109 protein-coding genes and 3 tRNA genes (2 of these 112 cut by a window edge) are annotated in these 110,599 nt (G+C 66.3%); 39 read left to right on the top strand and 73 right to left on the bottom strand.

Translation table 11 applies throughout. The features are described from left to right. Positions 1-212, bottom strand: partial view of a sulfate transporter CysZ gene (gene cysZ / locus E4487_RS07340; protein WP_037046781.1) — the 5' end (the start) only. 553 nt of this gene lie to the left of the window's left edge; 212 of the gene's 765 nt are visible here — the first part of the coding sequence; its start codon is at positions 210-212; its stop codon lies off the left edge, out of view. A 64-nt stretch (positions 213-276) separates the two neighbouring features. Then, positions 277-2,244, bottom strand: coding sequence for a diguanylate cyclase domain-containing protein (locus E4487_RS07345; protein WP_150608235.1), 1,968 nt, complete (start codon positions 2,242-2,244; stop codon positions 277-279). A 240-nt stretch (positions 2,245-2,484) separates the two neighbouring features. Between E4487_RS07345 and trxB the strand changes: the two genes are divergently transcribed. Next, positions 2,485-3,432: a thioredoxin-disulfide reductase gene (gene trxB / locus E4487_RS07350; protein WP_037046785.1), complete on the top strand. Its 948-nt coding sequence runs from the start codon at positions 2,485-2,487 to the stop codon at positions 3,430-3,432. A 73-nt stretch (positions 3,433-3,505) separates the two neighbouring features. Here trxB and E4487_RS07355 read toward each other — a convergent pair whose 3' ends face one another. The 17 genes from E4487_RS07355 to yaaA form a co-directional block, all read right to left on the bottom strand. Next, positions 3,506-4,687 (bottom strand): AAA family ATPase, encoded by a 1,182-nt coding sequence (locus tag E4487_RS07355; protein ID WP_150608237.1) that lies wholly within the window; start codon positions 4,685-4,687, stop codon positions 3,506-3,508. Positions 4,688-4,705: 18 nt separating this feature from the next. Beyond that, on the bottom strand, positions 4,706-5,077 hold the full coding sequence (locus tag E4487_RS07360; RefSeq protein ID WP_037046790.1) for a hypothetical protein: 372 nt from the start codon (positions 5,075-5,077) through the stop codon (positions 4,706-4,708). Further along, on the bottom strand, positions 5,074-5,904 hold the full coding sequence (locus tag E4487_RS07365) for an SDR family oxidoreductase (protein ID WP_150608240.1): 831 nt from the start codon (positions 5,902-5,904) through the stop codon (positions 5,074-5,076). Before E4487_RS07365 ends, E4487_RS07360 begins: the two co-directional genes overlap by 4 nt. An 89-nt stretch (positions 5,905-5,993) precedes the next feature. Then, positions 5,994-6,458 (bottom strand): multidrug transporter, encoded by a 465-nt coding sequence (locus tag E4487_RS07370; protein ID WP_150608242.1) that lies wholly within the window; start codon positions 6,456-6,458, stop codon positions 5,994-5,996. Between the two features lie 124 nt (positions 6,459-6,582). Continuing rightward, positions 6,583-8,013: a mannose-1-phosphate guanylyltransferase/mannose-6-phosphate isomerase gene (locus E4487_RS07375; RefSeq protein WP_037046805.1), complete on the bottom strand. Its 1,431-nt coding sequence runs from the start codon at positions 8,011-8,013 to the stop codon at positions 6,583-6,585. Positions 8,014-8,115: 102 nt separating this feature from the next. Beyond that, positions 8,116-8,766: an alginate O-acetyltransferase AlgF gene (locus tag E4487_RS07380; protein WP_150608244.1), complete on the bottom strand. Its 651-nt coding sequence runs from the start codon at positions 8,764-8,766 to the stop codon at positions 8,116-8,118. Between the two features lie 25 nt (positions 8,767-8,791). Next, complete coding sequence (locus tag E4487_RS07385) at positions 8,792-9,925, bottom strand: alginate O-acetyltransferase (RefSeq protein WP_150608246.1); 1,134 nt, start codon at positions 9,923-9,925, stop codon at positions 8,792-8,794. Positions 9,926-9,938: 13 nt separating this feature from the next. Beyond that, a complete protein-coding gene (locus E4487_RS07390; protein ID WP_134678106.1) occupies positions 9,939-11,390 on the bottom strand; it encodes an MBOAT family protein in 1,452 nt (483 codons plus the stop codon). A gap of 128 nt (positions 11,391-11,518) precedes the next feature. Then, positions 11,519-12,592 carry a mannuronate-specific alginate lyase gene (locus E4487_RS07395; protein ID WP_150608248.1) on the bottom strand — a complete coding sequence of 358 codons (1,074 nt, stop codon included), beginning with the start codon at positions 12,590-12,592 and terminating at the stop codon, positions 11,519-11,521. Positions 12,593-12,602: 10 nt separating this feature from the next. After that, positions 12,603-14,033: an alginate O-acetyltransferase gene (locus E4487_RS07400; protein WP_150608250.1), complete on the bottom strand. Its 1,431-nt coding sequence runs from the start codon at positions 14,031-14,033 to the stop codon at positions 12,603-12,605. Between the two features lie 11 nt (positions 14,034-14,044). Beyond that, positions 14,045-15,577 carry a mannuronan 5-epimerase AlgG gene (algG, locus tag E4487_RS07405; RefSeq protein ID WP_175253040.1) on the bottom strand — a complete coding sequence of 511 codons (1,533 nt, stop codon included), beginning with the start codon at positions 15,575-15,577 and terminating at the stop codon, positions 14,045-14,047. Between the two features lie 11 nt (positions 15,578-15,588). Next, positions 15,589-17,034, bottom strand: coding sequence for an alginate export family protein (locus E4487_RS07410; protein WP_150610194.1), 1,446 nt, complete (start codon positions 17,032-17,034; stop codon positions 15,589-15,591). Positions 17,035-17,048: 14 nt separating this feature from the next. Next, positions 17,049-18,425, bottom strand: a complete 1,377-nt coding sequence (algK, locus tag E4487_RS07415; RefSeq protein WP_047587951.1) for an alginate biosynthesis TPR repeat lipoprotein AlgK — start codon at positions 18,423-18,425, stop codon at positions 17,049-17,051. 10 nt (positions 18,426-18,435) lie between these two features. Further along, a complete protein-coding gene (locus tag E4487_RS07420; RefSeq protein WP_150608254.1) occupies positions 18,436-19,599 on the bottom strand; it encodes an alginate biosynthesis protein Alg44 in 1,164 nt (387 codons plus the stop codon). Positions 19,600-19,625: 26 nt separating this feature from the next. Then, the gene (alg8, locus tag E4487_RS07425) at positions 19,626-21,107 is read right to left on the bottom strand and encodes a mannuronan synthase (protein ID WP_047587947.1); all 1,482 of its coding nucleotides are present in this window, start codon (positions 21,105-21,107) and stop codon (positions 19,626-19,628) included. A gap of 48 nt (positions 21,108-21,155) precedes the next feature. After that, positions 21,156-22,466, bottom strand: a complete 1,311-nt coding sequence (algD, locus tag E4487_RS07430; protein WP_037047397.1) for a GDP-mannose 6-dehydrogenase — start codon at positions 22,464-22,466, stop codon at positions 21,156-21,158. Positions 22,467-23,168: 702 nt separating this feature from the next. Next, positions 23,169-23,948, bottom strand: coding sequence for a peroxide stress protein YaaA (gene yaaA / locus E4487_RS07435; protein WP_134677772.1), 780 nt, complete (start codon positions 23,946-23,948; stop codon positions 23,169-23,171). Positions 23,949-24,219: 271 nt separating this feature from the next. On the opposite strand from yaaA, the gene E4487_RS07440 reads away from it, so the two are divergent. From E4487_RS07440 to moaE, 5 genes are all read left to right on the top strand, one after another. After that, complete coding sequence (locus tag E4487_RS07440) at positions 24,220-24,474, top strand: hypothetical protein (RefSeq protein ID WP_134677771.1); 255 nt, start codon at positions 24,220-24,222, stop codon at positions 24,472-24,474. After that, complete coding sequence (locus E4487_RS07445) at positions 24,467-25,858, top strand: PhoH family protein (protein WP_037046840.1); 1,392 nt, start codon at positions 24,467-24,469, stop codon at positions 25,856-25,858. The genes E4487_RS07440 and E4487_RS07445 overlap by 8 nt, the downstream gene beginning before the upstream one ends. 188 nt (positions 25,859-26,046) lie before the next feature. Continuing rightward, positions 26,047-26,523, top strand: a complete 477-nt coding sequence (moaC, locus tag E4487_RS07450; protein ID WP_037046843.1) for a cyclic pyranopterin monophosphate synthase MoaC — start codon at positions 26,047-26,049, stop codon at positions 26,521-26,523. Beyond that, positions 26,520-26,762: a MoaD/ThiS family protein gene (locus tag E4487_RS07455; RefSeq protein WP_037046846.1), complete on the top strand. Its 243-nt coding sequence runs from the start codon at positions 26,520-26,522 to the stop codon at positions 26,760-26,762. The genes moaC and E4487_RS07455 overlap by 4 nt, the downstream gene beginning before the upstream one ends. Positions 26,763-26,836: 74 nt before the next feature. Beyond that, entirely contained in the window at positions 26,837-27,289 is a 453-nt protein-coding gene (gene moaE, locus E4487_RS07460) for a molybdopterin synthase catalytic subunit MoaE (RefSeq protein WP_037046848.1), read from the top strand. A 174-nt stretch (positions 27,290-27,463) separates the two neighbouring features. On the opposite strand, the gene E4487_RS07465 is transcribed toward moaE, so the two are convergent. Further along, the gene (locus E4487_RS07465) at positions 27,464-27,628 is read right to left on the bottom strand and encodes a hypothetical protein (protein ID WP_003459472.1); all 165 of its coding nucleotides are present in this window, start codon (positions 27,626-27,628) and stop codon (positions 27,464-27,466) included. A 173-nt stretch (positions 27,629-27,801) separates the two neighbouring features. On the opposite strand from E4487_RS07465, the gene E4487_RS07470 reads away from it, so the two are divergent. Both E4487_RS07470 and E4487_RS07475 read left to right on the top strand, forming a co-directional pair. Then, positions 27,802-29,718: a bifunctional UDP-sugar hydrolase/5'-nucleotidase gene (locus E4487_RS07470; RefSeq protein WP_175253041.1), complete on the top strand. Its 1,917-nt coding sequence runs from the start codon at positions 27,802-27,804 to the stop codon at positions 29,716-29,718. Positions 29,719-29,938: 220 nt separating this feature from the next. After that, positions 29,939-30,853: a DMT family transporter gene (locus E4487_RS07475; RefSeq protein WP_037046854.1), complete on the top strand. Its 915-nt coding sequence runs from the start codon at positions 29,939-29,941 to the stop codon at positions 30,851-30,853. A gap of 55 nt (positions 30,854-30,908) precedes the next feature. On the opposite strand, the gene E4487_RS07480 is transcribed toward E4487_RS07475, so the two are convergent. Beyond that, positions 30,909-31,355: a hypothetical protein gene (locus E4487_RS07480; RefSeq protein ID WP_037046856.1), complete on the bottom strand. Its 447-nt coding sequence runs from the start codon at positions 31,353-31,355 to the stop codon at positions 30,909-30,911. 39 nt (positions 31,356-31,394) lie between these two features. Further along, positions 31,395-31,817, bottom strand: coding sequence for a hypothetical protein (locus E4487_RS24830; RefSeq protein ID WP_175252959.1), 423 nt, complete (start codon positions 31,815-31,817; stop codon positions 31,395-31,397). Between E4487_RS24830 and E4487_RS07490 the strand changes: the two genes are divergently transcribed. After that, a tRNA-Met gene (locus tag E4487_RS07490) sits at positions 31,785-31,861 on the top strand. The genes E4487_RS24830 and E4487_RS07490 overlap by 33 nt on opposite strands. Before the next feature lie 79 nt (positions 31,862-31,940). Here E4487_RS07490 and E4487_RS07495 read toward each other — a convergent pair. The 3 genes from E4487_RS07495 to E4487_RS07505 all read right to left on the bottom strand — a co-directional run bounded on the left by E4487_RS07495 (position 31,941) and on the right by E4487_RS07505 (position 32,957). Further along, positions 31,941-32,537 (bottom strand): putative adenosine monophosphate-protein transferase Fic, encoded by a 597-nt coding sequence (locus E4487_RS07495; RefSeq protein WP_175253042.1) that lies wholly within the window; start codon positions 32,535-32,537, stop codon positions 31,941-31,943. After that, positions 32,537-32,707, bottom strand: a complete 171-nt coding sequence (locus tag E4487_RS07500) for a YhfG family protein (RefSeq protein ID WP_150608285.1) — start codon at positions 32,705-32,707, stop codon at positions 32,537-32,539. Before E4487_RS07500 ends, E4487_RS07495 begins: the two co-directional genes overlap by 1 nt. Before the next feature lie 103 nt (positions 32,708-32,810). Continuing rightward, the gene (locus E4487_RS07505; protein ID WP_167519212.1) at positions 32,811-32,957 is read right to left on the bottom strand and encodes a hypothetical protein; all 147 of its coding nucleotides are present in this window, start codon (positions 32,955-32,957) and stop codon (positions 32,811-32,813) included. A gap of 117 nt (positions 32,958-33,074) precedes the next feature. Here E4487_RS07505 and E4487_RS07510 point away from each other — a divergent pair, with 117 nt between their 5' ends. The 3 genes from E4487_RS07510 to E4487_RS07520 all read left to right on the top strand — a co-directional run bounded on the left by E4487_RS07510 (position 33,075) and on the right by E4487_RS07520 (position 34,727). Continuing rightward, on the top strand, positions 33,075-33,827 hold the full coding sequence (locus E4487_RS07510; protein ID WP_175253043.1) for a class I SAM-dependent methyltransferase: 753 nt from the start codon (positions 33,075-33,077) through the stop codon (positions 33,825-33,827). A 110-nt stretch (positions 33,828-33,937) separates the two neighbouring features. Continuing rightward, complete coding sequence (locus tag E4487_RS07515) at positions 33,938-34,393, top strand: MerR family transcriptional regulator (RefSeq protein ID WP_175253044.1); 456 nt, start codon at positions 33,938-33,940, stop codon at positions 34,391-34,393. Continuing rightward, entirely contained in the window at positions 34,341-34,727 is a 387-nt protein-coding gene (locus E4487_RS07520) for a carboxymuconolactone decarboxylase family protein (protein ID WP_175253045.1), read from the top strand. The genes E4487_RS07515 and E4487_RS07520 overlap by 53 nt, the downstream gene beginning before the upstream one ends. A 69-nt stretch (positions 34,728-34,796) precedes the next feature. On the opposite strand, the gene ychF is transcribed toward E4487_RS07520, so the two are convergent. The 9 genes from ychF to E4487_RS07565 form a co-directional block, all read right to left on the bottom strand. Further along, positions 34,797-35,897, bottom strand: a complete 1,101-nt coding sequence (gene ychF, locus E4487_RS07525; RefSeq protein WP_037046873.1) for a redox-regulated ATPase YchF — start codon at positions 35,895-35,897, stop codon at positions 34,797-34,799. Positions 35,898-35,921: 24 nt separating this feature from the next. Next, positions 35,922-36,512 (bottom strand): aminoacyl-tRNA hydrolase, encoded by a 591-nt coding sequence (gene pth / locus E4487_RS07530; RefSeq protein WP_134677759.1) that lies wholly within the window; start codon positions 36,510-36,512, stop codon positions 35,922-35,924. Between the two features lie 63 nt (positions 36,513-36,575). Further along, positions 36,576-37,187: a 50S ribosomal protein L25/general stress protein Ctc gene (locus tag E4487_RS07535; RefSeq protein ID WP_037046878.1), complete on the bottom strand. Its 612-nt coding sequence runs from the start codon at positions 37,185-37,187 to the stop codon at positions 36,576-36,578. A 105-nt stretch (positions 37,188-37,292) separates the two neighbouring features. Beyond that, entirely contained in the window at positions 37,293-38,234 is a 942-nt protein-coding gene (locus E4487_RS07540) for a ribose-phosphate pyrophosphokinase (RefSeq protein ID WP_037046880.1), read from the bottom strand. A 46-nt stretch (positions 38,235-38,280) separates the two neighbouring features. Next, positions 38,281-38,355: transfer RNA gene (locus E4487_RS07545), tRNA-Gln, on the bottom strand. Between the two features lie 56 nt (positions 38,356-38,411). After that, positions 38,412-38,486, bottom strand: a tRNA-Gln gene (locus E4487_RS07550). Between the two features lie 26 nt (positions 38,487-38,512). Beyond that, positions 38,513-39,382 carry a 4-(cytidine 5'-diphospho)-2-C-methyl-D-erythritol kinase gene (gene ispE / locus E4487_RS07555; protein WP_037047406.1) on the bottom strand — a complete coding sequence of 290 codons (870 nt, stop codon included), beginning with the start codon at positions 39,380-39,382 and terminating at the stop codon, positions 38,513-38,515. Between the two features lie 204 nt (positions 39,383-39,586). Beyond that, entirely contained in the window at positions 39,587-40,204 is a 618-nt protein-coding gene (lolB, locus tag E4487_RS07560; protein ID WP_037046882.1) for a lipoprotein insertase outer membrane protein LolB, read from the bottom strand. Then, positions 40,201-41,928 carry a tetratricopeptide repeat protein gene (locus E4487_RS07565; RefSeq protein WP_175253046.1) on the bottom strand — a complete coding sequence of 576 codons (1,728 nt, stop codon included), beginning with the start codon at positions 41,926-41,928 and terminating at the stop codon, positions 40,201-40,203. The genes lolB and E4487_RS07565 overlap by 4 nt, the downstream gene beginning before the upstream one ends. A gap of 391 nt (positions 41,929-42,319) precedes the next feature. On the opposite strand from E4487_RS07565, the gene hemA reads away from it, so the two are divergent. The 6 genes from hemA to E4487_RS07595 all read left to right on the top strand — a co-directional run bounded on the left by hemA (position 42,320) and on the right by E4487_RS07595 (position 47,881). Next, positions 42,320-43,600 (top strand): glutamyl-tRNA reductase, encoded by a 1,281-nt coding sequence (gene hemA / locus E4487_RS07570; protein WP_037046886.1) that lies wholly within the window; start codon positions 42,320-42,322, stop codon positions 43,598-43,600. Then, positions 43,597-44,679 carry a peptide chain release factor 1 gene (gene prfA, locus E4487_RS07575; RefSeq protein WP_047587912.1) on the top strand — a complete coding sequence of 361 codons (1,083 nt, stop codon included), beginning with the start codon at positions 43,597-43,599 and terminating at the stop codon, positions 44,677-44,679. Before hemA ends, prfA begins: the two co-directional genes overlap by 4 nt. A gap of 217 nt (positions 44,680-44,896) precedes the next feature. Next, the gene (gene prmC, locus E4487_RS07580; protein ID WP_175253047.1) at positions 44,897-45,730 is read left to right on the top strand and encodes a peptide chain release factor N(5)-glutamine methyltransferase; all 834 of its coding nucleotides are present in this window, start codon (positions 44,897-44,899) and stop codon (positions 45,728-45,730) included. 4 nt (positions 45,731-45,734) lie between these two features. After that, the gene (locus tag E4487_RS07585) at positions 45,735-46,487 is read left to right on the top strand and encodes a molybdopterin-synthase adenylyltransferase MoeB (protein WP_037046892.1); all 753 of its coding nucleotides are present in this window, start codon (positions 45,735-45,737) and stop codon (positions 46,485-46,487) included. Next, positions 46,477-47,265 (top strand): glutamate racemase, encoded by a 789-nt coding sequence (gene murI / locus E4487_RS07590; protein ID WP_175253048.1) that lies wholly within the window; start codon positions 46,477-46,479, stop codon positions 47,263-47,265. The genes E4487_RS07585 and murI overlap by 11 nt, the downstream gene beginning before the upstream one ends. A 100-nt stretch (positions 47,266-47,365) precedes the next feature. Then, positions 47,366-47,881, top strand: a complete 516-nt coding sequence (locus E4487_RS07595) for an acyloxyacyl hydrolase (protein WP_134677752.1) — start codon at positions 47,366-47,368, stop codon at positions 47,879-47,881. A 61-nt stretch (positions 47,882-47,942) separates the two neighbouring features. Here the strand turns inward: E4487_RS07595 and E4487_RS07600 are convergent, their stop codons facing one another. The 11 genes from E4487_RS07600 to E4487_RS07650 form a co-directional block, all read right to left on the bottom strand. Next, entirely contained in the window at positions 47,943-48,473 is a 531-nt protein-coding gene (locus E4487_RS07600; protein ID WP_175253049.1) for a DUF2878 domain-containing protein, read from the bottom strand. Between the two features lie 52 nt (positions 48,474-48,525). After that, positions 48,526-49,806 (bottom strand): cyclopropane-fatty-acyl-phospholipid synthase family protein, encoded by a 1,281-nt coding sequence (locus tag E4487_RS07605; protein ID WP_175253050.1) that lies wholly within the window; start codon positions 49,804-49,806, stop codon positions 48,526-48,528. Continuing rightward, the gene (locus tag E4487_RS07610) at positions 49,793-50,593 is read right to left on the bottom strand and encodes a DUF1365 domain-containing protein (protein WP_037046901.1); all 801 of its coding nucleotides are present in this window, start codon (positions 50,591-50,593) and stop codon (positions 49,793-49,795) included. Before E4487_RS07610 ends, E4487_RS07605 begins: the two co-directional genes overlap by 14 nt. Continuing rightward, entirely contained in the window at positions 50,593-51,840 is a 1,248-nt protein-coding gene (locus E4487_RS07615) for an NAD(P)/FAD-dependent oxidoreductase (RefSeq protein ID WP_175253051.1), read from the bottom strand. The genes E4487_RS07610 and E4487_RS07615 overlap by 1 nt, the downstream gene beginning before the upstream one ends. Further along, positions 51,837-52,592, bottom strand: coding sequence for an SDR family oxidoreductase (locus tag E4487_RS07620; RefSeq protein WP_175253052.1), 756 nt, complete (start codon positions 52,590-52,592; stop codon positions 51,837-51,839). The genes E4487_RS07615 and E4487_RS07620 overlap by 4 nt, the downstream gene beginning before the upstream one ends. Then, a complete protein-coding gene (locus tag E4487_RS07625) occupies positions 52,589-53,011 on the bottom strand; it encodes a nuclear transport factor 2 family protein (protein WP_175253053.1) in 423 nt (140 codons plus the stop codon). Before E4487_RS07625 ends, E4487_RS07620 begins: the two co-directional genes overlap by 4 nt. After that, the gene (gene phrB, locus E4487_RS07630) at positions 53,008-54,444 is read right to left on the bottom strand and encodes a deoxyribodipyrimidine photo-lyase (RefSeq protein ID WP_175253054.1); all 1,437 of its coding nucleotides are present in this window, start codon (positions 54,442-54,444) and stop codon (positions 53,008-53,010) included. Before phrB ends, E4487_RS07625 begins: the two co-directional genes overlap by 4 nt. Next, the gene (locus E4487_RS07635; protein WP_175253055.1) at positions 54,432-55,388 is read right to left on the bottom strand and encodes a MerR family transcriptional regulator; all 957 of its coding nucleotides are present in this window, start codon (positions 55,386-55,388) and stop codon (positions 54,432-54,434) included. The genes phrB and E4487_RS07635 overlap by 13 nt, the downstream gene beginning before the upstream one ends. A gap of 4 nt (positions 55,389-55,392) precedes the next feature. Further along, the gene (locus tag E4487_RS07640; protein ID WP_175253056.1) at positions 55,393-56,343 is read right to left on the bottom strand and encodes a DUF523 and DUF1722 domain-containing protein; all 951 of its coding nucleotides are present in this window, start codon (positions 56,341-56,343) and stop codon (positions 55,393-55,395) included. A 139-nt stretch (positions 56,344-56,482) separates the two neighbouring features. Then, on the bottom strand, positions 56,483-56,713 hold the full coding sequence (locus E4487_RS07645) for a TIGR02450 family Trp-rich protein (RefSeq protein WP_047592395.1): 231 nt from the start codon (positions 56,711-56,713) through the stop codon (positions 56,483-56,485). Then, positions 56,710-57,696, bottom strand: coding sequence for an NAD(P)/FAD-dependent oxidoreductase (locus E4487_RS07650; protein ID WP_175253057.1), 987 nt, complete (start codon positions 57,694-57,696; stop codon positions 56,710-56,712). Before E4487_RS07650 ends, E4487_RS07645 begins: the two co-directional genes overlap by 4 nt. Before the next feature lie 191 nt (positions 57,697-57,887). Here E4487_RS07650 and E4487_RS07655 point away from each other — a divergent pair, with 191 nt between their 5' ends. The 4 genes from E4487_RS07655 (at position 57,888) to E4487_RS07670 (ending at position 62,245) form a co-directional block, all read left to right on the top strand. Beyond that, positions 57,888-58,790, top strand: a complete 903-nt coding sequence (locus tag E4487_RS07655; RefSeq protein ID WP_037047408.1) for a TIGR01777 family oxidoreductase — start codon at positions 57,888-57,890, stop codon at positions 58,788-58,790. Positions 58,791-58,802: 12 nt separating this feature from the next. Then, positions 58,803-59,825 (top strand): ferrochelatase, encoded by a 1,023-nt coding sequence (gene hemH, locus E4487_RS07660; protein ID WP_175253058.1) that lies wholly within the window; start codon positions 58,803-58,805, stop codon positions 59,823-59,825. A 196-nt stretch (positions 59,826-60,021) separates the two neighbouring features. Then, the gene (locus E4487_RS07665; RefSeq protein WP_037046921.1) at positions 60,022-61,353 is read left to right on the top strand and encodes an MFS transporter; all 1,332 of its coding nucleotides are present in this window, start codon (positions 60,022-60,024) and stop codon (positions 61,351-61,353) included. A 142-nt stretch (positions 61,354-61,495) separates the two neighbouring features. Further along, complete coding sequence (locus E4487_RS07670; protein WP_150608319.1) at positions 61,496-62,245, top strand: hypothetical protein; 750 nt, start codon at positions 61,496-61,498, stop codon at positions 62,243-62,245. 4 nt (positions 62,246-62,249) lie between these two features. Here the strand turns inward: E4487_RS07670 and E4487_RS07675 are convergent, their stop codons facing one another. Both E4487_RS07675 and E4487_RS07680 read right to left on the bottom strand, forming a co-directional pair. Continuing rightward, positions 62,250-62,972, bottom strand: coding sequence for an ABC transporter substrate-binding protein (locus E4487_RS07675; RefSeq protein ID WP_037046922.1), 723 nt, complete (start codon positions 62,970-62,972; stop codon positions 62,250-62,252). A gap of 63 nt (positions 62,973-63,035) precedes the next feature. Then, a complete protein-coding gene (locus E4487_RS07680) occupies positions 63,036-63,377 on the bottom strand; it encodes a zinc ribbon domain-containing protein YjdM (RefSeq protein WP_037046925.1) in 342 nt (113 codons plus the stop codon). Positions 63,378-63,844: 467 nt separating this feature from the next. Between E4487_RS07680 and E4487_RS07685 the strand changes: the two genes are divergently transcribed. Then, positions 63,845-64,639 (top strand): gamma-glutamyl-gamma-aminobutyrate hydrolase family protein, encoded by a 795-nt coding sequence (locus E4487_RS07685; RefSeq protein ID WP_175253059.1) that lies wholly within the window; start codon positions 63,845-63,847, stop codon positions 64,637-64,639. A gap of 21 nt (positions 64,640-64,660) precedes the next feature. Here E4487_RS07685 and E4487_RS07690 read toward each other — a convergent pair whose 3' ends face one another. From E4487_RS07690 to E4487_RS07700, 3 genes are all read right to left on the bottom strand, one after another. Then, positions 64,661-65,134: an LEA type 2 family protein gene (locus tag E4487_RS07690; RefSeq protein ID WP_175253060.1), complete on the bottom strand. Its 474-nt coding sequence runs from the start codon at positions 65,132-65,134 to the stop codon at positions 64,661-64,663. 55 nt (positions 65,135-65,189) lie between these two features. Continuing rightward, entirely contained in the window at positions 65,190-66,035 is an 846-nt protein-coding gene (locus E4487_RS07695; protein WP_175253061.1) for a DMT family transporter, read from the bottom strand. Between the two features lie 121 nt (positions 66,036-66,156). Beyond that, the gene (locus E4487_RS07700; RefSeq protein WP_175253062.1) at positions 66,157-66,963 is read right to left on the bottom strand and encodes an outer membrane protein OmpK; all 807 of its coding nucleotides are present in this window, start codon (positions 66,961-66,963) and stop codon (positions 66,157-66,159) included. Positions 66,964-67,395: 432 nt separating this feature from the next. On the opposite strand from E4487_RS07700, the gene E4487_RS07705 reads away from it, so the two are divergent. Continuing rightward, positions 67,396-68,190 (top strand): SDR family oxidoreductase, encoded by a 795-nt coding sequence (locus E4487_RS07705; RefSeq protein WP_175253063.1) that lies wholly within the window; start codon positions 67,396-67,398, stop codon positions 68,188-68,190. Between the two features lie 39 nt (positions 68,191-68,229). On the opposite strand, the gene E4487_RS07710 is transcribed toward E4487_RS07705, so the two are convergent. Continuing rightward, positions 68,230-68,802 carry a TetR/AcrR family transcriptional regulator gene (locus E4487_RS07710; protein WP_037046935.1) on the bottom strand — a complete coding sequence of 191 codons (573 nt, stop codon included), beginning with the start codon at positions 68,800-68,802 and terminating at the stop codon, positions 68,230-68,232. 29 nt (positions 68,803-68,831) lie between these two features. Further along, positions 68,832-69,401, bottom strand: coding sequence for a PaaI family thioesterase (locus tag E4487_RS07715; RefSeq protein ID WP_037046936.1), 570 nt, complete (start codon positions 69,399-69,401; stop codon positions 68,832-68,834). A 95-nt stretch (positions 69,402-69,496) separates the two neighbouring features. Between E4487_RS07715 and E4487_RS07720 the strand changes: the two genes are divergently transcribed. Next, positions 69,497-70,696 carry an MFS transporter gene (locus E4487_RS07720; RefSeq protein ID WP_175253064.1) on the top strand — a complete coding sequence of 400 codons (1,200 nt, stop codon included), beginning with the start codon at positions 69,497-69,499 and terminating at the stop codon, positions 70,694-70,696. Between the two features lie 15 nt (positions 70,697-70,711). Further along, positions 70,712-72,112 (top strand): dihydrolipoyl dehydrogenase, encoded by a 1,401-nt coding sequence (lpdA, locus tag E4487_RS07725; protein ID WP_175253065.1) that lies wholly within the window; start codon positions 70,712-70,714, stop codon positions 72,110-72,112. Between the two features lie 57 nt (positions 72,113-72,169). On the opposite strand, the gene E4487_RS07730 is transcribed toward lpdA, so the two are convergent. The 11 genes from E4487_RS07730 to E4487_RS07780 form a co-directional block, all read right to left on the bottom strand. Further along, positions 72,170-72,535 (bottom strand): DUF5064 family protein, encoded by a 366-nt coding sequence (locus E4487_RS07730; protein WP_037046939.1) that lies wholly within the window; start codon positions 72,533-72,535, stop codon positions 72,170-72,172. Between the two features lie 14 nt (positions 72,536-72,549). After that, entirely contained in the window at positions 72,550-73,476 is a 927-nt protein-coding gene (gene arcC / locus E4487_RS07735; RefSeq protein ID WP_037046941.1) for a carbamate kinase, read from the bottom strand. Positions 73,477-73,563: 87 nt separating this feature from the next. Beyond that, entirely contained in the window at positions 73,564-74,574 is a 1,011-nt protein-coding gene (locus E4487_RS07740; RefSeq protein WP_037046943.1) for an ornithine carbamoyltransferase, read from the bottom strand. A 63-nt stretch (positions 74,575-74,637) separates the two neighbouring features. Beyond that, the gene (arcA, locus tag E4487_RS07745; protein ID WP_175253066.1) at positions 74,638-75,888 is read right to left on the bottom strand and encodes an arginine deiminase; all 1,251 of its coding nucleotides are present in this window, start codon (positions 75,886-75,888) and stop codon (positions 74,638-74,640) included. Positions 75,889-75,904: 16 nt separating this feature from the next. After that, entirely contained in the window at positions 75,905-77,332 is a 1,428-nt protein-coding gene (gene arcD / locus E4487_RS07750; protein ID WP_134677736.1) for an arginine-ornithine antiporter, read from the bottom strand. Between the two features lie 435 nt (positions 77,333-77,767). After that, the gene (gene putA, locus E4487_RS07755; protein ID WP_134677735.1) at positions 77,768-81,703 is read right to left on the bottom strand and encodes a trifunctional transcriptional regulator/proline dehydrogenase/L-glutamate gamma-semialdehyde dehydrogenase; all 3,936 of its coding nucleotides are present in this window, start codon (positions 81,701-81,703) and stop codon (positions 77,768-77,770) included. A gap of 389 nt (positions 81,704-82,092) precedes the next feature. After that, positions 82,093-82,320, bottom strand: coding sequence for a DUF2790 domain-containing protein (locus E4487_RS07760; RefSeq protein ID WP_047588005.1), 228 nt, complete (start codon positions 82,318-82,320; stop codon positions 82,093-82,095). A gap of 110 nt (positions 82,321-82,430) precedes the next feature. Next, on the bottom strand, positions 82,431-82,616 hold the full coding sequence (locus E4487_RS07765; RefSeq protein ID WP_175253067.1) for a hypothetical protein: 186 nt from the start codon (positions 82,614-82,616) through the stop codon (positions 82,431-82,433). An 89-nt stretch (positions 82,617-82,705) separates the two neighbouring features. Next, on the bottom strand, positions 82,706-83,662 hold the full coding sequence (locus E4487_RS07770; protein WP_175253068.1) for a LysR family transcriptional regulator: 957 nt from the start codon (positions 83,660-83,662) through the stop codon (positions 82,706-82,708). A 40-nt stretch (positions 83,663-83,702) separates the two neighbouring features. After that, positions 83,703-84,305 carry a LysE/ArgO family amino acid transporter gene (locus E4487_RS07775; RefSeq protein ID WP_134677732.1) on the bottom strand — a complete coding sequence of 201 codons (603 nt, stop codon included), beginning with the start codon at positions 84,303-84,305 and terminating at the stop codon, positions 83,703-83,705. Next, the gene (locus E4487_RS07780) at positions 84,305-84,718 is read right to left on the bottom strand and encodes an ACT domain-containing protein (RefSeq protein WP_047587431.1); all 414 of its coding nucleotides are present in this window, start codon (positions 84,716-84,718) and stop codon (positions 84,305-84,307) included. The genes E4487_RS07775 and E4487_RS07780 overlap by 1 nt, the downstream gene beginning before the upstream one ends. A 93-nt stretch (positions 84,719-84,811) precedes the next feature. Here E4487_RS07780 and E4487_RS07785 point away from each other — a divergent pair, with 93 nt between their 5' ends. After that, a complete protein-coding gene (locus E4487_RS07785) occupies positions 84,812-85,711 on the top strand; it encodes a LysR family transcriptional regulator ArgP (RefSeq protein WP_134677731.1) in 900 nt (299 codons plus the stop codon). Between the two features lie 105 nt (positions 85,712-85,816). Then, entirely contained in the window at positions 85,817-86,815 is a 999-nt protein-coding gene (locus tag E4487_RS07790) for an NAD(P)-dependent oxidoreductase (protein WP_175253069.1), read from the top strand. Here the strand turns inward: E4487_RS07790 and E4487_RS07795 are convergent. Continuing rightward, the gene (locus E4487_RS07795) at positions 86,806-87,093 is read right to left on the bottom strand and encodes a hypothetical protein (RefSeq protein ID WP_037046969.1); all 288 of its coding nucleotides are present in this window, start codon (positions 87,091-87,093) and stop codon (positions 86,806-86,808) included. The two genes, E4487_RS07790 and E4487_RS07795, sit on opposite strands and share 10 nt — an antisense overlap. Positions 87,094-87,595: 502 nt before the next feature. Here E4487_RS07795 and E4487_RS07800 point away from each other — a divergent pair. Continuing rightward, on the top strand, positions 87,596-88,444 hold the full coding sequence (locus tag E4487_RS07800) for an ATPase (protein WP_175253070.1): 849 nt from the start codon (positions 87,596-87,598) through the stop codon (positions 88,442-88,444). A 105-nt stretch (positions 88,445-88,549) separates the two neighbouring features. Here E4487_RS07800 and E4487_RS07805 read toward each other — a convergent pair whose 3' ends face one another. Further along, positions 88,550-89,599 carry an alkene reductase gene (locus tag E4487_RS07805; RefSeq protein ID WP_175253071.1) on the bottom strand — a complete coding sequence of 350 codons (1,050 nt, stop codon included), beginning with the start codon at positions 89,597-89,599 and terminating at the stop codon, positions 88,550-88,552. Between the two features lie 16 nt (positions 89,600-89,615). Then, positions 89,616-89,918 (bottom strand): helix-turn-helix transcriptional regulator, encoded by a 303-nt coding sequence (locus E4487_RS07810; protein WP_037047412.1) that lies wholly within the window; start codon positions 89,916-89,918, stop codon positions 89,616-89,618. Positions 89,919-90,044: 126 nt separating this feature from the next. Between E4487_RS07810 and E4487_RS07815 the strand changes: the two genes are divergently transcribed. After that, positions 90,045-90,629, top strand: coding sequence for an ACP phosphodiesterase (locus E4487_RS07815; protein ID WP_037046980.1), 585 nt, complete (start codon positions 90,045-90,047; stop codon positions 90,627-90,629). 61 nt (positions 90,630-90,690) lie between these two features. On the opposite strand, the gene E4487_RS07820 is transcribed toward E4487_RS07815, so the two are convergent. Continuing rightward, positions 90,691-93,408, bottom strand: a complete 2,718-nt coding sequence (locus E4487_RS07820; RefSeq protein WP_175253072.1) for a cation-transporting P-type ATPase — start codon at positions 93,406-93,408, stop codon at positions 90,691-90,693. Positions 93,409-93,583: 175 nt separating this feature from the next. On the opposite strand from E4487_RS07820, the gene E4487_RS07825 reads away from it, so the two are divergent. Continuing rightward, positions 93,584-94,432: a universal stress protein gene (locus E4487_RS07825; RefSeq protein ID WP_037046986.1), complete on the top strand. Its 849-nt coding sequence runs from the start codon at positions 93,584-93,586 to the stop codon at positions 94,430-94,432. A gap of 10 nt (positions 94,433-94,442) precedes the next feature. On the opposite strand, the gene E4487_RS07830 is transcribed toward E4487_RS07825, so the two are convergent. Both E4487_RS07830 and olsB read right to left on the bottom strand, forming a co-directional pair. Next, positions 94,443-95,216: a lysophospholipid acyltransferase family protein gene (locus E4487_RS07830; protein WP_134677725.1), complete on the bottom strand. Its 774-nt coding sequence runs from the start codon at positions 95,214-95,216 to the stop codon at positions 94,443-94,445. 116 nt (positions 95,217-95,332) lie between these two features. Next, positions 95,333-96,064 carry an L-ornithine N(alpha)-acyltransferase gene (olsB, locus tag E4487_RS07835; protein ID WP_037046991.1) on the bottom strand — a complete coding sequence of 244 codons (732 nt, stop codon included), beginning with the start codon at positions 96,062-96,064 and terminating at the stop codon, positions 95,333-95,335. 145 nt (positions 96,065-96,209) lie between these two features. On the opposite strand from olsB, the gene E4487_RS07840 reads away from it, so the two are divergent. The 5 genes from E4487_RS07840 (at position 96,210) to E4487_RS07860 (ending at position 100,863) form a co-directional block, all read left to right on the top strand. Continuing rightward, entirely contained in the window at positions 96,210-97,100 is an 891-nt protein-coding gene (locus E4487_RS07840) for an acyl-CoA dehydrogenase family protein (RefSeq protein WP_175253073.1), read from the top strand. Positions 97,101-97,166: 66 nt separating this feature from the next. After that, positions 97,167-97,952, top strand: a complete 786-nt coding sequence (locus E4487_RS07845) for an MBL fold metallo-hydrolase (protein ID WP_037046995.1) — start codon at positions 97,167-97,169, stop codon at positions 97,950-97,952. 84 nt (positions 97,953-98,036) lie between these two features. Further along, the gene (locus tag E4487_RS07850; protein ID WP_175253074.1) at positions 98,037-99,155 is read left to right on the top strand and encodes a serine hydrolase; all 1,119 of its coding nucleotides are present in this window, start codon (positions 98,037-98,039) and stop codon (positions 99,153-99,155) included. Beyond that, positions 99,152-99,472 carry an amidase gene (locus E4487_RS07855; protein WP_150608345.1) on the top strand — a complete coding sequence of 107 codons (321 nt, stop codon included), beginning with the start codon at positions 99,152-99,154 and terminating at the stop codon, positions 99,470-99,472. The genes E4487_RS07850 and E4487_RS07855 overlap by 4 nt, the downstream gene beginning before the upstream one ends. 236 nt (positions 99,473-99,708) lie before the next feature. Then, positions 99,709-100,863, top strand: a complete 1,155-nt coding sequence (locus E4487_RS07860) for a phosphatidylserine/phosphatidylglycerophosphate/cardiolipin synthase family protein (protein WP_256663076.1) — start codon at positions 99,709-99,711, stop codon at positions 100,861-100,863. A 6-nt stretch (positions 100,864-100,869) separates the two neighbouring features. On the opposite strand, the gene E4487_RS07865 is transcribed toward E4487_RS07860, so the two are convergent. Then, a complete protein-coding gene (locus E4487_RS07865) occupies positions 100,870-101,151 on the bottom strand; it encodes a hypothetical protein (protein ID WP_037047003.1) in 282 nt (93 codons plus the stop codon). Positions 101,152-101,391: 240 nt separating this feature from the next. Here E4487_RS07865 and E4487_RS07870 point away from each other — a divergent pair, with 240 nt between their 5' ends. The 3 genes from E4487_RS07870 (at position 101,392) to E4487_RS07880 (ending at position 107,361) form a co-directional block, all read left to right on the top strand. Continuing rightward, positions 101,392-103,185 carry a DUF1302 domain-containing protein gene (locus E4487_RS07870; protein ID WP_037047005.1) on the top strand — a complete coding sequence of 598 codons (1,794 nt, stop codon included), beginning with the start codon at positions 101,392-101,394 and terminating at the stop codon, positions 103,183-103,185. A gap of 27 nt (positions 103,186-103,212) precedes the next feature. After that, a complete protein-coding gene (locus E4487_RS07875; RefSeq protein ID WP_037047415.1) occupies positions 103,213-104,580 on the top strand; it encodes a DUF1329 domain-containing protein in 1,368 nt (455 codons plus the stop codon). 168 nt (positions 104,581-104,748) lie between these two features. Further along, a complete protein-coding gene (locus E4487_RS07880) occupies positions 104,749-107,361 on the top strand; it encodes a LuxR C-terminal-related transcriptional regulator (RefSeq protein ID WP_175253075.1) in 2,613 nt (870 codons plus the stop codon). A gap of 96 nt (positions 107,362-107,457) precedes the next feature. Here E4487_RS07880 and E4487_RS07885 read toward each other — a convergent pair whose 3' ends face one another. From E4487_RS07885 to E4487_RS07895, 3 genes are all read right to left on the bottom strand, one after another. Beyond that, positions 107,458-108,801, bottom strand: a complete 1,344-nt coding sequence (locus tag E4487_RS07885) for a short-chain fatty acid transporter (RefSeq protein ID WP_175253076.1) — start codon at positions 108,799-108,801, stop codon at positions 107,458-107,460. A gap of 344 nt (positions 108,802-109,145) precedes the next feature. Next, on the bottom strand, positions 109,146-110,324 hold the full coding sequence (locus E4487_RS07890) for an acetyl-CoA C-acetyltransferase (protein ID WP_175253077.1): 1,179 nt from the start codon (positions 110,322-110,324) through the stop codon (positions 109,146-109,148). 147 nt (positions 110,325-110,471) lie between these two features. After that, positions 110,472-110,599: the end of a CoA transferase subunit B gene (locus tag E4487_RS07895; protein ID WP_037047022.1), read on the bottom strand. Its footprint extends 529 nt past the window's final position; the window shows 128 of its 657 coding nt (coding positions 530-657); the start codon falls outside the window, past its right edge; its stop codon occupies positions 110,472-110,474.

Raw genomic sequence — 110,599 nt, forward strand, 5'->3', positions numbered from 1 at the left:
TACTGCAGAAAGCTCAGCCAGCTCGGCAGGTTGGGCATGAAGGTGTCGACCCAGCCGCTGAACTGCTGCACGGCGAAGCCGATCAGCGTGGCGAACAGGAGCAGGTTCACCGCCAGCGGCAGCAGCACGAACAGGCGCAGGCCGGGGCTGAGGATGAGTTTCAGTCCTTCACGCAGGTATTGCGGGCCGGACAGTACGGGGGCGGCGGGCATGGAAGACTCCGGAGTGGTCAATGGGCGCGACCATACCGATTTCAGCGCGCGGGTGAAAGTTCAGTCACTCTTGCGGGGTGCCTTGCGTCGCCGGCCCGATCACGATGTGGCTGCGTTGGCGCTTGGCCAGGTACATCGCGCTGTCGGCCGCCTTGGTCAGCGTGACCGCGTCCTGGCCATCGAGCGGGCACAGGGCGATGCCGATGCTCAGGGTCACGAAGTCGATGCATGTACCGGCGATGTCGAAGGGTTTGCGCAGTGCGGCGATCAGGCGCTCACCGACGATCCGTGCGGTTTCGGCGCTGGCGTTGGAGACCAGCAGGGTGAACTCGTCGCCGCCGAGGCGATAGAGCTGGTCCGGCTGGCGCAGGGCGTGCTGCAGGCGCAGGGCAATGGCGCGCAGCAGCTCGTCGCCGGCATCATGGCCGAAACGGTCGTTGACCTGCTTGAAGTGATCCAGGTCGATGAAGAACAGCGCCAGTTGCTTGCCCTGGCTCTGGGCCTCGGCGATCTGCTGCGGCAGGTGTTCGAGAAAGGCCTTGCGATTGCCCAGCCCGGTCAGGGTGTCGTGATAGGCCAGGGTGTGCAGCTTGCGCCGCTGCGAGGCCTGGGCACTGACATCGCGGAGGATGCCGCGATACCCACGGAAGGTGCCGTCGGTGTCCTGTATCACCGACAGGCGCGCCTCGAAGTCACCGAGGGTGCCGTCGTGACGCCGCATCGGCGTGCAGAGGGTGCGCAGGCTGCTGTCATCGCGGGCGTTCTGGAAGTACTGCAGGGCCGTTGCCGTATGGCCACGCAGCAGCAGCTGGGTGAAGGGGCGGCCCAGCAGTTCCTCGCTGCTGTAGCCGAGAATCTTCACCATGGCGCCGTTGATGCGCTGGACCTGGCCGTGTTCGTCCACCTCGAAGTAGCCGTCCTGGATCGACTCGAGAATGGCGCGGTCACGTTGTTCGCTCTGCTCCAGGCGCTCGAGCATGCTGTTGAGGGCGCTGCCCAGCTGCCCCAGCTCATCCCTGCCGAGGTCCGCCAGCTTCGGCAGCCGGGTCTGCTCGCCGATACCGTCGATCTCCCGGTTGAGCACCTCCAGGCGCCTGAGCAGCCAGAACTCCAGGCCCATGTAGACGACCAGGGCGGCACCGAGAACGATGACGAAGCTGATCGCCAGGAAGAAGTGCAAGGCGTCGTGCGCACCGTTGTAGTTGCTGCGCTCGGTGGTGATGCGCAGGGCCAGCTCGGGTGCCTGCCACGGGTTGTCGAGCTGCAGCAGGATGCTCTGGCGTTTGTCGGACAGCAGCTCGCGGGGGCTGACTTCGGCACCGAGGGGGGCCTCGTGCCTGGGCTGCCAGCCCGCCGTGTCGGCCACGGCGGGGATGAAGGCGACCTGGCCGACGAACTGGTGCGCCAGTGAAGTCATGCGCGACGTGGTGAAGAAGCGTCCGGCGATAAAGGCGCCGGCCGCCGGCGCAGTGCCGTCGCTGTCGGTGACGGCACTGCTCAGCAGCAGGGTGGGCACGCCATGGACCAGCAGGAACTGCGCCGTGGTGAAGCGCGGATCGCCCTTGGCGTCGAGGATGCCTGTCGCCGCGCTGCGTGCGTACACGTCGTTGCGCAGGTCTTCACGGCTCGGTTCGCCGCCCGGACCCAGCACCAGCAGTTCGCGGGTGTCGAACGTGCCCCAGCGCTCCAGCAGCAGGCGTCCCTGGGCATCGAACATGACCATGAAGTCGAAGTCGTAGTTGTCCAGTTCGGTGTCGTCGAGGTCTTCCTCCAGGTAGCGTTCCACCGGGCTGCGCGCCTGGGCGACCGCGTAGCTCTGGTCCCACCAGCTGTAACTGCGCAACAGCTGCGCGGCCTGCTCGATGTGGTCGAACAGGATCTGTTGTGCCTTGCTGGCCGCGTCCTGGAGGTTCTGTTCGTCCTGCTGGTCGAAACGGCGCAGCAGCAGGTGGTCCGACAGGAGCTGGACGATCAGAAGGGTCACTACCAGCAGCGGCGCAAAGAGTGAAAACAGGCGTTTGCGCAGGCTCATCGGGGTTTTCGTCCTCGTCGCTACAGCCTCAGTATAGTGAGGCTCCGGGGCCGTGCATGAACGATAGCGCCTCTCTATCCGGGGCATTGGCGATAGGTATTTCCGCCCGTTCAGGCTGCCCGGTAGTCTGGGCCGCACCTTCACTTTCGCGGGGCTTTCACTCTTCACAAGCCTTCCCCTAGCGCTTCGAAAGTCCCCTTTTTATTGCAGCCGGCGCGACGGGTCGGCGAGGAGTTAGCGATGTCCAGCGTTCGTCACGCCCGCGTCATCATCCTGGGTTCCGGTCCGGCCGGTTACAGCGCCGCCGTGTACGCCGCGCGGGCCAATCTCAAGCCGTTGCTGATCACCGGCATCCAGGCGGGTGGGCAGCTGACCACCACCACCGAAGTGGACAACTGGCCTGGCGACCCCCACGGGCTGACCGGTCCGGCCCTGATGCAGCGCATGCAGGAGCATGCCGAGCGGTTCGAGACCGAGATCGTCTTCGACCATATCAATGCCGTGGATCTGGCTGGCAAGCCCTTCACCCTGGTGGGCGACAGCGCTACCTACAGCTGCGACGCGCTGATCATCGCCACGGGCGCCAGTGCGCGTTACCTGGGCCTGCCCAGCGAGGAGGCCTTCATGGGGCGCGGCGTGTCGGCCTGCGCCACCTGCGACGGCTTCTTCTATCGCGGTCGCGAGGTGGCGGTGGTCGGTGGTGGTAACACGGCCGTCGAGGAGGCGCTGTACCTGGCCAACATCGCCAGCAAGGTGACGCTCATCCACCGCCGCGACACCTTCCGGGCGGAGAAAATCCTCCAGGACAAGCTGCGTGCGCGCATTGCCGAGGGCAAGATCGAGCTGCAGCTCAATGCCGAGGTCGACGAGGTGCTGGGCGATGCCAGTGGCGTCACCGGCGTGCGCCTGAAGCAATACGGCGGCGCGTACCGCGAGCTGAGCGTGGACGGTCTGTTCGTGGCCATCGGGCATACCCCCAATACCGGCCTGTTCGACGGCCAGCTGGCCTTGCAGGATGGCTACCTGGTGGTCGACGGCGGTCGTGCGGGCAATGCCACCGCGACCAGCGTCGCCGGCGTGTTCGCCGCTGGTGACGTGGCCGACTCGGTCTATCGCCAGGCGATCACCTCGGCCGGTGCCGGCTGCATGGCCGCGCTGGACGTGGAACGCTATCTCGACGGGCTGTGAGGCCTTAACCGCGTTGCTCGCGGTCGTCGCAGGCGCCGGCCCACAAGCTCCTGCGGGGCTGCGCTCGGGCTGCTCAGTCCGGCCAGTGCCATGGCGGCTCGTCCAGCATGCCCTGGCCGCGGATGCAGGTCTGGCCGAGCTGCTTGTCCAGCTCCAGGATGTTGCACTCGGGGCTTTCCCTGAGCGTGGCGATCAAGCGGCTGGCGTGGGACACGACCCATACCTGGGTCTGCCGCGAGGCGGCGATGATCAGGCGCCCGAGCGCAGGCAGCAGGTCCGGGTGCAGGCTGGTTTCCGGCTCGTTGAGCACCATCAGCGAGGGTGGCCGTGGCGTGAGCAGGGCGGCGACCAGCAGCAGGTAGCGCAACGTGCCATCGGACAGTTCGGCGGCTCCCAGCGGGCGCAGCAGGCCCTCCTGGTGCAGCTCGACGACGAAGCGCCCGCCGGCCTGGAAGTCGATGCGCAGGCGACTGCCGGGGAAGGCGTCGTCGATGGCGGCGTCCAGTGCGGCGGGGTCACCGATCTCGCGGATGGTCTGCAGGGCTGCGGCCAGGTCGCGGCCATCGTGATGCAGCACCGGCGTGCGTGTGCCCAGCTGTGGCTGCCGTGCCGGCGCGTCGGCGTCGCTGCGGAAATGATCGTAGAAGCGCCAGCGGCGTATGGTTTCCCGGAGCTGGAAGACTTCCGGGCAACCGGGGTCGTTGCCGATCTGATCGAACAGGCTGTCGTAGTTCGGGAGGTGCTGGGCCAGTACCTCCCAGCTGCGTCCCTCACGCATGCGCACCATGGGGCCGGCGCGATCCACCAGCAGCGCCGCCGGTCGGTAGCTGGTACCGGCCCAGATGCACTCGCGCTTGATCTCCGGGTCGAGGGCGAAGGCGCTGGGCGTGGTGCGATCCTCACCCGAGTTCGACTCGGGAAGGCCCAGGGCGATGCTGTAGCCGAAATCATCCCCGACGAACCCCAGGCGCAGGCGCATGGCGCCCTGTCGCGGGCCGCCCTGCACGGCTACCTCGCCATTGCGCATGCGCCGGGACACCTTCTCCGGCCCGGCCCAGAAACTCGACTCCAGGCCACCTTCACGGGCCAGGGCGTTGACCACGCCGCCTTGCGCGGTCTCCGCCAGCAGGCGCAGGGCGCGATACAGGTTGGACTTGCCGCTGCCATTGGCGCCCGTGATCAGGTTGAGCCGCCCCAGCGGCAGGATCAGGCGGTTGATCGAGCGGTAATTGGCAACGGCGAGGGTGTGCAGCATGAGTGTCGTCCTGACGGGTTATCGGCGGCCATGGCGCGGCGCAAAGGCCCACCAGGCCAGCAGCGGGTAGCACAGGTAGTGCAGGCTGAAGAGAAACAGGCCCATGGGGCTGGGTGTGTCCTGCAGGTACATCATGCCCAGCAGCCCCAGGTAGAGCAGCCCCAGTACGCCGCCATAAAGCGCCGTGAAGCGCCAGCGCTCCGCGTTGCTGGGCGCACGCCCCTGGCGCCAGTGGAACACCAGCGCCAGGCCGGCGGCGATGGCGGCGGCAATCAGCAGGGTGGTGATCATCCCGCCGAGGCGCACGAAGGTGCGCAGCAGCAGGTTGAGCAACACAGCCGTGATCACGCCGGCAGCGGCGTAGTAGCGCAGGTGCAGGGGTTCGCTCATAGCGCCTTGGCCAGGCCGAAGCGTTTGCTCAGCAGCCGTTGCAGCAGCGCGCGCGGCAACAGCGCGGCGAGCAGGGGCAAGGCGCGGCTGCCGTTGCCCAGGCGCAGCAGGCGCGGGCGCTTGTCGCGCTGGACGGCGGCGAACAGGTGTGCGGCAAAATCGCTGGCCGGGGTTGGGTTGTCCTGCGAGGCCCTGGCGCGCGCGCGAATGCCCTCGCGCAATGGCCACCAGGGCGAATCCTCGCGAATCAGGGCTTCGGCCTGCTGGCTGGCGCTGGCGCCGAAACTGGAGGCGATGGCGCCGGGCTGCACTTCCATCACCTCGATGGCGAAGGGCGCCAGTTCCATGCGCAGCGCATCGCTCAGGGCATGCACCGCCGCCTTGGAGGCGCAGTAGGCGCCGGCGAAAGGGGTGACCAGGATGGCCGATACGCTGCCGATGTTCACCACCAGGCCACGACTGCGGCGCAACAGGGGGAAGAACGCACGGGTGACGCCGACGATGGCGAACACATTGGTCTCGAACTGCTGGCGCATGGCGTCCACGCCACCGTCGAGCAGCGGGCCCATGGCGCCATAGCCGGCGTTGTTGATCAGGACGTCGAGGCCGCCGATCTCCTCGCCCAGGCGCTCGGCCAACTGCTGCAGGGCCTCGCCATCGTTGACGTCGAGTGCTACCGCATGAAAACCGGCCTGTTGCAGTTCGGCCAGGTCGGACGCCTTGCGCGCCGTGGCCCAGACGGCATAGCCGCCGGCCTTGAACGCATCGGCCAGGGCGCGGCCGATGCCGCTGGAGCAGCCGGTGATGAGGACGCTGGGTTGAGGCATGCGCGGGACTCCCTGAGACGCGAATGGGGCTGCAGCTTAGCAGCCACGGCTGCAGTCATGGCCAACGTCCGCTGCCGGTGTTTCTGCGTTCATGGGACGAACTTGCCCTGCAGGCGCTCGGCGCGAAATTCCAGCGTGGACGGGCGATAACCGCTGCGCAGATCGGGCACGGGCAGGCAGTCGCTCCAGCTGGCGCCCGGCAGCAGTTCACCCGGGCCGCTGTAGCGTGGCGACTCGTACAGGCGTTGGGCCAGGTTGGTGGCGTTGCCGGGGCGGTAGGCGGCGACCTCCCAGCGCAGCTCGAGCAGGGCGGCGTCGCTGCCGTTCCTGAGTGCGATGGCCAGCGGGCGGTCGGCGGGGCAGCGCTGCGGGTCGTAGTTCAGGCGCAGTTCGAGGTGGGCGAGGTAGCGCTCGTCGCGGCTTTCCTGCCAGAGCACCCAGGTGGCGACCAGGCCGAGCCCGAGCAGCGCCGCCATGGAAACCGGCAAGGCCTTGCCCGGATAGCGGATCAGCAGGATCAGCCAGGTAATGACGAGTGCGACACCGAACAGCATGAGAACAGCCCTGATTGAAGTCTGCGCTCATCGTACACAAGCTGTCGTCGCACGGGTAACCACCGAGGCGTTACCGGGGATGTGCGCAGGAGCCGGCAGGCCGGCTCCTGCGTGGGGCGCTTACCTAGCCATGTGCCGCCACCGCGTCGCTGCGGCCGTAGACATCCTCCAGGCGCTCGATGTCGTCTTCGCCCAGGTAGGTGCCGGACTGCACCTCGATGATCTCCAGCGGGATCTTGCCCGGGTTGGACAGGCGATGCACCGAGGTCATCGGGATATAGGTGGACTGGTTCTCGGTGAGCAGGAACTCGCGGTCGTCGCAGGTCACGCGGGCGGTGCCGGATACCACGATCCAGTGTTCGGCGCGGTGGTGGTGCATCTGCAGCGACAGCTGCGCCCCCGGCTTGACGGTGATGTGCTTGACCTGGAAGCGACCGCCCATGTCCACCGAGTCGTACGAGCCCCAGGGGCGGTAGACGGCACAGTGGTTCTGGGTTTCGCTGCGGCCTTGCGCGTCGAGCTTGCCGACCAGCTTCTTGACGTCCTGCACGCGGTCCTTGTGCGCCACCATCGTGGCGTCCTTGGTCTCCACCACGACGATGTCGTCCAGGCCGAGCACCGACACCAGCTTGCCGTTACCGTGCACCAGGCAGTTGCGGCTGTCTTCCAGCAGCACGTCGCCGCTGACCACGTTGCCGGCGGCGTCCTTGTCATGCACTTCCCAGATCGACGACCAGCTGCCGACGTCGTTCCAGCCTGCCGACAGCGGCACCACGCAGGCGCGATCGGTCTTTTCCATTACCGCGTAGTCGATGGAGTTGTCCGGGCAGCAGGCGAAGGTGGCCGGGTCGATGGCGATCTGCTCGCCCTCGCGCTGGCTGCGCTCCAGGGCCAGCAGGCAGGTGTCGTAGATATCCACGTCATGCTGCTTGAGCTCTTCCAGGAAGCGGCTGGCGCGGAACAGGAACATGCCGCTGTTCCAGTAGTAGTTGCCGCTCTCGACGTACTCGGAGGCACGCTTGGCGTCGGGTTTCTCGACGAAGCTGGAGACCCGTGCGACGCCGTCCGGCAGCTCGCCGTCGGTCTCGCCGAGGATGTAGCCGTAGCCGGTCTCCGGGCGGTTGGCCGGTACGCCGAACAGCACCATCTCGCCTTTCTCGGCGGCCACGGTGGCCAGCGCCAGCGCCTGACGGAAGGCTTGCTGGTCGTCCAGCACATGGTCGGCCGGCAGCACCAGCATCAGCTCGTCGCGACCTTCGGCCAGCAGTTGCAGGGCTGCCATGGCCACGGCCGGCGCGGTGTTGCGGCCGAAGGGTTCGAGCAGCAGCAATTGCGCCTGCTGGCCGATCTGCTCCAGCTGCTCCTGGACGATGAAGCGGTGTTCCTGGTTGGACACCAGCACCGGAGGCTGCATGCCCTCGATGGACAGGCGCTGCAGGGTTTGCTGGAACAGCGTCTGCTCACCGGTCAGGGCGAGGAACTGCTTGGGGTACAGCTTGCGCGAAAGAGGCCAGAGTCGCGAGCCGCTGCCACCGGAAAGGATGATAGGGGTCATGGTTGTGTCTCTCCTGAACGATTGATCAAGTGGTTTGCCCGTGTCGTGTCGGTGCGACGTGTACCCGCCGTTTTCCTTGTTCTGCAGAAGCCGTGGATGGCCTCAGCCATCGATGGGGCGCTTGACCCAGACCGGCGACAACTTGCCCTGGCCGCCGGTGACGAACAGGCTGACCACCTCGCCGCGCTCCAGCGTGACCGGCTTGAGGTCGGCGACCTTGCGCTCGCCTTCGAACAGCGCCAGGCCGACCTTCACCGGGTTGATCTCGCGATCGCCACGGCCATCGGGTGCGACGTCGGCGACCACGGCGGTCTTGCCGTCGGCGGTCTTCAGGCTGAGGGTGCTGTCGCTGAGGTTCTGTACGCGCAGCATGGCTTTCTGCCGGCTGGTGAAGGGCGGCTCCTCGACCAGGCGCGGCTTGGCGCCGCTCTGGCTGACCAGGGTGTAGTAGTGCTCGGGTTGCAGCTGCACCGGCATCTGCGCAGTGCCGACCTGAGCCTGGTAGCTGCCCGCCGGGAGGAACTTGAAGTCGCTGGAGCCCAGCGGCGAGATCTGCTTGAGCTGGGTCTGGCCGACGCTGACATCGAGTTCGGCGCTGCTGGCGTTGTACGCACGGACGAAGGCCGAGCCCTTGGGCGCCTTGGGCCCGTAGAGCGCACCGTCATCGGCGGCGTGTGCCTGCAGCATGCCGAGGCCGAGGGCCAGCGCGCAGGTACCCAGGGTGAAGCGGCGCAGGGTGGTTGGTTTGGTCATTGGATAGTCCTCCTTGGGGGATGAATCAGTGGCTGGCCGCAGCCAGCCCCTGGCGCTCGCCGCCCGCCTTGAGGGCGGCGAGCCATTGCGGGTCGAAATCGGTGAAATCGCTGGTCATCGGCAGGTAGCGCTCGGGGAACTCCCAGATCACCAGCTGCGGCGGGTTGTCCGCGAACTCCTCGCTCTGCAGGTACTTGAGCATCGGCACCAGCGGGCCTTCGCCTTCCTCGGCGTAGTTGCCGAGGTCACGCTGCAGGTGCTGGCGCAGTGCGCCGGCGAAGTTCCAGGCCGGGTTGGCGCTGTAGCTGGTGCCGACCAGGGCCACCGGCATGTCGCTGTCGGCGAACAGGTCGTCGCTGCCGGCCTGGGCACTGTGGGTTTCGCGCTGTTGCAGCTGATCGGCTCGCGGCAACAGGCTTTCGAACAGCGGCGCCAGGGGCAGGAAGCGGGTCAGGTCGCCCTGGTGCGCGCGGGTCTCGACGGTCTCGGTCACGAACCGCTGGGGTTCGCCACGCAGCTGCACCGCGCTGCGCACCACGTCGCTCAGGGCGCGTGCGGTGACATCGGCGCCCTGAGGCGTCCAGTGGGTATCGGTACGCAGGAACATCTGCGCCTTGCCCTTGCCGGCCAGCAGCGGGCCGAGCAGGTCGGGCGCGGCGATTCCGGCATTGCGCACGGCGCGGTGGAAGCGCGGGTAGAGGCTGGTCTGCAGGGCGCTCGGGTGGTGCTCGCCGGTGTGTTCGGGATACAGGCGGGTCTTGGCCGGGAGGATGGCCAGCACCAGGTGGATGTCGCGCTGCTCCAGCTGGCGCTGCACGCCCCGGATCAGTGCCAGGTTGTCGCGCATCTGGCGCTGGGCGTCGGGCACCGGGTCGAACTCCTCGTCCGAGTACAGCCAGCCGCCGTCACCGATCACCAGGCCGCTGCGCCCTTCGCCGAAGACCAGGTACTCCAGCGCTGCCCACAGGTTGATGCCGGCCTGCTTCAGCGGAAACTGCTCGTCGTAGTGCTGCTCGATGCTCTTGGCCAGGCCGCCATCCAGCACGCTGGGCTTGGCCGGCATGCGGTAGTCGGCGAGGTTGGCCAGCGCGAGCAGGCTGACGGGCAGCAGGAGCAGGCTGAACAGTACGACGTAGAGCGTCTTGATGGGGCGGTTCATCATCGGCCTCCGTTCAGAACTGGAAGTAGAGGAAGGGGGAGTAGCTCTGCGCCGAGAGCTTGAGCAGCGAGGCGCAGAACAGCAGGAGCAGCGCGCCACGCAGGGCGACCGTGCGCATGTCCACGGCCTGCAGGGCAGCGCCGGCGCCGGCCAGGGTCATCCCCGGCGCGTGGCGACGACCGGCGAGGAACTGCCGGGCGCCGCACAGGGCGATCACCACCCAGGCCAGGAGCAGCGTGCTCATCTGCAGGCCGGTGATGCGCGCCAGGGTCAGCTCGCTCAGGTGCCAGTCGTCGAAGGCGAACAGGGCGGCGTACATGCGCCCGGCGACCTCGAGGTTCTCGGCGCGGAAGATCACCCAGCCGAGCATCACCAGCAGCAGGGTGAAGGCCCACTTGAACAGGTTGAACTGGGTGGCCGCGGCCTTCACGCCCAGTGCGCGTTCGATGGCCAGCCAGGTGCCGTGCCAGGCGCCCCAGATCAGGAAGGTCCAGTTCGCGCCATGCCAGAAACCGCCCAGCAGCATGGTCAGGAACAGGTTGCGGTAGGTGTTGAAGGTGCCGTGGCGGTTGCCCCCCAGCGGTACGTACAGGTAGTCGCGCAGCCAGGTGGACAGGCTGATGTGCCAGCGTCGCCAGAATTCGGTGATCGACTGGCTGATGTAGGGCTGGTTGAAGTTCTCCATGAAGCGGAAGCCCATCATCAGGCCCAGGCCGATGGCCATGTCGCTGTAGCCGGAGAAGTCGAAGTACAGCTGCGCGGTGTAGGCGACCATGCCCAGCCAGGCCTCGCCGGTGGTCGGGTTGTCCAGCGCGAAACAGTGGTCGACCAGCGGTGCCAGGCTGTCGGCGATGAACACTTTCTTGACGAAGCCCTGCATGAAGCGCGTGGCGCCTTCGGAGAACTTGTCCAGGCTGTGCGTGCGGTCGGTGAACTGGTCAGCCAGGTCCTTGTAGCGCAGCACGGGGCCGGCGATCAGCTGCGGGAACAGGGCGATGAACGCGGCGAAGTTGATCAGGTTGCGCGTGGGTTCGGTGTCCTTGCGGTACACGTCGATCAGGTAGCTGATCGACTGGAAGATGTAGAAGGAAATACCGATCGGCAGGATCACCTGGGTCAGCACGAACGGCTGCATGCCGGCGGCTTCCAGCAGGGCATTGATGTTGGCCACGCCGAAGTTGGCGTACTTGAAATAGCCCAGGGTGGCCAGGTTGCCGATCACCCCCACGGCCACCCAGCGGCGCGCTGCCTGGGTGCCGGCATGCGCCTGGATACGCAGGCCGAAGAGGTAGTTCCACAGCGTCACGGCGGCGAACAGCAGGAGGAAGTCCACCCGCCACCAGGCGTAGAAGGTGTAGCTGCCGATCAGGATCAGCAGGTTGCGCCCGCGGTTCGGGCACAGGTAGTACAGGCCGAGGAAGATCGGCAGGAACAGGAACAGAAATACGTTGGATGAAAAGACCATCCGTGCTTCTCCGTGAACAGCCGGGGCAGCGCCCCCCTTTCCCCCCGCGAGCGGAGGGTTTGTTTTGCTACGTGTAGGGGCCGGCTTGCCGGCGATCGGCTTCTGAAAGCATCGCCGGCAAGCCGCCTCTAGGGTTTTTCGAACACCTGCGTCACCTCGCCGCCGAGGCGGAAGCTGTTGAACGGCCCCCGCTCCTGGTTCAGCTCGCGGGTCTGCTCGTCACAGGCATAGAGGCTGCAGTAAGGCGCCAGCCAGGCGTACTTGTAGTCCTTGTGCAGCTCCGCCATGTCCTGCTCGGCGCCACTGCGGCGGGCAAAGGCAGCGGGGTCGCGGGCACCTTGCAGCACCCGTTCGGCCAGGCGTTGCAGGGCGCCGTGATTGGCGTCGCGCAGGTCGACATCGTTGGCCTGGGCGAATGCGGCGATCATCGCCAGCGGTGGCAGGGCGTAGTTGTGGTACGCCAGGGCGCGCTGGCTGCGACGCATCTCGTTGGCCAGGTAGCCGTCGGCATCGACCTGGCCGGCGGCGACGCGGAACTGCTCCACCGACCAGTCGAACAGGTCGCGGCGATCGGTGATGACGGCCACCGCCATCACCGACCAGGCGGCCCAGTAGCTGTGGTTGTTGATCTTGCGCAGCGGCAGGCCGCTCCATTCGCGCACCGTGTGCTCGGCCAGGCGGGTGAACCAGGCCTCGATGCGCGCGCTCTGCTGCGGGTAGGCCGCCAGCGGCTGCGACTCGGAGAACTTCAGGCGCAGCCAGGCGCCGGCCAGGCTGCCCAGCGCCCATTTGCGCATCGACTTGCCGGTGTGGTTGAACTGCTCGGACTCCAGGGCATCGGCGCTGGCCCACTGGTCGAGCCACTCGACGGCGCAGTCCAGGTGGCCCTGCTGGCCGGTGCGCATGTAGTAGGTGATCATCCGTCCGGCTTCCTTCTCCAGGCGGGTGATGTTCGCGGTCTGCTCGCGGAAGTTCTTCTCGGCCTTGCGGTTGAGCGTGGCGCGCGCGCTGTTCGAGCCTTCGTACTTGCTGGTGAACTGCAGGTCGCCGGTATAGGGACGGGGCACGGCCTGGCAGCTGGGCGCTTCGCCGCCGCGCTGGCCGACGGCGGCGTGGTAGCCGGGCGGCGGTTGCAGCGCGGCGAAGGCCGGGGCGCTGAGCAGCAGGCTCATGAGCGTGAGTGGGGCGAGTCGCATGGGCATGGTGGCCTCCTCAGTCGTCCGCGCCGTGCCGGGCAACCTGCTGGGCGGCGCCAGTCGGGCGCTGACACAGGCTGGCCTGGACTTTCAGGTCGTCGTCGCTGTCTGCGGGCTTCTCGATTTCCAGGGCGAAGAAGTTCTCGTCGCCCCAGCCCGGCTCGTCACGCAGTTCGACGGCGAAGCGTCCGTCGGTATCGACGGTGTTGGGCTTCTCCAGCTTGATCTGCTCGCGGCGGCCGTTGAGGTACCAGATGGTGGCGTCGACGCGCTTGACCGACGGATCGCTGAAGCGCAGGTCGAGCTGGTGGCGATTGCCGGCCAGGGTCAGCAGCTTGTTCTTGCCGTTGACCAGCACCTCGTTGCTGCCGGGATGCAGGCGCTTCTCGCTGCTGAGCAGCTCGGTCTGGCCTGCGCAGCCGTTGTTCAGGGTGGCCATCAGCTGGCGGTGGATCTTGTCCGAGGCCAGGTCGTACAGCGGCGAGAACTCCCAGATGAGAATCTGCGGCGGGTCGTTCTGGAACGACTCGCTGCCCAGGTATTCGAGCATCGCGCCTTCCAGGCCACCGCCTGGGAAGGCGGCGTTGAGCACGTCGGTGCCCAGGTACTCCTCGAGGAAGCCACCAAAGTTGTAGTTCTTGCCGCTGTGGCTGGTACCGACCAGGGTGATCCTCGGGCTGCTCTCGTCGCCGAACAGGGCGTCGCCATCGCTGGCGTCCTTGGGTTCGGTGATGAACTGGTCGACGTACTGCACCGCGTAGCCGGTGCCGCACAGCTGACTGGCGACGTTCTGCATGGTGCCGGTTTTGCCCATCAGGCCGACGCGCTGGGTGACGAATTCCTTGCGTGGGATGTCCTCGAAGCCGGGAATGCGCTTGATCGTTTCGGCCACCAGGCGCGCGGTGCGCTCGGCGCCATAGGGTGTCCAGTGCTGGTCGCGGCGGAAGTAGAAGTCCTGCTCGCTGTGTTCGTCGGTGAGCCCGCTCAGGTCGGGGACCCAGATTCCCAGCTGCTCGAAACGGTTGAGGGCCTGGCGGTAGTTGTGCAGGGCCTTGTCGTAGTCGAAGCGCTGGTAGTCGGCGGGGCGCAGCTTGTCGCGATTGACCAGGCCACGGGTCGGTTGGTAGACCACCACCAGCTCGACGCCGCGCTGCTTGAGGCCGTCGCGCAGTTCCTTGAGGCGGCGATAGCCGACCTCGCTGGTGCCGAACTCGGTGCGCAGGTCTTCCACGCTACGGAACAGCCAGCCTTCGTCGGCATCGAGCAGGGTGACGAAGTTCTTCATGTAGTTGCTGGTGTAGCGGCTGGCGTCGTGCGCTGCCGGGCACAGCGAGCAGCAGTCCTCGACCTGATACTGCGGCGCCTGCCGCTCTTCGGCTTGCAGCGCCGTACTGGCCAGGGCGCAGGCCATGCTCAGGGAGAGGAGTTTGAAGGGCGATGGTGTCATCTTTGGCCTCATCAATTGGTCAGTTTCTCGGGCTCGATCGGGTCGATCAGCACGGGCAGGCGCTGGCGCACCATGAGGTCGAGAATCTCGTCCTGCTTCTCGCCGAGAATCCCGGCCAGCTGGATGCCGCTGGCCTTGCTCGGCGCGAGCATCTTCACGCGGTACATCTCGACGGAAAGCGGCGAGTCGATGTTGATCGGGCTGGAGCCGTTGCCGGCCAGGGTGCCGCCGACGATGATCATCGAGATCTTGGTGTCGAACGGGTCCAGCTCAAGGTCGCGGTCGGTGTTGCTCAGGTCCTTGATGTGGCCGTACACGCCGGTCAGCTGGTTCATCGCCGACAGGTTGTCGTAGAGGCGGATGTTCTCGCTGTTGCGAATGCGGATGCCATGGCGCCGGTTGCGCAGCACCTGGTTGCCCCACAGCAGGTTGTCGCCGCTCTCGTACAGCGTGATGCCGTCGGAATGGTTGCCGTGCACGCGGTTGTAGGCGATCAGGTTGCGCACGCTGCTGCGGTCGATCACCACCCCGGAGAGCTTGTTGTCGTAGCTCTCGTTGTTGATGATCCAGCTGTCGTTGACCTCGCGCGAGATGATGATGCCGTGCTTCTTCTTGGTACCGAACACGGTGTTCTCGGCGATGATCAGGCCGTGCGAGCGGTCGTGCGGGTCGATGCCGTAGACGATGTTGTCGCGGTAGGTGTTGCCCTTGATCACCACGTTCTGCGCTTCGTAGCAGTAGAAGCCGTACCAGTGGTCGACGAACTCCGAGTCGATCAGCCAGCCGGTCGGTTCTGCACGCTGCAGGCGCTCGTGCATGTTCGGCGTGTACTGGGTGATCGACACGCCGTAGGACTTGGAGTTGTCGTAGCCCAGGCTGGTCAGCACGCTGCTGGCGATGTACAGCTCGCTGCCGCCCCAGGACACCAGGAAGGGGCGAAACTCCTTGGCCTCGCGGAAGGTCGCCGGGCCGTTGTCCGCCTCGCGCCAGGCGGTGACGCGGGTGTCGGTGAGGAACATCAGGCCGTCGTTGACCAGAAACGCGCCGCGTTCCTGCGACAGGCGCAGCTCGCGGGTTTCCTTGCCGACGTGCAGCGCGGCGCCCGCGGAGACGACGATGGGCAGGCGGGCGATGTACACGCCCGGTGCCTGCTCGGCGAACTGGCTGTCGGGCAGCGCCTCGGCCAGGTCCTGGGCGGTGACCAGGCCGCCTTCGATGAAGATCGCGTGGGGCATGCCTTGCTGGCGCTCGATCCATTCGCGCAGGCGCTCGTTGCCCCCGGTGAAGTCCTTCAGTGCGTCCTGGCGCAGCATGCGCCGCACCACCACCTTGCCCTTGTGCCCGCGCGGAATCTTCGCCAGCACGGCGTCCTTGGTGTAGCCGGACAGGTCCGGCAGCTTGGGCGTTTCCATGTGCAGCTCCTCGGCCGGAGCGCTGCGCACGCGGTAGTCGAACTGGTGGTGCTGCGGGTTGGCCTGGGCCAGCGGCACGCCGAGGCACAGCGCGCCGAGCAGCAGGGGTAGGGCTAAGCCGTTGGGTTGCATGGTCCGATCCCTCAGAAGCGCCAGATGAAGTCGACGAAGGCGCGGTGCATCACCGAGTCGGTGCCGCTGCCATAGGCATCGCCGGGCAGGAACACGCCGGCGCGCAGGCGCACCAGTGCCGAGCGCTCGTCCAGCTGTTCGGCCACGGCGGCCGGCAGCAGGCCCTGCTTGAAGTAGCGGGTGAGCACCAGGTCGACTTCCTGGCCGATGTCTTTCTCGCCGGCTTGCAGCGGCGCGGTGATGCCGCTGTCACCGACGTCCTGATCGTCATCGACGCGCCAGAAACGGTGGTAGACGACGCTGGCGTCGTAGTCCTCGCCCAGCTGCCAGGAGCTGAATGCACTGGCCACCTGCAGGTTGGAGAGCTCGCCGCGGAAGGCCTCGCCGTAGCGGTGCAGGCGCGATTCGACGCCGGTGAAGTTGGCACGGTTGCTCTGCAGGCCGGTCTGCATGAACTGGTGCGAGGTATCGTCATCGCCACCGCCGCTGCCACGGGCGTAGGCAGCGCCGACCTTCCAGTTGTCATCGAGGCTGTAGCGCAGGCCCAGGTCGATTGCCCAGGCGTCGACGTCCTGGCTGCGCGAGCCGGTGGCCAGGCGCTCGTCGCCGACCACCTGCTGTTGCAGCTGATCGGTGTCGCCCTGCAGCCAGGTCAACTGCGCCCAGTAGTTGAGGCGGTTGCGCGAGTTGCGCTCGAAGAAGCCGCCGTCGGCGTGCACGCCGAACCAGGTGAGGTCGCCGGTGTAGCGCTTGCTCAGCTCGTCGATGCGCTCGCCGGGGTTGGCCAGGTGGCCGTCGTCGCGGCTGTGGTGCAGCTTGGCGCCGATGCGATGGCCGGGCGTCCACTGGTAGTCGAGGCCGGCGAAGACGTGCTGGCGATCCTCGTCTTCGGGCGCCAGGTCGTCGAGGTCGGTGCGGTAGTCGGAGAAGCGCTCGGCGACGCCGACGGTGGCTTGCAGCAGGGTGGTGTCGAAGCGCCAGTTGATGGCCTCGATATTGGTGTCCCACCAGCTGCCTTCGTCACTGCGCAGGCGCTGGCGCCCGACGCGCAGGTGCTCGCCGGGGTACGCGGTGAGGCCGGCGTAGTCGACCCAGAATTCGCGCAGCGCCAGGTAGCTCTTGTCCGGCTGACGTGCGTCGTTGCCTTGCTCGCTGGTTTCGCCATCGTCCTGCAACGGGTCGGTCTCGATGGTATCGGTGGCGGTCACCGCCTGGCCCATGGCGAAGGCGCTCCAGTTGCCACGCTCGCCGTAGACCCAGGGCCGAACGTCGAGGCCGAGGCCGTTGACGTCACCGCCGCTGCGGGTGCCCAGGTCGCGGTCGTCTTCCGATTGCGCGGTGATCTTCACGTCCAGGCCGAAGTTCTTCGTTGCATCCGCCGCCCAGACGGGGGCGGTGCTGGCTGCCAGCAGGCTGGCGCCCAGTCCCAGTTGACTGACGATACGGTTTAGCTGCATGCGGGCATCCTTGTTCATGGCTGGCTGACCTGCAGGGCGGCCTGCTGCTGCAGGACGATGCCGCGTGCATCGCGCTCCTCGCGCAGCAGGCGCTGGCCCTCGGCCAGTTGCGCCGGGGTCAGACTCTCGGCCACCGCGTGCGCCAGCTCGAAGGTCGGCGGCGTGTTGCGCGGCAGGGCCAGCTGGCTGAAGACGTAGGCGTTGACCGGGTTGGGCTTGACGCCACGGCCCTGGCTGAACATCTGCGCCAGGGCGAAATCGGCGCTGAGCTGGCCGGCGCGGGCGGCGCTGAGCAGGTGGTCTAGGGCCTGCTGGGCGTAGACCTCGCCGAGGTAGCCACGCAGGTAGAGCTGTCCCAGGTAGTAGTTGGCGCTGGGCTCGCTGGGCGCGGCCTTGCGCAGGTGCTGCTCGGCCTTGTGCGGCTCTTTCGGCAGCAGCTTGCCTTCGTAGTACAGGCGCCCCAGCAACAGCTCGGCGCGCGGCAGGGCGGCTTCACGGCCCTTGTCCAGGTAGCCGAGCAGGGTCTCGGTATCGCCCTGCGCCGGGTAGTCGTAGAGCAGGCGCGCCAGGCTGACCCAGGCCGCCGGGTAGTCCGGGGCGATGGTTTCGAGCAGGTCCTGGGCGCGTTGCGGCTGCGGCTGGCCGAGCTCGGCGTCGCTGAGCACCTGGGCCACGGACTCGACCTGGTTGGGCGAGACAGTGCCCGTGCGGTAGCCGGCCAGCAGTTGCTCGAGCAGCGCTTCGCGGTCGTCTTCGCGATTCTGCTTCTGGTACACGGTCGCCAGTTCCGCATAGCAGGCGTCGTTGCTGGCCAGGCGGGCCTGGCAGATGCGTTCGATCTCGCCCAGGTGCTGGTCGTAGGTGCCATCGGTGCGGTACAGGAGAATCTGCGCCAGCTCGGCCTGCGGCCGGCCTTCCTGGCGCCAGTCTTGGATACGTTGCGCGATGTTCATGGCGGGAAAGTCCTGTGGGTAGAACAGGTAGAGTTCGGTCAGCGGTAGCAGCGCGCTCGGTTCGCCGGCGCGGCTGGCGCTTTCCAGCAGCTCGGCGGCTTCCTGGCGCTCGGCCAGGCTGCTGCCGGGCTTGCGTGCCAGCAGCTTGCCGAGGCGTGCCTTGGCCCGTGGCGAACCGTCCAGGGCCTGGCGATAGATGCGCTCGGCCTCATCCAGATCCTGGTCCTGGCCGCCGGCCGCGTAGATATCGGCCAGACCGATCTGCGCGTCGCTGTAGCCCATCTCGGCGAGTTGACGGAAATGCCATTCGGCAGTCTGCTGGTCGCCGCTGTGCAGGGCTTCACGGGCCAGGCGCTCGTCCGGCAGGCCGGCGCAACCGGCCAGCGTGGCGCCGACGGCCAAACCGAGCAGGGCGGGGCGAAGAAGGGGCATGCTCACGGCGATCTCCTCAGCGACCTGCGGCGACGGCGCGATCGACCAGCCAGCTCAGCGACGGACCACGGTCGATGACCACGTCCACCGGCTGTCCGGCGAGGCTGGCCGGCAGGGTGTCCTGCGGCTTGATCACCACGCGGATGTCCGAGCTCAGGCCGCCGTCGTGCAGGCTGCTGCTGACGATCTCGCCGCGCCGCGACTGCGCTTCACCCGCGACCTTGAAGGTCACCGGCGTGCCTGGGCGGGCCTGCTCCAGGTGGCGGTAGGGGAAGCTGGCGCTGACAGTGGCCACGCCATCCTGCGGCACCAGCTCGAAGATCACGTCGCCCTTGCTGGCGAACTGGCCGTCCGCGACCAGCTGACGGGCGATCTTGCAGTTGCACGGGCTGGTCAGGGTGCCCTGCATCTCGCGGGCGAACAGCGCCTCGATCTGGCTCGGCTCGAGCTGGTCGTCGCCCAGGTGGCCCTTGAGCATCTCCAGCATGCTGGTGGTGAAGGTGGCGATCGGCGCGCCTTTCTCGATCATCCCGTCAGGCTGAGCCAGGCTCTGCACGCTGCCCTCGCGCGGCATGGTCACCTGCAGCGCCGGCAGGCTGATCTGCGCCGACTGGGCATGGGTGACGAAGTACAGGCCGTAGATCGACTTGCCGATGTAGCCGAAGGCGGCCAGGCCGATGAGGAAGATGGCGCCACTGAAGGTGACCGCACGCAGACGGCCGAACACGCCCATACCGCTGCCGGAGCCGTTCTTGCGCGCCTTGGTGAAGTTGTCGCGCTGGAGAATGTGCAGCACTTCGCCGACATTGACCAGCTCGCCGGCCAGGTGGGCGCTGATCAGGTGGCGCAGGGCGGCCGTCTCGCGGGCGCCGAGGCCGTGGAACTGGCAGCCGACGCGGTTGTGCTCGGGCTGCACCGAGGTGACCTGGAACTCGATGTCCAGGCCCAGGACCAGGCTGTCGAGCTGGAACTGCAGCTGGCCGCGATGGAAGTCGCCGACCTTGTGCGTGGCGTTCTCGCTGGTGAAGCTGAAACCACCCGCGGAGACATCCTGCAGGCGCGCGTCGATGCGCTCGCGCTGGGCATTGCTGTAGCGCAGGCGCCCGGGCAGCTTGACGCGGGCGTGCTGGCGCTGGGCTTCGGACTCATGGACGACGTTGAGATTGGCGACAGAGTTCATGGTGGCTAATTCCTATTCGAGTACGGTCACACCAGCGCCAGCAGCGCGGCGATGAAGACGGAGGCGGCAGAGAAGGTCATGGCGCGTGACGACCAGCTGTTGAACCAGCTGGCGAAGCTGGACAGGCCACGGTTCAACTTGGTCGGTTGACGGGTCCAGGACTGCTGGTCGAGGCGGAAGAACACGTAGATCTTCACCAGCGCACCGACGATCTGGTTGTAATAGAGAAGGACCGGGTAGGCCGGGCCGATGCGATGCCCGGAGAGCATCAGCAGCAGGGTCAGGATCAGGCGCGTGCTGCCGATCCACAGCAGGTAGATCAGCAGGTACATCAGGCTGTACTTGATGCTGGCGATGAGCGCCACGCACAGGCCGAGGATGCAGGTCCACATCGATACCCGCTGATCGAACAGCACCAGGCTGGTGAAGGCGCCGAGGCGCTTCACACCCAGGCGCAGGGCGCGCGAGTTCTGCCGCAGGTTGTTGCCGTACCAGCGGAACATCAGCTTGCGGCTGGCCTTGATGAAGCTCTTCTCCGGCGGGTGCTCGACCGTGTTGATGCTGGCGTCGGGCACGTAGAAGGTGTCGTAGCCCAGGCGCATCAGGCTGAACCAGCTGGATTTGTCGTCGCCGGTGAGGAAGCGGAAACGCCCCAGGCGCCAGTGCTCCAGGTGATCGCTCTCGACGTCGGTGATGAACTCGGGGTTGGTCACCACGCTGGCGCGGAACACCGACATGCGGCCGGTCATGGTCAGCACGCGCTTGGAGAGTGCCATCGAGCACATGTTGAGGTGGCGTTGGGCGAAGCGCAGCTTGTGCCATTCGCTCATCAGGTAGCTGCCGCGCACCTCGCAGAACTCGTTGGTGGTCAGGCCGCCGACGTTGGGGAACAGCTTGAACCAGGGCACGCACTTCCTGACCACGCCCGGGTCGAGCACGGTATCGCCGTCGATCACCGCCGCGACCGCATGCTCGTCCGGCATCTGCCGGGAGATGGCGCGGAAACCGTGGGCCAGGCCATCACGCTTGCCGGTGCCGGGGATGCGCACGATGTCCAGCTTGACGTGCTCGGGGGGCTCGGCCTGCGCCCAGAGGTTCTTGATCAGCAGCTCGTCGGAGAGCTCGACGATCGAGCACACCACGGTGGTCGGGTAGCCGCAGTCGATGGCTTCGCGAATCACCGAGCGGTAGACCATGGCGGTGGTCAGCGCGTCGATGCGAAAGCTGGTGACCATCAGGAAGACATGTGAAGGGTCCGCCGCCTTGCCCAGCTTGAGCACCTTGCGGCGATACCAGGGGTAGACCAGATAGAGGAACAGGCAGCCGCGCACGAAGTGCATGGCGCCCATGGAGTAGCGCCAGATGCCGACGATGCCGATGAGCAGGAGGAAGTCCCGCGATTCGGGGTCGAACACCGTGCGTGGCAACGCCAGGGCCAGGAGCATCAGCAGGCTGAGATAGAGCAGCCAGCCGCTGGCTTCGTTGAGGCCGTTCTTGAGCTTGTCCATATGTGTCTCTCGGTGCCCGCGTGCCTGGCACGCGGGCACGCCAGGCCCTTACCAGCAGATCCCTTCGGCCACGCCATTGCTGGCGTGGGGCATGAAGCCCACCAGGTCGATCACGCGCTTGCCGCTCGGCGCCTGCTCGGCCAGTTTGGCGAAGCGCTCGTCGCTGTTGCCCAGGACGATGATGTCGGCCTTCGCCACCACGTCTTCCAGGTCGCTGTTGAGCAGCGAGGAGACGTGCGGGATCTTCGACTCGATGTAGTCCTTGTTGGCGCCGTGAACGCGGGCGTACTCGACGTTGCGGTCGTAGATGCTCAGGTCGAAGCCCTTGCCGATGAGCATTTCCGCCAGCTCCACCTGCGGGCTTTCGCGCAGGTCATCGGTGCCGGCCTTGAAGCTCAGGCCGAGCAGGGCGACCTTGCGCGAGTCATGACTGGAGATGATGTCGAAGGCCTTCTGCACCTGGGCGGCGTTGCTGCGCATCAGCGAGCCGATCAGCGGCGCCTCCACGTCCAGGCTGCCGGCCCGGTAGTTCAGGGCGCGCACATCCTTGGGCAGGCAGGAGCCGCCGAAGGCGAAGCCGGGCTTCATGTAGTAGCGAGAGAGGTTGAGCTTGTGGTCCTGGCAGACCACGTCCATCACCTCGCGACCATCGACGCCGACGGCCTTGGCGATGTTGCCGATCTCGTTGGCGAAGGTGACCTTGGCGGCGTGCCAGACGTTGCAGGTGTACTTGATCATCTCGGCGACTTCGATGTCCTTGCGGATGACCGGTGCGTCCAGCTCGCTGTAGATGCTTTCCAGCAGGTCGCCGGAGGCGCGGTCCAGCTCGCCGATGACGGTCATCGGCGGGAAGTCGTAGTCCTTGATCGCGGTGCTCTCGCGGAGGAACTCGGGGTTCACCGCCAGGCCGAAGTCGACGCCGGCCTTCTTGCCCGAGCAGTCCTCGAGGATCGGCAGCACCACGTTCTTCGCGGTGCCCGGCAGTACGGTGCTGCGTACCACCACGGTGTGGCGCTCGCCCTTGTCGCGCATGGCCATGCCGATCTCGCGGCACACGCCTTCGATGTAGTTCAGCTCCAGGTCGCCGTTCTTCTTGCTCGGCGTGCCGACGCAGATGAACGACACATCGCTTTCCAGTACGGCTGCAGCGACATCGGTGGTGCCGCGCAGGCGGCCCTGACGCAGACCCTGTTGCAGCAGTTCTTCCAGGCCCGGTTCGACGATGGGCGATTTGCCGTTGTTGATCAGGTCGATCTTGTGCGCGGAAATATCCACGCCAATCACGTCATGGCCGCGAGCCGACAAACAGCCGGCACACACGGCCCCTACATAACCCAAACCGAAGATACTGATTCGCATGGTATTCACCTCGTCCGTATGATGCAGTTTCAAATACTGGCCTTATGGCCAAAACGCGTCCGTGAACTTGCTGTTCATTACAGCGGCAAGTTCATTCAGGCATAAGTAGAGTGGGGCACCGGAAGTGGTGCCAAGTACGGGCCTTTATAAGAGAGTGGCCCTTTGATGTTGTCGCTTGTGCCTCGCGGGAGGCCTCTGTTTCAGTACTTTGGCGGGTTCGTGAATCTCCCTGTTGAATACAGGAACTTTCGTTTGGGCGAATCTGTCCGGCGAAAGTTAATTCGCAATCAGGCAGGTTCAGTGACAAAGAAAGTTATGTATTGAAATGTGTTACGGGCTGTATGAGTCGTGGCGCTTTCCGATAGTTCCTACCGTTCGTCCTGATGCTGAACCGGAGCTGAACGGCTAATTGATCGCAATATAGTGGCAAGTTTGCAAAATGCATGATGGCACATCGCGATTTAATTAATTCGAAACTATCCGATAACTAAACGGCGCGATAAGTTCGCTGGAAAGTTGGGATGAGCTGAAACTGTGATGCCAAGCCGGTTTCTGCATGCGCAACGCCGTGCCGGGGAATCTTTGCCGCGTGCGGGAATCGGGGCGGGGATATGGCGGGGGATAGGCGAGGACGAGGTGCGCGGGGCGGATGCGGAGCCCGCACACCAGCCGATAAGCGGTGCGCGGGCGGCCAGGTCGGGTTCAGTCCTGTGGCTGGTCGCGCAGGAAGACCAGCTTGTCGGCCTGGGACTGTTCGGCCGAGTAGCGGTAGCCCTGATAGTTGAAGTCCTTCAGGCCTTCGGGGTCGTTCAGGCGTTCCTTGATCACGTAGCGGGCCATCAGGCCGCGTGCTTTCTTGGCGTAGAAACTGATGATCTTGTACTGGCCGTTCTTCAGGTCCTTGAACTCGGTGTCGATGATGCGCGCGTTCAACGCCTTGCGCTTGACCGCGCCGAAGTATTCGTTGGACGCCAGGTTGAGCAGCACGTCGTCGCCCTGGGCCTGCAGCGCTTCGTTCAGCCAGCCGCTGATGCGTTCGCCCCAGAAGGCATAGAGGTCCTTGCCTCGGCCGTTGGCCAGCTTGGTGCCCATTTCCAGGCGATAGGCCTGCATCAGGTCCAGTGGCCGCAGCACGCCATACAGGCCGGACAGCATGCGCAGGTGGGCCTGGGCGAAATCGAAGTCCTCCTCGGAGAGGTCTTCGGCATTCAGGCCGGTGTAGACATCACCCTTGAACGCCAGCAGCGCCTGCTTGGCGTTGGAGGGGTTGAACGGGCGTTCCCAGCTGCCGAAGCGCGCGGCGTTGAGACCGGCGAGCTTGTCCGACAGGCCCATCAGCTCGGCGATCTGGGCCGGGCTGAACTCGCGCAGCTGGGCGATCAGTTCCTGGGCGTGGTCGAGGTGCTCGGGTTGGGTGAAGCGCGGGGTGGCGGGTGGCGTCTCGTAGTCGAGGGTCTTGGCCGGTGAAATCACCATCAGCATGGGCAGGGTCTCCAGAAAGCGTGGCGACGATTCTAGAGGTCGGGGATCGGCAAGACCACCTATCGGGGCGATTGACAGCGACCGCGTCGACGCCTGCCCAGGCATCGGCGTGCGGGTGATCCTGTCGGCATGGGTTGCCGGCGGAGGGAAGCAGATGGACGCTTGCGTGAAGAACTGCGCTGCACCGCATTGGCGCGGGGGATGCTGCAAGAGGGTGCGGCGATTCGGCGCAGAAAGCCGGGTAGGACTTAGGACTTTAACGGTGTCCTGCGTGAGCGCCAAGCGCTATCTGTCGCACCGACAAATAAACCCCGGGTTCGAGAAAAAAACATTTTTCTGTCATGCGAATTGGGGTAATAAAAAAGCAAGACCGCCGAAACCTGCAGACAGGTGGCGGCCATTGGCCCTCACCTTGCTTGCCACCTTTCGGCCCCGATCTGAAAAATCGGCGGTCTCTGTCCGGCGCAGCACCGACCCTGGTTTTGCGTCGCCCGGCTACGACAAGAAGGTGACCGAGTATGGATGACCACGGACGCTCCAAGCCCACCGCTCCAACCCTCTACGCCCTCGACACCAACGTCCTGATTCACGATCCCAATGCCCTGCTGAACTTCGAAGAACACCACGTCGCCATCCCGATGACGGTGCTGGAAGAGCTCGACAAGCTGAAATCCGGCAAGCATGGCGTCGCCGCCGAATGTCGCCAGGCGATCCGTCTGATCGACCAGATCCTCGCCGGAGCCGAGCCCGAAGACGTCGAATACGGTGTACCCATACAGCGCGGCAAGAGCGGCCCCTGTGGGCGTCTTTCCATTCTCATGAGCAAGAGCGCGGCGCCGGTGACCTGGCTGCCGGAGAACCTCAACGACAACAAGATCATCAACCAGCTGGTGGAGCTGAAGACACGTAATCCCGGGTTGTCCGTGGTACTGGTGACCAAGGACATCAACATGCGCCTGAAGGCGCGTGCCTGTGGCATCGACGCCGAGGACTATCACACCGACCAGCTGGTCGATGACGTCTCCCTGCTGTCGAAGGGATACCACGACCTGCCCGGCTCGTTCTGGGAGCGTGTGAGCAAGGTCGACACCCGCCAGGATCATGGCCGCACCTGGCATCGCGTGCAGCTCACCGACAACCTGCCCGCCGTGCACGTCAACGAGTTCATCCTCGATGAGCAGGGTTTCGTCGGCTGGATCAAGGCCATCAAGGGCGACGAACTGGTGATCCTCGACATGCATCAGGAGCCGCTGCTGCATCAGGAAGCCTGGGGGCTCAAGCCGCGCGACATTCACCAGGCCCTGGCGCTGTTCGCGCTGCTCGACCCGGACATCCACCTGGTCAACCTGTCCGGTGCCGCCGGTTCGGGCAAGACCATCCTGGCGCTGGCGGCGGCCATCGAGCAGACCATGGTCAGCAAGCGTTACCGGCGCATCATCGCCACCCGCAGCGTGCAGGGGCTGGACCAGGAGATCGGCTTCCTGCCCGGTACCGAGGCGGAGAAGATGGAGCCCTGGCTCGGCGCCATCACCGATAACCTCGAGGCCCTGCACATGGAGGACGAAAGCACCCATGGCAGTGTCGACTACATCCTGCAGAAGGTGCCGCTGCAGTTCAAATCGCTCAACTACATCCGCGGGCGCAGCTTCCAGCAGAGCCTGATCCTCATCGACGAGTGCCAGAACCTCACGCCGCACCAGATGAAGACCATCATCACGCGTGCGGGCAGTGGCTCGAAGGTGGTGTGCCTGGGCAACCTGGCGCAGATCGATACGCCGTACCTGTCGGCGCCCAGCTCGGGGCTGACCTACCTCACCGAACGCTTCAAGGACTTCCCTCACGGCGTTCACATCACCCTGCAAGGCGTGCCGCGCTCGATCCTCGCAGAGTACGCGGAAAGTCACATGTAGCCTTCGGGCGGGCAACCATTCGCGCCCCTGTTCGCAAGAACAGGGGCGTTTTTATCGGGCGGGAGTCGCAGGCGCTGCTTCAGTCGCGATATTCGCGGATCACCTGCACGTTCATCCCCGCTACGACATGCCTGCCAAATCCTGACCTGCGGGTTTACAATCGACCGATTCCCGCCAGGAGCTTTCCCGTGCTGACCCACCTCGATTCCCAAGGCCGTGCGCACATGGTCGATGTCACCGACAAGGCGACCACCTTTCGTGAAGCCACCGCCGAGGCGCGTGTGCGCATGCTGCCCGCCACCCTGCAGATGATCGTCGCCGGCGAGCACCCCAAGGGTGACGTGTTCGCCGTGGCGCGTATAGCCGGTATCCAGGCGGCGAAGAAAACCAGCGACCTGATCCCCCTGTGCCATCCGCTGATGCTCACCGGCGTCAAGGTCGAGCTGAGCGCGGAGGGCGACGATGCCGTGCACATCACCGCGCGGTGCAAACTGTCGGGGCAGACCGGTGTCGAGATGGAGGCACTGACGGCCGCCAGCGTCGCCGCGCTGACCCTCTACGACATGTGCAAGGCCGTGGATCGTGGCATGGTCATCGAGCAGGTGCGCCTGCTGGAAAAACTCGGCGGCAAGAGCGGTCATTACCAGCTGGAGGAACAAGCATGATTCGCGTGCAGTACTTCGCCCGCTATCGCGAGGCCCTGGGCCGCGACGACGAACAGCTCAGCGGCGATTTCGCCACGCTCGACGACCTGCGCCTGCACTTGCTGGCGCGTGGGGGCGAGTGGGACGTGCTGGGCGAGCAGAACCTGATGTGTGCGCGCAATCAGGAGCTGTGCAGCCTCGACGAGCCGCTTGCCGAGGGCGATGAAGTGGCCTTCTTCCCCACCGTGACGGGCGGCTGAACAAGCGCTTCGTGGCGTACACCTATATAGCAGCGGCCTGCGTGCAGGCCGCTCCCGACCTGGATACCTCACTCATGACCATCCGCGTACACAGCCAGCCGTTCGATCCGGGGAGCGAACTCAATGCGTTGCATGCCGCCAACCTCGGCATCGGCGCCGTGGTCACGTTCGTGGGCTATGTGCGCGATTTCAATGACGGCCGTGAGGTTGGGGGCATGCTCCTCGAGCACTTCCCCGGCATGACCGAAAAGGCTTTGGCCAGGATCGCCGACGAGGCCCGCGAGCGCTGGCCGCTTTTGGGTATCGAGATCATCCATCGCGTTGGCCGCCTGGAACCGGGCGAGCCCATCGTCTTCGTCGGCACCAGCAGTGCCCATCGCCAGGCCGCGTTCGACGCCTGCAACTTCGTCATGGATTATCTGAAGACCCGTGCACCGTTCTGGAAGAAGGAAGACACCAGTGAAGGGCCGCGCTGGGTGGAGGGTCGCTGCAGCGACCAGAGCGCCGCCGAGCGTTGGAAGCAATAGAGCGTCGCCTGCGGTGCACGACCTGCTTCTGCGCCTGTAAAACCAGCATTCAGCGGCGCTGACTTTCCCAGCGCGCTGTCTCTCGTAGTGGCGAAAACCCACTTCACGCAGGCAGCGGGGTGCCGGCGATACCTCGGGCGGATCGCCCGCAAGCCGGCTCCCGCACGCGCGCGTTCACGCCAGCGCCAGGTGTACCCGCAGCGCGATCGGCACCAGCATCAGCAGCACGCCAAGGCCGAGTACGCGAACGCCCCATTCGTGCTCGCGAAAGTTGAAACCGACGCCCAACAGCAGAAAACCACCGATCAGCAGCATCAGCATCAGGTGATAGTGGTCCATTGTTCTTCTCCACTTCGCAGTCCTGATTACAGATTAGTCCTTCCCACCGCGAGCGTTGCTGATCTGTGGCAACGAATGCCTGACACCATTGGCGACAAGCTGCGTCCCGATTGGTCGCTGCCTGGCGTCAGGGGCTGCTCCATACTGTGCGCAGTCATCGTCAAGGATCGTCCATGCGCCTGCTTTCCTCCCTCCTGCTCGCCGGCGTGCTGAGCGCTACGCCGCTGTTCGCTGCCGAGCGCAGCTTCACCATCCTGCACAGCAACGACTGGCAGTCGCGGCTGCTCGGTTTCGGTCCCAACAACGAATACAGCCCGGCAACGCTGAACGATGACGAGACGGTGGGCGGCGTCGCCCGCCTGGCCACGCTGTTGCAGCAACGCCGCAGCGCCGCCGCTGAGGAGGCGGTGCTGTTGCTCGATGGTGGCGACTTCACCATGGGCACGCTGTTTCACACCATCTCCCGCGAGATGGGCAGCGAGCTGCGCCTGATGAGCGAGCTGGGCTACGACGCGGCGGTGATCGGCAACCACGAGTTCGACTTCCGCCCTGCAGGCCTGGCCGCGATGATCAGCGCCGCGCACAAGGTGGAGGGCGACGCGTTGCTGCCCCTGCTGTCGAGCAACATGCGTTTCGACCCGGCGAGCAAGGCCGACGACAGCCTGCAGGCGCACTTCGAGGCCGGACGCATCCTGCCGTACAAGCTGATCGAGCGTGGCGGCATCCGTTTCGGCCTGTTCGGCTTGCTCGGCAACAATGCCGTGGCGGTCAGCCCGATGATCCAGCCGCTGACGTTCGCCGACCCGGTCGCCACCGCCAGGGAAACCGTGGCCAAACTGCGCGAGGAGGGGGCCGAGGTGGTCATCCTGCTGTCGCACATGGGTGTCACGCAACAGGCCGACGGCAGCTGGCGCGGCGAGGACGTGGAGCTGGTCGAGCAGGTGCCGGGCATCGATATCGTCGTCGGCGGCCACTCGCACGTGGCGCTGCCGCAGCCGGTGCTGGTCAACGGGCATACTCCGGTGGTGCAGGCCGGCTCGGAGATCCAGTACCTCGGTGAACTGCGCATGACGCTTGGCGACGACGGTGTGACGCAGGTACGCGACTACCGCCTGCATCCGATCGATGACCGCATCGCCGGTGACGCAGTGATCACCGCCCAGGTCGAGGACTTCAAGCAGGTGGTCAGCGAGCGCATGCTCAACCCCAGGGGCTACCGCTTCGACCAGCCGCTGGCCAAGGCCGATCAGCGCCTGGGACGTGACTTCAGCGATCACACCCTGGCCAACCTGGTGACCGACGCACTGCGCCATGCGGTCGATGCCGACCTGGCCTTCACCGGCAACGGCACCATCCGCGATGACCTGATCAAGGGCCGGCATGGCGTGCAGGAAGTCTCTGACCTGTTCCGCATCGCCCCGCTGGGCATCGGCCAGTTCGATGACGAACCGGGCTACCCGATGATCAAGGCCTACGTCAGCGCTCGCGAGATCAAATCCCTGCTGGAAGTGCTGCTGCTCGCTTACCAGTTGCGCGACAGTGACAGCTACTACCCACGGGTTTCCGGCGTTCGCTTCACCTACAACCCCTGGCGTGTGCCGTTCGATCGGGTCAGCCGTATCGAGATCGGTGACCCGGTCAAGGGGTATCGCGACCTCGATCTCGACGACACGCGCCTCTACAGCATCGGGGCCACCAGCTACGTCGGCAGCTTCACCTGGCTGGTACCGGACCTGACCAAGGGCCTGCTCGACGTGATCCCCAAGGATGCCGCAGGCCGTCCGTTGCCGCGCATCGAGGACGCCATCGTCGACCAGGAGCCGAACACACCCGGCGTGCAGGAACTCAAGGAGTGGCAGGCACTGCTCGACCATATTCGTAGCCTGCCGGATCTCGATGGCGACGGCCTGGCCGACATTCCCACCACTGGCGCGGCGGCCGAGGCGCGCATGGTTCGCGCACCCAGCCTGGATCCGCGCGAGATGTTCCGTCTTGCCGGCCCGATGCAGTGGGGCGCCAGCGCCGTTGTCCTGCTGGGCGTGCTGCTGATTCTCGGGTTGCTGATGCGCCTGCTGCGTCGCTGGTATTGAGGGGGAGCACGCACCCGCCCATGGGCTGTCGATTTCGACGCGCATGCCCCGGGTGCGTACCTGGCTCGGTCACCCTGCAACCTTGCCAAGCATTGCCTGCCTCCGTATGGTGCAAAGCCGCCTGATTCGGAAGCTATGCAATGATCGCTCAGCACCGTTCGCTCGCTGACCGCACACGACCAGGCGACGCATTCCTCGTCATCACCCTGGCGCTTGCCTCATGACTGCACTCAATCACTCGCGCCCGCTGGCGCTGTTCGGCCTGCTGCTGGCCAACCTCTGCTGGTCCGGCAATGCCCTGGTCGCACGTGCCTTCGCCGGGGAAATCGCGCCGTTCACCCTGGCGTTCTGGCGCTGGTGCCTGGCGTTGGCGCTGCTGCTGCCCTTCGTCGCCATGCCGCTATGGCGCCATCGCGCTGCTGTGGGCCATGCCGGGTGGCGCCTGCTGGTGCTCGGGGGGCTGGGGATCGCCGGCTATAACTCGCTGCTCTACAGCGCGGCGCAGACCACGGCGGCGATCAATATTTCGCTGGTCAACACCTGCCTGCCGCTGGTGACGTTCATCGGCGCCGGGCTGCTGCTCAACGAATGGCCGGCGCGACGTGCCTGGTGGGGCATGCTGGTGGCGGTGATCGGCCTGGCGGTGCTGATCAGCCAGGGCCAATGGAGCCGCCTGGCCAGCCTGTCGTTCAATCAGGGCGACCTGATCATGCTGCTGGCAGTGGTCGACTGGGCGCTGTACTCGCTGCTGCTGCGGCGCTGGGCCAGCTACCTGCAGCCGATTCCGCCACTGGCGCTGCTGGGGGTGTTCATCATGCTTGGCGTGCCGCTGATCCTGCCGTTCTACCTGTATGAACTGAGCCAGGGTGCACAGCTGGCGCTGAATACCGCCAATCTCTCTGCGGTCGCCTACACCGCCGTATTCGCCTCGTTGCTGGCTTACCTGGCCTGGAACCACGGCATCCGCGTGATCGGTGCTGCCAAGGCTGCGCTGACCAACTACCTGATGCCGGTGTTCACCGCGCTGCTGGGATGGGTGCTGCTGAACGAAAGTCTGCAGCTCTACCACTGGCTGGGCGCGGCGATGATCTTCGGCGGCCTGCTTCTGGCCACGCGCCCTGGCAGGCGTGCCTGAGGAATCAGCGCCCAGATGCTGGGGGCATTCCGTGCGCGCAGAGGCAGGCAGCGTGTCAGTCCGGCTTGAGCATCACGAAGGCCTCACCATCTTGGCGATCATGCATCAGGATGAAGCGCTGCCCGGCGATCACCATCTTCACGGGCGCCTTGCGTGGCACCGTGGTGCCGGCATTCACCGCGGCTGCACTGAGCATCTGGCTCGTTAGCGTGTCGTCCTGTTGCGATTCGCCGGTCACCACGCACTCGTGACTGACCTTCACCTGGATACCCAGGCTCTTGTCTGCATTGAAGCCGACCGTGGCGAAGCCCATGTCGGTCATCTCGGTGATGCCATGCTGACGCGCCACGCGATGCGCCTCGGCAAAGCTCGGTGCGGTTTGCAGGCAGATATCACGGAACGCCTGCACCAGAGGCGAGGTCACCGGCACCGGAGGCTGCGAACCCAGATTGGCGCAGGCGCCCAGAAGGCTGCAGCTGACAAGCAAGGCGAGCTTTTTCATCACATCATTCCTTAATGAGGGATAGGTTCAGGGCTGCTGCTATTGCTCGCAAAGATCATGCCCCAGCACCTGCGAAGCCAGCCCCTTGGCCAGATAGGTTTCCACCACGCGGCCATCGGCACACTCGGTCCTGTGCCCGATGGCAACGCCGATGGACAGCAGAACGAATAGCGCCAGGCCGATATTCTGGATGGGCGTCATGAAAGGGCTCGTTGGGAAATGGATGAGGCAGGATGAACAGGCCGACAGGGGATGGCAAGCATTGATCCCGGCCATTGCGCCAAGGGTTCGAGAGGTGTGACACAGAGCCTGCAGCGAGCCGTCGAACGTACCGTTGCCTGCGAGGCCTAACCACTTGATAAAGCGTAAATTTATCGATGATCTGGGGTTGACAGCTGCCAGCGAGACGCGGAAAATGCGCGCCACGTTGGCTACATAGCTCAGTCGGTTAGAGCGCAGCATTCATAATGCTGATGTCCCAGGTTCAAGTCCCGGTGTAGCCACCATATATATCAAGGGGTTAGCGCAAGCTAACCCCTTTTTTATTGGGCCGGTGTCCCCGAGCGGTCCCTTTCTTGTCCCTGCCTAGACGATAGGCTTGCCGACACAGCGTTCGAAGATCTCAGTCATTGCCCGGTAGTCGCAGATCACGGCGTCTATGTTCGCCTGGATCCATTCCCCTTCTTCGACTGCCCACCAACTGATCTCATAGCCCGCGTTGATGACGATGTGCTCGAACAGGATTCGCTGTGCCCGACCGTTACCCTCACGGAAAGGGTGGATCATGTTCAGATCGCCATAGAGTTCGGCTGCTGCTGTAACCAGCTCAGTGCGAGACAGCCCTTCAAACCAGTCCGCATCAGCTAGCTGCTTGAACAGCTTGGCTGATTCGACCTCGATGCGAGCGAGGTTGCAGAAGTGCGTGCTGCCCTTGGAGATATCGACGGTACGTAGCTCTCCGGCCCAGTCGTAGACGTCAGCGAACAGCTGTCGGTGAATCTGCTGGAGATAGGAAAGATCGTAGGGAGGAAGGTCGAAGTCGATCTTGCTGGCTGCAATCTCGGAGAGGGTGCGCTCTGCTTCATCGAGCGCTTCGTCATTGGTCAGGCCGAGACGGTTGCGGAGAACTGGTGAGCCTGGATAGCAGTGAGGGTCCTGGCCTGTGCCGTATTTGTCGCGCATCAGGCCTGCCGGGAACGTAGCTCGCTCAGTGCGGTTTCACGTGTGGGGAGCTTGCGCTCAGCATCGGCGGCAGTGACCTGAAAACCTTCCAGGCGCAGGCTGGCGGCGTAGTTGGACTGACGTGCCTTGGCGCAATAAGCCTTCTTGGCCTGCAGGGATGGGCTTGGCATGGCGGCTACCTCTCTTGCATGACGCCGCTCATTATAGCGGAAGCCCCTAGGTAGCGTCTTGCAGTAACGCCAGTGGCGAATGGGTGAAGGCTGTAGTAGACCACTACACATCGAGACCGACGCTTGTGGCTTCTACCTTTTGCAGCAGGGTCTGGTAGCTAGCAGCATCGATGGCAGTGGCCGCGAAGTGCTCGGTATAGAGGTAATAGCCGCCGGCGGCGACCGCGAGCAGCAGGAGCAGGTTTTTCATTTGCTTCATCCTTGATGGCGAAAGCCCGGCAGAATAGAAGCGCTGATGACCGTTGTCCACGGTGTGCGTGCGCGACCGGATGGTTCCTTTTTCTTCGATCTGTGTGATGTGTGCTGAATGAAATCCTTTGATGAACTGGTGGCTGAAGCTGAAGCGGCCGATGTGAGTGGTTGGGGCTTCGGGTGGCTGGCGGGGCGAGCCAGCGAGGAGCGTCCCTCCTGGGGGTATTCCAGGTTGCTGGCGCAGCGCTTGGCGCAGGTGGAGTCGGCGCTTGATCTGGACACAGGTGGCGATGAGGTGCTGGGCGAGGTGCCGCGCTTTCCTCCGCGAATGTGTGCCACGGAGGCGTGGCCGCCCAACGCCCGCAAGGCCCGTGAGCACCTGAGCGAGCGTGGCGTGCAGGTGGTGGAAACCACGGCGGCGGACAGCGTGCTGCCGTTTGCGGACGCGTCCTTCGAGCTCGTCACATCGCGTCATCCCGTGTCCCCGAACTGGGCAGAGATCCATCGTGTGCTCAAGCCGGGCGGATGCTATTTCGCGCAGCATGTCGGTGCGGCTTCGGCGTTCGATCTGATCGAGCGCTTCCTCGGGCCGCTTCCACAGCAGCGACGTCAGCGCGATCCGCAGGACGAGGCGGCCGCCGCGCAGGCAGCCGGGCTGAACGTGACGGATCTGCGTGTCGAGCGCTGTCGTCTGTTGTTCAACGACGTCGGGGCGGTGGTCTGGATTCTGCGCAAGTGCGTGTGGTGGGTACCTGACTTCTCCACACGCAAGTACCACGATGTATTGCTCGCCCTCGATGAGCAGATGCGCGGTGGGCGGCCATTCGTGGCGTACTCGACTCGACACCTGATCGAAGCGCGGCGTTAACCCGGGGCGCTGCCACGCGGGTCGGTTGGGCTATCGGGCGTTACTCGGTGCTTGACGTGGATACCGAAAGGGATTGACTTAGAGCGCGCTCGAACTTTTAGGATCGTCCCATGGAACCTCATCTGAGCATCGACGAAGTCGCCCGCCGCACCGGGCTGACAGCCCACACCCTGCGCTATTACGAGCGCATCGGGCTGATCGGCCCGGTGGGCCGCACGGCGAGTGGACAGCGCCGCTATGCGCCTTCGAACATGGCCTGGATCGAGTTCCTGCTGCGCCTGCGCACGACCCGCATGCCGATCGGCAAGATGCAGGCGTTCGCGGCGCTGAGGGGCGCCGGAGACCCGACGGTGCCGGCGCGTCGCCAGATGCTGGAAGAACACCTCGCGGAGGTTCTGGCCGAGATCGAAGCGATGCGCTGCGCCGCCGATGCGCTGCAGGCGAAGATCGAGCACTACCGCTCGTGCGAGCAGCGCCTGGCGCCGGAGTCATCAACCGAGAGGGACAGCGAGCATGAGCAACGAAAGTCGGTACCAGCGGGGGTTGGACAAGCTGAAGGAGATTGACGGCGAGGCCGGCGAGCGGGTGGTGGAGAGTCTGGCTGGCATCGCCCCGGATTTCGCGCGCTACCTGGTGGAATTCCCGTTCGGCGATATCTACTCGCGGCCGGGGCTGGACCTGAAAAGCCGGGAGATCGCCGTGGTGGCGGCGCTGACCGCCCTTGGCAATGCTGCGCCACAGCTGAAGGTGCATGTGCATGGCGCGCTGAACGTCGGTGTCAGCCGTACCGAGATCGTCGAGACGATGATGCAGATGGCGGTGTATGCCGGCTTTCCCGCTGCACTCAATGGCCTGGCGGTGGCGCGGGAGGTGTTCGAGCTGCGCTCTGAGGCGGCCTGACGCCGGGCCATAAGCGCGAAGCCCCCAGCGGCGTGGATCCGCTGGGGGCTTCGAGGGAGCGGGGCAGGCTCAGACGTTGAAGCGGAAGTGCATCACGTCACCGTCCTTGACGATGTAGTCCTTGCCTTCCAGGCGCCACTTGCCGGCTTCCTTGGCACCGCCTTCGCCCTTGTAGGCGATGAAGTCGTCGTAGGCGACCACTTCGGCGCGGATGAAGCCTTTCTCGAAATCGGTGTGGATCACCGCGGCAGCCTGCGGCGCGGTAGCGCCGACGCGGACGGTCCAGGCGCGCACTTCCTTCACCCCGGCGGTGAAGTAGGTCTGCAGGTTGAGCAGGGCGTAGCCGGCGCGGATCACGCGGTTCAGGCCTGGCTCTTCCATGCCCATGGTTTCGAGGAACATCTGCATCTCTTCCAGATCGTCCAGCTCGGCGATCTCGGCTTCGATCTTGTTGCACACCGGTACGACGATGGCGCCTTCCTCTTCGGCGATGGCTTTCACCACGTCGAGGTGCGGGTTGTTCTCGAAGCCGTCTTCGGCGACGTTGGCGATGTACATCACCGGCTTGGTGGTGAGCAGGTGGAAGGTCTTGGCCAGGCGCTTCTCGTCGTCACCCAGGCTCTTCAGCAGGCTGCGCGCCGGCTTGCCTTCGGTGAAGTGGGGGATGAGTTTTTCCAGCAGGGCCTTCTGCGCCACGGCCTCCTTGTCACCGCCCTTGGCACTGCGCGCCACGCGCTGCAGTTGCTTCTCGCAGCTGTCGAGGTCGGCCATGATCAGTTCGAGGTCGATGATCTCGATGTCACGCTTGGGGTCGACGCTGTTGGCGACGTGGATGACGTTCTCGTCTTCGAAGCAGCGCACGACGTGGGCGATGGCGTCGGTCTCGCGGATGTTGGCGAGGAACTTGTTGCCCAGGCCTTCACCCTTGGAGGCGCCGGCCACGAGGCCGGCGATGTCGACGAACTCCATGGTGGTGGGGATGACCTTTTCCGGCTTGACGATCTCGGCCAGGGCATCCAAGCGCGGGTCGGGCATGGGCACGATGCCGCTGTTCGGCTCGATGGTGCAGAAGGGGAAGTTCTCTGCGGCGATGCCGGACTTGGTGAGGGCGTTGAACAGGGTGGACTTGCCGACGTTGGGCAGGCCGACGATGCCGCAGTTGAATCCCATGGGGTGACCCTCGGTAAAAGGTGGTTACTTGGTGGCCTTCTGGCTATGCAATTTGCGCATGGCCACGGTCCAGTCGCCGGCGAGTATTTCCGGCAGGACGTCCAAGGCGAAGTCGATGCTCTGGTCGAGCAGTTCCTGTTCGCTGCGTGGCGCGCGTCCGAGCACGTAGCCGGAAACCAGGCTGGCGTGTCCAGGGTGGCCGATGCCGAGCCGCAGGCGATGGAAGTTATTCTGGTTGCCGAGCTGGGCGATGATATCGCGCAGGCCGTTGTGCCCGCCGTGGCCGCCGCCCTGCTTGAGCTTGGCGACGCCGGGAGGCATGTCGAGTTCGTCGTGGGCCACCAGAATCTCTTCGGGTTTGATCTTGAAGAAATTGGCCAGGGCCGCCACGGACTGGCCGCTGCGGTTCATGTAGGTGGTGGGGATGAGCAGACGAACTTCGCGCCCCTGGTGGTTGAACTTGCCCACCAGGCCGAAATACTTGCGATCGACGCTGAGGTTGATGCGCTGGCTTTCCGCCACGCGCTCAACGAAAAGGGCCCCTGCATTGTGCCGGGTCTGGTCGTATTCGGGGCCGGGGTTACCCAGGCCAACGATCAGTTGTACGGCAGTCATACAGGAGCCCTTTCGAGGAAATCGCCCGGCGTGATCGCATGCCGGGCGGGTTCCGCACTGCGATTACTCGGCAGCGCTTTCTTCGTCTTCAGCCTTCACGCGGGAGGCGTGAATGTTGGAGACAGCCAGGTCGTTACCGTGAGCCAGAGCAACCAGCTCAACGCCTTTCGGCAGCTTCAGGTCGGACATGTGTACGGTCTGGCCCACTTCCACGGCAGCCATGTCGACTTCGATGAATTCCGGCAGGTCTTTCGGCAGGCAGGAAACTTCGACTTCGCTGATGGTGTGGGAGATCTCGCCACCTTGCTGCTTGACGCCTACGGCAGTCGCTTCGTTGATGAAGTGCAGCGGTACGTGGGCGCTCAGCTTCTGGCCGGCAACGACGCGAACGAAGTCAGCGTGCAGAACGAAGCCTTTGGCCGGGTGGCGCTGCAGGGCTTTGATCAGAACGCTTTCTTTGGTGCCGGCAACGTCCAGGGTCAGAACGTGGCTGAAAGCCGCTTCGTTTTCCAGCAGCTTGGCCAGGTCTTTGGCCAGCAGGCTGATGGAGGCCGGGGCTTTCTCGCCGCCGTAGATCACGGCAGGCACCATGGACACGTTACGACGCAGGCGGCGGCTCGCACCTTTCCCCAGGTCGGAACGCACTTCGGCATTCAGGGCAAATTCAACAGTCATTTCACTTCTCCAAAATAACCAAACCGCCTGCAGGCTTGCGACCAGCCTTGGGCGGTAGGGCAAAAAGCCCCGCACGAGGCGGGGCGCTTAACGTCAGCGGGTTCCTTAGCGGAACATCGCGCTGATCGATTCTTCGTTGCTGATGCGGCGAACCGCTTCGGCGACGACCGGGGCGATGTCGAGCTGGCGAATGCGCGAGCAGGACTGTGCCGCAGCGGACAGCGGGATGGTGTTGGTCACCACCAGCTCGTCCAGCGAGGAATTCTCGATGTTCTCGATGGCGCGGCCCGACAGCACCGGGTGGGTGCAGTAGGCGTAGACCTTGGCGGCGCCACGATCTTTCAGGGCCTTGGCCGCGTGGCACAGGGTGCCGGCGGTATCGACCATGTCGTCGACCAGAATGCAGGTACGACCTTCGACGTCACCGATGATGTGCATCACTTCGGACTGGTTGGCCTTCTCACGACGCTTGTCGATGATGGCCAGGTCGACGCCCAGGCTCTTGGCCACGGCGCGTGCGCGGACGACGCCGCCGATGTCCGGGGAGACGATCATCAGGTTGTCGAAGCGCTGGTCTTCGATGTCGTCGACCAGGACCGGGGAGCCGTAGATGTTGTCCACCGGAATGTCGAAGAAGCCCTGAATCTGATCGGCATGCAGGTCCACGGTCAGTACGCGGTCGATACCGACCACGGTGAGCATGTCAGCCACGACCTTGGCACTGATCGCCACACGGGCGGAGCGCGGACGGCGATCCTGGCGGGCGTAACCGAAGTAGGGGATGACCGCGGTGATGCGGGTAGCCGAGGAACGGCGGAAGGCATCAGCCATCACCACCAGTTCCATCAGGTTGTCGTTGGTGGGTGCACAGGTCGGCTGAATCAGGAATACGTCCTTGCCGCGGACGTTCTCGTTGATTTCGATCATGACTTCGCCGTCGGAGAAACGTCCGACCGAAGCATCGCCGAGGGGAATGTGCAGCTGACGAACGATCCGTCGCGCCAGATCGGGGTTTGCGTTCCCCGTGAAGACCATCATCTTGGACACGCGCAGTACCTGCCGGCTGGGGGTATACCTGGATGGGTATGGAAAATGGCAGGGGCGGCTGGATTCGAACCAACGCATGCCAGGATCAAAACCTGGTGCCTTACCGCTTGGCGACGCCCCTATATTCTGTGTCGAATGCTGTCGGATGCGGTTTTCGATACCTCCCTGGGGAGGTTATGGCAGGGGCGGCTGGATTCGAACCAACGCATGCCAGGATCAAAACCTGGTGCCTTACCGCTTGGCGACGCCCCTGTATCGTATAACCGAATGCTGAGCATTCACTTCTTGGCCAATGCTTGGAGCCGGCGGTGCAGCATCGAAATGTTGCGACCTTGAGCGACAAAGCTCGGCAGAGTGCCTGGAAGTTGGCGGGCGACTTTATCAGCATCGTCCCGATTTGGGAAGCTCCCAAATACACAAGCTCCAGTGCCGGTCAATCTAGCTGAAACGAATTTGTTCAACAAGATCAAAGCGTTACGAACCTCTGGGTAACGCTTCTCTACAACCGGCTGGCAGTCGTTTCGACCACCCCCCGCAAGAAGGCTGCGAACTTTAATGGGCGGCGTATCCCGTGTCAACTCGGGCGAGCCGAAAACTTCTGCTGTGCTTACAAAGACTTGCGGCACCGCGACGAGGAACCAGGGTTCGTCCAGCTCCACGGGCGTCAGGCACTCGCCAACGCCCTCGGCGAAGGCGGCGCGGCCGCGCACGAATACCGGTACGTCGGCGCCCAGTGCCAGGCCCAGCTCGGCCAGGCGATCCTCGCCCAGTTGCGTGTGCCACAGGTGGTCGAGGCCGAGCAGGGTGGTGGCGGCATCCGAGCTGCCGCCACCGATGCCGCCGCCCATGGGCAGGTGCTTGTCCAGCCAGATGTCGGCGCCCAGTGACGTACCGCTGGCTTCCTGCAGCCGCTTGGCGGCGCGCACGATCAGGTTGCTGTCGTGCGCAACGCCTTCGATGGGGGTGTGCAGGCGAATCTCGCCATCCTGGCGCAGGCTGAAGCCAAGCTCGTCGCCATGCTCGAGAAACTGGAACAGGGTCTGCAGCTCGTGGTAGCCGTCGGCGCGGCGGCCGAGGATATGCAGCATCAGGTTGAGCTTGGCGGGAGCGGGCAGGGTGAGTTCGGCGTGGGCGGGGATGGCGGTCATGGTCGGAGCAGGGGCGTCGTCGCGAGAATAGGTGGCGATTGTATGCGGGAAATGCCTTGGCAGGCGCATTGCGGCTAAAGCTGCTCCTACAAAGACCGCAGCCCCTGTAGGAGCGGCCTTAGCCGCGAAATGCTCAGCCGAAACGCTGAGCCATCGCCGACGCTGTCGCGGCTGAGGCCCCTCTCACAAGGTTGGGGTGCGGGCTTACTGCCCCAACTGACGCGGCTGCCAGTCCTTGATCACCAGGGTGACTTCCAGGTCCTGGCCGTAGAGCTTCAGGCGCTCGGGCAGGGCGTAACCGTTCTGTTCGGTGTAGCGCTGGTACTCCACTCGCCAGCCATCCTGCTCCAGGCGGGCCAGGTGGCTTTCGCCGTCGAGGGTGATGCGGCTGCGGCTTTCCGGGGCCGGCAGGCCGCGAATCCACCAGAGCAGGTTGGAGACCGGCAGGTCCAGGCGCAGCTGTTCACGCAGCAGGGCTTCCGGCGACTCGGCGCGATAGCGGCCGCGGTTGGACACTTCCAGCAGGATGTCGCCCGGGCGGCCGGTCAGACGGGCGGCGCCGCCACCGAGCGGGCCGGACAGGCGGATATCGTAGTAGTCCTGGCGTTGCAGCCAGAACAGCGTGGCGCTGCCCGAGTCGCTGGGCGCACGAATGCCGATCTTGCCGTTGATCTGCCAGCCGTCGAGCTGGCTGATCTGCTGTTTATGGGCTTTCCACTGCGCCGGGTCGCCCTGGCCTTCCAGCGCTTCGTGCGAGGTGAGGCCGGCGCAGCCGGCGAGCAGGGCGATAAGGCTGAAAACAAGAAGGTGACGAAGCATCAGGGCGTCTCGGAACCGGTCAGGCGCGAGAGGGTGTCGCGCAGGATGGGGCTGTCAGGTGTCTCGGCCAGGGCCTCGCGCCAGACGCTGCGGGCCTCGCGCTGCTTGCCCCGGGCCCAGAGCACTTCGCCAAGGTGGGCGGCAACCTCGTGGTCGGGGAATTTCTTCAGCGCCAGGCGCAGGAAGCGTTCGGCTTCCTCCAGGTTACCCAGGCGATAGTTGACCCAGCCGAGGCTGTCGAGGATGGCCGGGTCGTCCGGGTTGAGCTGGTGGGCCTTCTCGATCAGGTCGTGGGCTTCCTGATAGCGCGTGGTGCGGTCGGCCAGGGTGTAGCCGAGGGCGTTGAGCGCCATGGCGTGATCCGGCTCGCGCTCGAGGATGTAGCGCAGGTCGTGTTCCAGCTGGGCCAGGTCGTCGCGCTTCTCCGCCAGCATGGCACGGGTATAGAGCAGGTTGAGGTCGTCGGGGAACTGCTCGAGGCCCTGGTTGATCACCTGCCAGGCCGAGTCGACCTGGTCATGGTTGCTCAGCCCCTCGGCTTCGATCAGGTACAGCTGGATGGCGTAGTCGGGCTGCGCCTCGCGCGCTTCGGCCAGGCGACGGCTGGCGTCTTCGTTGCGCTGCTGGTTGAACAGCAGCTCGGCCTGGCGTTGCTGGGCCGGCAGGTAGTCGTTGCTGGGGCCGACCATGCCGTACTCCTGCAGGGCGCTGTCGCTGTCCTCCAGCTCTTCGTAGGCACGGCCCAGGTTGTAGTGCGCCGCGTCGACATGGCTGCGCCGTTCGACCAGCTCTTCCAGGTAGACGATGGCTTCTTCCCAGGCTTCGGCTTCCAGGCACACCAGCGCCAGGGAGAAGCGCAGGTCGTCGTCGTTGGGATTTTCCTGCACCAGCTTGGAGAACTCGCCCTTGGCGTCGTCGAGGCGGTCCTGCTCGACCAGCAGGCGTGCATAGGTCAGGCGCAGGCGCTTGTCGTCGGGGTTCTCGCGGATGCCTTTCTGCAGCAGGGGCAGCGCTTCCTCGCCACGTCCCAGGCTCTGCAGCAGGCGGGCGCGCAGCAGCAGCGGGGACACTTCCTTGGCGCTGCCGGGGCGTTCCTCGAGCAGCTCCAGGGCTTCTTCGGCGCGGCCGTCCTGTTGCAGGAGGATGGCCTTGCCGAACAGCAGCTGGCTGTTGTCCGGGTTCTTGCTCAGCAGCCGGTCGAAGCCTTGCAGCAGGCCGGCGCGGGTGTCCGGGTCGGTTTCCGCGGCAGACAGCGCGAGGAAATCGAAGTGGGTATCGCCCTGGCGCTGCAGCACCTGCTCCATGTAGGTCATGGATTCGTCATAGCGGCCGGCGCGAGCCAGCTGCACGGCCGCCGCGCGTTGTGCGTCGATGTTCTGCGGCGCGTTCTGCGCCCAGATCAGTGCGCTGTCCAGTGCGGCCTGCTCGGCGCCGAGGTACTCGGCGATGCGGAAGGCGCGCTCGGCGACCGCGGGGTCGCCGGTGGCGTTGGCCTGCTGCACGTAGTTGCCCAGGGCGATATCGAAGCGATTGCGCTGCCCCGCCAGTTCGGCGGTGAGCAGGGCGAACAGGGTTTCCTGGCTGAACGAGCCGTATTCTTCCGGCTTCAGCTGGGTGCTCTGGTCGGCTTCCTGCACCGGCGGCGTGCCGTCAGGCTCGCTGGGGGCGAAGGTTTGGCAGCCGCTGAGAAGGGCAATTGCAGTGACTAACGCGAGGGGTCTGGTCATCAGGGTGTGTTTCCGTTTCGTTCGCGGCTGCGACGGAGCTGGTTCTGGCGCGAGGCAAGGCACGAGAGGCGAAGTTTGGTCGTCCAAATGAGTCATCGAGTAATGCAGTCTCGCGGCAAAACCGGCCCGTCCCTTCGAGTCGCGCGGCAAATACGGCGCGCGATGAAACGGGAACGGACCCAGGCACCTTGTCGTGCGTTATTCCGGGGCGACGGCCATGCCGGCTCGTGCCCTGCGACGTTCGCGGCATCATGACACAAGCCTTGGAGCAAGCCCACTGGCCAGGACGATGCGGCGAACTGTCTATTGGGACAATAGGTCGCGGTAGTTGTTCTCTCGGGGGCGAAGTAGGACAATTACCGGCTCCCGTATTGCCCCTCAGCGACTCTGCATGGCCTTCATCGCCCTCGGTATCAACCACAAGACCGCCTCGGTAGAGGTGCGTGAGCGCGTTGCTTTCACCCCGGAGCAACTGGTCGAGGCATTGCAGCAGCTGTGCCGGCTGACGCCCAGCCGCGAGGCGGCGATCCTCTCGACCTGCAACCGCAGCGAGCTGTACCTGGAGCAGGATCAGCTGAGCAGCGACGAAGTGCTGCAATGGCTGGCCAGCTATCACCGCCTGAGCATCGACGAGTTGCGAGCCTGCGCCTACGTGCACAGTGACGACGCCGCCGTGCGTCACATGATGCGCGTGGCCTGCGGGCTGGACTCGATGGTCCTCGGCGAGCCGCAGATTCTCGGCCAGCTCAAGTCCGCCTATGCCGTGGCCCGCGAGGCCGGCACCGTCGGGCCGTTGCTGGGGCGTCTGTTCCAGGCCACCTTCAGCACCGCCAAGACCGTGCGCACCGACACCGCCATCGGCGAGAACCCGGTTTCCGTGGCCTTCGCGGCGGTCAGCCTGGCCAAGCAGATCTTCGCCGACCTGCACCGCAGCCAGGCGCTGCTGATCGGTGCCGGCGAGACCATCAGTCTGGTGGCGCGGCACCTGTACGACCAGGGCATCAAGCGCATCGTCGTCGCCAACCGCACGCTGGAGCGTGCCAGCCAGCTGGCCGAGCAGTTCGGCGCCCATGCGGTGCTGCTCTCGGACATCCCCGACGAGCTGGCGCACAGCGACATCGTCATCAGTTCCACGGCCAGCCAGTTGCCGATCCTCGGCAAGGGCGCCGTGGAGAGTGCGCTGAAGAAGCGCAAGCACAAGCCGATCTTCATGGTCGACATCGCCGTGCCGCGCGATATCGAGCCGCAGGTGGGCGAGCTGGATGACGTCTACCTCTATACCGTCGATGACCTGCACGAGGTCATCGAGGAAAACCTCAAGAGCCGTCAGGGCGCGGCACAGGCGGCCGAGGAGCTGGTCGCCGCCGGTACCGACGATTTCATGCAGCGCCTGCGCGAGCTGGCCGCGGTGGATGTGCTCAAGGCCTACCGCCAGCAGGCCGAGCGCCTGCGTGACGAGGAGCTGGCCAAGGCCCAGCGCATGCTGGTCAACGGCAGCAATCCCGAAGACGTGCTGGCGCAACTGGCGCGCGGCCTGACCAACAAGCTGCTGCACGCGCCCAGCGTGCGCATGAAGAAACTCACCGCCGAGGGGCGCATCGACGCGCTCAGCCTGGCCCAGGAATTGTTCGCCCTCGACGAGAGTGCGCCGCAGGACAAAGGTCTGCAATGAAAGCTTCACTGTTGAACAAGCTGGACAACCTCAGCGATCGTTTCGAGGAACTCACGGCGCTGCTCGGCGACGCCGAGGTGATCGCCAAGCAGAGCCAGTTTCGGGCGTACTCCAAGGAATATGCCGAGATCGAGCCGGTAATCGCCACCTTCCGCGAGCTGCGCAAGGTGCAGTCCGACCTCGAAGGTGCCCAGGCGCTGCTCAAGGACAGCGACCCGGACCTGCGCGAGATGGCCGAGGAGGAAGTCGCCCAGGCCCGTGAGGCGCTGGTCGAGCTGGAGGACCGCCTGCAGCGCATGCTGCTGCCGAAGGACCCCAACGACGGGCGCAACGTCTATCTGGAAATCCGCGCCGGCACCGGTGGCGACGAGGCGGCGATCTTCTCCGGCGACCTGTTCCGCATGTATTCGCGTTATGCCGAGAAGCAGGGCTGGCGGGTCGAGGTGCTGTCGGCCAACGAGGGCGAGCACGGCGGCTTCAAGGAAGTGATCGCCCGCGTCGAGGGTGACAACGTCTACGCCAAGCTCAAGTTCGAGTCCGGTGCGCACCGCGTGCAGCGCGTGCCGGAGACCGAGTCCCAGGGCCGTATCCACACCTCCGCCTGCACCGTGGCGGTGTTGCCGGAGCCGGATGAGCAGGCCGCCATCGAGATCAACCCGGCCGACCTGCGCGTCGATACCTACCGCAGCTCCGGCGCCGGTGGCCAGCACGTCAACACCACCGACTCGGCGATCCGCATCACCCACATCCCCACCGGCACGGTGGTGGAGTGCCAGGAAGAACGTTCGCAGCACAAGAACCGCGCCAAGGCCATGGCCTGGCTGGCAGCCAAGCTGCAGGACCAGCAGGACGCCGCCGCGCACAAGGAAATGTCCGACACACGCAAGCTGCTGGTCGGTTCCGGCGACCGCTCCGAGCGCATCCGCACCTACAACTTTCCGCAGGGCCGGGTCACCGACCACCGCATCAACCTGACCCTGTATTCGCTCAACGAAGTGATTGCCGGCAGCGTGGAGGCGGTGATCGAGCCGTTGCTGGCCGAGTACCAGGCCGACCAGCTGGCGGCGCTGGGCGACTAAGGGCGCGACGAGCCGCGAGCTGAGTCCGCCGGATGCAATCCGGGACGCATGGATGAACCCCTGGGCTGGATGAGGCTTTTTCATCCACCCTTCCACGCGGTGGCTCGAGCAGGCGTGACAGGTGCTCCGATCCATCCAGCAGAGAACTGCAAGGCGCAAGCCTCCGCCGAGTACGGGGCATCTTGTCGCTTGAAGCTTGCCGCTCGAGGCTTAACGCATGTCCACCATCGAATCCCTGCTCAACACCGCCGAGCTGCCTGACTCGCCCACGCCACGGCTGGACGCCGAGCTGCTGCTGGCCGCCGCACTGGGCAAGCCGCGCAGCTATCTGCGTACCTGGCCGGAGCGCGAGCTGGCCGCCGACCAGCTGGGTCTGTTCCGGAGCCACCTGCAGCGCCGTCGTCAGGGTGAGCCGGTGGCCTACATCCTCGGCCATCAGGGCTTCTGGAGCCTGGACCTGGAGGTCGCGCCGCATACCCTGATTCCGCGCCCGGACACCGAGCTGCTGGTGGAGACCGCGCTCGCGCTGCTGCCGGCCACGCCACTGGCGGCGCTGGATCTCGGCACCGGCACCGGTGCCATTGCCCTGGCCCTGGCCAGCGAGCGGCCGGGCTGGCAGGTCACCGGCGTCGATCGCGTCGAGGACGCCGTGGCACTGGCCGAGCGCAACCGTCAGCGTCTGCAACTGGACAACGTCCGCTTCCTGCACAGCCACTGGTTCTCCGCCCTGGCCGGGCAGCGCTTCGGGCTGATCCTGAGCAACCCACCCTATATCCGCGCCGACGACCGCCACCTGGACCAGGGCGACGTGCGCTTCGAACCGAGCAGTGCGCTGGTGGCCGGGGCCGACGGGCTGGACGATATTCGTGCGATCATCCAGGCCGCGCCGCAGTACCTGCTGGCCGGCGGCTGGCTGTTGCTGGAGCACGGCTTCGACCAGGCCGAGGCCGTGCGTGAACTGCTCGCCACGGCGGGGTTCAGCGAGGCACACAGCCGACGTGACCTGGGCGGGCACGAGCGCATCAGTTTGGGACGTTTCGACCATGAGTGATCAGATGCTGAGCGATGATGAGCTGCTGCGTTACAGCCGGCAGATTCTGCTGAAACAGATCGACGTGGAGGGGCAGCTGCGCCTCAAGCAGGGCCGTGTGCTGATCGTCGGCATGGGCGGGCTGGGCTCGCCCGTGGCCCTGTACCTGGCTGCTGCCGGCGTTGGCGAGTTGCACCTGGCCGACTTCGACACGGTGGACCTGACCAACCTGCAGCGGCAGATCGCCCATGACACCGCCAGCATCGGCCAGGCCAAGGTGGATTCGGCCATGGCGCGGCTGGCGGCGATCAACCCGCAGGTCAGCCTGGTGCCGCACCGTCAGGCGCTGGATGCCGATTCGCTGGCGGCTGCGGTGCAGGCTGTCGACCTGGTGCTGGATTGCTCGGACAACTTCTCCACCCGCGAGGCGGTCAACGTCGCCTGCGTGGCGGCGGGCAAGCCGCTGGTCTCCGGCGCGGCGATCCGCCTGGAGGGCCAGTTGTCGGTGTTCGACCCGCGCAATGCGGCCAGCCCTTGCTACCACTGCCTCTACGGGCATGGCAGCGAAGCCGAGCTGACCTGCAGCGAGGCCGGGGTGGTGGGCCCGCTGGTCGGGCTGGTGGGCAGCCTGCAGGCGCTGGAGGCGCTCAAGCTGCTGGCGGGATTCGGCGAGCCGCTGGTGGGGCGCCTGTTGTTGATCGACGCGCTGGGTACGCGCTTTCGTGAGTTGCGGGTCAAGCGCGATCCTGCTTGCGGTGTCTGTGGCGATGCCCAGTAACGCGCCGATCGGGGTATTCGACTCGGGCGTCGGCGGCCTGTCCGTGCTGCGCGAGATCCGCCAGCTGCTGCCGAACGAATCGCTGCTGTACGTTGCCGACAGCGGCCATGTGCCCTATGGCGAGAAGAGCCCGGAGTACATCCGCGAGCGCTGCGTGCGGATCACCGAGCATCTGCTGGGACAGGGCGCCAAGGCGCTGGTGCTGGCCTGCAACACCGCCACTGCCGCTGCCGCCGCTGACCTGCGCGAGCGTTATCCGCAGTTGCCCATCGTCGGCATGGAACCGGCGGTAAAGCCTGCCGCGGCGGCGACCCGCAGCGGAGTGGTCGGCGTACTGGCGACCACCGGTACGCTGAAGAGCGCCAGGTTCGCCGCGCTGCTCGACCGTTTTGCCGGCGATGTGCGGGTGGTCACGCAGCCCTGTCCGGGGCTGGTCGAATGCATCGAGGCGGGCGCGTTGCAGGCAGCGGCCACGCGCGAGCTGCTGCAGCGTTACGTGGCGCCCCTGCTGGACGAAGGCTGCGACACGCTGATCCTCGGCTGCACCCACTACCCCTTCCTGCGGCCGCTGCTGACCACACTGCTGCCGCCCGCGGTGACGCTAATCGATACCGGGGCCGCGGTGGCGCGCCAGCTGCAGCGGCTGCTGCTTCAGCACGATCTGGCGGCGACCGCAACGGCGCAACCGAACCGTTACTGGAGCAGTGGCGATACCGCGCAACTTTCCCGGGTCTTGCCGATTTTGCTTGGTGAAACGGCCGAAATCCTCTCCTTGTAGTGAATGTGAATTTTTCGCCTCTTGCCTCCCTTCATGTCGATTAGTTCTATATTTTTGTAACGAGCCTGATGAAAACTCTCGCTACTTAAAGGAATGACTCATGAAGAAGTTGTACGCCTTAGCTGCAAGCGCGGCGCTGTCGTTGGGAATGATGGGGGCTGCACAAGCAGCGGATGTCACCGCCGCCATCGGCCAGAGTGGGGATTCGACCATGGTGTACCGCCTGGGTGCACAGTGGGACTGGGACAAGAGCTGGTTCGAGAGCAGCGTTGGCCGCCTGACCGGCTACTGGGACCTGGGTTATACCTACTGGGATGGCGACGACACGGCGAGCAACCACAGCCTGTCCTTCGCGCCGGTATTCGTCTATGAGTTCGCCGGGCAGAGCGTGCGTCCCTACATCGAAGCGGGTATCGGCGTGGCCGCCTTTTCCAGCACCGAGCTGGAGGGCAACGAGCTGGGTTCCTCCTTCCAGTTCGAGGACCGCATCGGTGTCGGCCTGCGTTTCTCCGGCCAGGAGATCGGCCTGCGTGCGCTGCACTACTCCAACGCCGGCCTCAAGCAGCCGAACGATGGTGCCGAAGCCTACACCCTGCATTACCGCATGAGCTTCTGAGCCTGCGCTGCAGACGAAAAGGCCGGGCAGATGCCCGGCCTTTTCGCGTCAGGGGGAACCGCTAGGGTGCGCTGCGCCGGCTGCGCAGCTGTTGTTCGTACTGCGCCCGATACAGTCGGGCGAAACCATGCAGCACCGGCATCACGACGGCCCAGGTCAGCGCCAGGATGGCCAGCGTCGGCCCGGTGCCCAGCGGCAGCGTGACCCCTGCGAGCCGGGCGCCGGCGTAGTACGACAGGGGCGCGGCCAGCGTGCCGAGCAGGCTGCCGCGCCACCAGGGCTGGGCGGTCCAGGCCAGGCAGTGGTTGAGGGTGCTGGCCAGCAACAGCCACAGCAGCGCCAGCCACAGCGGAATCAACTGGCGTGGCTCGCCGAAATCGAAGACGCCGAGGTTGAGCAGGAAGCTGTCCAGCGCACTGCCTGCGAGGAACACGCTGAGCAGCAGTTTGCCTTCGGCGGCCCAGCTGCTGACCCAGAGCAGATGCACCGCGATGATCGCGGCCACGGCTAGCAGCCAGAAGCTGTCGCCGGCGAACACGCAGACCAGCCAGCCGAGCTGGAACAGAAGGGCATTGGCAAGCAGGCGGGGCATCGGCAGGTTCCTGAGGAGCGTTGGGGCCGGGCAGTCTAGGTCACTTGGTTGCTCAGGCCAACGTCGAGGGCTGCACGTACTGCGGCAGCGGCCGGGCGCCGGGCTTGGCCAGCAGCAGCTGTGCGGTGCCGATGGTGCGCTCGAGGAAGCCGCCCTCGCAGTAGCACAGGTAGAACTCCCACAGGCGGTAGAAGTAGTCGTCGTAGCCCAGTTGCTCCAGGCGCTGGCGTGCCTGGCTCAGGTTCTCGCGCCACAGGTTCAGGGTGCGCGCATAGTGCAGGCCGAAGTCCTCCATGTGGTGCAGGTTGAGGTCGGTGTGGCGGCTGATCACTTCCAGCATCTTGTGCATCGACGGCAGGGCGCCGCCGGGGAAGATGTAGCGCTGGATGAAGTCCACCGACTGGCGGGCCTGCTCATAGCGCTGGTCGCGAATGGTGATGGCCTGCAGCAGCATCAGCCCCTCGGGTTTGAGCAGGCGCGCGCATTGCTCGAAGTAGGTGGGCAGGAAACGATGGCCGACGGCTTCGATCATTTCGATCGAGACCAGCTTGTCGTACTGGCCCTCGAGGTCGCGGTAGTCCTCCAGCAGCAGGGTGACGCGATCCTCCAGGCCCTGCTCGCGGATGCGTCGTTCGGTGTAGGCGTACTGCTCGCGCGACAGGGTGGTGGTGGTCACCCTGCAGCCATATTGGCTGGCGGCGTAGATGGCCATGCTGCCCCAGCCGGTGCCGATCTCCAGCAGGTGGTCGGACGGTTGCAGCGCGAGCTTCTCGCAGATGCGCTGCAGCTTGTTGAGCTGCGCCTGTTGCAGGCTGTCGTCACCGCGCAGGAACATCGCTGCGGAGTACATCATGGTCGGGTCGAGAAACTGCTCGAACAGGTCGTTGCCCAGGTCGTAGTGCGCCGCGATGTTGCGCCGCGAGCCCTGCCGGGTGTTGCGATTGAGCCAGTGCAGGCCCTGGATCAGCGGTCGCCCCAGGCGTGCCAGGCCGCTTTCCATGGCGTCGAGGACGTCGAGGTTGGCGACGAAGATGCGCACCACCGCGGTGAGGTCCGGGGTGCTCCAGTAGCCATGGATGTAGGCCTCGCCGGCGCCGATCGAGCCATTGCCGGCGACCAGGCCCCAGACTGCCGGATCGTTGACCCGGATCTCGGCTCGCTGGCTGCTCTGCGGCGTGCCGAAGTGCAGCACCTCGCTGCCCTCATGAACCAGCAGCAGGCCGTGTCGCAGGTTGGCCAGCTGGCGCAGTACGGCACGCCGCAGCAGACCGGCACCGATGCCGTTGCCGCTGCGGACCAGGCTTCTGCTGGCGATCAGGCTAGAGCTTTTCATGGGGCATGTCCTTCACTTGTGGGCGGGCAACGCGGAAGCGGCCTTCCGCAGGCGTGTGGTCGAAAATCGGCATGCGCTTGAGCAACAGGCGCAGCGCCTGCCAGTAGATGGCGGCGAGGGTCTTGCCGGTCATCCAGGGGAAGCCCAGCAGGTAGCGGTGCAGGCCGGCGCGGTCGAGGGCCTGGCGGTGCAGGCTGAGGCTGGCGTCGAACAGCTTGCGCTCGCCTTGCCAGTCGGCCATGTGCAGGCCGAGGCGTTCGCCGACCGGGCTGAAGCTCATGCGGTATTCCAGGTCGCGTGGCAGGAAGGGCGAGACATGGAAGGCCTTGGCCACGCGAATGCGCTGGTGGCCGTCGGCGCTGGCGGGTACCACGTAGTGATAGCGCTCGCGCCAGGGGGTGTTGCTGACCTCGCAGAGAATCGCCAGCAGACGATCGTCGTCGTCATGGCAGTAGAAGAGGCTGACCGGATTGAAGGCCAGGCCCCAGCTGCGCGGCTGCGTCAGCACGCAGATGCGCCCTTGCGGGCGAACGCCCAGCGCCTCCTGCACCAGGTTGCGCACCGCTTCGTGCAGGGCCATGCCCTGGCGGGTGAACACGGGCAGGTAGTCGCGCTCGCGGAAGGCGAAGGGCGCGCAGCGGCCCGAGCCGGCCAGCGGCGAGAGGGCGAACAGCTGCGCCTGCTCGTCCAGGTCGAGGTACAGCAGGCCCATGCGGTAGCGGAACGCATGGGCGCGCGGGGCGAAGCGGCGATGCTGCACCCAGCCACTGTACAGGGCGCTGTGCATCACAGCGTCTCTCCGAAGGCGCGGGCCACGCGCAGTGCGCTGACCACGCCGTCCTCGTGGAAGCCATTGGCCCAGTAGGCGCCGCAGAAGTAGCTGTTCTGCGCGCCTTGCAGCTCCTGCCAGCGGGCCTGGGCGGCGGTGCCGGCCAGGCTGTACTGCGGGTGGGCATAGCGAAAGCGCGCGAGGATCTTGCCCGGATCGATGGCGGCGCTCTGGTTGAGGCTGACGCAGAAGGTGGTCGCGCTGTCGATACCCTGCAGGATGTTCATGTTGTAGGTCACGGCGGCCGGCTGGTCGCTCGGCCCGCCCAGGCGATAGTTCCAGCTGGCCCAGGCCAGCGGGCGCTCGGGCAGCAGGCGGGTGTCGGTGTGCAGGACCACGTCGTTGCTGGCGTAGGGCAGGGCGCCGAGGATATCCCGTTCCGCCGTGCTGGCCTGGTCGAGCAGGGCCAGGGCCTGGTCGCTGTGGCAGGCGAACACCACCTTGTCGAAGCGCTCCTCGCCGGCCGCGCTGTGCAGGGTCACGCCGTTGTCGTCGCGCACCACCCGGCTGACCGGGCAGTTGAGGCGGATGCGCTCGGCGAAGCTGGCGGTCAACGGCGCCACGTAGCTGCGCGAGCCACCCTCGATCACCTGCCAGGTCGGGCGGTCGCTGACCGAGAGCAGGCCGTGGTTCTTGCAGAAACGCACGAAGAACTGCAGCGGGAAACCGAGCATGTCGGCCAGCGACATCGACCAGATCGCCGAGCCCATGGGCACGATGTAGTGCTCGATGAAGCGCCGCCCGTAGCCGTTGCGTTGCAGGTACTGGCCGAGCGTGGTGTCGGCGTCGATACGGTCGCTGGCGAGGTCGTCCAGCGACTGTCGATTGAAACGCAGGATGTCGCGCAGCATGCCCCAGAACGCCGGCGACCACAGGTTGCTGCGCTGGGCGAACAGGCTGTTGAGGTCGTGACCGTTGTATTCCACGCCGCTGCTCGGGTCGCTGACCGAGAAGCTCATCTCGGTAGGCTTGAACGCCACACCGACCTGCCCGAGCAGGCGAATGAAATTGGGGTAGGTCCAGTTGTTGAAGACGATGAAGCCGGTGTCGATGGCATAGCGACGACCTTCCACCTGCACATCGACGGTGTGGGTGTGGCCACCGATCCAGTCGCTGGCCTCGAACACCTGGATGTCGTGCTTGCGATTGAGCAGGTAGGCACAGGTCAGCCCGGCGATGCCGCTGCCGACGATGGCGATCTTCATGGGGTGTCCTCGTTGCGTGCCAGGCGGCGACCGATGGCCAGCTGCAGGCTGCTGGGCAGGCTGCCGAGCAGTCGCAGTGCGGCGATGAAGGGGGTGGGAAAGGCGATCTCGTGCGGGCGTCGCGGCAGGCGCGCGGCGATGTGCCGGGCGGCGCGTTCGACCGGCCAGCGCATGGGCATGGGGAAGTCGTTCTGCTGCGTCAGCGGGGTGTCGACGAAGCCCGGACTGACCAGGGTGACATCGATGCCTTCCGCTGCCAGATCGACACGCAGGCTCTGCAGCAGGTAGCGCAGCGCCGCCTTGGATGCGCCATAGGCCTCCGAGCGTGGCAGCGCCAGGTAGGTGACCGAGCTGCCGACGCCGACCAGGTGCGGGCGGTGGCCCTGGCGCAGCAGTGGCAGCGCCGCCTCGATGCAGTGGCTGGCGGAGAACAGGTTGGCGCTGACCACGCGTTCGATCATCGCCGCCTCGAACTGGCGCGCGTCGATGTACTCGCAGGTGCCGGCATTGAGGATCGCGCAGTCCAGTGCGCCCCAGTGCCGGGCGATGGCGGCGCCGATGGCGCGCACCTGACCGGCGTCGGTCAGATCGCCAGGAACTACCAGCACCTGCTCGCCGTAGCGTGCGGCCAATGCCTGCAACGGCGCCTGGCTGCGGGCACTCAGCGCCAGGCGATGGCCGCCGCGCAACAGTTCCTCGGCCAGAGCGGCGCCGATGCCGCTGCTCGCCCCGGTCAGCCAGATGCGTTTCATGCCAGCCTCCGTTTCAACCAGGCGATCACGCCACCGAGCAGCGGCAGGTGTTCGTAGAGCAGGGCGCCGGCATCGAAGTAATCACGGTGCCGATACACGCGTTCGCGCCAGAGCAGGTGCGAGCAGCCCGCCACCGCGATCTCCTCGCCGCCGCGCAGGCGTGGGTGGCGATAGCGCATGGTCCAGCGCAGGTAGCCCTCGCCGTCGGCGACCTGATCGAAACAGTGGAACTCGAAGTGCAGCGCGTCGACGTTGGCATACAGCTCGGCGAAGTAGCGGCGCACGGCGCCGAGGCCCTGTACCTCGTGCAGCGGGTCCTGGAACCGCACGTCGTCGCTGTACAGCTCGTCCAGCTGGTCGAGGCTGTCCTTGTCCAGCGCGGCGAAGCGCTCGGCGAAACCACGCAGGAACTCGCTCATGCCGGCACTTCCCGCGCATTGAGGTCCTTGAAGGCGCTCAGCGCACGTTCACGCGAGCGCGACAGGTCGACGATCGGCCGTGGGTAGCCGGAGGGGGCGAACAGACCTCCGAGTGCCGCCGGGTCATGGATGTCGCGCTTGTTCAGCGAGGCCAGCTCCGGCAGCCAGTGGCGAATGAAATGGCCGTCGGGGTCGAACTTCTGCGACTGGCTGATGGGGTTGAAGATGCGGAAGTACGGCGCGGCGTCGGTTCCGGTGGAGGCGCTCCACTGCCAGCCGCCGTTGTTCGCGGCGAGGTCGCCGTCGATCAGCTGGCGCATGAAGAAGCGCTCGCCCTCGCGCCAGTCGATCAGCAGGTTCTTGGTCAGGAACATGGCCACGACCATGCGCAGGCGGTTGTGCATCCAGCCGGTCGCCTGCAACTGGCGCATGGCGGCATCGATGAGCGGCAGGCCGGTGCGCCCTTCCTGCCAGGCGGCCAGCTCCTGCGGGGCATCACGCCAGCGCAGGGCCTCGGTTTCCAGGCGGAAGGCGCGATGGCGCGAGACGCGCGGGTAGCCGACCAGGATGTGCTTGTAGAACTCGCGCCAGAGCAGCTCGTTGATCCAGGTGACGGCGCCGGGGTTGCCGCTGTCGAACTCGCCCTGGTTGGCGGACAGGGCTGCATGCAGGCACTGGCGTGGCGACAGCACGCCGGCGGCCAGGTAGGCCGACAACTGGCTGGTACCGGGGCGGGCCGGGAAGTCGCGCTGGCGATCGTATTCGCTCACCTGTTCATCGGCGAAGCGCTGCAGGCGTTGCTGGGCCGCGTCTTCGCCGGCCGGCCACAGCTCGCGCAGGCTGGCACCGGGCGTGGTGAAACCGGCTACCGCCTCGGGAATCGGGTCGCTGGCGATGGCCAGTGGCGCCTGCGGCCTGAGTGGCGCGATGCAGGCGGGCAGGGCGCTGTGCAGGCGCTCGTAGCAGACCTTGCGGAACTGGCTGTAGACCTGGAAGTAGCTGCCGGAGCGGGTCAGCACGCTGCCGGGCCGGAAGAACAGCTGGTCGAGGTGGCTGTGCCAGGCGATGTCCTGCTGCCTGAGGTAGGCGGCGACCTGCTGGTCGCGCAGGCTCTCGTTGACGCCGTATTCCTCGTTGACGTGGACGGCGCAGACGTTGTGCTGGTGGCAGACCTCGGCGAGCTGGGCGGGGGCGTCGCTCCAGTCCGCGCAGTGGCGCACCAGCAGCGGCACGTTGAGCCTGGCCAGCGCGCGCTGCAGCTCGGCCAGGTTGCGCAGCCAGAAGTCCACCTTGCACGGCGCGTCGTCGTGGCGCTGCCACTGCTGCGGAGTGATCAGGTACAGGGCGATGGTCGGACCACTCAGCATGGCCTCGCTGAGAGCGGTGTTGTCCTGGGTGCGCAGGTCGCTGCGCAACCACATCAGTCGTTGCATGGGGTTACCTCGTGCATGCCGAGCAGGCCGTGGCGCAGCAGCCAGGCGTGGGCGGCCAGCGGATCACTGGCCGACTGCAGTTCGCTCAGGGCGTCGCGATGGATGTGAGTGGCGGGGCCGGCGATCAGCAGCGGCACCGGACATTGTTCGGCCAGGCGTGGCAGCTGGCGGCGCACCTGCACACCGTCCAGGGCCTGCTCGGCGTACAGCAGCAGCGCGCGAGGGGCGATATGCTCGAGCGCGGTGAGCAGTTCGTTGTACGGCAGTGGCCAGTCGAAGATTTCCACCGGGCAGTCGCTGGCGCTGGCCAGCCAGGCGCACAGCCACAGGCCCGGCTCCATGGGCGCCTCGCCCAGGTTGACCAGCAGCAGCGGGGCGCCGCCGACCTGGCGGTTGCTGTGATAGATGCGGGTGGCCAGCTTGCTGCGCAGCCAGGAGAGAAAGAACACCTGCTCGGCGCGGGCGCAGAACTGGCCCTGCCAGCGCTGGCGCAGGTCGCCGAGCAGTGGCCAAAGCAGCTGTCCTGCCAGGGTGTTGACCGGGTACAGCGCCAGCGCGGCGTTGAAGCGTTCGTCCAGGCGCCGTTCGTTGAACTCGGCGATGCAGCCCAGCAGCTCGCTGCGCTGGCGCGACCAGTTGTCGTTGCCGAGGGCCTGGGGTTGCTGGCCATGGTCGAGCAGGGCCTTGACCTGCCCCACCGCGACGCCGCGTGCCAGCCAGGCGAGGATGGCGTGGATGCGTTCGAGATTGGCCGGCGAGTAGAGACGATGACCCTTGGGCGTGCGGTAGGGCACGATCAGCCCGTAGCGCCGCTCCCAGGCACGCAGGGTCACGGCATTGACGCCGGTGCTGCGCGCCACTTCGCGAATCGGCAGGTAGCCCTCGTCGAGTGCCTGGCGATAGTCCTGGCCGCTGTCTGCAGCGGCGCTGCGTTCGTGGCTCATGGTGCTACAACGCGTTGCGCAGGCTGAGTGGCTCGGGGTGCGGCTGCAGGTAGGCCTGCTCGGCGATGTAGCGGTCCGGATGGCGGCGGAAGTGATGCTTGAGCAGCGTCAGGGGCACCACCAGGGGCACGATGCCGTCGCGGTACTGGCCGATCAGCTGCTGCATTTCCTGCTTCTCGTCGGCGCTCAGGGCACGCTTGAGATAGCCGCTCAGGTGCTGCAGGACGTTGCTGTGGGTGCCACGGGTGGCGCATTTCTTCAGTGCGCTCATCAGCTCGCTGAAGTACTGCGGCGCCAGGTCGGCGAGGTCATAGTCGGCGAGCCGGCCGAGCAGGCGGCCGAGCGACTTGTAGCGCATGGGGTCGGTGGCCATGAGCAGGTATTTGTAGCGCGAGTGGAAGGCGATCAGGGCGCGCCGTGTCAGGCCCTGTTGCAGCAGGCGCTGCCATTCGGCATGGGCGTAGACGCGGGTAATGAAGTTCTCGCGCAGTACCGGGTCGTTGAGGCGCCCGTCTTCCTCCACCGGCAGGTCCGGGTGGCGTGCGCAGAACGCGGCGGCGAAGATGCCACGTCCCGGTTCGCTGGGGCGCCCGCCCTCCTGGTACACCTTGACCCGCTCCAGACCACAGGACGGCGACTGCTGCATGAAGATGTAACCGCTGATGCCCTGCAGTTCGCTGGCCATCCGTTCGGCGTAGGCCGCCAGGGCGTCGGTGACGTCACGTGAACGGTCGACCGTGCCGACCGCACGCGGTGCCTGCGGATCGCCGACCAGGCGGATCGGCTCGCGCGGAATCGGCATGCCGATGCCGACCTCCGGGCACACCGGGATGAAATCGAAGTGTTCGGTCAGGCTGCGGCTGCACAGGCGTGAAAGCTTGTGGCCGCCGTTATAGCGGACCTCGGCCCCCAGCAGGCAGGCGCTTATCCCCAGCTTGGCTTTGCTCGCGTGCATGACCAGACCTCCAAGATCTTGTACACAAGGCTGTCCGTGTACAATTTCTGTTTATCTTAGAGGTGTTGTTGTACAAGTCAAATTCTTTGTACAGCTTTTGTATCGCTATTGGTCGCGGCTGATGATGCGCTGACAGCTATCAGCGCCAGCCTTGCAGCCAGCGCTCGGTATCCTGCAGCTGCCGCCAGTCGAGGTGCTGGCTGCGGCGGGTGAGCACCGCCTGCAGTTCGACCGCGAGGACATTGTCGTCTTCGTCGCGAATCAATTCGGTGACCAGGAAATGGCGCTCGCGATTGCGCGGCTGCACGGCCGTCCATTTCGACAGCAGCAGCTTGCGTGGGTTGAGCCGGCGTTTCTCGGCTGGGCTCATTGCAGGTGTTCGAGCAGCCGCCGGGCGACGTCCTGGCCGCTGAGCCAGGCCCCTTCGACCCGGCCGGACAGGCACCAGTCGCCGCAGGCGTACAGACCCAGGTCGGCATCGGCCAGCGCCCCCCACTGGTGCGTCTGCGCCGGGCGCGCGTAGAGCCAGCGGTGGGCGAGGGTGAAGCTCGGTGGCGGTACGGCGCAGCCGATCAGCTCGGCGAAGGCGCCGTGCAGCTGTTCGATCACGGCTTCCCTGGGCAGGTCCAGGTGCTGCCGGCTCCAGGCGCTGCTGGCGTGCAGCACCCAGGTGTCCAGGCGATTGTCGCGACCGGGTTTGCTGCGGTTGCGCGCCAGCCAGTCGAGCGGACTGTCCTGCACGAAGCAGCCTTCGACGCGCGTATCCAGTGGCGTGTCGAAGCCCAGGGCCACGGCCCAGGTCGGCTCCATGATCACGCTGGCGGCAGCCCCGGCGAGCTTCGGCGCCGCGGCCAGCAGGGCACTGGCCTGTGGCGCCGGCGTGGCGATGATGACGTGGCTGTAGGGGCCGTGACTGTTGCCCTCGGCATCCTGCAGGCTCCAGTAGCGATCACCGCGAAAGACTTCGGTGATGCGGCAGCTGAACTTCACCGGCAGCGCGCCGAGCAGGGCGCGGGTGATGGCACTCATGCGCGGGCTGCCGACCCAGCGCAGCTGTTCGTCCGGCGAGGCGCTGAGCAGGCCATCGCGGGCGTTGTAAAGGCCCGGGGTCCATTCCGCGACCCAGCCACGGGCCTGCCACTGCTGGACCACTTCGACGAAGCGCCGGTCACGCGCGGTGAAGTACTGGGCGCCGAGGTCCAGGCTGCCGGCATCGCTGCGCTTGCTGGCCATGCGCCCACCGCTGCCACGGCTCTTGTCGAACAGTTCGATCTCTAGCCCGGCGGCATGCAGGGCCTGGGCGGCGGAAAGCCCTGCGATACCGGTGCCGATGATGGCGATGGGTGCGTTCATGGTTACCTCGTCAGCGCTGAATGCATTACAGGCTACGGTTTGGACAAAAGCTATACAAGAATGTTTTCATGTACAGCTGTCGCCGAAAGTGCTGCTCCCTTGCTTTAGGTTTAGGACAAACGCGGCACCTGTGCGCGTCATAAACCAGACTAAAGGCGAAGTTTCTTCCAATGCCATGCGAGGACGATGCCATGCATATCCTGCTGACCGGCGGTACCGGCCTGATCGGTCGTGCGTTGTGCGCCCACTGGACCGAACAGGGTCACCGTCTCACCGTCTGGAGCCGCCAGCCGGGCAAGGTCGCGGCGCTCTGCGGCGCGGATGTCCGCGGCATCGCCCGCCTCGAGGAGCTGGGCGAGGAGCCCCTGGATGCGGTGATCAACCTGGCCGGCGCGCCGATCGCCGACCGTCCCTGGAGCAGCAAGCGCAAGGCGCTGCTGTGGGCCAGCCGTATCGGCCTCAGCGAACAGCTGCTGGCCTGGCTGCAGGCTCGCGAGCAGCGTCCCGCCGTGCTGCTGTCGGGTTCGGCGGTGGGCTGGTACGGCAACGGCGGCGAGCGCGAGCTGGACGAGAGCGCCCAGCCGGTCACCGAGGACTTCGCTGCACAGCTGTGCGGTGCCTGGGAGGAAACCGCGCTGCGTGCCGAGGCACTGGGCATGCGCGTGGTGCTGCTGCGCACCGGTCTGGTGCTGAGTGCCGATGGTGGCATGCTCAAGCGCCTGCTCCTGCCATTTCGCCTGGGCGTCGGCGGCCGGCTTGGCGATGGCCGGCAATGGATGCCCTGGATCCATATCGCCGATCAAATCGCCCTGATCGATTTTCTCTTGCAGCACGCTGACGCCCGCGGTCCTTATAATGCCTGCGCGCCCATCCCGGCGCGCAACGCCGAGTTCACCAGGGCGCTGGGCCAGGCACTGAGCCGCCCGACCCTGTTGCCGGCGCCGGCGTTCGTCCTGCGTGCCGCGCTCGGGGAGATGTCCGAGCTGCTGCTTGGCGGCCAGCGTGCACTGCCGAGGCGCTTGCTCGAGGCGGGCTTCAGTTTTCGTTTCACCCATCTGGATGTGGCTCTGGTCGACCTGCTGAGCCATCAATGACTAGGATTTCGCATGACCGATCACGCATTGTTGCTGGTTAACCTGGGTTCGCCCGCGTCTACCGAAGTAGCCGATGTCCGCCGCTACCTGAACCAGTTCCTGATGGACCCCTATGTGGTCGATCTGCCCTGGCCGCTGCGTCGCCTGCTGGTGTCGCTGATCCTGATCAAGCGCCCGGCGGCCTCGGCGCATGCCTATGCCTCGATCTGGTGGGAGGAAGGTTCGCCGCTGATCGTGCTCAGCCGTCGCCTGCAGGAAGCGATGAAGGCGCACTGGACGCACGGCCCGGTCGAACTGGCCATGCGCTATGGCCAGCCGTCCATCGAGTCGACCCTGCAGCGCCTGGCTGCGCAGGGCATTCGCCAGGTCACCCTGGCGCCGCTGTACCCGCAGTTCGCCGACAGCACCACCACCACGGTGATCGAAGAGGTCAGGCGGGTGGTGCGCGAGCGCGGTCTCGACCTGCGCCTGTCCAGCCTGCCGCCGTTCTATGACCAGCCCGAGTACCTCGATGCCCTGGTCGCCAGCGCCAAGCCGCATCTGCAGCAGGGCTTCGATCACCTGCTGCTGAGTTTCCACGGTCTGCCCGAGCGTCACCTGCACAAGCTCGACCCGAGTGGTCACTGCCTGAAAGGTGACGACTGCTGCCGCACGGCGTCGCCGCAGGTGCTCGCGCATTGTTATCGCGCCCAGTGCCTGCGCAGTGCCGAGCTGTTCGCCGAGCGCATGGGCCTGCGCCCGGAGCAGTGGTCGGTGAGCTTCCAGTCGCGCCTGGGCCGGGCGAAATGGATCGAACCCTATACCGAGACCCGGCTCGACGAACTGGCCGCGCAGGGCGTTAAGAAGCTGCTGGTGATGTGCCCGGCCTTCGTCGCCGACTGCATCGAGACCCTCGAAGAGATCGGCGACCGTGGCCGCGAGCAGTTCGTCGAGGCCGGCGGCGAGAGCCTGCAACTGGTGCCCTGCCTGAATGACCACGCGGATTGGGTCGCGGCGCTGAAGACCTTGTGCGAACGGGCGCCCCTGATGATCTGAGCCGCCGCTCAGCTGGCAACGCCGTGTCGGCTGCAGGCGCGGCGTGCCTGATCGGACCATTCGCCTCGGCGGGTATGAAGCATTCGCCGACCTGATAACACCTTCGGGCGATACTCACCGCTCTTTATATCGTCCTAAGCTGGCGCCTCTATTCAACCGCCGCGCATCGCGTCACGCGGTGCCGAGGAGAGCGTCCGTGCATAACAACAATAACGGCTATCCCTCCAGTACCCGCGCCTGGGTCACTGTCGCCATCCTGATGGTGGCGTACGTCCTGTCCTTCGTCGATCGGCAGATTCTCAACCTGCTGGTCGAGCCGATCCGCCGCGATCTGGCGATCAACGACACGCAGATGAGCCTGCTGATGGGGTTGTCCTTCGCCCTGTTCTATACCGTCTGCGGCATTCCGCTGGGGCGTGTGGCCGACACCCGCAGCCGCCGTGGCCTGATCGCCGTGGGCATCCTGTTCTGGAGCGCGGCCACGGCTGCCTGCGGCATGGCCAGGATGTACTGGCAGTTCCTGCTCTGCCGCATCGGCGTCGGTGTCGGCGAGGCGGCACTGTCGCCTGCCGCCTATTCGCTGATCGCCGACAGCTTTCCTGCCGAGCGCCGCGCCACGGCGATCAGTGTCTATTCGATGGGGGTCTACCTGGGCTCGGGGCTGGCCTTCCTGGTCGGTGGCCTGGTCATCCAGCTGGCCTCGGCGCAGGGCGAGGTGACCTTGCCGCTACTGGGCGAGGTGCGTCCGTGGCAGCTGATCTTCCTCATCCTCGGCGCTGCCGGGGTGACCTTCACCCTGCTGATGATGGCGGTCAAGGAGCCAGCACGACGCGGTGCCGGCGCTGGCGTGGCGGTGCCGCTCAGCGAGGTCGGGCGCTACATTCGCGCCAACCGGCGGACCGTGTTGCTGCACAACTTCGGCTTTGCCGGCCTGGCGTTCGCAGGCTACGGCAGCGCGGCCTGGGTGCCGACGTTCTACATCCGCACCTATGGCTGGGATGCCAGCCAGGTCGGCATCGTCTACGGCAGTATCGTCGCGGTGTTCGGCTGCCTGGGGATCGTCTTCGGTGGACGCCTGGCGGACTGGATGGCCAAGCGCGGGCGCAGTGACGCGAACATGCGCGTCGGTCTCTATGCCGCACTGGGCGCCTTGCCGATGGTGGTGCTGTTTCCGCTGATGGACAGTGCCTTCTGGGCCAGTGTGCTGATGGCGCCGACGGTGTTCTGCCTGAGCATGCCGTTCGGCGTCGCCCCGGCGGCGATTCAGGAGATCATGCCGAACTCGATGCGCGGCCAGGCCTCGGCCATCTACCTGTTCGTCATCACCCTGTTCGGCCTGGGCGTGGGGCCCACCGCCGTGGCGCTGGTGACCGATTTCGTCTTCGCCGACGACGCTGCGTTGCGCTACTCGCTGCTGATTGTCACCACCCTCGCGGTGCTGATGTCGATCACCCTGCTGGCCAAGAGCCTCAAACCCTATCGCGAGAGCGTGGTGCGCCTGGAGCAGTGGGCAGCCAGTCCCGCCTGAGGCGGTTTTTTTCCGGGCGTGCCGAGGGGACTTCGGCACGCTTTATGCGCCAGGGCACAGGCTGGACGGAATTTTTGCGCTTTACTGAGGTTCTGAGTGATGCTCGTGCTACTCCGGCGCAGGCCAGCCAGGGAAACTCAGGATGGGAACGAGGCCAACGAACAGTGCAGCCTATTGGCTACGGTGGTGTGTACCGGGGCTGGCTTTGCTGTTGCTGCTGGGGGGGTGCAGCGGCCGGCTGGACAACGATTCCATCGTCTACAAACGCAGCCCGCTGAAGCCGGCCGAACTGTTGCAGAGCGATGTCGACCGCATGGCCACCCTGGCCATGCGCAACAACCTCAACAGCCTGTACCGTCTGATGAACAAGCTCTATCTGCGCAACCCGCGAGAGTGGCGCAAGAGTGCCTTCCCTGACGCCGCCGCCGCCGAGCGCGCGATCCAGCACGCCATCGAATACAACCAGGACTGGCCGACGCTGGGCGGGCGCCGCGACGTCGCCGCGCTGGACTACTCGCTCAGTCCGGCGTTCCAGGGGGATCGGGTGGCGGCCTTCACCTATGCCATCGGCAGCATGCTGGTGACTGCCCATGGCGGGCGCACCGAGTTCTACCTGACCGACAGTTTCGATGCGCAGTTCATCCATAACGCCGCGCGCAATCTCGAGAAGGCCGCCTGGATGCTGAGCAACCGCCGTGATGCCGCCGGGCGACCACTGCTGCTGTCCAACGAGATATCGCAACAGGGCAGCAACCTCAGCTACGCGGTGGAGTTCGGCAAGATGGTGGCGCGCCTCGATCTGCTGACCCATGTGCTCGAGGAGCGCTATCGGCGCATGGGGGCCAACTATGCGCAGAGTCTGTTCCTGCTGAATTTCCTGCCGGTGCAGTAGCGCTTCACTGCATCCAGCGTTGCTGGATCTGCTCCAGGGTGCCGGCTTCGCGCAGGCGCACCAGCGCCTCGGAGAACTGCCGCGCATGTTCGGTATCGCCCTTGGCGAAGGCGACGAAGCGGGGCATCTGGATCAGCGCGCGCGGCAGGACCCGTACCTGTTCCTGGGCGCGCTGCTCACGCACGAAATACAGCAGCTGGGCATGATCGCCGACGATGATGTCGATGCGCCCGGCCAGCAGCATCGACACCAGCTGGCGCGGGTTCTGCGCACTGGTGTCGCGGGACAGCGCCGCGCGGTCGAACTTCTCTTCGTAGGCATAGCCGCGCACCTGCCCGATCACGTAGGGCGACAGATCGTCGAGGTCCTGCCAGTCTTCGATGGCGGTCTTGGCGGTGGTCATGAACACGGTGGAGCCGCTGCGCAGCGGGCCGACCAGCAGGTACTGCTGCTGCCGCTGCGGGGTGCCGGCGAACTGAAAGGCCATCTGCACGTCGCCACGGTCGAGCATGCGCTTGACCCGTTCCCAGGGGTACAGGCGGATTTCGTACGGCACCTGCGCCTCGCGCAGCACCGCATCGACCAGTTCGACATCCAGCCCGCGGGGCGTCTCATCGTCGATGGTGACGAAGCTGTAGGGGGCGAACTGCTCGTCGCCCACCACACGCCATGGCTCCGCTACCACGGGTGCAGCCAGCACCAGGAGAGTGAGCAGCAGATTGCGCATGGCGGGTTTCCTCGTGGCGGACCTGTATTCAGGCTAGCCAATTTCTGCGAGGAGGGTAGTCGCTCAGACCTTGCGCACGAACTCGGACTTGAGCTTCATCGCGCCAATGCCGTCGATCTTGCAGTCGATGTCGTGATCGCCGTCGACCAGGCGGATGTTCTTCACCTTGGTGCCCACCTTGACCACCAGCGACGAGCCCTTGACCTTGAGGTCCTTGATCACGGTGACGCTGTCGCCATCCTGCAGCGGGTTGCCCACCGAGTCCTTGATCACGCGCACGTCATCGCCCGCGTCGGCGTTCTCGCCGGCTTTCCACTCATGGGCGCATTCGGGGCAGACCAACTGATCGCCGTCTTCGTAGGTGTATTCGGAGTTGCACTTGGGGCAGGGTGGCAGGGCGGTCAAGGGAGGTCCTCGGTGAGTGTGGAGAAACCGCAGATTATATAGGGTTTTGTCCGCGAACGCCGCTCTGGGGCGCTGAACCGTCGAGATGCGGGTGTTTAAAATATTGGACTTTCGATTCGCGGCTCACGACCTTGTGTGCGCCGTTATTCGGCTTCTTCAGGGCACTTCGCGGCCGGTGGACAACTGCCGGGGTGAATGATTTTGCTCACTTTTGTTTGACATATTTTACGGCTCGGGCAGACTGGCAGCAGATTCCGCTGCCGAACCGGGTAACGGGTAGTTGTGTCATCGCCCCGCTCAGGCGCGAGTGGACCCGGTTCGAGCCGCCGTCGGATGGCGGCACTCAGACTCAGGACGAGCCTTGGTGCACGGGGTTAGCCAAACAGGCCATGGATACGACAGCGGAGACGTTCCGCTGGTATCGGTCTGCACAGCAACGACAGGCCCGGCCTGTCCCAAGGTGACGTATGTCCGACAACAAGATCCGCAACACCCCCCGCAAACCCGTCGTGTTGATGTCCATGGGCACTCAAGAGCGCAAGGGCCACGACTACCAGGTAATGACTCACAAATACATCCAGCCGCTGGTCGACTTTTCCGGTTGCGTGCCGGTACTGGTGCCCACCTGCTGCGGTACCGATGATCTCGAACAGTATCTGGACATGGCCGACGGCGTGTACCTGACCGGTGCCGGCAGCAACATCGACCCGGCGCTCTACGGCCAGGAAAACGAGACGCCGAACAAGACCCAGGACCGTGATCGCGACCTGTTCGACCTGCCGCTGATTCATGCCGCCATCGCCCGTAGCCTGCCGATCTTCGCCATCTGCCGTGGCATGCAGGAAATCAACGTCGCGCTGGGCGGCGACATCTACCAGAAGGTCTATGCCGAGCCCGGTTTCAACGACCACCGGGAGAATCCCGACGACCCGGTCGACGTGCAGTACGCGCCGAGCCATGGCGTGCGCCCGGTCGCCGGCAGCTGGTTCGCCGAGCTGATGGGCAAGGACGAGATTCAGGTCAACTCCCTGCACGGCCAGGCCATTCGCAAGCTGGGCAAGGGTGTCGAGGTGCTGGCGACTGCCGAGGACGGCCTGGTCGAGGCGATCCACGCGCCGAGCCTGTCGCCGTTCCTGTTCGCGGTGCAGTGGCATCCGGAGTGGCAGGCCGCGCAGAACCCCGATTCGGTGAAGATCTTCCAGGCCTTCGGTGAAGCCTGTCAGCGCCGCGTCGCCGCACGCAGCAGCCGCCAGGCTGCCTGAGCCAGCCCCTCGGCGCCTGCCTCAGTAGGCGCCTGGCGGCTGTGGCCAGTTCAGGGTCCCGCTGTCACTGAAGCGGCGGGTACCGAACAGGCCGTCGGCCAGTTTGCCCCTTAGCACGTAAGGCACTTCCTGGCCGGGGCGGTAGCCGGCCGCACCCCAGGCCTGGCGCATCACCGAAAACGCTGAAATGCTCACCGGTACGCTCAGTACCGTCTCACCGAAGCGCGGCACGCTGCCGCTCTGGTCGCTGACGCCGCTGGCCAGCGGCTGGCCGTTCACATCCAGATCCAGTGCCATGCCGTTGAAGCTCACGGCGCTGTCATTGGGGTTCTGCACCCGCAGCTTGACCGCGAAGCGGACCTCCAGGCCCTGGCCTGGCAGCGGTTCCAGGCCGACCAGGTCGACCCGTAGCGGATCATGATTGCCGAGGCTGGCGCAGGCGCCCAGGCCGGCGGCGAGCAGGGTGATCAGGCAAAGGCGGAGCAGACGGGGCATGGCGATCTTCTCTGGACGTGAATGCGTTCAGGATAGAAGACCACCGGGCGCGGCATTAGCTCCCGGCGCGTTGCCGCGCACTCAGCACCAGCGCGATACCGCCCAGCACGGCAACGGCGCTGAGCAGCAGGCGCAGGGTCAGCGCTTCGCTGAGCAACAGGCTGCCGCCGAGGGCGGCGAGAATCGGCACGCTGAGTTGCACGGTGGCGGCCTGGCTGGCGTGCAGGCCGGGCAAGGCGCTGTACCAGATGGCGTAGCCGACGCCGGAGGTCAGGGCGCCGGACAGCAGCGCGTAGAACAGCCCCGGCCCATCCCAGTTCAGCTGCGGCAGCACGGCCAGCGCCAGCAGCAACGCCAGGGGTGTAGCCCGCAGGAAGTTGCCCGCCGTCACCGCCAGCGGGTTGCCCTGGCCGCGTCCGAGCAGCGAGTAGGCGCCCCAGGCGACCCCGGCCAGCAGCATCAGCAAGGCCGCCAGCAGAGGTGGTGCGCTGGCACCGGGCAGCAGCAGGGCGAGCAGGCCGGCCGTGGCCAGGGCGGTGCCGAGACTGGCGCAAAGGCCCAGGCGTTCGCCGCGCAGCAACCCCCACAGCAGCATGCTCAGTTGCACCGCGCCGAACAGCAGCAGGGCGCCGACGCCGGTGTCCAGCTGCAGGTAGGCGAAGGAGAACGCAGCCGCATAGGTGAACAGCGCCACGGCGCCGGCCCAGCTGCCAGCCGGGGCTTGCCGGTTCTGGCGCAGTTGCAGCAGCAGCCACAGCGCGCATGCACCGGCCAGCAGGCGGACGGCAGTGAAGCTGGCGGCGTCGATGGCCGTTTCGCGCAGGGCCAGGCGGCACAGCAACGAGTTGCCGGCGAACGCCAGCATGGCGAGAGAGGTGAGCAGCAGGGTGCGCGGTGACATCGTCCATCCTTGTCGCAACGGCGGGTGATGTCAGGCAGCTAAGCACGTCAGGGCGGTGGCGTGCATTGGCGGAAGGTCGCAAATCCCTGCGACCTTGGCCAGGCTCGCACGAGCCTGCGCTCTAGAAGTGCGCCTTGACCAGCAGGCTGGCGGTGTTCTGGTCGGTCGGGCCGACGAAGTTGTCGCTGACGTAGCCGCCATCCTTGATGCCGTACTTGTTCTTCCAGTAGTCGTACTCGATGCCGACGTACAGCTGCTTCTCGCCCCACTTCAGCGCCTTGCCCAGGTCGTATTTGATCTGCGGGTTGAAGTGCAGGTTGGCGTGGTAGTCGCCGCGGCGGTTGCTGTCGTTGTCCACCACCCAGTCCATGAAGCCATCGATGACGATGTCCGATTCGCCCACGCCAATGGTGTAGCTCCACACCGGGGTGATCTGCCAGACGTTGCTGCCGGCGCGATTGCCATCCGGGGTGCGCAGGTAGGTGTTGAGCTGGAAGTAGTCGAAGCCGGGAATGTCGAGGTCGACCGCCGGGCCGATCAGATAGGCATCGACGTCATCCTCGCCGAACTCGTAGGTGGTGGAGATCAGCACATCCTTGATCGGGCCGAAGGAGAGGTCGGCGCCACTGATCTTGCCCAGGGAAAAACGCGGGCTGAATTCGCCGTAGAAAGTGTGGCCATCACCCGCGCCGTTGGTGGCATCGGTGTTGTACTTGATCACGTCGACGAACAGGAACAGGTCACCGAAGCTCCAGCCGCTGGCGTGTTCGAAGGTGACGGTCTGCTGGATCTCCGGGTCGATCTTGAAGTCCTGGCCGTAGAGGTAGGTCAGGCTGTTGTTCTGCCACTGCAGCAGGTCACCGGCGATGGCCTGGCCGCCCGCCAGCATGCCGCCCGCGACGAGCAGCGAAGAAAGGGTGCGATTCATGGAAGCTCCTGGTGGTTGAGACGTGTCGTTATGATTTTTTCTGGCCTGCCCGATCCAGCGGACGGTGTTCGGGGCGTCCTGTCGCGACATCAAGGGGCGCTCCCGGTACTTCGTGAACCTGTCCGCCTGGTCAGGCTGGTGCTGTCAGAGCAAAAACGGCGCCAATTCTCGTGTTTGGCAATACCCTTTTCAAATCAATCGGATAGACGTGGTTTTCGGGGGCGTTCGAGGGTTTTCTCTGCACCGTTTTCTGACCGGGAAGACAAAAATGGCCATAACTTGGTGCGCGACCGTCTGGCGGACGCTGTGGTGCGTTGGCCGGGATGTGCTTGATTAGTTTGATTATGGTCTTAATATAAATATTAAATTATGATCATAATCTAAAAGGTGAGAGGCTCTTCTCTCGCTCATCACACACCCAGGAGATGCACCATGAATACCCCGGCCACTCGCGGAACCGCCCTGATTACCGGCGCCTCTTCAGGCATCGGCGCCACCTATGCCGAGCGCCTGGCGTGTCGCGGCCATGACCTGCTGCTGGTGGCGCGCGACGCCCAGCGCCTCGATGACCTGGCCAGGCGCCTGGGGGCCGAGTACGGGGTTGCGGTCGAGGTCATGCCCGCCGACCTGACGCGCAAGAGCGACGTGCTCGCGGTGGAGCAGCGCCTGCGTGAGGACTCGCGCATCACGCTGCTGGTGAACAACGCCGGGGTGGCCATGAACGGCACGCTGGCCGCTGCCGATCTGGACCAGGCGGAATCCATGATCCAGCTGAACGTGGTCGCGCTGACCCGTCTGGCGGCCGCCGCAGCGGCCAATTTCTCCGCAGCCGGGCGCGGCGGCATCATCAACCTGGGCTCGGTGGTGGCGTTGGCGCCGGAGATGTTCAACGCCGTCTACAGCGCGACCAAGGCCTATGTGCTGAGCCTGACGCAGACCCTGGCGGGCGAGCTGCGCGGCGCTGGCGTCCAGCTGCAGGCGGTGATGCCGGGCGTGACCCGCACCGAGATCTGGGAACGCAGTGGCACCGACGCCTCAGCGCTGCCGCCGTCGATGATCATGGAGGTGGGGGAGATGGTCGATGCGGCACTGGCCGGCTTCGATCAGCAGGAACTGGTGACCATCCCTTCACTGCCCGATGCGGCCGACTGGGATGCCTTCGTCGGCGCCCGCGCGGCGCTGGGGCCGAATCTTTCGCACAACCAGGCGGCTGCACGCTACAAGTGACGGGGGTGGCCGGGTGTCGGACTGGCGCCCGGCCAAGCCTCATTCGCTCGGGCTGGCGGTCTTCTCCAGCAGCTTCGCGCGTGTGGTGTGCAGCAGACGGTCGGACAGTTCCGGGTCCTTGACGCTGCGCGACAGCAGCAGCGCGCCGACCATGGCCGAGAGCAGCAGCACGCTTTCGTCTGCGGCGTCGTCACCGTCCAGACCCTGCTCGATCAGCGCCAGGCGGTTGAGCACCATCGCGTCGGTGGTCGTGCTCGGCTCACCGCGTTGCCCCAGCTCCGCGGACATGGTCGGCAGTGGGCAGCCGGCGCCCGGGTTGGCGCGATGGGCATCGGACAGGTAGCGCTGGATGAGCCGTCGCAGCGGCGAGCCGCTTTCCTCAGGTGCCTGCTGCAGGCTGCTCGCCAGGGTCTGCACGGCGTGCTGCAGAGCGGTTTCCACCAGCTCGTCCTTGGACTTGAAGTGGGCGTAGAAGCCGCCATGGGTGAGGCCCAGCGCCTTCATCAGCGGTTGCAGGCCGGTTGCCCCCACGCCGTCACGGCGAAAGCGCAGGGCGGCTTCCTCGATGATGCGTTGATGGGTCTTGGCCTTGTGATCTTCCGAATAGCGCATGGGCTGTCCCGTGTTTCAGATGCTGGCTGTCATCTTACACGCGCGTCGTCGCTCTGGCGCGCCGTGTTCATGTCGAGGATCAGGCAGGTGGTGGACGCGACGGCGTAGAGGCGCTCGTCGACATCGTACAGGCGCCCTTCGGCCAGGGCGGTGGAGCGGCCGACATGGATGATGCGACCTTCGGCGCGCACCGGACCGGCTTCGCTGCGCAAGGCGCGAATGTAGCTCACCCGCAGGTCGGCGGTGGTGTAGCCCTGGCCCGGCTTGAGCAGCGTATGCACGGCGCAACCCATGCAGGAGTCGAGCAGGGTGGCGATGTAGCCGCCATGCACGCTGCCCAGTGGGTTGTAGTGGCTAGGGTCGGGCGCGCCCTGGAAGACGAACAGGCCATTGGCCCAGTGCACGGGGGTGAAGCCGAGCACGGCGTTGATCGGCGGCGAGGGCAGGTCACCACGGCCGATGCCGTCGAAGAAATCCATCGGCGCCATCGCGGCGACTTCGGCCAGGCTCAGCGTGCCAGGGGCGGCGAGCTGGCTGCGCAGCGCCTGTTCTTCGGCGATCCAGGTGGCGAGGCGGGCATCTCGGGATGAAGCGGTCATGACGACTCCTGATAAATATGATGGACGACATTCAATGTTTCATATTATGGTCGAAATATAAATAGCCGCCAGTCGTTGTCACTCGGAGCCTTGCCATGCAGTCTTCCCGCATTCTGTTGCTCATCCTCATGCTGCTCACGGCATTGGGGGAGACCTCCACGCAGTTGCTGATCCCCGCGCTGGGTGAGCTGGAGCGTGGCTTGCACGCCGAGCCCGGCAGCAGCCTGCTGGCGCTCTCGCTGTTCGTCGCGGCCTTCGGCCTGGGCCAGCTGCTGATGGGGCCACTGTCCGACCGGCTGGGGCGCAGGCCGGTGCTGCTCGCTGGGCTGAGCCTGTACCTGCTGGCGACCCTGGGCATGCTGCTGGCGCCGGACATCCAGGTGCTGATCGGCATGCGCGTACTGCAGGGCCTGGGCGCCTGCGCGGCGCTGGTGCTGGCACGCGCCATCGTCCGCGACGTGTGGCAGGAGCAGGCGGGGCCGGCCCTGGCGCTGACGGTGTTGGGGATGTTCGCCGCCATCGTCCTGTCGCCGGTGATCGGCGGCCTGCTGACCCAGTACGGCGGGTGGCGCGCACCGCTGTTGGCCACCCTGGGGCTGGGCGGCCTGGCGTTGCTGTCGACCCTGTTCAGCTACCGCGAGACCCATCTACAGCGGGACCCGCAGGCCGGCCGCCTCAGGGGCCTGCTGGCCAGTTACCTGCAGGTGCTGCCGAGTTGCCGCGCGCTGGCGCTGACCATCGCCTGTACCTACGGCGCGATGTTCGTCGTGGTGGCCGGCTCGTCGTCGGTCTACATCGGTCTGCTCGGGCTGAGCGCCGCGCAGTACGGCCTGAGCTTCGCCCTGATCGTATCCGGCCTGCTCGGCGGCGCGCTGTTCACCCTGCGCAACGTGCAGCGCCTGGGGCCGCTGCGGGTGGTGGGCATCGGCGTCGGCCTGGTGCTGGTGGGCGCCTTGCTGACGCTGCTGATCTACCTGGCGTTCGGTTTGTCGCTGCTGGGGCTGTCGCTGCCCCAGGTGCTGGTGACGCTGGGTGGCGGCATGCTGCTGCCCGCCGCCGTGGCCGGGGCGGTGATTCCCAACCCGCAGCGCGCAGGGCTGGCGGCGGGGCTGATGGGGTTTTCGCAGATGGCCGGTGCGACCCTGGCCGGGTTGCTGCTGGGGGCCCTGCAGGATGGCTCGGCCTGGCCTATGGTTGCCTTGAACGCGCTGTTCGCTGGCCTGGCGTTTCTACTTTTCCATCTCTTGCGGGCACGTCCGGTCGTCACGACTGCGCTGGCCGGCAAACTTCCCTGATCCGAGGAACAAGCTATGAGCAGCTATGACGTAGTCATCATCGGCGCCGGCCCTGGCGGCTACAACGCGGCCATCCGTGCCGGGCAACTGGGGTTGAAGGTGGCGTGCGTGGAGGGGCGCGAAACCCTGGGAGGCACCTGCCTGAATGTCGGCTGCATGCCCTCGAAGGCGCTGCTGCATGCCTCGGAGCTATACGAAGCGGCGGCCGCCGGCGACCTGAGTGCCCTCGGCGTGGAGGTCACGCCGACGCTCAACCTCAAGCAGATGATGAAACAGAAGGCCGACAGCGTCGAAGCGCTGACCAAGGGCGTGGAATTCCTGTTTCGCAAGAACAAGGTGGAATGGGTCAAGGGCTGGGCGCGCATCGACGGCCCCGGACGGGTACAGGTCAGGTTGCACGAGGGCGGCGAGCGCCTGCTCGAGACGACGAACATCGTCATCGCCAGCGGTTCCGAGCCGACGCCGTTGCCGGGCGTCGAGATCGACAACCAGCGCATCCTCGATTCCACCGGCGCCTTGTCGCTGCCCGAGGTGCCCCAGCACCTCGTGGTGATCGGTGCCGGGGTGATCGGCCTGGAGCTGGGCTCGGTATGGCGTCGCCTGGGCAGCCAGGTCACGGTGGTGGAATACCTCGATCGCATCTGCCCCGGCCTGGACGGCGAGACCGCCAGGACGCTGCAGCGCACCCTGGGCAAGCAGGGCATGGGCTTCAAGCTCGGCACCAAGGTCACGGCGGCCCGTTCGGACAAGCGCGGCGTGAGCCTGAGTCTGCAGCCGGCTGCCGGCGGGGCGCAGGAGACCCTGGACGCCGACTACGTGCTGGTGGCCATCGGTCGCCGCCCCTACACCCGTGGCCTGGGGCTGGAGAGCGTGGGGCTCGCTACCGACCAGCGCGGCATGCTCGGCAACGACAGGCAGCACAGCGCTGTGCCCGGTGTCTGGGTGATCGGTGATGTCACCTCCGGGCCGATGCTGGCGCACAAGGCCGAGGACGAGGCGGTGGCCTGCATCGAGCGCATTGCCGGGCATGCGGCCGAGGTCAACTACGGGGTGATCCCCGGGGTGATCTACACCCGTCCGGAAGTGGCCAGCGTCGGCAAGGGCGAGGAGGAACTGAAGGCCGAGGGGCGTGCGTACAAGGTTGGCAAGTTCCCTTTCAGTGCCAACAGCCGGGCGAAGATCAACCACGAGACCGAAGGTTTCGTGAAGATCATCGCCGATGCCAATACCGACCAGATTCTCGGCGTGCACATGATCGGCCCGAGCGTCGGCGAGCTGATCGGCGAGTACTGCGTCGCCATGGAGTTCTCCGCCTCGGCCGAAGACATCGCCCTGACCTGCCACCCGCACCCGACCCGCTCGGAGGCGGGGCGGCAGGCCGCGATGGGCGTGCACGGCTGGACGATGCAGGCGTGACGCCCATCGCCGAGTGCGCTGCCCCCAAGGGACACCGCGCCGGTGCCCGAGGGGGCGTCAGAGCACGTGGTCGAGGTTGACCGGTTCGCCTGGCCGGGTGTGCAGCTTGGCGCGGATGTCGGCGAACACCTTGTCGTACTCGTCGTGGCCGCGCATCACCGGACTGGCGTTGATGGGCAAGCCGTGGCGGGCGGCGGCACGGGTGGCCACGCTGGCGAAATTGAAGGCCACGTCGCGGTGCAGTTCGAACTCCTCCTCGAACGGCTTGCCGCGTACGTTGCCGGCCAGGCGCATGTGCAGCATCGGTCCCTGTTGCGGGTCCTGGCGTACTTCGTAGTAGAAGTCGACCGAGAACGGCGGGATGTGGCGCAAGGCGTCGGGGCGGTCGAGGTTATCACGGTGCAGGTGGCCGGGGGTGAACATGCTGCGGTCCTCCTTCAGCGATGGACGATGCCGTCGCAGGCCATGCTGATGCGTGTGCCGGAGCGGCCCTGGACGATGGCTTCGATGTTTTCCAGCGAGCCGATCACCGCGACGCAGCCGGTGTTGCGGGCGAACTCGCAGGCGGCCTGTACTTTCGGCCCCATGGAGCCGGCGGCGAAACCGAGGTCTTCGAGCGCATCGGGATGGGCTTCGGCGATGGCCTTCTGGCTCGGCTTGCCCCAGTCGACGTAGGCGCCGTCCACGTCGGTGGCGATCACCAGCAGGTCGGCATTCAGCTGTTCGGCCAGCAGCGCCGAGCACAGGTCCTTGTCGATCACCGCCTCGACGCCGCGCAGCTGGTCGCCGTCATACATGGTCGGAATGCCGCCGCCGCCGGCGCAGATCACCACGCTGCCCTTTTCCAGCAGCCACTTGATCGGGCGGATCTCGAAGATGCGCTGCGGCCGTGGGCTGGCCACCACGCGGCGGAACTTGTCGCCATCCGGGGCAATGCTCCAGCCTTTCTCGGCGGCCAGGCGCTCGGCCTCCTCCCGGGCATAGACCGGGCCGATGGGCTTGGTCGGGTGCTTGAACGCCGGGTCGGCGCTGTCCACCTCGACCTGGGTGAGGATGGTGGCGAAGGGCACCTCGAAGGGCAGCAGGTTGCCCAGCTCCTGTTCGATCATGTAGCCGATCATGCCCTCGGTTTCGGCGCCGAGCACGTCCAGCGGGTACGGGTTGGCGGCGTCGAAGGCGTTGCCTTGCAAGGCCAGCAGGCCAACCTGCGGACCGTTGCCGTGGGCGATCACCAGCTCGACGCCGGGAGCGACCTTGGCGATCTGCTGGCAGGCAACGCGCACGTTGTCACGCTGGTTTTGCGCAGTCATGGCTTCGCCGCGACGAAGCAGGGCGTTACCGCCCAGAGCGATGACGAGTCGCATACTGTTCTCCTTGGTCCAGGCGCCTGGGCGCCGGGCTGTGCGCAGGATCGGGCTTGCTGGCAAGCCCTATCCTGCAGGTGCCATTTGTCAGATATCCGCCAGGGTCGCGACCAGGATCGCCTTGATCGTGTGCATGCGGTTTTCCGCCTGCTCGAAGGCGATGTTCCACGGCGACTCGAAGACCTCTTCGGTGACCTCGATGCCGTTCTTCAGGTGCGGGTACTGCTCGGCGATCTGCTTGCCGACCTTGGTCTCGCTGTTGTGGAAGGCCGGCAGGCAATGCATGAACTTGACCCGTGGATTGCCCGCGGCCTTCATGATCTCGGCGTTGACCTGATAGGGCAGCAGCTCCTCGATGCGCTCGCCCCAGGCCTCCACCGGTTCACCCATGGATACCCACACGTCGGTATGCACGAAGTCCACGCCCTTGACCGCTTCCTTCGGGTCTTCGGTGAGCAGCAGGCGCGCGCCGCTCTCTTCCGCGAAGCGCTTGCAGGCGGCGACGTGCTCGTCGCTCGGCCACAGGGCCTTGGGAGCGGCGATGCGCACGTCCATGCCGAGCTTGGCGCCGATCAGCAGCAGCGAGTTGCCCATGTTGTTGCGTGCATCGCCCAGGTAGGCGTAGGCGATGTCATGCAGCGGCTTGTCGCTGTGCTCGCGCATGGTCAGCACGTCGGCGAGCATCTGCGTCGGGTGGTATTCGTCGGTGAGGCCGTTGAACACCGGCACGCCGGCATGCTGCGCCAGCTCCTCGACGATCTCCTGGTGGAAGCCGCGGTACTCGATGGCGTCGTACATGCGCCCGAGCACGCGGGCGGTGTCCTTCATGCTTTCCTTGTGGCCGATCTGCGAGGAGTTGGGGTCGATGTAGGTGACGTTGGCGCCCTGGTCGTAGGCGGCCACCTCGAAGGCGCAGCGGGTGCGGGTGGAGGTTTTCTCGAAGATCAGCGCGATGTTCTTGCGCTGCAGGTGTCGCTGCTCGGTGCCGGTGTACTTGGCGCGCTTGAGATCGCGCGAGAGGTCGAGCAGGTAGCGCAGTTCCCGGGTGCTGTGGTGCATCAGGCTGAGCAGGTTGCGGTTGTGCATGTTGAAAGCCATGGTTCTCTCTCCTTGTGGGCGGTCGAACGCCCCGGTGGCGGATGGCCGCCGGGGCCGGCTCGATCAGTAATCGATGGGGTCGCGGATGATCGGGCAGGTCATGCAGTGGCCACCGCCACGGCCGCGCCCGAGTTCGCTGGCGCTGATGGTGATGACCTCGACCCCGGCCTTGCGCAGCAGGGTGTTGGTGTAGGTGTTGCGGTCGTAGCCGATGACCACGCCGGGCTCCAGGCAGACCACGTTGTTGCCGTCGTCCCATTGCTCGCGTTCGGCTTCATAGGCATCGCCACCGGTCTCCACCACGCGCAGTTGCTTGAGGCCGAGCGATTCGGCGACCACGTCGAGGAAGGATTTTTCCTCGCGGCGCACGTCGACTCCGCCAGGGCGGCTCTCGTCCGGACGCAGGGTGAAGGGCACGATCGAGTTGGCCACTTCCGGGAAGATGGTCACCAGGTCGCGGTCGCAGAAGCTGAACACGGTGTCCAGGTGCATGGCGGCGCGGGACTTGCCGAGCCCGGCCACCACCACCTTGTCCGCCGCGCCCTTGGCGAACAGCGCGCGGGCGACCTGACCGATGGCCTGGTGCGAGGTGCGCTCACCCATGCCGATCAGCACGGTGCCGTTGCCGATGGGCATGACGTCGCCGCCTTCCAGGGTGGCCGAGCCGTGATCCTTGTCCGGGTCGCCATACCAGATGTCGAACTGTTCGCCGGCGAAGTCCGGGTGGAACTTGTAGATGGCGCTGGCCAGCAGGGTTTCCTGGCGGCGTGCCGGCCAGTGCATGGGGTTGAGCGTGACGCCGCCGTAGATCCAGCAGGTGGTGTCGCGGGTGAACTGGGTGTTGGGCAGCGGCGGGAAGATGAAGCTGGACTCGCCGAGGTAGGCGTTGAACATCTTCGCCGCCTCGGAGTTCTTGTGCCTGGCCAGGTCGGCGCCGGAGACGCCACCGATGAGGAACTCGGCGATGCGCCGATGCTCCAGGCCTTCGACGAAATCGCGCACTTCGCTGAGCAGGCCGAGGCCGACGCTGTTGGCGGTGATCTTGCGGTCGAGAATCCACTTCAGCGCTTCGGGGTTGCTGATGGTCTCTTCCAGCAGGTTGTGCATTTCCACGACGTCGACGCACCGTTCGCGCATCTTGGTCATGAAATCGAAGTGGTCGCGCTTGGCCTGCGATACCCAGATCACGTCGTCGAACAGCAGTTCGTCGCAGTTGGCCGGGGTCAGGCGCAGGTGCGCCAGGCCCGGTGAGCAGACCATTACCTTGTGCAGTTTGCCGGCTTCGGAATGAACGCCGAGGGGTTTCTTGCTCATGAAAGAACTCCTTCTCCTAGAGACTCAGGAAACCGTCGTAGAGCCCGTAGGCTGCAATGGCGGCACCGATCAGTACGGCGACGAGGATCAGCTTCTCGACGCCGGTGAAAATGGGCTGTCCCAGTTCGTGCTTGGCCTTGGCGAAGAGAATCGCGCCTGGGGCGTAGAGCAGGGCCGAGAGCAGCAGGTACTGCACGCCGGCGGCGTACAGCAGCCAGACCGCGTACAGGGTGGAAACCAGGGCGATCAGCAGGTCCTTGTTGCGCTCGCCGGCGGCGTTCTCGTAGGTCTCGCCACGCACGGCCAGCAGTACCGCGTAGGCGCTGGACCAGAAGTAGGGCACCAGGATCATCGAGGTGGCCAGGTACAGCAGGCTGAGGTAGGTGGAGGCGTTGAACAGGGTGATGATCAGGAACAGCTGGATCAGCCCGTTGGACAGCCACAGTGCGTTGGCCGGAACGTGGTTGGCGTTCTCCTTGCGCAGGAACTCCGGCATGGTGTGGTCGCGGGCGCTGGCGAAGAGGATCTCGGCGCACAGTAGCGTCCACGACAGCAGCGCTCCGGCCAGGGAGACGATCAGGCCGATGGAAATCAGCTGCGCGCCCCAGGGGCCGACCACCTGCTCCAGCACGCCGGCCATCGACGGGTTCTTCAGCCCGGCCAGTTCGGCCTGGGCCATGATGCCCTGCGACAGGATGTTGACCAGGACCAGCAGCAGGAGCACGCCGACGAAGCCGATCACCGTGGCCTTGCCGACGTCGCTGCGCTTCTCGGCGCGGGCCGAGAAGATGCTCGCCCCCTCGATGCCGATGAACACCCAGACGGTGACCAGCATCATGTTGCGCACCTGGTCCATCACGCTGCCCAGGTCGCTGTTGCCGCGCCCCCAGAAGTCACTGGTGAACACGTCGAGCTTGAAGGCGATGGCGGCGATGATGATGAACAGCGCCAGCGGCAGCATCTTGGCGATGGTGGTGACGGTGTTGATGAAGGCCGCTTCCTTGATGCCACGCAGCACCAGGAAGTGCAGCAGCCACAGCAGGATCGAGGCGCAGATCACCGCCGGCAGGGTGTTGCCCTCGCCGAACACCGGGAAGAAGTAGCCGAGGGTGGAGAACAGCAGCACCATGTAGCTGACGTTGCCGATCCAGGCACTGATCCAGTAGCCCCAGGCCGAGGAAAAACCCATGTAGTCGCCGAAACCGGCCTTGGCGTAGGCGTACACCCCGCCATCAAGTTCGGGCTTGCGGTTGGCCAGGGTCTGGAAGACGAATGCCAGGGTGAGCATGCCGACCCCGGTGATCAGCCAGCCGATCAGGGTGGCACCGGCGCTGGCGCTGGCGGCGATGTTCTGCGGCAGGGAAAAGATACCGCCACCGACCATGGAGCCGACCACCAGCGCGATCAGGGCGCCGAGGCGGAGTTTTTGCGTCGAATCAGACATCTCAATTACCTCCATGTCACGTGGGGACATTGGTATTGAGCGCGTTTGACGAGCACAGCATCCTGACTTGAATCAATGGACCAGGTTCGTCAACGCACATCCCTGTTTCAGGCGTTGTCGAGCACGTGCGACGAGGCAGGACTGCAGCTCGGTCCGACGCTTTGCAGGCGTCAGCCTGATCAGACACTAGTCAGTTTTCTTGACAGCGCAATGGTGGCGAAATGAAAACTTTTCGCATGCGTGGGGAGGGCAGGCGGGGTGGGTGACCCCGCCTGGTGCGCTTGCCGGGTAGGCGTACGCGGGCCCGGAGGCCTATCGGGAAGGAACACGGCGCCGGGCGGGTAGCCCCTGCAGGCAGTCGCGCCGTGGTTGCAGCATGCCGTGGAAAGCTTTCAGCAGGCTTTCCACGGTGCGACTCGGTGATGACGCCGGCGATCAGCCGATGGTCATCAGGCTGGCGTTGCCACCCGCCGCAGCGGTGTTGACGCTCAGGGCGTGCTCGACCAGCAGGCGCTCCAGCGCGATGTCGGTCTCGCCCTTGTTCAGGCCGTGCACGCCGATGATGGCGCCCTTGCGCTGCGCAGCCTGCTCGCTCACCGCGCGCAGCTGGTCGGAATCGCCATGGTGCAGGATGGCATCCAGCTCCACGTCGATGCTGTTCCAGTCGGCCACCAGCTGGATGTGCTTCTGCACCTCCTTCGGCAGTTCGCTGTACAGCGCGCGCTGGCTTTCCAGCCAGATCGCCCGGCTGCCGACCGCCAGGGTGGCGGCCAGCTGGGCCAGCAGGTCGCCGCGCTCGTCGGCGAGGTTGAGTACGTGCTCACGCGGCAGCAGGGTGTAGCTGTTGCGCTCGCCGGTCGGGCCGGTCAGCAGGTGGCTGCTGTAGCTCTGCGACAGGCTGCGGTACTGCTCGAACAGGGCGGCGATGGCCGGCTCCTGCTGGCCCGCCCACTCGGCGAAGGCGGCGCGCAGCTTGTCCAGCTCGCTCGGCGCGGGCAGGGTCTGCACGTCGGCCTGTTGCAGGTACTGGGCGACGGCTTCCTGCGGACGAGTCGACAGCAGGCGGTACAGGTACAGCGGGCCGCCGGCTTTCGGGCCGGTGCCGGACAGGCCTTCGCCGCCGAACGGCTGCACGCCGACCACGGCGCCGACCATGTTGCGGTTGACGTACAGGTTGCCGACCTTGGCCGTGCCCACCACCTGGGCGATGGTCTCGTCGATGCGCGTGTGCACGCCGAGGGTCAGGCCGTAGCCGCTGTCGTTGATCTGCTGCAGCAGCTTGCCGAGGTCGGCGCGCTGGTAGCGCACCACGTGCAGCACCGGGCCGAAGATCTCGCGCTTCATTTCGTCGAAGCTGTCCAGCTCGATCAGGGTCGGCACGACGAAGGTGCCGCGCTTGATCTCTTCGCCGTTGGCGCGCGCCAGCTGGGTGACCTTGCGGCCTTTCTCGCGCAGCTTCTGAATGTGGGTCTCGATGCCCGCCTTGGCTTCGGCGTCGATCACCGGGCCGATGTCGGTGTTCAGGCGCTCCGGGTTGCCCAGGCTGTACTCGGCCATGGCGCCCTTGAGCATGGTCAGCACGCGGTCGGCGACGTCGTCCTGCACGCACAGCACGCGCAGGGCCGAGCAGCGCTGGCCGGCGCTGTCGAAGGCGGAAGCCACCACGTCCATCACCACCTGCTCGGTCAGTGCCGAGGAGTCGACGATCATGGCGTTGAGGCCGCCGGTCTCGGCGATCAGCGGAATGGTACGGCCCTGGGCATCCAGGCGGCCGGCGATGTTGCGCTGGAGGATGCCGGCGACTTCGGTGGAGCCGGTGAACATCACGCCACGCACGCGCTCGTCACCCACCAGGCGCGCACCGACGGTTTCGCCACGGCCCGGCAGCAGCTGCACGGCACCTGCAGGCACGCCGGCCTCGAGGAGGATGCGCACGGCCTGGGCAGCGACCAGCGGGGTCTGCTCGGCCGGCTTGGCCAGCACGGTGTTGCCGGCGGCCAGCGCCGCAGCGACCTGGCCGCTGAAAATGGCCAGGGGGAAGTTCCACGGGCTGATGCACACCACCGGGCCCAGCGGGCGGTGGCTGTCGTTGCCGAAGCTGCGCGCCTGGATCGCGTAGTAGCGCAGGAAATCCACGGCCTCGCGCACTTCGGCGATGGCGTTGGCGAAGGTCTTGCCGGATTCGCGCACCAGCAGGCCCATCAGTTGCTGCAGCTCGGCTTCCATCAGGTCGGCGGCGCGTTCCAGCACGGCGGCGCGCTCGGCCGGCAGGGTGGACTGCCAGATCTGCCCGCTGGCCATGGCGCAGAGGATGGCGCTGTCGACGTCGGCGATGCTGGCTTCGCGCACGTGGCCGACCAGGTCGCGGTGGTCGGCCGGGTTGCGTACCGGCTCCGGCTCGCCCGGGGCTGCGCCATCGCAGCCCAGCATCGGCTCGGCCAGGTAGCTGTGGTTGACGGTCGACAGCAGTGCCGAGGACAGCGAGCCGAGGCGGTGTTCGTTGGCCAGGTCGAGGCCGGCGGAGTTGAGGCGCTGCTGGCCGTACAGGTCACGCGGCATGGGGATGCGCGGGTGCGGCAGGCCGATGGTGCCTTCCTGGGCGGCCATCTGCTCGACCTGGACCACCGGGTCCAGCACCAGGTCTTTCAGCGAGATGCTGTGGTCGGCGATACGGTTGACGAAGCTGGTGTTGGCGCCGTTTTCCAGCAGGCGGCGTACCAGGTAGGCGAGCAGGGTCTCGTGGCTGCCCACCGGCGCGTAGATGCGGCACGGGCGGTTCAGCTTGCCATCGGCAAGCTTACCGACCACCTGCTCGTACAGCGGCTCGCCCATGCCGTGCAGGCACTGGAACTCGTACTGGCCCGGGTAGTAGTTCTGCCCGGCCAGGTTGTAGATGGCCGACAGCGAGTGGGCGTTGTGCGTGGCGAACTGCGGGTAGATGGCTTCCGGCGCGGCCAGCAGCTTGCGTGCGCAGGCGATGTAGGACACGTCGGTGTACGGCTTGCGGGTGTACACCGGGTAGCCTTCCAGGCCGTTGACCTGGGCCAGCTTGATCTCGCTGTCCCAGTAGGCGCCCTTGACCAGGCGGATCATCAGGCGGTGGCGGCTGCGCTTGGCCAGGTCGACGACGTAGTCGATCACGTACGGGCAGCGCTTCTGGTAGGCCTGGATGACGAAACCGATGCCGTTCCAGCCGGCGAGGCTCGGCTCGAAGCACAGGCGCTCGAGCAGGTCCAGCGACAGCTCCAGGCGGTCGGCTTCCTCGGCGTCGATGTTGATGCCGATGTCGTACTGCTTGGCCAGCTGGGTCAGGCTCAGCAGAGTCGGGTACAGCTCCTCCATCACGCGCTCGTACTGGGCGCGGCTGTAGCGCGGGTGCAGGGCCGAGAGCTTGATCGAGATGCCCGGGCCTTCGTAGATGCCACGGCCATGCGAGGCCTTGCCGATGGCATGGATGGCCTGCTCGTAGGAGGCCAGGTAGCGCTTGGCGTCTTCTTCGGTCAGCGCGGCTTCGCCGAGCATGTCGTAGGAGTAGCGGAAGCCCTTGCTTTCCAGGGTGGCGGCGTTGGCCAGGGCTTCGGCGATGGTCTCGCCGGTGACGAACTGCTCGCCCATCAGGCGCATGGCCATGTCCACGCCCTTGCGGATCACCGGCTCGCCGCTCTTGCCGATGATGCGGTTGAGCGCCGAGGTCATGCCCGCTTCGTTATGGGTGGAGACCAGCTTGCCGGTGATCAGCAGGCCCCAGCTCGCCGCGTTGACGAACATCGACGGGCTCTGGCCCAGGTGCTGGCTCCAGTTGCCGTTGGCGATCTTGTCGCGGATCAGGGCGTCACGGGTGGCCTTGTCCGGGATGCGCAGCAGCGCTTCGGCCAGGCACATCAGCGCCACGCCTTCCTGCGACGACAGCGAGAACTCCTGCAGCAGGCCCTGCACCAGGCCCTGGCGGCCGCTGGCGTTCTTCTGCTTGCGCAGCTTCTCGGCGATGCCGAGGGCCAGCTTCTGCGAGGCCTCGGCCTGCTCCCTGGTCAGGCGCGCCTGCTCCAGCAGCATGGGCACCACTTCGGTTTCCGGGCGGCGATAGGCGCTGGTGATAGCGGCGCGCAGCACCGACTGCGGCAGGATGCTCTCGGCGAAGTCGAGGAACACCTGCAGGCCTTGTTCGCTCAGCGACTCCAGGGCTTCCTCACCGGCGGCTGCGGCCAGGCCGGCATGCTCGGCGGGCGTCAGACCACTCTCGACCTGCTCCAGGTAGTTGAAGATTGCCTGCTTGATCATCCAGTGCGGAGTGCGGTCGATCTGCTGGGCGGCCTTCTTCAAGCGCTCGCGGGTGGCATCGTCGAGTTTTACGCCAAGGGTGGTGGTAGCCATGAGGAGTCCTACTTGTTATCAGGTTATGCACGGTAGAAAAATTGCCTGGGCAATCTTTGACGTCGCCTGCGACGGCCCGAAGGGTTGCTGCCAGGGATGGCGGGCAACAGAAAAGCTGCGGGAGATTAAACCTGAGAATATGCAAGGTGCAACCAGGTGCAACCAATAAATGCTCCGCGGCGACGAACGTCAGGGCCCGCTGCTCTTGCACCTCAAGGGTGCACGCAGCGGCGCGGCCTGGCAGCCGGGCGAGCGCGGGTCGGCCTGCTTCAGGTGCAACCAGGGTTGTACCCGCTTCGGCAGGGCTGCCGTTCTTTCAGGGTAGACCGCGCTGATGAGTTTGCCGGGGCGGGGTGACGGGCTGCGCGTGCCCGTTGCGGGAGGGAGGGTCAGCCGTTGCAGTTTTCACCGATGCGCTGATAGATCAGCGTGTGTCGCTCGCCCTGGGAGTCCAGGTAGACCAGGCGGGCTTCGCCGACGTCGCAGCCCTGGGGCAGGGTCTGGCTGACGATCCGGGCGATATCCAGTTGCATGCCGTAGTGATAGTGCTCGGCCGTTTCGGCCTGGGCCAGGTCGATGCTGCAACCCAGCGCCAGCAGGCAGGCGATCGCTTTCATAATGACCTCGATAGGGTACTGAAGGTGGTGCTAAAGAGGGCCGGCGTGCCGGCCCGAGGGGCGCTGGCCAGGAGCAGGGGAGGAGGCCAGCGCCGGGTGGAGCGGGAACTTCAGCCCTGCTGGTCGGCCTGCTGCGCGTGGGTCGATTGCGCGTGGCGCTCGGCATTCGCCTCGTGCTGCTGGTGCAGCTGCGCCTGTTGGTGAGCGATGAAGGCGGGCGACTCTTCGGCCAGGCAGGCCTGGGCGGCGAGCAGGGTGCTGAGGGAGAGGGCGGCGGCAGTCATAAGGTTTTTCATGGGGTGATCCTCGTGGGATTCTTCGTGGGTTCGAAGTCATCCTAATGAGGCGTGCACAGGCGAAAAAGCGCGTTCCGGGTGAATGACCCTTACCCCTTGCGCAACAATTTCTCCGCCGTCGCCCAGTGTTGCGGGTCGTCCAGTATGGCCTCGTCGCCCTGCAGCAGAGGTGGCAGTTCGGCCTTGAGGAATTCGACCCAGGTGCGGGTCTTGGCATCCAGGAAGCGCCGCGACGGATAGATCGCGTAGATGTTCAGCGCGCGCAGGCGGTGTTGCGGGAGGATGCGCAGCAGGCGTCCCTCGCGCAGCGGCTGGCTGGCCACGAAGGACGGCAACAGGCAGAAACCCATGCCGGCCTGGGCGGCCTTGACCAGTGCCTCGGCGACGTTGACCTGAAAGCATTCGCTCGGCAGGGCCTCCAGTTGTTCGTCACCGAAATCCCACTGACCGCGATACAGCGGGTCGGTCAGGCGCAGGTGACGGTGCCGTTGCAGGTCCTGCGGCTGCGCGGGGATGCCGTACTGGGCCAGGTAGCTGGGGGCTGCGCAGATCACGCTGTGGATCGCCCCGAGGTGCTGCGCGACCAGTTGCGAGTCCGGCAGGTCACGGGCGAAGGCGATGGTCACGTCGTGGCCGTCTTCGAGCAGGTCGGGGGTGCGCTGGGCCAGGGTCAGCTCCACCACGACCTGGGGGTGGTGCTCGGCGTAGCGGGCGATCAGCGGGGTGACGTGCTGCAGGCCGAGGCCGGTCATGGTGTGCACGCGCAGGCGACCGCTGGGGGTCTGGTGAGCGCCGCGGGCTTCGGCGTCGGCCTCGTCGACCTGCTCGAGGATCTGCCGGCAGCGCTCCAGGCAGCGTTCGCCGGTTTCGGTCAGGGCCAGGCGCCGCGTGGTGCGCTGCAGCAGGCGTGCCTGCAGGTGCTGCTCCAGGTCGGCGATCAGCCGTGACACCTGTGCCGTGGACAGGTCGAGCGCCTGCGCCGCGGCGGTGAAGCTGCCGCGCTCGACCACCTGAACGAACACGCGCATGCCATGCAAGGTATCCATTGTTGCTCCTGGCGTAATGAGCCAGGGGCATTATGCGCGATTACAGCGCGCCGAGGATCAGTTGTGCCGCCACCGCGAACATCATCGCCGCGACCCCCAGGTCGATCAGGCGCCAGGTCAGCGGGCGGGCCAGCCAGGGGGCGAGCCACGCCGCGCCGAGCGCCAGCGCGCTGAACCACAGCAGCGAGGCACTGGCGGCGCCGGCTGCATAGGCGCCAGGCTGGGGCTGCTGGGCGCCCAGCGAACCGATCAGCAACACCGTGTCGAGGTAGACGTGCGGGTTGAGCAGGGTGACCGCCAGCGCCGCGAGCATCACCGCGCGCAACGAGCGCGGCTCGCTACCGCTGGCCTGCAGCGCCTGGGGGCGTACGGCGCGCAGCAGCGCCTGGCTGGCGTACCAGATCAGGAAGGCCGCACCGCCCCAGCGGGCGATGGCCAGCAGCGTCGGGCTCTGTGCCAGCAGGGTGGCCAGGCCGAAGACCCCGGCCGCGACCAGCAGCGCATCGCAGAGGATGCACAGGGCCGCCACCGGCAGATGATGCTCGCGGCGCAGGCTCTGCGCCAGGACGAAGGCGTTCTGCGCGCCGATGGCCATGATCAGACCGATGGCGACCAGCAGGCCGTTGCTGTAGCTCTGCCACATCAGGCGGATTCCGGCAGGGAGGACGCCGCCAGGGCGCGCAGGGTGGACAGTGCCCGTTCGGCGCGTTCGCTGGGCACGAAGAGGTGGTCGTGGTGAAAGCCGGCGACCACGTTGCAACTGATGCCGGCCTGCGCCAGGGCGGCGGAGAAGGATGCGGTCAGGCCCACCGCCGCCAGTGACGAATGCACTTGCAGGGTGATCCAGGCCGCGACGTAGTCGTAGCTCAGGCCGTGGGCATCGGCGCTTTCCCGTGGCAGCACCAGGGTCAGACCTTCGGCTTCCTGCACGCTGGCCAGCGGGCGCAGGGCGCTGCAGTCGTGATCGGCGGCGACGCAGCAGAATACGTACTGACCGGGGTTGAGGTGCGGCGTCATGCTCTGCAGCAGTCGCGCGAGGTTGGTTTCGCCGGACATGGCGGGCTCCTGATCGAGTGAATGCTGGCGATTCTCCTGAGCCTGGATGTATAAGAGAAACAAATATTACTGATCAGGCATTAGGAAAATCGATTGTTCGACTACAAACTTCTGGCGGCCCTGGCTGCGGTGGTGGAGCAGGCCGGTTTCGAGCGCGCCGCGCAGGTGCTGGGGCTGTCGCAGTCGGCCGTGTCGCAGCGCATCAAGCTGCTCGAGGCGCGGGTCGGCCAGCCGGTGCTGGTGCGCGCGCTGCCGCCTGCGCCCACCGAGATCGGCCGCCGTCTGCTCAACCACGTGCAGCAGGTGCGCCTGCTCGAACGCGACCTGCAGGGTCAGGTCCCCGGGCTGGACGAGCAGAGCGCTCCCGAGCGCCTGCGGATCGCCATCAACGCCGACAGCCTGGCCACCTGGTGGGCGGCAGCCACCACCGAGTTCTGCGCCAGCCAGCGGGTGCTGATGGACCTGGTGGTGGAGGACCAGGACGTCGGCCTCAAGCGCATGCGTGCCGGCGAGGTGGCCGGTTGCGTGTGCGCCGCCGAACGTCCCGTGGCCGGGGCGCGCAGCCTGGCCCTCGGGGCGATGCGCTACCGCGCCCTGGCCAGCCCGGCGTTCATCGCCCGGCATTTCTCCTCGGGCGTCAGCCCCGCTGCGCTGGCCCGCGCACCGGCTATCGTCTATGGGCCGGACGACCAGTTGCAGCACCGCTACCTGGCCGAGCTGGGCGTCAGCGGTGCGTTCGCCTATCACCTGTGTCCGTCCTCGGAGGGGTTCGTGCGCATGGCCGAGGCCGGCCTGGGCTGGGGCCTGGTGCCGCAGTTGCAGGTACGCGAGGAACTGGCCAGCGGCAGGCTGGTGGACCTGTTGCCCGAGCGCTGCATCGATGTGCCGCTGTACTGGCATCACTGGCGCAACGGTGGCGAGCTCCTGGCCGGGCTCACGCAACAGCTGCAGCGTGCGGCGGCCACCGTGCTGGTGACGCCGGCCGGGCGTTGACTCCGTGCGCGGCCTGGCAGGTCGCTGTTCTGGCCGCCTGCGACAGGGCGACGCCGGGTTGGCGCTGCTAGAGTGCGGCAAACACAAGAACGACAGGGGGATGCGATGAGGATTCTGGTCACCGGCGCGAGCGGTTTCATCGGTGGGCGTTTCGCTCGTTTCGCGCTCGAGCAGGGCCTGACGGTGCGGGTCAACGGCCGGCGTGCGGATGGCGTGCAGCACCTGATCAAGCGTGGCGCCGAGTTCGTCCAGGGCGACCTGGGCGATGCCGAGCTGGCGAGGACGTTGTGTCGGGATGTCGAGGCGGTGGTGCACTGTGCGGGCGCGGTGGGCGTCTGGGGCGACTACGCGCATTTTCACCAGGCCAACGTGACGGTGACCGAGAACGTCATCGAGGCCTGCCTCAAGCAGAAGGTACGGCGCCTGGTGCACCTGTCCTCACCGTCGATCTACTTCGACGGGCGCGCCCACGTCGATATCCGCGAAGAGCAGGTGCCCAAGCGTTTTTCCGATCATTACGGCAAGACCAAGTACCTGGCCGAGCAGCAGGTGTTCGGCGCCCAGGAATTCGGCCTGGAGGTGATCGCCCTGCGCCCGCGCTTCGTCACCGGCGCGGGCGACACCAGCATCTTCCCGCGACTGATCGGCATGCAGCGCAAGGGCCGTCTGGCGATCATCGGCAATGGCCTGAACAAGGTCGACTTCACCAGTGTGCACAACCTCAACGCGGCCTTGCTCAGCGCGCTGCAGGTCGGCGGCCCGGCGCTGGGGCAGGTCTACAACATCAGCAACGGTACGCCGGTGCCGCTGTGGGACGTGGTCAACTACGTGCTGCGCCGGCTGGAGCTGCCGCCGGTCACGCGGCACATGCCGTTCGCCCTGGCCCATGCCGCCGCCTCGCTCAACGAGGGCATTTGCCGGATACTGCCGGGCCGGCCCGAGCCGGGCCTGTTTCGTCTCGGCGTGGCGGTGATGGCCAGGGACTTCTCGCTGAACATCGATCGCGCACGTGAGTTCCTCGACTACCAGCCGACGGCGAGCCTGTGGGATGCGCTGGATGAGTTCTGCACCTGGTGGCAGGTGCAGTGTGGCGATCAGGCGTAGATGCGCTGGCCGCGGTAGATGCGCACGGAGCCGGTCGCTTCGCCGACCGGCACTTCGACGGTGGCCAGCGGGGTGACGGTGGCCCGCCGTGGCTGATCGGACAGCTCGGCCAGGCGCTGGCCCAGGCGGCGGGTTTCCTCGTCGTTGGACTGCAGGCTGCCGTCGAGCATGGCGCTGATGACATCGCTCTGGCTCAGGCGGATGTCGACCGCCAGCTCGTCGCGCAGACGGCGACGCAGTGTCTTCATGCAGTCCAGTACTTCTTTGTTCAGTTCCATTGCCACTTCCCCCGGTTGGTTGAAGGATCACGGTCTGCGGCGTCCGTCGCCATCCGTAATCGCGCCAGCCCTCGTCCTCTGGCTGGGACACTGCTTCGAGTCCGTTCGCGGTCGATCGAGCGTGGGCGTTGCCGCGTTGCAAACAGGCTGGAACGTCAGGCTGCCGTCACTGTTGGTGAACGGCGCCAGCTCATCTGTCTGCGCCTTGCATCGCTCTGGCTCGCCAGAACCTGGAACCGACTCCTTTTCGTGCTTTGCAGAACTTTCAGGCCGCCTGCTGGCTTGTGAGCGACACCGGGTCGGCGTGCCCACGACAACTGGAAAAGCAAAGTGCGTACCAGTTCAAATTTCGCGGAACTGCTGGGCCGTGGCCGGGTCGATGGCCCTGTCGCGCCCTTCGTCGGTGCGCCGCGCACCTCCCTGGCGCGGCGCTGATGCGCCAGTGGCGAATCGGTATACTGCGCGGCAGTTTCGTTCACCCCTTTCCCCCATAGGTTTGACCATGCGCAACGACGCCAACGACGAGCTCGACAACCTGCCCAGCCTGACCCCCGAGCGCCGCGAGGATTACGCCGACCTGCATGACGAACCCGCGCCGCGCAGCCCCCGCCCCAGCAGCGCCAAGGCGCCGGTGGTGAAGGGCGCCAGCACCGGGCCGCTGTGGGCACTGGTCGGTGCGCTGAGCTTCGCCCTGGCCGGGCTGGGCTGGTGGAGCCTGCAGCAGATCGGCCTGATGGAGCAGCGCCTGGTGGCGACCCAGGAAAGCTTCGCGCGCATCAGCGAGGAAGCTGCCGGACGCATCCAGGACATTTCCGGCAAGGTGGTGGCCACCGAGTCCAGCGTCACCAGCGGCAGCGAGGCGCTCAAGTTGCAGGTCAAGCAACTGGAAAACCGCCTGGCCGAACTGGCCAAGCAACAGCAGCAGGGCGCTACGGCACAGGTCGCGCTGGACAAGCGCGTCGAGCAACTGGGCAGCGAGCTGAAGAGCGGCATTGGCGCCAGTGCCGAGCTCGACAAGCGGGTGCAGGCGCTGGCCAGCGAGCAGACGGCACTGAAGGCGGCGCAGGGCGATGCCAAGGCGACGCAGGCGGCGCTGGACAAGCTCGACAGCCGTATCAAGAGCCTCGCTGGCGATGTCCAGACGCTGCAGAAGCAGGGCGACCCGAGCCAGGCCGTTCGCAGCCTGGAGCAGGACCTGCTGGTACTGCGCAGCGAGCTGGACAATCGTCCGGCTGCCAGCGCCGGCCCGAACACCGCCGAGTTCGATGCTTTCCGCGCGCAGATGACGCGCAACATCAATACGCTGCAGAGCCAGATGGTCAACCTGCAGCAGCAGATCGATCGGCGCTGAGGCTACGCCGGATGAACGAACGCCCCGCATTGCGGGGCGTTTTTCTTGGTCGCGGGCCAGGCCCCTGCCACAGGTGTCACGCCGTGGGAGGGGCCTGGCTGGCGATTACAGGCGCGGGTAGTCGATGTAGCCGACCGGGCCGGAGCCGTAGAAGGTGTCCGGGTGCGGCTCGTTGAGGGCGGCATCCTGCTCCAGGCGTGCCGGCAGGTCCGGGTTGGCGATGAACGGCACACCGAAGGCCACCGCGTCGGCCTTGCCGTCGGCCAGCCAGGCGTTGGCCTGGTCCTTGGTGAAGCGCTCGTTGGCGATGAACACGCCGCCGAATGCCTGCTTCAGCTGCGGCGTCAGGCTGTCGTCGTCTTCCTTCTCGCGGGCGCAGATGAAGGCGATACCGCGCTTGCCCAGCTCACGGGCGACATAACCGAAGGTCTCGGCGCGGTTCGCGTCGCCCATGTCGTGGGCGTCGGCACGCGGCGCCAGGTGCACGCCGACGCGGCCTGCGCCCCATACGGAGATGGCGGCGTCGGTCACTTCCAGCAGCAGACGGGCACGGTTTTCCAGGCTGCCGCCATAGCGGTCGGTACGCTGGTTGGTGCTGCTCTGCAGGAACTGGTCGAGCAGATAACCATTGGCGCCGTGGATTTCCACGCCGTCGAAGCCGGCGGCCATGGCGTTCTCGGCACCCTGGCGGTAGGCCTCGACGATATCGGCGATCTCTTCGGTTTCCAGGGCACGCGGGGTGACGAAGTTCTTCAGCGGACGCACCAGGCTGACGTGGCCCGCCGGCTGGATGGCGCTCGGCGCTACCGGCAGCTCGCCGTCGAGGTAGATCGGGTCGGAGATACGACCCACATGCCACAGCTGCAGCACGATCTTGCCGCCGTTGGCGTGCACGGCGTGGGTGATGTTGCTCCAGCCACGGATCTGCTCGTCGGACCAGATGCCGGGGGTGTTCGGGTAGCCGACGCCCATCGGCGTGACGGCAGTGGCTTCGCTGATGATCAGGCCGGCCGAGGTACGCTGCACGTAGTACTCGGCCATCAGCGCATTGGGGACGCGGCCTTCGTCGGCGCGGCAGCGGGTCAGGGGGGCCATGATGATGCGGTTGGCCAGTTGCAGATCACCGATCTGGATAGGGTCGAACAGAGTGGGCATGGTGTTACCTCCGGGTTCAGAGTTGTTGGCCGAGACGCTCGACGAAGGCCTGGATCAGCTCGTCGTTGCGTTTGAAGAAGTGCCATTGGCCGACCTTGCGGCTGGTCACCAGACCGGCGCGTTGCAGGGTGGTCAGATGGGCGGAGACGGTGGATTGCGACAGCCCCGTGCGCAGGAAGATCTTGCCGGCGCACACGCCAATTTCCAGCGGGTGCTCCTGCTCGGGGAAGTGGCGCTCGGGTTCCTTCAGCCAGTCGAGAATGTCGCGGCGTACGGGGTGGGCGAGGGCCTTGATGATGGCGTCGAGGTCTATGTCCATGGCGCTGTCGGTGTGTATCGTCATGTGGCGAACCTTATATCGCTTCGAGTCGATATACAGATCGATTGTCCCGATAGTCGCCATCGACGGCTTCGATTGTCCGGCGTCTGGCGCTAAGCTCGTGGCATGAACTATCTGGCTCATCTGCACCTGGGTGGCGACACGCGAGCGCAACTGCTCGGCAGCCTGTATGGCGACTTCGTCAAAGGGCCGCTGAACGGCCAGTGGCCCGCCGATATCGAGGCCGCCATCCGCCTGCATCGGCGTATCGATGCGTTCACCGACAGCCATCCGCTGCAGGCGCGCGCACGGGCACGCTTCCCGCTCGAGCGACGGCGCATGGCGGGCATGCTGCTGGACCTGTTCTTCGACCACTGCCTGGCGCGCGACTGGCAGGACTACGCCGAACAGCCGCTGCAGCAGTTCACCGGGCAGGTGTACCGGGTACTGGCCGCCGAGCCGGCGCTGCCGGGACGTCTGGCGCTGATGGCGCCGCGCATGGCGGCGCAGGACTGGCTCGGCAGCTATCGCGAGTTCGCCGTGCTCGAGCAGGTGATTGCCGGCATGCAGCGGCGTCTTTCACGACCGCAGTTGCTCGACGGCAGCCTGGTCGAGCTGGAGCGGCTGTACGTGCCGCTCAGCGACGACTTTCGTGCCTTCTACCCCGAGCTGATGGCCTTTGCCGAGGCCGAGCTGAACGCTGTGCGCTAGCGTCGCCGCGCAAGTGCCTCCCAGGCGGCCAGGCGCAGCGCCTGGCGACGCATCCGCCTGCTCAGGTCGCCCGGGCATGCAGGCCACAGCGCCGCACCAGGCATTTCTCCAGTTCCGCGACGACGAACAGCGTCACCCCGGCGAGCAGCACCCGCAGCCATTCGTCGGCACTCATGCTCTCGGAGCCGAACAGGCCCTGCAGCGGCGGCGCGTAGGTGAACAGCAGTTGCAGCACCAGGCAGAGGGCGATGGTCAGCGGCACGGCCGGGTTGCCCAGCAGCCCCTCGCGGCTGAGCACCGGGCCAAGCAGACTGCGGCTGTTGAACAGGTAGAAGATTTCGCACATCACCACGGCGTTGACCGCGATGGTGCGGGCACTTTCCACGCTGTTGCCGAGTTCCAGCTCCCAGAGGAACAGGCCGATGCCGGCGCTGGCGATGAGCACCGAGACCATCAGCACGCGCCAGACGAAGAAGGCCGACAGCAGCGGCTCGTCGGGGGCGCGCGGGGCGCGCTGCATCAGCCCGCGCTCGCTGGGCTCGAAGGCCAGGGCCAGCCCCAGGGTGCAGGAGGTGACCATGTTGATCCACAGCACCTGGGCCGGGGTCAGCGGCAGCACGGCCTGGAACAGGATGGCGAAGATCACGATCAGCGCCTGGCCGCCGTTGGTCGGCAGGGCAAAGAGGATGAATTTCTTCAGGTTGTCGTAGATCGCCCGGCCTTCGCGCACGGCGCCGGCGATGGTGGCGAAGTTGTCGTCGGCGAGCACCACCTCGGCGGCCTCCTTGGCCGCCTCCGTACCCTTGTGGCCCATGGCGACGCCGACGTCGGCGCGTTTCAGCGCCGGGGCATCGTTGACGCCGTCACCGGTCATCGCCACCACCTCACCGCTGTCCTGCATGGCCTGTACCAGGCGCAGCTTGTGCTCGGGGCTGGCCCGGGCGAAGACTTCCACGCCGGGCAGCACCTCGCGCAGGCGGCGGTCGTCGAGCAGCTCCAGCTCGGCGCCGGTCATCGCCGGCAGGCCGATGCCGATGCCCAGCTGGGCGCCGATGGCGCGTGCGGTTTCGGCGTGGTCGCCGGTGATCATCTTCACCCGGATGCCGGCCTGCTGGCATTCGGCGACGGCGGCGATGGCTTCCTCTCGCGGCGGGTCGATGATGCCGACCAGCGCCAGCAGGGTCAGGCCCGTCTCCACGTCGCTGAAGTTCAGGGTGCGCTGGCTGGCCGCCGCCGGTTTGCTGGCCAGGGCCAGCAGGCGCAGGCCACGGGCGGCCAGATCGGTGGCCTGGCGTCGCCAGTAGTCGGCGTCCAGCGGGGCATCGCTGCCATCGGCCAGGCGCTGGCTGGCGCACATGTCCAGCAGGCGCTCGGGGGCGCCCTTGAGGTAGACCAGGCCCTGGCCGGCATGGTCGTGATGCAGGGTGGCCATGAAGCGATGCTCGGACTCGAACGGAATCGCATCGCTGCGTGGCAGTTGCGCCTGCAGTGCCTGGATGTCGAGGCCGCTTTTGAGCGCCAGGGTCAGCAACGCGCCTTCGGTGGGGTCGCCGTGCAGCCGCCAGTGGCCATGCTCGTCCTGCTGCAGGCGGGCGTCATTGCACAGCTGCGCCGCACGCGCCGTTTCCAGCAGGGCGTGGTCGGGTTCCTGCAGCTGGCCGTCCAGATGGAAGGCGCCTTCCGGCGCATAGCCGACGCCGCTGACGTCGAGGACACGCTCGGCACTGACCACGCGCTGCACGGTCATCTCGTTGCGGGTCAGGGTGCCGGTCTTGTCCGAGCAGATCACCGTCACCGATCCCAGGGTCTCCACGGCCGGCAAGCGCCGCACGATGGCGTTCTGTCCGGCCATGCGCTGGACGCCGAGCGCGAGGATCACCGTCATGATGGCCGGCAGGCCCTCGGGGATCGCCGAGGCGGTCAGCGCCACCACCATCATGAACATGTCACCGGGGTTCTGCCCGTGCCAGAACGTGCCGAGGATGAAGGTGGCCAGGGCGAGGACCAGGATGATCACCGCCAGCCAGCGGCTGAACTGCTCGATCTGCCGCAGCAGCGGCGTGGACAGCGCCTGTACCTGCTGCAGCATGGCGCCGATGCGGCCCAGCTCGGTGTCCGCGCCGGTGGCAACCACCAGCCCGCTGGCTTGGCCGCTGCTGACCAGGGTGCCGGAATAGGCCATGCAGCGGCGATCGCCCAGGGCGGCGTCCTGGCGGCAGTGCGCCACGGACTTTTCCACCGGTACCGATTCGCCGGTCAGCGCCGCTTCTTCCACCAGCAGGTTCTTCACGCTGAGCAGGCGCAGGTCGGCCGGCACCTTGTCGCCGGAGACCAGCAGCACCACGTCGCCGGGAACCAGCTGCTCGGCATCGATCTCGTGGCGCTCGCCGTCGCGGCGCACCATGGCGTGCGGCGAGAGCATGTCGCGGATGGCGTTCAGGGCATTCTCGGCCTTGCCCTCCTGGATGAAGCCGATGACCACGTTGATCAGCACCGCCGCCAGGATCACCGCCGTGTCGACCCAGTGGCCGAGCAGGGCGGCAATCAGCGCGGCGCCCAGCATCAGGTACAGCAGCACGTTGTGGAACTGGTAGAGCAGGCGCAGCAGCGGGCCGCGCTTCTGCGGGGGCGGCAGGCGGTTGGCGCCGTGCTGCTGCAGGCGCGCCCGGGCCTGCTCGCTGTCGAGCCCGCCCGGCGTGCTGTGCAGCGCATCGAGGGCCTGCTGTGCAGTCAATTCGTGCCAGGCGCGGTCACTATGTTCAGAGGGGCGGTTGCCCATGGGGCGTGTCTCCTGCGGTGGGCCGGGCGGTAGCTGGCTGGCGCATTCCTCGGCCGAGCGAATCGTCAGACATACCCTAGTTGGCTTTACCGCCCCCGACCTGACTTGCATCAACGAGTGGCGGGTCAGGAGAGGCTTGAATGTAACTCGGTGTTAAACGCATGGAGGAAACGAGATGATCAAGATTCTGGTAGCGACCGACCTGTCCGAGCGCTCGGCGCATGCGGTGCAGCGCGCCGTGCAACTGATCCGTCAGCAGGGCGGTGGCGAGTGGTGCCTGCTGCATGTGATCGATGACGACGCGCCGGTCGAGATCGTCCAGCGCCAGGTGCAGCAGGCCGAGACCCTGTTGCAGAGCCAGGCGCAGCGACTGGCCGAGCAGGCGGGTTGCCGCCCGCAGGTGCTGGTCGGCACCGGCGAGCCGGACGTGGTCATCGTCGAGAGTGCCCAGGGCATGGGCGCCGACCTGCTGGTGGTGGGGGCGCACCGCAAATCACCGCTGCGTGATTTCTTCTCCGGCACCACGCTCGAGCGGGTGGTGCGCAGCAGCCATCTGCCGGTGCTGCGGGTCAACGGCCCGGTGACGCATGCATACCGCCATGCGGTGCTGGCGATGGACCACTCGCGGACCGCGCAACAGGCCCTGGTGCGCGCGCGTGAGCTGGGCCTGCTGGTGCCTGAGCAGCTGCATGTCGCCAGCGCGGTCGAGCCGGTGGCCGCCGGTGCGGTGATGGAGGTCGGGATCAGTGCCGAGGTGCTGGAGGACCAGCGGGACGTGCAGCGTCAGCAGGTGAGCGAGCGGCTGGCCGAAGTCGGGGTGAACCTCGATCACGAACGCCTGCTGGTACAGATCGGTTCGCCCGAGGGCGTGGTCGGCGACGCCCTGCGCCAGTCCGGTGGCGATCTGCTGGTGCTCGGCACGCATGCGCGCGAGGGCGTTTCGCGTTTCTTCCTGGGCAGCGTGGCCAACCGCCTGCTGGCGACGATCGACAGCGACGCGCTGATCGTTCCGCCAGCCGCCTGAGGGTGTCGGGTCAGGCCGCTTCGGCCTGACCCAGCGGCAGGTCCGCCTGCAGGGCGCTGGCGATGATCGCCTGGCTGTGGCGCGCCAGTTCGTTGCGGCTGCGCGCGGCACTGGGGATCGGCTCGAGGAGACGGATCTCGACTTCGCCCGCTGGGCTGGAAAGCAGGCGCAGTAGGTGCGAAAGCATGTCGTCGTCGCCGATGAACGGCGCCACCGGGCAGGGCTGGCCGGCGCGCAGGTAGCGGATGGCCACGGGCTGCAGGGCGACGCCGCTGTCGATGGCGCTGCTCAGCAGGCGGCCATGGAAGGTGCGCACGGCCAGGCCGTCGGTGGTGGTGCCCTCGGGGAATATCAGCAGGTTGTGACCCTGCTGCAGGTGACGACCGATCTGCTGGCCGATCAGGTTGCTGTCGCCCGAGCCACGGCGGATGAACAGGGTGCCGGCCTTGTGTGCCAGCCAGCCGGCCACCGGCCAGGCACGCACTTCCGCCTTGGACAGGAAGGAAATCGGCTGCAGGGCGCCGAGTAGCGGGATGTCGGTCCAGGACACGTGGTTGGCCACCCACAGCATCGGCTGCGCAGGCAGCTCGCCGGCGACCGTCACGCGAAAGGGCAGGGCGCCGCCCAGGCGCGCGAGAAACCAGCGGGTCAGGCGTTGGCGCAAGGGCATCAGGTCATGCCGGGCGACGCGCTCGCACAGGCTGACGACGCCGGCCAGCAGTGCGCCGAAGGCGATCACCAGGGCCAGATGAAAGAGGCGCAGGGAAAGACGCAGTTTGGCCATCGAGGCCTCCGCTTGAAAACGAGTGCCGGCATTATCCACGGATGACGGCGTTTGGCGATGGCCGGCCGGATTGTCTGCCGGCGACGGCGGGCAGGGCGCGCCGCCGCCAGCGCGTTTCAGACCGCGGCCTTGAAGTGGCGAGCGTAGCGCGGGCACAGCTCGTCGCGCTTGAGCAGGATGAACACGTCGGCCACCTGGAAGTCGCGGTCCCAGCAGGGCTCGCCGCAGATCTTCGCGCCCAGGCGCATGTAGGCCTTGAGCAGCGGCGGCATCTCGGCGATGACGTTGCCCGGCAGGTCCAGCTGCGGCAGCGGGTGCTTGGGTTCGGCGCGCAGGTGCTCGGTGCACAGGTAGCGCTCGCGCAGGCGTTGCATGATCGCCTGCGCCTGGATGCCGCCGTCCTGCATGGGAATGCTGGCGCAGCCCATCAGGTAGCGATAGCCGCCCTCGTTGAGGACCTCGGCCAGCTCACCCCAGAGCACGGCGATGGTGGCGCCGTTGCGGTAGGCGCTGTCGACGCAGGTGCGGCCGATCTCCAGTACCGGACCTTCCAGCCTGGTCAGGCCGTGCAGGGCGAATTCTTCCTCGCTGTAATAGCGGCCCAGGCCGGCAGCGGCCTGGTGATCGAGCAGGCGGGTGGTGGCCACCAGCTCGCCGCTCTGCATGTCGCGCACACCGATATGGCGGCAGTGAATGTCGTAGTCGTCCATGTCCAGACCCAGTTCGGCACCGTTGAGCTTGGCGTCGAATTCCGCGCTGAACACGCGGTAGCGCAAGGCCTGAGCTTCACGCAGGGCGGCGGGGCCTTGCAGGCGTTCGGCCTGCAGACGGCGAGCGGTTTGAGTCATGCCTGATCCTCCGTGTGCCGGCTGGCTACTTGCAGCCGGTCGATCTTGTTGGGCAAGCTCAGGCTAGGTCGGTGTGGTGTCATCACCGTGACGCTTTTTTGATGCTTATGTGACGGCGCCCGAGGCGCTGCGAAGGAGATCTGCGATGCCCTGGTCGAGCCTGTTTCAGCCTGTCGAGCGTCTGTCTGCGGAGCAGGGCCTGGAGGACTGGTATGGCCGCTTGCTGGCCAGCCTGGGGGGGACGCCGGCTCCGTTCGAGCTGGCGCTGGTCGGCGGCCTGCGCGCGGCCACGCCGGGCCTGGCCTTTCTTGCCGGCTACCAGGCGGCGCTGCGGGTGCTCTGGCCCGCAGCGCCGTGGACGGCCGGCGCCCTGTGCGTGACGGAGAACCGCAGCACCCGTCCGGCGGACATGAGCACGCGCATCTACGGCCTGTACGTCAGTGGCCGCAAGGACTTCGTCACCGCCGCCGAGTGCGCCGACTGGTTGCTGGTGGCCGCTCGCGAGGAGGCGGCGGACGAGTCGCCGCGCCTGGCCCTCGGCGTGGTTCGCCAGGGCGCACCGGGTGTACGCATCGAAGCCTTGCCGGCGCTGCCGCTGATGCCCGACATCGGTCATGCCCGCCTGCACCTGGATCAGGCGCAGGGCGAGCGTCTGGCCGGCGATGGCTGGGACGACTACGTCAAACCCTTCCGCACCCTGGAGGATCTGCACGTGCTGACCGCCGTGACCGCGTGGCTGTCCGGCGTGGGGCGTGAATGCGCCTGGCCCGAACCCCTGCTGTTGCGTCTGCAGGCCTTGCTGGCCGGTTGCGCCGAGGTGGCGCGGCAGGCGCCCAATGCGGCCACTACGCACCTGTTGCTGGCCGGCCTGTTCGCCGAGCAGCAGGCATTGGCCGGCGAACTGGATGCGGCGCTGGCCGCCGGCCCGGCGCACTGGGCCGGGCTGTGGCAGCGCGACCAGGGCCTGCTGCGCATTGCCGAGGCGGCGCGCAGCAAGCGCCTGGAGAAAGCGCGACGGATTGTCGCCGGCTGTTGATCCATATCAGTGCCGGCCCCTGGGCATGGGATTAATGTGGCCTCGCGTTTTTCCCGAGAGGTTTCCATGCGCCGCGAGCCCATCGTGCTGTTCGATAACGGCAGCCACCAATGCCTGATGTTCGATGACCTGGTCAGCGGCGAGGGCGTGCAATCCAACCAGTTCCTGATCACCGACAACGAGCAGTACCTGCTGCTCGATCCGGGCGGTGACCTGACGTACACCCCCTTGTCGCTGGAGCTGTCCAAGCACATCAGCGTGCAGGACCTGACCTACATCTTCGCCTCGCACCAGGACCCGGACATCATCGCGTCCCTGGACAAGTGGCTGCTGCACACCAGCGCACGGGTCATCTGCTCCAAGCTGTGGGCCCGCTTCCTGCCGCACCTGACGGCCAATTACCTGGCCCTGAGCCGTGGCATCAATACCTACGACCGCATCATCGCGTTGCCGGACCGTGGCCAGAGCATCCCGCTGGGCAAGTGCAAGCTCAAGGCGGTGCCCGCGCACTTCCTCCACTCGGTGGGCAACTTCCAGCTGTATGACCCGGTGAGCAAGATCCTATTCTCCGGCGACATGGGCGCGTCGATGGTCGACGACGCCACGCCGGTGCGTGACTTCGTCAACCATGTGCCGAACATGGAGGGCTTCCACCGTCGCTACATGGCCGGCAACAAGGCCTGTCGCCTGTGGGCGGCGATGGTGCGCGAGATGGATGTGGCGATGATCGTGCCGCAGCACGGCCGGCCTTTCGTGGGGGCGGAGATGATCAGCGCCTTCCTCTACTGGATCGAGAACCTCGAGTGTGGCCTCGACCTGATGGGCCCCGAGGATTACTGCCTGCCCCGATGAGTACAGCAGATGGCGCAATAGGCGCTTCAAGCTGTCGTGGCCGGCATGCTAGGGTGCGCCTCGGTCATTAAACCGAGGCCCGCCATGTCGATCCGTTCTCTTCGCCGCCTGAGCCTGACGCTCGGCTTCAGCCTGCTTGCCGGCGCCGCCCACGCGGAAAACTGGCCGCAACCCGACTGGCAGGTGCAGTCTGCGGCGCAGACGCCAGCCCTCGCCGAGCTGGAGCGCTATGCCTTCCCCGAACGTGACGATGCCCAGCGCACGGGCATTCGTACCGACGCGCTGCTGGTGGTGCGCGATGGCCGCATCGTCTACGAGCGCTATGCCGAACCGACCACGGCGCAGACCGCGCACCTGAGCTGGTCGATGGCCAAGAGCGTCTTCGCCACCGTGCTCGGCGTGGCCTATGGCGAGGGACGCTTCAGGCTCGATGCAGCGGCCGCGCAGTACTACCCGGCGATGGCCGAGCACCCGCAGATCAAGATGGGACACCTGCTCAACTGGGCCTCGGGTCTGGACTGGCAGGAGGACTACGAATACGCGCCGCTGAAGTCGTCGGTGGTGGCCATGCTCTACACCCGGGGGCGTGGCGACATGGCTGCGTTCGCCGCTGCGCATGCGGCCGACGCCGCGCCCGGTACGCGCTTCCGCTATTCCAGCGGCGACAGCAATGTCCTGGCCGCCACCCTGCGCGGCATGCTCGGGCAGCAGGCCTACGCCGACTATCCCTGGACCGCGCTGTTCGAGCCGCTGGGCATCACCAGCGCGGCATGGGAACGCGATGCCAGCGGGACCTTCATCGCCTCGTCCTACGCCTACATGACCGCCCGTGACCTGGCGCGCATCGGCCTGCTCATGCAGCGCGGCGGGCGCTGGGGCGAACGGCAGCTGCTGCCGTCGGCCTGGGTCGATTTCGTTTCCACGCCCTTCGCCGCCTACATGGCGCAGGGGGTCGCTCCGGGTGATGCCGTACCCGGCGGTCAGTGGTGGCTCAATCCCGAGCTGCCGGGCCGACCGCGACCGTGGCCGGACGCGCCGAGCGATACGCTCGCCGCGCTGGGGCACTGGGGGCAGGGCCTGTACGTGATGCCGAAGGAGAACCTGGTGGTGGTGCGCTATGCCGATGACCGCGACGGCAGCTTCCAGCACAACGAATTGCTCAAGCGCGTGCAGGCGGCCTTCGCCGCGGAGGTACAGCCATGATCCGTCGTCATCCGCTGCTCAGCGTGCTGGCCCTGCTGCTCCTCGTGCTGCTGGCCTGGGCCTGGGCGAATCGCCAGCACCTGGCGGCCTTCCCCGACATCATCGGCGCCTACACGGCCAAGGAGTACTGCTCCTGTCGTTACGTCAGCGGCAACCCGGCGGCCTATTGCGAAGGCTACGTGCAGCAGTACGTGCCGATCAGCAGTCTGCTCGACGACGAAGACGCCAGACGCGTGACCGCCAGCGGCCTGGGCCGTACCCACAGCGCCGCGTGGCTGGGCGCGCGCCAGGGCTGCCAGCTGCTGCCGAACGAGTGACGCCTGACGGCGCGCTCCAGGGGCTGCGCCAGCGGGCGGCGAGGCGCGGGCGTGCGGGCTTTGCAAGGCGGCCCATGGCGGCTATCGTGGCCGACCGGTCATGCCGTTTTCCGAGCCCTCATGCGCCATTCGCCGTTCTCCTCATTGCCTGTCGTCACCGCCTGTAACGGGGCGCTGCGGGCGTTCCTCTTGCCACAGGGGCCAAGCATCCTGCCCTGCGGCCAGGTGTGCTGAGCGTGGCGTCGCGCGGCACCATCTACCCCTGGCGGGCGGGCAACCGTTTCGAACTGCTGCTCGATGGCGCGGTGTTCTTCCCGCGCATGCTGGCCGCGATCGCCGCGGCCGCGCAGCAGGTGGAGGTGGAGCTGTACCTGATCGAGGATGGCCAGTGCAGCGAGCGCCTGGTCGATGCGCTGTGCCGGGCCGCTGCCCGTGGCGTGCGGGTGCGCGGCCTGTTCGATGCCTACGGTGCGGCGGGACTGGCAGCGCCGGCGCGTGAGCGCCTGCTGGCGGCTGGGGTGGAACTGCGCTGGTACAACCCGCTGCGCTGGCGTCGTGGCGTGCGCAACTTTCATCGGGATCATCGCAAGCTGGTGCTGGTGGATGGCCGCCTGGCCTATGTCGGTGGCACGGGCGCCACCGACGAATTCTGGTTGCCCAGCGAGTCGCGCAGCCCCTGGCACGAAGTCATGGTGGAGATCGAAGGGCCGCTGGTAGGCGACTGGCAGCAGTTGTTCGAGCACCAGTGGCGGGCGCGCTTCGCCTGGCGTCCGCGGCACCAGCCGCTGGCGCTGAGTCTGCCGGACTGCCCGCCGGCGGGGCTCGGCCTGGGCCGCGTGGCCTACGCCGATGCCGCCCAGCACCGTGACATTCTGCTGTCCCTGCTACGGGCGCTGCGAGGGGCCCGCCAGCGCGTCTGGCTGGCCACGCCGTACTTCCTGCCCACCTGGAAGATTCGCCGAGCGCTGCGTCGGGCGGCGGCGCGCGGCGTCGAGGTGCGTCTGCTGCTGGCCGGCCGCCACACCGATCACCCGCCGGTGCGCTTCGCCGGCCAGCGCTACTACCCCAAGCTGCTCAAGGCAGGCGTGCGCATCTTCGAATACCAGCCCCGTTTCCTGCACCTGAAGATGGTCCTGGTGGACGACTGGGTCAGTGTCGGATCGTGCAACTTCGATCACTGGAACCTGCGTTTCAACCTCGACGCCAACGTCGAGGCACTCGATCCGGGCTTCACCCAGGCGGTGGCGGCGTGCTTCATCGAGGATTTCGCCGTCAGCCGCGAGATCACCCTCGACGACTGGCAGCAGAGGCCCTGGTGGCGCCGCGCCCAGCAACGCCTGTGGGGCTGGCTGGATCGGCTGGCGGTGAACCTGCTGGACCGCTGGCGCTGAAGCGCTTCAGCGCGTGCTGACGTTTCGCCCGAACACACCGAAGAACAGCAGGTGCAGGCCCACCGGCAGCAACAGCCAGCGATAGGGGGTATCGGCCTGCCAAAGCTGGTACAGCGCGAGCGGATGGGCGAGCAGCAGCAGCCACCAGCTCAGCGTTGCCAGGTGCTTGAGCCACGCCTGGCGCTGTTCGTTGCGAAAGTTGAGCAGGCCGAACGCGCCGGGCAGGAAGGCGAAGATCGCGCCCATGGCGAGGGCCAGCGAGGCGCAGAGTTTCAGCAGTATCTCCATGAATCGTGTCGCTCCCGTGATGCGTAGGTGCGCAGCATGCCTGCTCGGCCGCCCGGGGGAAAGTTCCCCGTCCCCTTGATGGTCCGTCATTCATCGCGCTTGGGTCGCCGCGCGCAGGCCCGGTGCAGGGCGCCATTCATCCTTTCGAGCGACAGATGAAATCCCTCCTTGGTGCGCTTAACCGGGTCGCGGTCGCTGCGTAGGGTTCCCTGCAGCTGTACCCCACTTCAGGAGACCCGCATGACAAGAACAACAGGGCCCGGACTATTCCAGCCGCACACCTTGGCTTTGGCCGTCGCCGTCGGTTTCGCCGCGCAGGCGCAGGCCGTCACCTTCAACATCGGCGAGATCGAAGGGCAGTTCGACAGCTCGCTGTCGATCGGCGCCAGTTGGTCGATGCGCAGCCCGGACCGCGACTTGATCGGACCGAACAACGGCGGTCAGGGGCAGGCGCAGACCGGCGACGACGGTCGCCTGAACTTCAAGAAGGGCGAGACCTTCTCGAAGATCTTCAAGGGCACCCATGACCTGGAGCTGCGCTATCGCGACACCGGCGTCTTCGTGCGTGGCAAGTACTGGTACGACTTCGAACTCAAGGACGAGAGCCGTCTGTTCAAGGACATCGACGAGCACAACCGCAAGGAAGGCGCCAAGTCCGCCGGCGCCGAGATTCTCGACGCCTTCGTCTACCACAACTACACGATCGGTGACCTGCCTGGCACCGTGCGGCTCGGCAAGCAGGTGGTGAGCTGGGGTGAGAGCACCTTCATCGGCAACAGCATCAACTCGATCAACCCCATCGACGTGGCCGCCTTCCGCCGGCCAGGGGCCGAGCTCAAGGAAGGCCTGATCCCGGTCAACATGTTCTACCTGTCGCAGAGCCTGAGCGACCAACTGAGCATGGAGGCGTTCTACCAGCTGGAGTGGGACCAGACGGTGATCGACAACTGCGGCACCTTCTTCTCCACCGCCGACGTCGCCGCCGACGGTTGCGACAGCGGCTATCACATCGGTTCGCCGGCCATCGCGCCGCTGCAACCGGTGGCAGCGGCCTTCGGCCAGGGTTTCCAGGTGGATTCCGAAGGGGTGATTCTGCCGCGTGCGGGGGATCGCGATGCGCGTGACAGTGGCCAGTGGGGCGTGGCCCTGCGCTGGCTGGGTGACGAGACCGAGTACGGCGCGTACTTCATGAACTATCACAGCCGCACACCCATCGTCGGCACACAGAATGCCAGCCTGGCGACGCTGGCCGCGCTGCCCAACATCATCGCCACCGCCAATGGCATCTCTCCCGGTTCGGGGGCTGGTCTCGCGCAGAGCGTGATGCTGGGCAACGGCAAGTACTTCCTGGAGTACCCGGAAGACATTCGCCTCTACGGCCTGAGCTTCGCCACCACCCTGCCGACCGGCACCGCCTGGAGTGGCGAGGTCAGCTATCGGCCGAACATGCCGCTGCAGATCAACACCACCGACATGACCCTGAGCCTGCTCAACCCCATCGCGCCCGGCACCGCGCCGGTCTCGGCCGGGGCAGGGCAGGACAACATCGGTTACCGGCGCAAGGAGGTCACCCAGCTACAGACCACCTTCACCCACTTCTTCGATCAGGTGATGGGCGCCGGACGCTTCACCCTGGTGGGCGAGGTCGGCATGGCCCACGTCGGTGGTCTGGAGAGCCGCGAAGACCTGCGCTACGGGCGTGACTCGCTGTTCGGCGCCTACGGTTTCCGTGGCGACACCCATGGCTTCGTCACCCGCACCTCCTGGGGCTACCGCGTGCGCGGCATCTGGGAGTACAGCAACGCCATCGCCGGGGTGAACCTCAAGCCGAACATCTCCTGGTCGCATGACGTCGACGGCTACGGCCCCAACGGCCTGTTCAACGAGGGTGCCAAGGCCGTGAGCATCGGTATCGACGCCGACTACCGCAATACCTACACCGCCAGCCTGTCGTACACCGACTTCTTCGGCGGGGATTACAACGTCGCGGTGGACCGCGACTTCCTGGCGCTCAGCTTCGGCGTGAGCTTCTAGGCCATCAGGATCAGTTGAGGAATGCAGATGAATACAACCCTGAAGATGCTCGGCGCACTTTCCCTGAGCCTGCTGGCCGGCAGCGTGCTGGCGGCGGTCAGTGCGGATGAGGCGGCCAAGCTCGGTAGCAGCCTGACGCCGCTGGGCGCGGAGATGGCCGGCAACGCCGCCGGCAGCATCCCCGCCTGGAACGGTGGCCTGGCCAGCGATGCCGGGCAGGTCGACGCGAACGGTTTTCTCAGTGACCCCTACGCCAGCGAGCAGCCGCTGTTCACCATCACCGCGCAGAACCTCGAGCAGTACCGTGAGCAGCTGTCTGCCGGGCAACTGGCGATGTTCAAGCGCTACCCGGAAAGCTACCGCATGGCGGTGTACCCGACCCACCGCAGCTCGGCGCTGCCCGACAGCATCTACGCCGCTGCCAGGACCAGCGCGCTGAAGACCGGCCTGCGCGATGGCGGCAACGGCCTGGTCAATTTCACCGACAGCCGCTACTACGCCTTCCCGATCCCGCAGAACGGTCTGGAAGTGGTGTGGAACCACATCACCCGCTATCGCGGCGGCAACCTCAAGCGCAGCATCGTGCAGGCGTCGCCGCAGACCAACGGGGCCTACACCCTGGTGCATTTCGAGGACGAGGTGGCCTTCCCCGAGAATATCCCGGACATCGACCCGGACAAGGCGGAGAACGCGCTGCTGTTCTTCAAGCAGCGGGTCACCGCGCCGTCGCGCCTGGCCGGTAACGTGCTGTTGGTGCACGACTCGCTGGATCAGGTGAAGGAACCACGCATGGCCTGGCTGTACAACGCCGGACAGCGTCGTGTGCGGCGGGCGCCGCAGGTGGCGTACGACGGTCCGGGTACTGCCGCTGACGGCCTGCGTACCTCGGACAACTTCGACATGTTCAACGGTGCACCGGATCGTTACGACTGGAAACTGGTGGGCAAGCGCGAAATGCTGATCCCCTACAACAACTACCGCGTGGCCACGCCCCAGGTGAAGTACGAGGACATCCTCAAGGCCGGCCATGTCAATCAGGACCTGATCCGCTACGAGCTGCACCGGGTCTGGGAAGTGGAGGCGACGCTCAAGGCGGGCGAGCGCAACATCTACGCCAAGCGCCGCTTCTACGTGGACGAGGACTCCTGGCAGATCGCCCTGTCCGAGCACTACGACGGGCGTGGCCAGCTGTGGCGCGTCGGTGAGGCCATGCTCATGCAGCACTATGCGCAGAAGGTTCCGGTCTACGCGTTCGAGGCGCTGTACGACATCATCGCCGGGCGCTACATCGCCATCGGCATGGCCAACGAGGAGAAGACCGCGGTGCAGTACGGCACCCAGGCCTCGGCCAAGGACTTCACGCCTGCGGCCCTGCGTAACGCCGGCGTGCGCTGAGCGGGACTGCCTTGAGCGAGCCGGTGTCACTGCCCGTGACACCGGCTTTTTTTGCATGGGCCACGGTTGCGTGAATCTCGCCCCATAAGCGTCATGGGGTGGCCAAGGCAGATGGGCGGGGTACCATCTGCGAGTGGTTCAACAATGACAACAGAGAGAACCGCTGCCATGCCTACCCTCGCCATCGCCCGTCAGGGTGCGCTGCAGGCGCGACCTGTCGACCTGCCCCGGCTGCCACCTTGCGTGGTGCCTCGTCCCGCCCTGGTGCAACGCCTGCTGGCCAGTGAATCGCGCCTGCGCCTGCTGTGCGCCCCGGCTGGTGCGGGCAAGAGCGTGTTGCTCGGCCAGTGCGCGCGTATGACACCCGCCACGATCGAACCGCTCTGGCTCGACCTGGGCGGCCGTGCGCTGAGCGCCGCGCAACTGTGCAAGCGCCTGGCTGCGGCCCTGCAGCAGCCGTTGGCGGCCGACGAGCACAGCGAAGCCGCGTTGCTCGAGCTGTTGCACCAGCGCAGCGGCCGCCTGTGGATATTCATCGACGATTACCCGCGCGCCGAGGATGGCGAACTCGATGCCTGCCTCGACCGGCTGTTCGCCGCCGCGCCCGCGCAGGTGACCTGGTGGGTCGCGTGCCGCCGCACCCCGGGCTGGAACCTGCCGCGCCTGCTGTTGCAGGGTGACCTGCTCGAGCTGCAGGGCGAGGATCTGGCGCTGGATGGCGAAGCCCTGGACGAGTTGCTGGCGACCCTGCAGTTGCCACTGCCCGACGACCTGCGCCAGGCCCTGCTGCAGTTCAGCGAAGGCTGGCTGGCGGCGATTCGCCTGCTGCTGCTCGATGCCGATGAAGCAGCGCTCCGCCAGCGCCTGCAGTCGGGGTGTCCGCTGCTGCGCGACTACGTGCAGCGCGAGGTGCTCGCCGAGCTGGACGAGGAGCTGCTCGGTGATCTGCACGCCCTGGCACTGTTGCCGCGCTTCTCCGCCTCGCTCTGCGAACACCTGCTGGAGGGGCGCGGCAGCGACCTGCTGCACGGGTTGCTGCGGCGCCAGCTGTTCCTGCGCAGCCTGGACAGCAGCGGTAGCTGGTTTCGCCTCTGGCACCCGCTGGCGCAGGTGCTGCAGCAGTTGCCGGGCGCTCCGCCGTCGGCCTCGGTTCATGTGCGGGCCTGCCAGTGGTTCGCCCTGCATGGCGACATTCGCGAGGCGGTCGAGCACGCGCTGCAGGCCGGGCAGATCGAAGTGGCGGTCAACTACCTGCAGCGCTTCAGCCAGGAGCAGCTGCTGCAGGGGCACTCGGTCGCGCAGTTCCTGCAGTGGCGCGAGGAGCTGCCGGCCTGGTTGTTCGCCAGTTCGCCGCGGCTGATCGTGCTGCAGGCCTGGGCGCTGATCATCTGCGCACGCTTCGACGAGGCCGCTGAGTGTACCCAGGCGCTGACGCATTTCCTGCCGCAGCCCGATGCTCGGCGCCAGCGCAAGCTGCTGGCCCAGTGGCAGGCCCTCAGTGGCGTGCTGGCGCGCCAGTGTGGCCGCCGCGACGCCCGCCAGCACTGCCTGGAGGCGTTGCAGGCGCTGGACGAGAGCGGCTGGTCGCAGCGCATCCTGTGCTACCAGGCGCTGGCCCAGCAGTATCTTGCGGAGAATGCCCTGGACCAGGCGCAGCAAGCGCTGGACGAAGGCCTGCGCCTGGCGCGGCTGCATGGCAGCCTGATCTACGAGGCACTGCTCAACACCGATCACTGCCTGCTGCTGGAAATGCAGGGCGAGGCCGGGCGCGCCGCGGAGCTGGCCGAGCAATCGCTGGCGCTGCTGCGTGACGGCTTCAGTCACAGCCCGGTGGTCGGGCGTCTGCTGCTGTTGCGGGCCAGCCTGCTGGCGCGCCAGGGCCTCGAGGAGGCCGCACAGCTCGCCTACCGCCACGGGCTGCAGGAGGCCGAGTATTGCGGGGACGCCTACACCATTTCCGGTTATCTGGGCTTGCTGGAGCTGGCCGAGTCGCGCGGCGACCTGGAAGAGGCCTACCAGTGGTTACAGAAGGCCGAGCGGGCCATGCAGTGGTCGCATGTGCCCGAGGTGCGCTATCGCGGCGTGCTGCAGTTGCAGAGTGGCCGCCTGCTGTTGCGCCAGGACCAGGTCGGCAGGGCACGCGAGGTGTTCACCCAGACCTTGCAGCAGCTGCAGCAACGCCAGCAGCTGGCGCCTTCCGGCTTCTACGATCTGCTGCCGCGCCTGCGTCTGCACCTGGCGGTCAGCGACCTGTTGCTCGGCCATCGGGCCGCCGCCGAGCATGCGCTGCGCCTGCTGCTCGACGAATGCCAGCTGTCCGGCCACCGCAGCCTGGCCTGCGAGTGCCGGATCGCCCTGGTGGAGTGCCTGCTGCACCAGCAGCAGGAGAGTGCGGCCGAGGCCCTGCTGCGGGTCGTGATCGATGAGGCGCGACAACTGCGTCTGCTACGGCCGTTGCAGGAACTGCAGCAGCGTCAGGCGCAATGGCTCGAGCGGGTGTTGCCGGGGGAGGCGGGCAGCAGCCTGTATCAGCGCCTGTTCGAGCCGGCACCTGCGGTCGATGAGCCGGCCAGTGCCGGAACCGCGCTGCTCAGCTCGCGCGAGCTGGCGGTGCTGCAGCTGATCGCCCAGGGACTGTCGAACCAGGAGATCGCCGATCGCCTGTTCATCTCGCTGCACACGGTCAAGACCCATGCCCGGCGGATCAACGTCAAGCTTGGCGTGCAACGACGCACGCAGGCCGTGGCGATGGCCAAGGCGCAGGGGCTGATGGGCGATTGAGTTCGGCACAGCCTGCTGCGCTAGAAGCAGGCTCGCAATGCTCCAGCTCGCGAGGCGTCGGGGGCGCCGATCGCGAGCCGGAACCAGGCTGAAGGCTCAGCCGATGAAGTAGAAGGCGCCGCAGATCACCACGCCCGAGTACAGCAGCATGATCAGGCAGTAGCCCATGATGTCACGGGCGCCGAGGCCGACGATGCCGAGCAGCGGCAGGGCCCAGAACGGCTGGATCATGTTGGTCCAGGCATCGCCCCAGGCGATCGCCATGGCGGTCACGGTCGGGGATACGCCCAGGGCCTGGGCGGCCGGCAGCATGATCGGTCCCTGCACGGCCCACTGGCCACCGCCGGACGGCACGAACACGTTGACCACGCCCGCGCTGAGGAAGGCCAGCAGCGGGAAGGTGTCGGCCGACGACCAGGAGATGAAGGTCTCGGTGATCTGCCGGCCAAGGGAGATACCGTCGGCATTGGCACCCATCATCATGCCCATGATCCCGGCGTAGAAGGGGAACAGCAGGACGATGCCGCCGATGCCGCGCACGCTCTCATCCACGGCGCGCATGTAGCGCTCCGGGGTGCCGTGCATCAGCAGGCCGCAGAACAGGAAGATCGCGATCACCACGTCCAGGCCGAGGACGAAGCCCTTGTTGGCGAAGTGGTTGAACAGGTAGATGCCCGCCATGGCCACCAGGGCCAGGCCGAGAATGCGGCTGTCGTCCAGGCGCTGTGCCGGGGTTTCACGCGCCGGCAGTTCTGCACGGGATTCCACCAGCTTGGCCGGGTCGGCCACCTTGGCCCCCTGGCGCGGGTGCATGGCGCGGTTGAGCAGCGGCAGGCCGATCACCAGCAGGGCGACGATGGTCAGGTTCAGCGGGCTGAACAGGGTCTCGGCGATGCCCACCGGCTCGGTCAGGATGCCGGCGGTAATCCGCGCCAGGTCCGGTCCACCCGTGGCCATCGACAGCGGGATCGAGCCGGCCAGACCGCCGTGCCAGACCAGGAAGCCCGAGTAGGCCGAGGCCACCAGCAGCGGGTAGTCGACGCCATCCACCTTGCGCGCCAGGGCGCGGGCGAACACGGCGCCGATCACCAGGCCGAAACCCCAGTTGACCCAGCAGCCGAGCAGCGCCACCAGGGTGACCATGACGATTGCCTGTCCTGGTGTGCGGGCGACGCCGGCCAGACGGTCGAGCTGGCGGTTGATGATCGGGGCGCTGGCCAGGGCGTGGCCGGTGACGAAGATCAGGGCCATCTGCATGGCGAAGCCGAGCAGGGTCCAGAAGCCGCCGCTCCAGTGTTGCACCATGGCCGGCAGCGACTGGCCGGTAGAGAAGATGCCGGCCAGCAGCACGCCCAGGGTGAGCAATGCGGAGAACACGAAAGGTGAGGGCAGGTACTTCTGTACCAGGCTCACGCTCATGCGAGTGAGGGTGTTGAACATGGGAGACGCCTCTTTCTTATGGTTGTGTAAGAGCCTGTTGAAAACCTGCTGCGCGTCGGGCCTGCGGGCTTAGAACCTGCTCAGAATGCTCATCTACTGCTCGTAAACTCCGCTTCTTCGCCTGTTTTGCCTTGCATGCCTCCCGCTCGCGAGGCTTCGAACATGTTCTGGGGCTTTGACCAGGCACTCTGGGGTTGGCTTCGCCTGGGCGTTGCAGTGGATATGACAAAGCCCGGCACAAGGCCGAGCTGTTTGACGTAGCCCGGATGCAGGCCGGGAGGTCCTCCCCGGATCGCATCCGGGCCACGCTGTTGCAGTCTGCGGGGTGTGATCCACCCTGCGGGTCAGCGCTCGATGGCCAGCGCCACGCCCTGACCGCCACCGATGCACAGGGTGGCCAGGCCTTTCCTGGCGTCGCGGCGGATCATCTCGTGCAGCAGGCTGACCAGCACGCGGCAACCCGAAGCACCGATGGGGTGGCCAAGGGCGATGGCGCCGCCATTGACGTTGACCTTGTCGGCATCCCAGCCCAGCTCCTGGCCCACCGCCAGCGCCTGTGCAGCGAACGCTTCGTTGGCTTCGATCAGGTCCAGGTCGGCCAGGCTCCAGCCGGCCTTGTCCAGGCAGCGGCGAGTGGCGGATACCGGGGCGATACCCATGATCGCCGGATCGACGCCGGCGTTGGCGTAGCCGGCGATCTTCGCCAGCACCGGCAGCCCCAGTGTCTGCGCCTTGGCGGCGCTCATCAGCAGCACCGCAGCGGCACCGTCGTTGAGGCTGGAGGCATTGCCGGCGGTGACGCTGCCGTCCTTCTTGAAGGCGGGCTTGAGCTTGGCCAGGCTGTCGGCGGTGGTCCCGGCGCGTGGCTGCTCGTCACGGGCGAAGGCGAGCGGGTCGCCCTTGCGCTGCGGGATCAGCACCGGGGTGATCTCGGCATCGAAACGACCGGCTTCGATGGCGGCCACGGCTTTCTGTTGCGAGGCGGCGGCGAAGGCATCCTGGGCTTCACGGCGGATAGCGTACTTCTCCACCAGGTTCTCGGCAGTGATACCCATGTGGTAGTCGTTGAAGGCGTCCCACAGGCCGTCGACGATCATGCTGTCGAGCATCTGCGCATGGCCCATGCGCAGGCCGGTACGGGCCTTGGGCAATACGTAGGGCGACAGGCTCATGTTCTCCATGCCGCCGGCGATCACCACCTCGGCGTCGCCGCAGCGGATGGCCTGGGTCGCCAGGTGCAGGGCTTTCAGGCCCGAGCCGCAGACCTTGTTCAGGGTCATCGCCGGCACGGCGTGCGGCAGGCCGGCGCGGATCGCAGCCTGGCGCGCGGGGTTCTGCCCGGAACCTGCGGTGAGCACCTGGCCGAGGATCACCTCATCGACCTGGGCGGCGTCGAGGCCGGTCTGCTCCAGCAGGCGCCTGATGACGATGGCGCCGAGCTCGGGGGCGGGGACCTCGGCCAGGCTGCCCTGGAAACTGCCGATCGCGGTACGGGTGGCGGCGACGATGACGACGTCTTGCATGGGGTGACTCCTCTCGGCTGATGGGCCGCGTAGCGTGGGAGGGGCTGAGCCGCGACGAGACAGGCTCGCCGCTGAAGTGCCTCCCGCCATGTAGAAAAACGTTCCGTAGACGCCGTGCGTGGTGGCGCCTACGGAACGGTAGACAACTTAGAAGCTCATTTCCGGCACGTGTTCGGGGACGATCAGCTTGCCGGCGGTCTTGGCGACGATTTCCTCGACGCTGACCCCCGGGGCACGTTCGCGCAGGACGAACGCGTTGTCCTCGATCTCCAGGT

The sequence above is a fragment of the Pseudomonas sp. BMW13 genome, assembly GCF_013357275.1.
Lineage (GTDB): Bacteria > Pseudomonadota > Gammaproteobacteria > Pseudomonadales > Pseudomonadaceae > Aquipseudomonas > Aquipseudomonas khazarica.

What these genes read in the sequence shown, in the direction of transcription:
- E4487_RS07625 (WP_175253053.1), bottom strand. Translation starts at nt 53,011, where the DNA reads ATGAGCGAGTTCCTGCGTGGTTTCGCCGAGCGCTTCGCCGCGCTGGAC.
- E4487_RS07815 (WP_037046980.1), top strand. Translation starts at nt 90,045, where the DNA reads ATGAACTATCTGGCTCATCTGCACCTGGGTGGCGACACGCGAGCGCAA.
- lpdA (WP_175253065.1), top strand. Translation starts at nt 70,712, where the DNA reads ATGAGCAGCTATGACGTAGTCATCATCGGCGCCGGCCCTGGCGGCTAC.
- E4487_RS07470 (WP_175253041.1), top strand. Translation starts at nt 27,802, where the DNA reads ATGCGCCTGCTTTCCTCCCTCCTGCTCGCCGGCGTGCTGAGCGCTACG.
- E4487_RS07635 (WP_175253055.1), bottom strand. Translation starts at nt 55,388, where the DNA reads ATGAGCCACGAACGCAGCGCCGCTGCAGACAGCGGCCAGGACTATCGC.
- algG (WP_175253040.1), bottom strand. Translation starts at nt 15,577, where the DNA reads ATGCAACCCAACGGCTTAGCCCTACCCCTGCTGCTCGGCGCGCTGTGC.
- E4487_RS07355 (WP_150608237.1), bottom strand. Translation starts at nt 4,687, where the DNA reads ATGCTGCACACCCTCGCCGTTGCCAATTACCGCTCGATCAACCGCCTG.
- E4487_RS07605 (WP_175253050.1), bottom strand. Translation starts at nt 49,806, where the DNA reads ATGAAAAGCTCTAGCCTGATCGCCAGCAGAAGCCTGGTCCGCAGCGGC.
- E4487_RS07640 (WP_175253056.1), bottom strand. Translation starts at nt 56,343, where the DNA reads ATGCACGCGAGCAAAGCCAAGCTGGGGATAAGCGCCTGCCTGCTGGGG.
- E4487_RS07390 (WP_134678106.1), bottom strand. Translation starts at nt 11,390, where the DNA reads ATGGTCTTTTCATCCAACGTATTTCTGTTCCTGTTCCTGCCGATCTTC.
- E4487_RS07690 (WP_175253060.1), bottom strand. Translation starts at nt 65,134, where the DNA reads ATGCCCCGTCTGCTCCGCCTTTGCCTGATCACCCTGCTCGCCGCCGGC.
- E4487_RS07495 (WP_175253042.1), bottom strand. Translation starts at nt 32,537, where the DNA reads ATGCGCGACAAATACGGCACAGGCCAGGACCCTCACTGCTATCCAGGC.
- E4487_RS07855 (WP_150608345.1), top strand. Translation starts at nt 99,152, where the DNA reads ATGATCCGTCGTCATCCGCTGCTCAGCGTGCTGGCCCTGCTGCTCCTC.
- putA (WP_134677735.1), bottom strand. Translation starts at nt 81,703, where the DNA reads ATGGCTACCACCACCCTTGGCGTAAAACTCGACGATGCCACCCGCGAG.
- E4487_RS07360 (WP_037046790.1), bottom strand. Translation starts at nt 5,077, where the DNA reads ATGAGCGAACCCCTGCACCTGCGCTACTACGCCGCTGCCGGCGTGATC.
- E4487_RS07410 (WP_150610194.1), bottom strand. Translation starts at nt 17,034, where the DNA reads ATGCAGCTAAACCGTATCGTCAGTCAACTGGGACTGGGCGCCAGCCTG.
- E4487_RS07520 (WP_175253045.1), top strand. Translation starts at nt 34,341, where the DNA reads ATGAGCAACGAAAGTCGGTACCAGCGGGGGTTGGACAAGCTGAAGGAG.
- E4487_RS07565 (WP_175253046.1), bottom strand. Translation starts at nt 41,928, where the DNA reads ATGACCAGACCCCTCGCGTTAGTCACTGCAATTGCCCTTCTCAGCGGC.
- phrB (WP_175253054.1), bottom strand. Translation starts at nt 54,444, where the DNA reads ATGCAACGACTGATGTGGTTGCGCAGCGACCTGCGCACCCAGGACAAC.
- E4487_RS07715 (WP_037046936.1), bottom strand. Translation starts at nt 69,401, where the DNA reads ATGACCGCTTCATCCCGAGATGCCCGCCTCGCCACCTGGATCGCCGAA.
- E4487_RS07620 (WP_175253052.1), bottom strand. Translation starts at nt 52,592, where the DNA reads ATGAAACGCATCTGGCTGACCGGGGCGAGCAGCGGCATCGGCGCCGCT.
- E4487_RS07385 (WP_150608246.1), bottom strand. Translation starts at nt 9,925, where the DNA reads ATGAACCGCCCCATCAAGACGCTCTACGTCGTACTGTTCAGCCTGCTC.
- E4487_RS07730 (WP_037046939.1), bottom strand. Translation starts at nt 72,535, where the DNA reads ATGTTCACCCCCGGCCACCTGCACCGTGATAACCTCGACCGCCCCGAC.
- E4487_RS07655 (WP_037047408.1), top strand. Translation starts at nt 57,888, where the DNA reads ATGCATATCCTGCTGACCGGCGGTACCGGCCTGATCGGTCGTGCGTTG.
- murI (WP_175253048.1), top strand. Translation starts at nt 46,477, where the DNA reads ATGCCCAGTAACGCGCCGATCGGGGTATTCGACTCGGGCGTCGGCGGC.
- E4487_RS07880 (WP_175253075.1), top strand. Translation starts at nt 104,749, where the DNA reads ATGCCTACCCTCGCCATCGCCCGTCAGGGTGCGCTGCAGGCGCGACCT.
- E4487_RS07840 (WP_175253073.1), top strand. Translation starts at nt 96,210, where the DNA reads ATGCCCTGGTCGAGCCTGTTTCAGCCTGTCGAGCGTCTGTCTGCGGAG.
- E4487_RS07820 (WP_175253072.1), bottom strand. Translation starts at nt 93,408, where the DNA reads ATGGGCAACCGCCCCTCTGAACATAGTGACCGCGCCTGGCACGAATTG.
- alg8 (WP_047587947.1), bottom strand. Translation starts at nt 21,107, where the DNA reads ATGGACAAGCTCAAGAACGGCCTCAACGAAGCCAGCGGCTGGCTGCTC.
- E4487_RS07370 (WP_150608242.1), bottom strand. Translation starts at nt 6,458, where the DNA reads ATGCTGTTCGGTGTCGCACTCGTCATTACCTGGCTGATCCTGCTGATC.
- E4487_RS07765 (WP_175253067.1), bottom strand. Translation starts at nt 82,616, where the DNA reads ATGAAAAACCTTATGACTGCCGCCGCCCTCTCCCTCAGCACCCTGCTC.
- algD (WP_037047397.1), bottom strand. Translation starts at nt 22,466, where the DNA reads ATGCGAATCAGTATCTTCGGTTTGGGTTATGTAGGGGCCGTGTGTGCC.
- E4487_RS07395 (WP_150608248.1), bottom strand. Translation starts at nt 12,592, where the DNA reads ATGCCCATGCGACTCGCCCCACTCACGCTCATGAGCCTGCTGCTCAGC.
- moaE (WP_037046848.1), top strand. Translation starts at nt 26,837, where the DNA reads ATGACCATCCGCGTACACAGCCAGCCGTTCGATCCGGGGAGCGAACTC.
- E4487_RS07770 (WP_175253068.1), bottom strand. Translation starts at nt 83,662, where the DNA reads ATGGATACCTTGCATGGCATGCGCGTGTTCGTTCAGGTGGTCGAGCGC.
- E4487_RS07870 (WP_037047005.1), top strand. Translation starts at nt 101,392, where the DNA reads ATGACAAGAACAACAGGGCCCGGACTATTCCAGCCGCACACCTTGGCT.
- E4487_RS07645 (WP_047592395.1), bottom strand. Translation starts at nt 56,713, where the DNA reads ATGAGCCCAGCCGAGAAACGCCGGCTCAACCCACGCAAGCTGCTGCTG.
- E4487_RS07695 (WP_175253061.1), bottom strand. Translation starts at nt 66,035, where the DNA reads ATGTCACCGCGCACCCTGCTGCTCACCTCTCTCGCCATGCTGGCGTTC.
- E4487_RS07890 (WP_175253077.1), bottom strand. Translation starts at nt 110,324, where the DNA reads ATGCAAGACGTCGTCATCGTCGCCGCCACCCGTACCGCGATCGGCAGT.
- E4487_RS07800 (WP_175253070.1), top strand. Translation starts at nt 87,596, where the DNA reads ATGCGCAACGACGCCAACGACGAGCTCGACAACCTGCCCAGCCTGACC.
- E4487_RS07825 (WP_037046986.1), top strand. Translation starts at nt 93,584, where the DNA reads ATGATCAAGATTCTGGTAGCGACCGACCTGTCCGAGCGCTCGGCGCAT.
- E4487_RS07670 (WP_150608319.1), top strand. Translation starts at nt 61,496, where the DNA reads ATGGGAACGAGGCCAACGAACAGTGCAGCCTATTGGCTACGGTGGTGT.
- E4487_RS07345 (WP_150608235.1), bottom strand. Translation starts at nt 2,244, where the DNA reads ATGAGCCTGCGCAAACGCCTGTTTTCACTCTTTGCGCCGCTGCTGGTA.
- E4487_RS07675 (WP_037046922.1), bottom strand. Translation starts at nt 62,972, where the DNA reads ATGCGCAATCTGCTGCTCACTCTCCTGGTGCTGGCTGCACCCGTGGTA.
- arcD (WP_134677736.1), bottom strand. Translation starts at nt 77,332, where the DNA reads ATGTCTGATTCGACGCAAAAACTCCGCCTCGGCGCCCTGATCGCGCTG.
- E4487_RS07585 (WP_037046892.1), top strand. Translation starts at nt 45,735, where the DNA reads ATGCTGAGCGATGATGAGCTGCTGCGTTACAGCCGGCAGATTCTGCTG.
- E4487_RS07795 (WP_037046969.1), bottom strand. Translation starts at nt 87,093, where the DNA reads ATGGAACTGAACAAAGAAGTACTGGACTGCATGAAGACACTGCGTCGC.
- arcC (WP_037046941.1), bottom strand. Translation starts at nt 73,476, where the DNA reads ATGCGACTCGTCATCGCTCTGGGCGGTAACGCCCTGCTTCGTCGCGGC.
- E4487_RS07720 (WP_175253064.1), top strand. Translation starts at nt 69,497, where the DNA reads ATGCAGTCTTCCCGCATTCTGTTGCTCATCCTCATGCTGCTCACGGCA.
- E4487_RS07740 (WP_037046943.1), bottom strand. Translation starts at nt 74,574, where the DNA reads ATGGCTTTCAACATGCACAACCGCAACCTGCTCAGCCTGATGCACCAC.
- E4487_RS07830 (WP_134677725.1), bottom strand. Translation starts at nt 95,216, where the DNA reads ATGGCCAAACTGCGTCTTTCCCTGCGCCTCTTTCATCTGGCCCTGGTG.
- E4487_RS07455 (WP_037046846.1), top strand. Translation starts at nt 26,520, where the DNA reads ATGATTCGCGTGCAGTACTTCGCCCGCTATCGCGAGGCCCTGGGCCGC.
- E4487_RS07760 (WP_047588005.1), bottom strand. Translation starts at nt 82,320, where the DNA reads ATGAAAGCGATCGCCTGCCTGCTGGCGCTGGGTTGCAGCATCGACCTG.
- arcA (WP_175253066.1), bottom strand. Translation starts at nt 75,888, where the DNA reads ATGAGCAAGAAACCCCTCGGCGTTCATTCCGAAGCCGGCAAACTGCAC.
- E4487_RS07505 (WP_167519212.1), bottom strand. Translation starts at nt 32,957, where the DNA reads ATGAAAAACCTGCTCCTGCTGCTCGCGGTCGCCGCCGGCGGCTATTAC.
- E4487_RS07775 (WP_134677732.1), bottom strand. Translation starts at nt 84,305, where the DNA reads ATGTGGCAGAGCTACAGCAACGGCCTGCTGGTCGCCATCGGTCTGATC.
- E4487_RS07375 (WP_037046805.1), bottom strand. Translation starts at nt 8,013, where the DNA reads ATGACCCCTATCATCCTTTCCGGTGGCAGCGGCTCGCGACTCTGGCCT.
- E4487_RS07615 (WP_175253051.1), bottom strand. Translation starts at nt 51,840, where the DNA reads ATGAAGATCGCCATCGTCGGCAGCGGCATCGCCGGGCTGACCTGTGCC.
- prfA (WP_047587912.1), top strand. Translation starts at nt 43,597, where the DNA reads ATGAAAGCTTCACTGTTGAACAAGCTGGACAACCTCAGCGATCGTTTC.
- E4487_RS07365 (WP_150608240.1), bottom strand. Translation starts at nt 5,904, where the DNA reads ATGCCTCAACCCAGCGTCCTCATCACCGGCTGCTCCAGCGGCATCGGC.
- E4487_RS07500 (WP_150608285.1), bottom strand. Translation starts at nt 32,707, where the DNA reads ATGCCAAGCCCATCCCTGCAGGCCAAGAAGGCTTATTGCGCCAAGGCA.
- E4487_RS07705 (WP_175253063.1), top strand. Translation starts at nt 67,396, where the DNA reads ATGAATACCCCGGCCACTCGCGGAACCGCCCTGATTACCGGCGCCTCT.
- prmC (WP_175253047.1), top strand. Translation starts at nt 44,897, where the DNA reads ATGTCCACCATCGAATCCCTGCTCAACACCGCCGAGCTGCCTGACTCG.
- E4487_RS07850 (WP_175253074.1), top strand. Translation starts at nt 98,037, where the DNA reads ATGTCGATCCGTTCTCTTCGCCGCCTGAGCCTGACGCTCGGCTTCAGC.
- E4487_RS07650 (WP_175253057.1), bottom strand. Translation starts at nt 57,696, where the DNA reads ATGAACGCACCCATCGCCATCATCGGCACCGGTATCGCAGGGCTTTCC.
- E4487_RS07710 (WP_037046935.1), bottom strand. Translation starts at nt 68,802, where the DNA reads ATGCGCTATTCGGAAGATCACAAGGCCAAGACCCATCAACGCATCATC.
- E4487_RS07420 (WP_150608254.1), bottom strand. Translation starts at nt 19,599, where the DNA reads ATGAACTCTGTCGCCAATCTCAACGTCGTCCATGAGTCCGAAGCCCAG.
- E4487_RS07610 (WP_037046901.1), bottom strand. Translation starts at nt 50,593, where the DNA reads ATGCACAGCGCCCTGTACAGTGGCTGGGTGCAGCATCGCCGCTTCGCC.
- hemA (WP_037046886.1), top strand. Translation starts at nt 42,320, where the DNA reads ATGGCCTTCATCGCCCTCGGTATCAACCACAAGACCGCCTCGGTAGAG.
- olsB (WP_037046991.1), bottom strand. Translation starts at nt 96,064, where the DNA reads ATGACTCAAACCGCTCGCCGTCTGCAGGCCGAACGCCTGCAAGGCCCC.
- E4487_RS07595 (WP_134677752.1), top strand. Translation starts at nt 47,366, where the DNA reads ATGAAGAAGTTGTACGCCTTAGCTGCAAGCGCGGCGCTGTCGTTGGGA.
- hemH (WP_175253058.1), top strand. Translation starts at nt 58,803, where the DNA reads ATGACCGATCACGCATTGTTGCTGGTTAACCTGGGTTCGCCCGCGTCT.
- E4487_RS07810 (WP_037047412.1), bottom strand. Translation starts at nt 89,918, where the DNA reads ATGGACATAGACCTCGACGCCATCATCAAGGCCCTCGCCCACCCCGTA.
- E4487_RS07885 (WP_175253076.1), bottom strand. Translation starts at nt 108,801, where the DNA reads ATGTTCAACACCCTCACTCGCATGAGCGTGAGCCTGGTACAGAAGTAC.
- E4487_RS07515 (WP_175253044.1), top strand. Translation starts at nt 33,938, where the DNA reads ATGGAACCTCATCTGAGCATCGACGAAGTCGCCCGCCGCACCGGGCTG.
- E4487_RS07600 (WP_175253049.1), bottom strand. Translation starts at nt 48,473, where the DNA reads ATGCCCCGCCTGCTTGCCAATGCCCTTCTGTTCCAGCTCGGCTGGCTG.
- E4487_RS07875 (WP_037047415.1), top strand. Translation starts at nt 103,213, where the DNA reads ATGAATACAACCCTGAAGATGCTCGGCGCACTTTCCCTGAGCCTGCTG.
- E4487_RS07465 (WP_003459472.1), bottom strand. Translation starts at nt 27,628, where the DNA reads ATGGACCACTATCACCTGATGCTGATGCTGCTGATCGGTGGTTTTCTG.
- ychF (WP_037046873.1), bottom strand. Translation starts at nt 35,897, where the DNA reads ATGGGATTCAACTGCGGCATCGTCGGCCTGCCCAACGTCGGCAAGTCC.
- E4487_RS24830 (WP_175252959.1), bottom strand. Translation starts at nt 31,817, where the DNA reads ATGCTGCGCTCTAACCGACTGAGCTATGTAGCCAACGTGGCGCGCATT.
- E4487_RS07790 (WP_175253069.1), top strand. Translation starts at nt 85,817, where the DNA reads ATGAGGATTCTGGTCACCGGCGCGAGCGGTTTCATCGGTGGGCGTTTC.
- E4487_RS07700 (WP_175253062.1), bottom strand. Translation starts at nt 66,963, where the DNA reads ATGAATCGCACCCTTTCTTCGCTGCTCGTCGCGGGCGGCATGCTGGCG.
- E4487_RS07865 (WP_037047003.1), bottom strand. Translation starts at nt 101,151, where the DNA reads ATGGAGATACTGCTGAAACTCTGCGCCTCGCTGGCCCTCGCCATGGGC.
- E4487_RS07475 (WP_037046854.1), top strand. Translation starts at nt 29,939, where the DNA reads ATGACTGCACTCAATCACTCGCGCCCGCTGGCGCTGTTCGGCCTGCTG.
- ispE (WP_037047406.1), bottom strand. Translation starts at nt 39,382, where the DNA reads ATGACCGCCATCCCCGCCCACGCCGAACTCACCCTGCCCGCTCCCGCC.
- yaaA (WP_134677772.1), bottom strand. Translation starts at nt 23,948, where the DNA reads ATGCTGATGGTGATTTCACCGGCCAAGACCCTCGACTACGAGACGCCA.
- E4487_RS07780 (WP_047587431.1), bottom strand. Translation starts at nt 84,718, where the DNA reads ATGTCCGGCGAAACCAACCTCGCGCGACTGCTGCAGAGCATGACGCCG.
- E4487_RS07380 (WP_150608244.1), bottom strand. Translation starts at nt 8,766, where the DNA reads ATGACCAAACCAACCACCCTGCGCCGCTTCACCCTGGGTACCTGCGCG.
- E4487_RS07845 (WP_037046995.1), top strand. Translation starts at nt 97,167, where the DNA reads ATGCGCCGCGAGCCCATCGTGCTGTTCGATAACGGCAGCCACCAATGC.
- E4487_RS07685 (WP_175253059.1), top strand. Translation starts at nt 63,845, where the DNA reads ATGTCCGACAACAAGATCCGCAACACCCCCCGCAAACCCGTCGTGTTG.
- trxB (WP_037046785.1), top strand. Translation starts at nt 2,485, where the DNA reads ATGTCCAGCGTTCGTCACGCCCGCGTCATCATCCTGGGTTCCGGTCCG.
- E4487_RS07480 (WP_037046856.1), bottom strand. Translation starts at nt 31,355, where the DNA reads ATGAAAAAGCTCGCCTTGCTTGTCAGCTGCAGCCTTCTGGGCGCCTGC.
- E4487_RS07400 (WP_150608250.1), bottom strand. Translation starts at nt 14,033, where the DNA reads ATGACACCATCGCCCTTCAAACTCCTCTCCCTGAGCATGGCCTGCGCC.
- E4487_RS07805 (WP_175253071.1), bottom strand. Translation starts at nt 89,599, where the DNA reads ATGCCCACTCTGTTCGACCCTATCCAGATCGGTGATCTGCAACTGGCC.
- E4487_RS07535 (WP_037046878.1), bottom strand. Translation starts at nt 37,187, where the DNA reads ATGACTGTTGAATTTGCCCTGAATGCCGAAGTGCGTTCCGACCTGGGG.
- E4487_RS07510 (WP_175253043.1), top strand. Translation starts at nt 33,075, where the DNA reads ATGAAATCCTTTGATGAACTGGTGGCTGAAGCTGAAGCGGCCGATGTG.
- E4487_RS07445 (WP_037046840.1), top strand. Translation starts at nt 24,467, where the DNA reads ATGGATGACCACGGACGCTCCAAGCCCACCGCTCCAACCCTCTACGCC.
- pth (WP_134677759.1), bottom strand. Translation starts at nt 36,512, where the DNA reads ATGACTGCCGTACAACTGATCGTTGGCCTGGGTAACCCCGGCCCCGAA.